General features: G+C 68.1%; 92 protein-coding genes. 53 read left to right on the top strand and 39 right to left on the bottom strand.

What is annotated here, in order from left to right; genetic code table 11:
• Together VGB24_RS18115 and VGB24_RS18110 are read left to right on the top strand one after the other, a co-directional pair.
• Positions 1-592, top strand: a 592-nt coding sequence (locus tag VGB24_RS18115) for a flavodoxin-dependent (E)-4-hydroxy-3-methylbut-2-enyl-diphosphate synthase (protein WP_331074358.1), incomplete at its 5' end; no start/stop codon positions are given.
• Between the two features lie 211 nt (positions 593-803).
• The gene (locus tag VGB24_RS18110) at positions 804-1,397 is read left to right on the top strand and encodes a Uma2 family endonuclease (RefSeq protein ID WP_331074357.1); all 594 of its coding nucleotides are present in this window, start codon (positions 804-806) and stop codon (positions 1,395-1,397) included.
• 21 nt (positions 1,398-1,418) lie between these two features.
• On the opposite strand, the gene VGB24_RS18105 is transcribed toward VGB24_RS18110, so the two are convergent.
• The 3 genes from VGB24_RS18105 to VGB24_RS18095 all read right to left on the bottom strand — a co-directional run bounded on the left by VGB24_RS18105 (position 1,419) and on the right by VGB24_RS18095 (position 8,284).
• Positions 1,419-1,895: an AAA family ATPase gene (locus VGB24_RS18105; protein ID WP_331074356.1), complete on the bottom strand. Its 477-nt coding sequence runs from the start codon at positions 1,893-1,895 to the stop codon at positions 1,419-1,421.
• A 1-nt stretch (position 1,896) separates the two neighbouring features.
• A complete protein-coding gene (locus tag VGB24_RS18100; RefSeq protein ID WP_331074355.1) occupies positions 1,897-3,294 on the bottom strand; it encodes an NAD-dependent succinate-semialdehyde dehydrogenase in 1,398 nt (465 codons plus the stop codon).
• Between the two features lie 136 nt (positions 3,295-3,430).
• A complete protein-coding gene (locus VGB24_RS18095; RefSeq protein ID WP_331074354.1) occupies positions 3,431-8,284 on the bottom strand; it encodes an NAD-glutamate dehydrogenase in 4,854 nt (1,617 codons plus the stop codon).
• Positions 8,285-8,514: 230 nt separating this feature from the next.
• On the opposite strand from VGB24_RS18095, the gene VGB24_RS18090 reads away from it, so the two are divergent.
• From VGB24_RS18090 to VGB24_RS18070, 5 genes are all read left to right on the top strand, one after another.
• Positions 8,515-8,694, top strand: coding sequence for a hypothetical protein (locus VGB24_RS18090; protein ID WP_331074353.1), 180 nt, complete (start codon positions 8,515-8,517; stop codon positions 8,692-8,694).
• Between the two features lie 50 nt (positions 8,695-8,744).
• A complete protein-coding gene (gene cphA / locus VGB24_RS18085; RefSeq protein ID WP_331074352.1) occupies positions 8,745-11,411 on the top strand; it encodes a cyanophycin synthetase in 2,667 nt (888 codons plus the stop codon).
• Positions 11,412-12,250: 839 nt separating this feature from the next.
• On the top strand, positions 12,251-12,841 hold the full coding sequence (locus VGB24_RS18080) for a hypothetical protein (protein WP_331074351.1): 591 nt from the start codon (positions 12,251-12,253) through the stop codon (positions 12,839-12,841).
• A 153-nt stretch (positions 12,842-12,994) separates the two neighbouring features.
• Complete coding sequence (locus VGB24_RS18075) at positions 12,995-14,110, top strand: XRE family transcriptional regulator (RefSeq protein WP_331074350.1); 1,116 nt, start codon at positions 12,995-12,997, stop codon at positions 14,108-14,110.
• Positions 14,111-14,138: 28 nt separating this feature from the next.
• A complete protein-coding gene (locus VGB24_RS18070) occupies positions 14,139-14,645 on the top strand; it encodes a hypothetical protein (RefSeq protein WP_331074349.1) in 507 nt (168 codons plus the stop codon).
• An 85-nt stretch (positions 14,646-14,730) separates the two neighbouring features.
• Here the strand turns inward: VGB24_RS18070 and VGB24_RS18065 are convergent, their stop codons facing one another.
• A complete protein-coding gene (locus VGB24_RS18065; protein WP_331074348.1) occupies positions 14,731-15,567 on the bottom strand; it encodes a helix-turn-helix domain-containing protein in 837 nt (278 codons plus the stop codon).
• Between the two features lie 90 nt (positions 15,568-15,657).
• Here VGB24_RS18065 and VGB24_RS18060 point away from each other — a divergent pair, with 90 nt between their 5' ends.
• Positions 15,658-15,840 carry a hypothetical protein gene (locus tag VGB24_RS18060; RefSeq protein ID WP_331074347.1) on the top strand — a complete coding sequence of 61 codons (183 nt, stop codon included), beginning with the start codon at positions 15,658-15,660 and terminating at the stop codon, positions 15,838-15,840.
• A gap of 433 nt (positions 15,841-16,273) precedes the next feature.
• On the opposite strand, the gene VGB24_RS18055 is transcribed toward VGB24_RS18060, so the two are convergent.
• Positions 16,274-17,593: a hypothetical protein gene (locus VGB24_RS18055; RefSeq protein WP_331074346.1), complete on the bottom strand. Its 1,320-nt coding sequence runs from the start codon at positions 17,591-17,593 to the stop codon at positions 16,274-16,276.
• 252 nt (positions 17,594-17,845) lie between these two features.
• On the opposite strand from VGB24_RS18055, the gene VGB24_RS18050 reads away from it, so the two are divergent.
• Complete coding sequence (locus tag VGB24_RS18050; RefSeq protein WP_331074345.1) at positions 17,846-18,253, top strand: response regulator; 408 nt, start codon at positions 17,846-17,848, stop codon at positions 18,251-18,253.
• Here the strand turns inward: VGB24_RS18050 and VGB24_RS18045 are convergent.
• The gene (locus VGB24_RS18045; RefSeq protein WP_331074344.1) at positions 18,250-18,504 is read right to left on the bottom strand and encodes a hypothetical protein; all 255 of its coding nucleotides are present in this window, start codon (positions 18,502-18,504) and stop codon (positions 18,250-18,252) included. The two genes, VGB24_RS18050 and VGB24_RS18045, sit on opposite strands and share 4 nt — an antisense overlap.
• A gap of 451 nt (positions 18,505-18,955) precedes the next feature.
• Complete coding sequence (locus VGB24_RS18040; protein ID WP_331074343.1) at positions 18,956-19,609, bottom strand: peptidoglycan recognition family protein; 654 nt, start codon at positions 19,607-19,609, stop codon at positions 18,956-18,958.
• Between the two features lie 116 nt (positions 19,610-19,725).
• Here VGB24_RS18040 and VGB24_RS18035 point away from each other — a divergent pair, with 116 nt between their 5' ends.
• Positions 19,726-19,938 (top strand): hypothetical protein, encoded by a 213-nt coding sequence (locus VGB24_RS18035; protein ID WP_331074342.1) that lies wholly within the window; start codon positions 19,726-19,728, stop codon positions 19,936-19,938.
• A 235-nt stretch (positions 19,939-20,173) separates the two neighbouring features.
• On the opposite strand, the gene VGB24_RS18030 is transcribed toward VGB24_RS18035, so the two are convergent.
• Positions 20,174-21,382: a sensor histidine kinase gene (locus VGB24_RS18030; protein ID WP_331074341.1), complete on the bottom strand. Its 1,209-nt coding sequence runs from the start codon at positions 21,380-21,382 to the stop codon at positions 20,174-20,176.
• A 381-nt stretch (positions 21,383-21,763) separates the two neighbouring features.
• On the opposite strand from VGB24_RS18030, the gene VGB24_RS18025 reads away from it, so the two are divergent.
• On the top strand, positions 21,764-23,032 hold the full coding sequence (locus VGB24_RS18025) for a DNA cytosine methyltransferase (protein ID WP_331074340.1): 1,269 nt from the start codon (positions 21,764-21,766) through the stop codon (positions 23,030-23,032).
• Here the strand turns inward: VGB24_RS18025 and VGB24_RS25490 are convergent.
• Entirely contained in the window at positions 23,029-23,712 is a 684-nt protein-coding gene (locus tag VGB24_RS25490; protein ID WP_414676733.1) for a hypothetical protein, read from the bottom strand. The two genes, VGB24_RS18025 and VGB24_RS25490, sit on opposite strands and share 4 nt — an antisense overlap.
• Before the next feature lie 191 nt (positions 23,713-23,903).
• On the opposite strand from VGB24_RS25490, the gene VGB24_RS18020 reads away from it, so the two are divergent.
• From VGB24_RS18020 to VGB24_RS17995, 6 genes are all read left to right on the top strand, one after another.
• Positions 23,904-25,460 (top strand): ATP-binding protein, encoded by a 1,557-nt coding sequence (locus tag VGB24_RS18020; protein WP_331074339.1) that lies wholly within the window; start codon positions 23,904-23,906, stop codon positions 25,458-25,460.
• Positions 25,457-28,351: a Z1 domain-containing protein gene (locus tag VGB24_RS18015; RefSeq protein ID WP_331074338.1), complete on the top strand. Its 2,895-nt coding sequence runs from the start codon at positions 25,457-25,459 to the stop codon at positions 28,349-28,351. Before VGB24_RS18020 ends, VGB24_RS18015 begins: the two co-directional genes overlap by 4 nt.
• Positions 28,348-29,358: a PD-(D/E)XK motif protein gene (locus tag VGB24_RS18010; RefSeq protein ID WP_331074337.1), complete on the top strand. Its 1,011-nt coding sequence runs from the start codon at positions 28,348-28,350 to the stop codon at positions 29,356-29,358. The genes VGB24_RS18015 and VGB24_RS18010 overlap by 4 nt, the downstream gene beginning before the upstream one ends.
• Positions 29,359-29,492: 134 nt before the next feature.
• Complete coding sequence (locus VGB24_RS18005) at positions 29,493-31,451, top strand: AIPR family protein (RefSeq protein WP_331074336.1); 1,959 nt, start codon at positions 29,493-29,495, stop codon at positions 31,449-31,451.
• 538 nt (positions 31,452-31,989) lie between these two features.
• Positions 31,990-32,751 (top strand): hypothetical protein, encoded by a 762-nt coding sequence (locus VGB24_RS18000; RefSeq protein ID WP_331074335.1) that lies wholly within the window; start codon positions 31,990-31,992, stop codon positions 32,749-32,751.
• 20 nt (positions 32,752-32,771) lie between these two features.
• Positions 32,772-32,981: a hypothetical protein gene (locus VGB24_RS17995; protein WP_331074334.1), complete on the top strand. Its 210-nt coding sequence runs from the start codon at positions 32,772-32,774 to the stop codon at positions 32,979-32,981.
• A gap of 78 nt (positions 32,982-33,059) precedes the next feature.
• Here VGB24_RS17995 and VGB24_RS17990 read toward each other — a convergent pair whose 3' ends face one another.
• The 5 genes from VGB24_RS17990 to VGB24_RS17970 all read right to left on the bottom strand — a co-directional run bounded on the left by VGB24_RS17990 (position 33,060) and on the right by VGB24_RS17970 (position 38,772).
• Positions 33,060-33,476 (bottom strand): hypothetical protein, encoded by a 417-nt coding sequence (locus VGB24_RS17990; protein WP_331074333.1) that lies wholly within the window; start codon positions 33,474-33,476, stop codon positions 33,060-33,062.
• Positions 33,477-33,545: 69 nt separating this feature from the next.
• On the bottom strand, positions 33,546-34,103 hold the full coding sequence (locus tag VGB24_RS17985; RefSeq protein ID WP_331074332.1) for a hypothetical protein: 558 nt from the start codon (positions 34,101-34,103) through the stop codon (positions 33,546-33,548).
• A gap of 135 nt (positions 34,104-34,238) precedes the next feature.
• Entirely contained in the window at positions 34,239-35,066 is an 828-nt protein-coding gene (locus tag VGB24_RS17980; RefSeq protein WP_331074331.1) for a hypothetical protein, read from the bottom strand.
• A 14-nt stretch (positions 35,067-35,080) separates the two neighbouring features.
• Positions 35,081-35,830, bottom strand: a complete 750-nt coding sequence (locus VGB24_RS17975; RefSeq protein WP_331074330.1) for a hypothetical protein — start codon at positions 35,828-35,830, stop codon at positions 35,081-35,083.
• Between the two features lie 476 nt (positions 35,831-36,306).
• Positions 36,307-38,772, bottom strand: coding sequence for a S9 family peptidase (locus VGB24_RS17970; protein WP_331074329.1), 2,466 nt, complete (start codon positions 38,770-38,772; stop codon positions 36,307-36,309).
• A 175-nt stretch (positions 38,773-38,947) separates the two neighbouring features.
• On the opposite strand from VGB24_RS17970, the gene VGB24_RS17965 reads away from it, so the two are divergent.
• From VGB24_RS17965 to VGB24_RS17900, 14 genes are all read left to right on the top strand, one after another.
• A complete protein-coding gene (locus VGB24_RS17965) occupies positions 38,948-39,253 on the top strand; it encodes a hypothetical protein (RefSeq protein WP_331074328.1) in 306 nt (101 codons plus the stop codon).
• A complete protein-coding gene (locus VGB24_RS17960) occupies positions 39,250-39,528 on the top strand; it encodes a hypothetical protein (protein WP_331074327.1) in 279 nt (92 codons plus the stop codon). The genes VGB24_RS17965 and VGB24_RS17960 overlap by 4 nt, the downstream gene beginning before the upstream one ends.
• 683 nt (positions 39,529-40,211) lie before the next feature.
• Positions 40,212-42,746: a vitamin B12-dependent ribonucleotide reductase gene (locus tag VGB24_RS17955; RefSeq protein WP_331074326.1), complete on the top strand. Its 2,535-nt coding sequence runs from the start codon at positions 40,212-40,214 to the stop codon at positions 42,744-42,746.
• A gap of 67 nt (positions 42,747-42,813) precedes the next feature.
• Entirely contained in the window at positions 42,814-44,331 is a 1,518-nt protein-coding gene (locus tag VGB24_RS17950) for a DMP19 family protein (RefSeq protein ID WP_331074325.1), read from the top strand.
• Between the two features lie 447 nt (positions 44,332-44,778).
• Positions 44,779-45,672, top strand: coding sequence for a site-specific DNA-methyltransferase (locus VGB24_RS17945; protein ID WP_331074324.1), 894 nt, complete (start codon positions 44,779-44,781; stop codon positions 45,670-45,672).
• Between the two features lie 181 nt (positions 45,673-45,853).
• Entirely contained in the window at positions 45,854-47,350 is a 1,497-nt protein-coding gene (locus tag VGB24_RS17940; RefSeq protein ID WP_331074323.1) for an ATP-binding protein, read from the top strand.
• Positions 47,351-47,436: 86 nt separating this feature from the next.
• Entirely contained in the window at positions 47,437-48,366 is a 930-nt protein-coding gene (locus VGB24_RS17935; RefSeq protein ID WP_331074322.1) for a hypothetical protein, read from the top strand.
• A gap of 452 nt (positions 48,367-48,818) precedes the next feature.
• A complete protein-coding gene (locus VGB24_RS17930) occupies positions 48,819-49,091 on the top strand; it encodes a hypothetical protein (RefSeq protein ID WP_331074321.1) in 273 nt (90 codons plus the stop codon).
• A 6-nt stretch (positions 49,092-49,097) separates the two neighbouring features.
• Positions 49,098-49,346 (top strand): hypothetical protein, encoded by a 249-nt coding sequence (locus VGB24_RS17925; protein ID WP_331074320.1) that lies wholly within the window; start codon positions 49,098-49,100, stop codon positions 49,344-49,346.
• Complete coding sequence (locus VGB24_RS17920; protein ID WP_331074319.1) at positions 49,333-49,464, top strand: hypothetical protein; 132 nt, start codon at positions 49,333-49,335, stop codon at positions 49,462-49,464. The genes VGB24_RS17925 and VGB24_RS17920 overlap by 14 nt, the downstream gene beginning before the upstream one ends.
• Positions 49,465-49,530: 66 nt before the next feature.
• The gene (locus tag VGB24_RS17915) at positions 49,531-50,910 is read left to right on the top strand and encodes a DUF6265 family protein (RefSeq protein ID WP_331074318.1); all 1,380 of its coding nucleotides are present in this window, start codon (positions 49,531-49,533) and stop codon (positions 50,908-50,910) included.
• A gap of 65 nt (positions 50,911-50,975) precedes the next feature.
• Positions 50,976-51,347: a hypothetical protein gene (locus tag VGB24_RS17910; protein ID WP_331074317.1), complete on the top strand. Its 372-nt coding sequence runs from the start codon at positions 50,976-50,978 to the stop codon at positions 51,345-51,347.
• The gene (locus tag VGB24_RS17905; protein WP_331074316.1) at positions 51,344-51,523 is read left to right on the top strand and encodes a hypothetical protein; all 180 of its coding nucleotides are present in this window, start codon (positions 51,344-51,346) and stop codon (positions 51,521-51,523) included. Before VGB24_RS17910 ends, VGB24_RS17905 begins: the two co-directional genes overlap by 4 nt.
• 447 nt (positions 51,524-51,970) lie before the next feature.
• Positions 51,971-54,436, top strand: coding sequence for a hypothetical protein (locus VGB24_RS17900; RefSeq protein ID WP_331074315.1), 2,466 nt, complete (start codon positions 51,971-51,973; stop codon positions 54,434-54,436).
• Here the strand turns inward: VGB24_RS17900 and VGB24_RS17895 are convergent.
• The 3 genes from VGB24_RS17895 to VGB24_RS17885 all read right to left on the bottom strand — a co-directional run bounded on the left by VGB24_RS17895 (position 54,355) and on the right by VGB24_RS17885 (position 58,032).
• Positions 54,355-56,661, bottom strand: coding sequence for a lanthionine synthetase LanC family protein (locus tag VGB24_RS17895; RefSeq protein ID WP_331074314.1), 2,307 nt, complete (start codon positions 56,659-56,661; stop codon positions 54,355-54,357). The two genes, VGB24_RS17900 and VGB24_RS17895, sit on opposite strands and share 82 nt — an antisense overlap.
• On the bottom strand, positions 56,658-57,749 hold the full coding sequence (locus tag VGB24_RS17890; protein ID WP_331074313.1) for an aminoglycoside phosphotransferase family protein: 1,092 nt from the start codon (positions 57,747-57,749) through the stop codon (positions 56,658-56,660). The genes VGB24_RS17895 and VGB24_RS17890 overlap by 4 nt, the downstream gene beginning before the upstream one ends.
• Before the next feature lie 112 nt (positions 57,750-57,861).
• Positions 57,862-58,032, bottom strand: coding sequence for a hypothetical protein (locus tag VGB24_RS17885; RefSeq protein WP_331074312.1), 171 nt, complete (start codon positions 58,030-58,032; stop codon positions 57,862-57,864).
• Between the two features lie 755 nt (positions 58,033-58,787).
• Here VGB24_RS17885 and VGB24_RS17880 point away from each other — a divergent pair.
• The gene (locus tag VGB24_RS17880; RefSeq protein WP_331074311.1) at positions 58,788-60,428 is read left to right on the top strand and encodes a hypothetical protein; all 1,641 of its coding nucleotides are present in this window, start codon (positions 58,788-58,790) and stop codon (positions 60,426-60,428) included.
• Entirely contained in the window at positions 60,425-61,609 is a 1,185-nt protein-coding gene (locus tag VGB24_RS17875; protein ID WP_331074310.1) for a PQQ-binding-like beta-propeller repeat protein, read from the top strand. Before VGB24_RS17880 ends, VGB24_RS17875 begins: the two co-directional genes overlap by 4 nt.
• 35 nt (positions 61,610-61,644) lie before the next feature.
• Here the strand turns inward: VGB24_RS17875 and VGB24_RS17870 are convergent, their stop codons facing one another.
• A complete protein-coding gene (locus VGB24_RS17870; protein ID WP_331074309.1) occupies positions 61,645-61,950 on the bottom strand; it encodes a hypothetical protein in 306 nt (101 codons plus the stop codon).
• A 203-nt stretch (positions 61,951-62,153) separates the two neighbouring features.
• Positions 62,154-62,960, bottom strand: a complete 807-nt coding sequence (locus VGB24_RS17865; protein WP_331074308.1) for an AraC family transcriptional regulator — start codon at positions 62,958-62,960, stop codon at positions 62,154-62,156.
• A gap of 255 nt (positions 62,961-63,215) precedes the next feature.
• Between VGB24_RS17865 and VGB24_RS17860 the strand changes: the two genes are divergently transcribed.
• From VGB24_RS17860 to VGB24_RS17850, 3 genes are all read left to right on the top strand, one after another.
• Positions 63,216-65,129, top strand: coding sequence for a hypothetical protein (locus VGB24_RS17860; protein WP_331074307.1), 1,914 nt, complete (start codon positions 63,216-63,218; stop codon positions 65,127-65,129).
• Positions 65,130-65,680: 551 nt separating this feature from the next.
• The gene (locus VGB24_RS17855; protein ID WP_331074306.1) at positions 65,681-66,955 is read left to right on the top strand and encodes an aldo/keto reductase; all 1,275 of its coding nucleotides are present in this window, start codon (positions 65,681-65,683) and stop codon (positions 66,953-66,955) included.
• A 17-nt stretch (positions 66,956-66,972) separates the two neighbouring features.
• Positions 66,973-67,632, top strand: coding sequence for a hypothetical protein (locus VGB24_RS17850; RefSeq protein ID WP_331074305.1), 660 nt, complete (start codon positions 66,973-66,975; stop codon positions 67,630-67,632).
• Between the two features lie 55 nt (positions 67,633-67,687).
• On the opposite strand, the gene VGB24_RS17845 is transcribed toward VGB24_RS17850, so the two are convergent.
• The 4 genes from VGB24_RS17845 to VGB24_RS17830 all read right to left on the bottom strand — a co-directional run bounded on the left by VGB24_RS17845 (position 67,688) and on the right by VGB24_RS17830 (position 72,486).
• Positions 67,688-68,776: a sensor histidine kinase gene (locus tag VGB24_RS17845; RefSeq protein ID WP_331074304.1), complete on the bottom strand. Its 1,089-nt coding sequence runs from the start codon at positions 68,774-68,776 to the stop codon at positions 67,688-67,690.
• The gene (locus VGB24_RS17840; RefSeq protein ID WP_331074303.1) at positions 68,776-69,573 is read right to left on the bottom strand and encodes a LytTR family DNA-binding domain-containing protein; all 798 of its coding nucleotides are present in this window, start codon (positions 69,571-69,573) and stop codon (positions 68,776-68,778) included. Before VGB24_RS17840 ends, VGB24_RS17845 begins: the two co-directional genes overlap by 1 nt.
• 120 nt (positions 69,574-69,693) lie before the next feature.
• A complete protein-coding gene (locus VGB24_RS17835; RefSeq protein WP_331074302.1) occupies positions 69,694-71,094 on the bottom strand; it encodes an NTP/NDP exchange transporter in 1,401 nt (466 codons plus the stop codon).
• A gap of 156 nt (positions 71,095-71,250) precedes the next feature.
• Positions 71,251-72,486, bottom strand: coding sequence for a DUF1343 domain-containing protein (locus VGB24_RS17830; protein ID WP_331074301.1), 1,236 nt, complete (start codon positions 72,484-72,486; stop codon positions 71,251-71,253).
• Between the two features lie 176 nt (positions 72,487-72,662).
• Between VGB24_RS17830 and VGB24_RS17825 the strand changes: the two genes are divergently transcribed.
• On the top strand, positions 72,663-75,371 hold the full coding sequence (locus VGB24_RS17825) for a DUF5916 domain-containing protein (protein WP_331074300.1): 2,709 nt from the start codon (positions 72,663-72,665) through the stop codon (positions 75,369-75,371).
• 143 nt (positions 75,372-75,514) lie between these two features.
• Here the strand turns inward: VGB24_RS17825 and VGB24_RS17820 are convergent, their stop codons facing one another.
• Positions 75,515-75,883, bottom strand: a complete 369-nt coding sequence (locus VGB24_RS17820; protein ID WP_331074299.1) for a hypothetical protein — start codon at positions 75,881-75,883, stop codon at positions 75,515-75,517.
• A 209-nt stretch (positions 75,884-76,092) separates the two neighbouring features.
• On the opposite strand from VGB24_RS17820, the gene VGB24_RS17815 reads away from it, so the two are divergent.
• The gene (locus tag VGB24_RS17815) at positions 76,093-76,320 is read left to right on the top strand and encodes a hypothetical protein (RefSeq protein ID WP_331074298.1); all 228 of its coding nucleotides are present in this window, start codon (positions 76,093-76,095) and stop codon (positions 76,318-76,320) included.
• 2 nt (positions 76,321-76,322) lie between these two features.
• Here the strand turns inward: VGB24_RS17815 and VGB24_RS17810 are convergent, their stop codons facing one another.
• Together VGB24_RS17810 and VGB24_RS17805 are read right to left on the bottom strand one after the other, a co-directional pair.
• Entirely contained in the window at positions 76,323-77,597 is a 1,275-nt protein-coding gene (locus tag VGB24_RS17810; protein ID WP_331074297.1) for a hypothetical protein, read from the bottom strand.
• Between the two features lie 243 nt (positions 77,598-77,840).
• Positions 77,841-79,073, bottom strand: a complete 1,233-nt coding sequence (locus VGB24_RS17805) for a GAF domain-containing sensor histidine kinase (RefSeq protein WP_331074296.1) — start codon at positions 79,071-79,073, stop codon at positions 77,841-77,843.
• 258 nt (positions 79,074-79,331) lie between these two features.
• On the opposite strand from VGB24_RS17805, the gene VGB24_RS17800 reads away from it, so the two are divergent.
• The 5 genes from VGB24_RS17800 (at position 79,332) to VGB24_RS17780 (ending at position 84,800) form a co-directional block, all read left to right on the top strand.
• A complete protein-coding gene (locus tag VGB24_RS17800; protein WP_331074295.1) occupies positions 79,332-80,558 on the top strand; it encodes a DUF6973 domain-containing protein in 1,227 nt (408 codons plus the stop codon).
• Positions 80,559-80,567: 9 nt separating this feature from the next.
• Positions 80,568-81,026 (top strand): hypothetical protein, encoded by a 459-nt coding sequence (locus VGB24_RS17795; protein ID WP_331074294.1) that lies wholly within the window; start codon positions 80,568-80,570, stop codon positions 81,024-81,026.
• Positions 81,027-81,191: 165 nt separating this feature from the next.
• A complete protein-coding gene (locus tag VGB24_RS17790) occupies positions 81,192-81,755 on the top strand; it encodes a hypothetical protein (RefSeq protein WP_331074293.1) in 564 nt (187 codons plus the stop codon).
• Positions 81,756-82,311: 556 nt separating this feature from the next.
• Positions 82,312-83,502, top strand: a complete 1,191-nt coding sequence (locus VGB24_RS17785; RefSeq protein ID WP_331074292.1) for an OmpA family protein — start codon at positions 82,312-82,314, stop codon at positions 83,500-83,502.
• Positions 83,503-83,603: 101 nt separating this feature from the next.
• Positions 83,604-84,800 carry a hypothetical protein gene (locus VGB24_RS17780; RefSeq protein ID WP_331074291.1) on the top strand — a complete coding sequence of 399 codons (1,197 nt, stop codon included), beginning with the start codon at positions 83,604-83,606 and terminating at the stop codon, positions 84,798-84,800.
• A 209-nt stretch (positions 84,801-85,009) separates the two neighbouring features.
• On the opposite strand, the gene VGB24_RS17775 is transcribed toward VGB24_RS17780, so the two are convergent.
• The 4 genes from VGB24_RS17775 to VGB24_RS17760 form a co-directional block, all read right to left on the bottom strand.
• Entirely contained in the window at positions 85,010-85,429 is a 420-nt protein-coding gene (locus tag VGB24_RS17775) for a response regulator (protein ID WP_331074290.1), read from the bottom strand.
• 224 nt (positions 85,430-85,653) lie between these two features.
• Positions 85,654-86,358: a hypothetical protein gene (locus VGB24_RS17770; protein ID WP_331074289.1), complete on the bottom strand. Its 705-nt coding sequence runs from the start codon at positions 86,356-86,358 to the stop codon at positions 85,654-85,656.
• Positions 86,358-87,434, bottom strand: coding sequence for a DUF294 nucleotidyltransferase-like domain-containing protein (locus tag VGB24_RS17765; RefSeq protein WP_331074288.1), 1,077 nt, complete (start codon positions 87,432-87,434; stop codon positions 86,358-86,360). Before VGB24_RS17765 ends, VGB24_RS17770 begins: the two co-directional genes overlap by 1 nt.
• A gap of 84 nt (positions 87,435-87,518) precedes the next feature.
• Positions 87,519-88,049, bottom strand: a complete 531-nt coding sequence (locus VGB24_RS17760) for a DinB family protein (RefSeq protein WP_331074287.1) — start codon at positions 88,047-88,049, stop codon at positions 87,519-87,521.
• Positions 88,050-88,219: 170 nt separating this feature from the next.
• On the opposite strand from VGB24_RS17760, the gene VGB24_RS17755 reads away from it, so the two are divergent.
• Genes VGB24_RS17755 through VGB24_RS17745 form a run of 3 tightly spaced genes read left to right on the top strand, consistent with a single transcriptional unit; the run spans position 88,220 to position 90,967 of the window.
• Positions 88,220-89,875, top strand: coding sequence for an FAD-dependent oxidoreductase (locus tag VGB24_RS17755; protein ID WP_331074286.1), 1,656 nt, complete (start codon positions 88,220-88,222; stop codon positions 89,873-89,875).
• Positions 89,876-89,905: 30 nt separating this feature from the next.
• Positions 89,906-90,172, top strand: a complete 267-nt coding sequence (locus tag VGB24_RS17750; protein ID WP_331074285.1) for a UBP-type zinc finger domain-containing protein — start codon at positions 89,906-89,908, stop codon at positions 90,170-90,172.
• 15 nt (positions 90,173-90,187) lie between these two features.
• Entirely contained in the window at positions 90,188-90,967 is a 780-nt protein-coding gene (locus VGB24_RS17745) for an SDR family oxidoreductase (protein WP_331074284.1), read from the top strand.
• Between the two features lie 69 nt (positions 90,968-91,036).
• Here VGB24_RS17745 and VGB24_RS17740 read toward each other — a convergent pair whose 3' ends face one another.
• The 3 genes from VGB24_RS17740 to VGB24_RS17730 all read right to left on the bottom strand — a co-directional run bounded on the left by VGB24_RS17740 (position 91,037) and on the right by VGB24_RS17730 (position 94,083).
• Positions 91,037-91,699: an HAD family hydrolase gene (locus VGB24_RS17740; RefSeq protein WP_331074283.1), complete on the bottom strand. Its 663-nt coding sequence runs from the start codon at positions 91,697-91,699 to the stop codon at positions 91,037-91,039.
• A complete protein-coding gene (locus tag VGB24_RS17735) occupies positions 91,696-93,240 on the bottom strand; it encodes an FAD-dependent oxidoreductase (protein WP_331074282.1) in 1,545 nt (514 codons plus the stop codon). The genes VGB24_RS17740 and VGB24_RS17735 overlap by 4 nt, the downstream gene beginning before the upstream one ends.
• A gap of 276 nt (positions 93,241-93,516) precedes the next feature.
• A complete protein-coding gene (locus VGB24_RS17730) occupies positions 93,517-94,083 on the bottom strand; it encodes a hypothetical protein (protein WP_331074281.1) in 567 nt (188 codons plus the stop codon).
• A gap of 234 nt (positions 94,084-94,317) precedes the next feature.
• Here VGB24_RS17730 and bla point away from each other — a divergent pair, with 234 nt between their 5' ends.
• The 3 genes from bla (at position 94,318) to VGB24_RS17715 (ending at position 96,408) form a co-directional block, all read left to right on the top strand.
• Entirely contained in the window at positions 94,318-95,229 is a 912-nt protein-coding gene (gene bla / locus VGB24_RS17725) for a subclass B3 metallo-beta-lactamase (protein ID WP_331074280.1), read from the top strand.
• A gap of 577 nt (positions 95,230-95,806) precedes the next feature.
• Positions 95,807-95,959 carry a hypothetical protein gene (locus tag VGB24_RS25375; protein WP_349263938.1) on the top strand — a complete coding sequence of 51 codons (153 nt, stop codon included), beginning with the start codon at positions 95,807-95,809 and terminating at the stop codon, positions 95,957-95,959.
• A 107-nt stretch (positions 95,960-96,066) separates the two neighbouring features.
• Complete coding sequence (locus tag VGB24_RS17715) at positions 96,067-96,408, top strand: transposase (protein WP_331074279.1); 342 nt, start codon at positions 96,067-96,069, stop codon at positions 96,406-96,408.
• Between the two features lie 73 nt (positions 96,409-96,481).
• Here VGB24_RS17715 and VGB24_RS17710 read toward each other — a convergent pair whose 3' ends face one another.
• The 4 genes from VGB24_RS17710 to VGB24_RS17695 form a co-directional block, all read right to left on the bottom strand.
• A complete protein-coding gene (locus VGB24_RS17710; protein ID WP_331074278.1) occupies positions 96,482-96,859 on the bottom strand; it encodes a hypothetical protein in 378 nt (125 codons plus the stop codon).
• Between the two features lie 88 nt (positions 96,860-96,947).
• A complete protein-coding gene (locus tag VGB24_RS17705; RefSeq protein ID WP_331074277.1) occupies positions 96,948-97,154 on the bottom strand; it encodes a hypothetical protein in 207 nt (68 codons plus the stop codon).
• Positions 97,155-97,936: 782 nt separating this feature from the next.
• Positions 97,937-98,530: a hypothetical protein gene (locus tag VGB24_RS17700; RefSeq protein WP_331074276.1), complete on the bottom strand. Its 594-nt coding sequence runs from the start codon at positions 98,528-98,530 to the stop codon at positions 97,937-97,939.
• Positions 98,531-99,380: 850 nt separating this feature from the next.
• A complete protein-coding gene (locus VGB24_RS17695; protein ID WP_331074275.1) occupies positions 99,381-99,719 on the bottom strand; it encodes a hypothetical protein in 339 nt (112 codons plus the stop codon).
• Positions 99,720-99,854: 135 nt separating this feature from the next.
• Between VGB24_RS17695 and VGB24_RS17690 the strand changes: the two genes are divergently transcribed.
• The gene (locus VGB24_RS17690; RefSeq protein WP_331074274.1) at positions 99,855-100,214 is read left to right on the top strand and encodes a hypothetical protein; all 360 of its coding nucleotides are present in this window, start codon (positions 99,855-99,857) and stop codon (positions 100,212-100,214) included.
• A gap of 514 nt (positions 100,215-100,728) precedes the next feature.
• Here VGB24_RS17690 and VGB24_RS17685 read toward each other — a convergent pair.
• Complete coding sequence (locus VGB24_RS17685) at positions 100,729-101,208, bottom strand: hypothetical protein (RefSeq protein ID WP_331074273.1); 480 nt, start codon at positions 101,206-101,208, stop codon at positions 100,729-100,731.
• A 348-nt stretch (positions 101,209-101,556) separates the two neighbouring features.
• Here VGB24_RS17685 and VGB24_RS17680 point away from each other — a divergent pair, with 348 nt between their 5' ends.
• The 3 genes from VGB24_RS17680 (at position 101,557) to VGB24_RS17670 (ending at position 109,834) form a co-directional block, all read left to right on the top strand.
• Positions 101,557-102,186, top strand: coding sequence for a hypothetical protein (locus VGB24_RS17680; RefSeq protein ID WP_331074272.1), 630 nt, complete (start codon positions 101,557-101,559; stop codon positions 102,184-102,186).
• Between the two features lie 30 nt (positions 102,187-102,216).
• Positions 102,217-104,238 carry a hypothetical protein gene (locus tag VGB24_RS17675; RefSeq protein ID WP_331074271.1) on the top strand — a complete coding sequence of 674 codons (2,022 nt, stop codon included), beginning with the start codon at positions 102,217-102,219 and terminating at the stop codon, positions 104,236-104,238.
• A 205-nt stretch (positions 104,239-104,443) separates the two neighbouring features.
• Positions 104,444-109,834, top strand: a complete 5,391-nt coding sequence (locus VGB24_RS17670; RefSeq protein ID WP_331074270.1) for a DNA repair ATPase — start codon at positions 104,444-104,446, stop codon at positions 109,832-109,834.
• 59 nt (positions 109,835-109,893) lie between these two features.
• Here the strand turns inward: VGB24_RS17670 and VGB24_RS17665 are convergent, their stop codons facing one another.
• A complete protein-coding gene (locus VGB24_RS17665; RefSeq protein ID WP_331074269.1) occupies positions 109,894-111,027 on the bottom strand; it encodes a putative sensor domain DACNV-containing protein in 1,134 nt (377 codons plus the stop codon).
• Positions 111,028-111,626: the final 599 nt, after the last annotated feature.

Below are 111,626 nucleotides of genomic sequence, written 5' to 3'. Positions count from 1 at the left end.
CCGCCTCGCCGCGCGCTGCGACTACCCGCTCCACCTCGGCCTCACCGAGGCGGGGCTCGGCACCAAGGGCATCGTTGCGAGCACGGCCGGCCTCTCGATCCTGCTGGCCGAGGGGATCGGCGACACGATCCGGGTATCGCTCACGCCCAAGCCCAACGGCGACCGCACCGAGGAGGTGCAGGTCGCGCAGCAGATCCTGCAGTCGCTGGGGCTGCGCAGCTTCGCGCCGCAGGTGACCGCGTGCCCCGGGTGCGGGCGCACGACGTCCACCTTCTTCCAGCACATGGCCGAGGACATCCAGACGTACCTGCGCGAGCAGATGCCCGTCTGGAAGGAGACGCACCCGGGCGTGGTGGAGATGAAGGTGGCGGTGATGGGCTGCGTGGTGAACGGCCCGGGCGAGAGCAAGCACGCCAACCTGGGCATCTCGCTCCCCGGCACCTTCGAAGAGCCCAAGGCGCCCGTGTACGTGGACGGCGAGCACTTCATCACGCTCAAGGGCGACCACATCGCCGACGAGTTCAAGCGCATCCTGGACGACTACGTGACGTCGCACTATCCGGCGGGCGAGCGCGAAGCCGTCGGAGTCTGACGGGCAAAAGAAGGTTTCACAACGGAGGGCACGGAGGGCGCGAGGAACTTCCTCGTTGCCCTCCGTTTTCGTTCGCAAATCCATTCAGCTTCCGCCACAGGCGCGACACCCGAAACCTTAGGCGGCGCATTCGTATCGCAAAAACGTGAAGAAGCTTGCGGGTTTTCTGGCCGTGTCCCTACACTCCGAGCAACCTGAACGGAGAGGACCAATGTCGACTGCAGCCCTGAACCGCTACACGCCCGAGGAGTACCTGGCCATCGATCGCCTGGCCGAGTTCAAAAGCGAGTACATCGACGGCGAGATCGTCGCGATGACGGGCGGCTCGCGCCCTCATAACATCATCGTGTGGAATCTTTCCCGCTTCCTTGGCAACTGCTTCGAAGGACGGCCCTGCGAGTCGTACTCCAACGACATGCGGGTAAAGATCAAGCCGTCCACGCGCTACGTGTACCCCGACCTGGTGGCGGTCTGCGGCGAGCCGAGCTTCGAGGACGCGGAGGTCGACATCCTCCTGAACCCGTCCCTGGTGGTCGAGGTGCTTTCGCGCAGCACTCAATCCTACGACCGCGGGGACAAGTCCTCTCACTACCGCAAGATCGACACGCTGGTCGAGTACCTGTTGATCGCCCAGGACCGCGTGTCTATCGAGCAGTACCGGCGGCAGGGAGACGTGTGGACCCTGACGGAGATCACGGATCCCGGTGCCACGCTCGTCCTGGAGTCGGTCGGGTGCCAGATCCCGGTGCGAGAGATCTATGCGCGACTGGACGTTGCCGGCCAGGACGCCGTACGGGTGGAGTAGGCGCGCCGCGGCGATTGTGATTCACGCCGTTGCTTCGCCTGGTGCTTCCGCCGACGTGGGGAAAGCCTGCTCCACCGTGAACTCGTTCTCGGGCGTGAGGGTGACGAGGTAGATCTCGTCGAAGCCCTCTTCGGGGCGGGGCTCCTCGAGCTTCTTGTAGGTGCCCAGGATGCCGGGGATGGGGATCCTGGCCCTGCCCTCGCGCTTGGCGTTGCGCGCGATGGCGGCTCGGGTCTCGGTGCGGAAGAAGTAGCAGACCACGCGGAAGCGCGCCGCACGGGCGGGGAGGATGTAGCGCGCTCTCTCTTCGGCCAGCGGATTGGTGTTGTCGATGACGAACGGCTGCTGCGCGCGGATGCAGGCGTCCATCAGCAGCGATTCGCGGTTCTTCGTCCGCAGCAGGTCGCGGCTGATGCGGACGTGCGTATCGAAGAAGCGCTGCTTGTAGAACGTCGACTTCCCCGACGCCTGGATCCCCACCAGGATCACGGCCTCCATGCTACTCGGCCGCCGGGAGGTCGCCGGGCGCGGTTTCCTGCATCCACACGGACTTGATGTTCACGAACTCGTGGATGCCGAACTCGGCCAGCTCGCGCCCGTAGCCCGACTGTTTGACCCCGCCGAACGGCAGCCGCGGATCGGATGCGACCATCGCGTTCACGTACGTCATCCCCGCCTCGATCTCGGCGATGAAGCGGGCGCGCTCGCCGTCGTCCCGCGTCCACACGCTGCTCCCCAGGCCGAAGGGCGAGTCGTTGGACATCGCGATCGCCGCGTCCACGTCCGGCACGCGGAAGAGCAGCGCCACGGGGCCGAACACCTCCTCGTGGTACGCCGGCGCCTCGCGTGGGATGTCGGTCAGGATGGTTGGCGGATAGAAGAAGCCGGGGCCATCCATCGGCTGCCCGCCGGTGAGCACGCGCGCACCTGCAGCGACGGCGGCGCGCACCTGGCCGGCCACCTCGTCGCGGATGGATTGCGTCGCGAGCGGGCCCACGTCCGTGCCCGCGTCCATGGGATCGCCCACCTTCAGCGCCTCCATCGCGTGGACGAAGCGGCGCTCGAACTCGTCCGCGACTGCCTCGTGGACGATGAAGCGCTTGGCGGCGATGCACGACTGGCCGTTGTTGATGCAGCGCGCCTTGGCCGCCGTCTTCGCCGCCGCGTCGAGGTCGGCGCTGGGCATGACCACGAAGGCGTCGCTGCCGCCCAGCTCCAGCACGGTCTTCTTCAGGTTGCGTCCCGCGCGCTCGGCGACGCTGCTCCCCGCCGGGGTGCTGCCGGTGAGCGTGGCCGCGGCGACGCGGGGATCGTCCAGCAGGCCGCCGACCGCGTCGGAGCCGACGAGGAGCGTGGTGAACACGCCCTCGTCGAAGCCCGCGCGCCGGAACACCTCCTCGATGGCGAGCGCGCACTGGGGCACGTTGGAGGCGTGCTTCAGCAGGCCCACGTTGCCGGCCATCAGCCCCGGCGCGGCGAAGCGGAAGACCTGCCAGAACGGGAAGTTCCACGGCATGATCGCGAGCACGGCGCCCAGCGGCAGGAAGTGGATCTCGGCGCGCGCTTCGCCGACGTCCACGGGGCGGCGCGCCAGCATCTCTGCGGCGTGCTCCGCGTAGTGGCGGCACACCCAGGCGCACTTCTCCACCTCCGCGACGGCGGCAGCGAGGGGCTTCCCCATCTCCGTGGTCATCAGCCGGGCAAAGCGGTCCTTCTCGCCTTCCAGCACCTCGGCCGCGCGCGCCATCCGCTCCGCGCGCTCGCTCATTGACGTGCGCCGGTGCGTGCGGAAGGCCTGCTCGGCGCGCGCCAGCTTCCGTTCGATCTCCTCCCGCGTCAGCGCGTCGAAGGTCTTCAGCGTTTCGCCCGTTGCCGGGTTGATGCTCGCGATCGCCATTTCCCAGCCTCCGTTCGATCTACAACTCCGCGAGTTTCACGCAGAGGACGCAGAGAAGACAGAGAGGACGCAGAGAACCGCGCTGGCTCTCTGCGTCCTCTCCGTTCCCTCTGCGGCCTCTGCGTGAAACGTTCTTTTAGTCGCCGGCCACCGCGGCCCCGGCCACTTCGCGCAGCTGGTGCACGGCCAGGGCATACGCGGAAAGCGGGCAGTTGCCCACGCGCAGCTCGGCAAGCAGGTCGCGGTAGGCGCGCACGCCCCGCGGATTCGCGGCCTCCAACTGGCCAAGCGCCGCCGCGGGAGCCGCCTCGCCCGCGCGCGCCAGCAAGCCCGTCACGAGCGCGCGCTGCGCCCGCTGCACGTCGTCGCCCAGGGCCTGGGCGAAGCGGCGCTCCCACGGGTCGCGCCCGGCCGCCTGCTGCACCGCATGGCGCAGGCGCGCCGTGGCGAAGTGCTCCGACACCGCGTAGAAGGCCTTGGCCGCCCGCAGCTCGTCGGTCTGCCCGCGCCGCGACACCTCCACGATCTCCAGCAGCTGCGGCAGGAAGCGCAGGGTGATCAGCCGCTCCGCCAGGCCGCGCTCCACCCCCAGGTCCTGCATGGCGCCCAGCTGCGTGAGGAAGAGCGCCCGGTCCTCGCCGCTGACCACCTTGGCGAAATTCCCCCGCAGCGCGCTCAACGCGCTCCGCGCATCCTCGATCAGCGCGTCGGTCGCGGCGCCCGGCGCCACGTTGGCCAGGATCCAGTGGGTGGTCGTTTCCAGCACCAGCCCCAGCCCCAGCAGCCAGCCGTACACCACCTCCACGTCGTAGCGCCCCTCGGCGCCGGCCAGGTCCGCCCGCACCTCGGGGGTGCCGCTGATGCGGCTGGCGACCAGCCACGCCCGCACCACCTCGGGAATGGAGTGCCCCGTGTCGCGCGAGGTGCGGTGAAGGAACGACGAGCCCATCAGGTCCACCAGGTCGTTCACCATCTGCGTGGTGACGATCTCGCGACGCAGCCGGTGCGTGCGCAGGCGGTCCAGCCCCGCCGTCTCCACCGCCAGCGGGGGGAAGTAGTTCACCAGGTACGACTCCGTGGCCGGGTCGTCGGGCACGGTGCTGTCCAGCAGCTGCATCTTGGCCGCCATCTTGGCGTGCGCCAGCAGCACCGACAGCGTGGGCCGCGTCAGCCCGATCTTTTCCGCCCGGCGCTCGGCGATCTCGTCGGGGGTGGGAATGCCCTCGGCCTCGCGGTTCAGCAGCCGCTCGCGCTCCTGCGCCGCGATCAGCGCGGCGAAGTCGTCCAGCGCCTCCTTCGACCGGCGCTGGTCCAGCGACACCGCCAGCGACTGGCTGACGTTGTCGCGCAGCACCAGCTCCGACACCTGGTCCGTCATCGCCCGCAGCGTCTCGTTGCGCTGCTCCTCGGAAAGCGACCCGTCCGCCACCAGCCCGTTGAGCAGGATCTTGAGGTTCACCTCGTGGTCGCTCATGTCCACGCCCGCCGAGTTGTCGAGCGCGTCGGTGTTCAGCCGCCCGCCCCGCAGGTTGAAGGTGATGCGCGCCCGCTGGGTGAGCCCCAGGTTGCCCCCCTCGCCGATCACCTTGCAGCGGAGCACGTCGGCGTCCACGCGCACCGGGTCGTTCGTGGGGTCGCCCACCTCGGCGTGGGTTTCCTCGCGGTCCTTCACGTAGGTGCCGATGCCGCCGTTCCACAGCAGCTCCACCGGCGCCGTGAGCACCGCGCGGATCAGCGCCTCGCCGTCCAGCGTCGCCACCTCGTCGCTTAAGCCCAGGGCGGCGCGGGCCTCCGGCGTAAGCTCCACCTCCTTGCTGCCGCGCGGCACGATCAGCGCGCCCGGTGAAAGCTTGGCGCGGTCGTAGTCCTCCCACGACGAGCGGGGCAGGTCGAAGATGCGCTGCCGCTCCTCGAAGCTCACGGCCGGGTCGGGCGTGGGATCGATGAAGATGTGCCGGTGGTCGAAGGCGGCCAGCAGGCGGATCTGCCTGGAGAGCAGCATGCCGTTGCCGAACACGTCGCCGCTCATGTCGCCCACGCCCGCCACGGTGAAGGGCTCCTTCTGGATGTCCTTGCCCATCTCGCGGAAGTGCCGCTTGACGCACTCCCATCCGCCGCGCGCGGTGATCCCCTCCTTCTTGTGGTCGTACCCGTTGCTCCCGCCCGAGGCGAAGGCGTCGCCCATCCAGAAGCCGTACTCGGCCGAGACGGCGTTGGCCACGTCCGACAGGTGCGCCGTTCCCTTGTCGGCCGCGACGACCAGGTACGGGTCGTCGCCGTCGTGCCGCACCACGCCCTGCGGCGGCACCACGGTGCCCCCCACCAGGTTGTCGGTGATGTCCAGCAGCCCGCGCATCAGGGTGCGGTACTGCTCCTTTGCCTCTTCGCCCATGGCGTCGCGGTCGGCCAGGCGCCGCCGGGTGATGAAGCCGCCCTTGGAGCCGCTGGGAACGATCACCGCGTTCTTGATCACCTGCGTGGTGACCAGCCCCAGGATCTCGGTGCGGAAGTCGTCTGGCCGGTCGCTCCAGCGGATGCCGCCGCGGGCCACGGGCGCGCCGCGCAGGTGCACGCCCTCCATGCGCGACGAATGGACGAACACCTCGTACAGCAGCCGCGTCTTCTTCAGCTCGTCCACGTCGGCCGAGCGCACCTTGAACGAGACGTAGGGCACGCCTCCGCTGCGGGCCGTGGGGTCGGCGCCGCCCCCGCGGAAGTAGTTGGTGCGCACGGTGCCGCCGATCAGCGCCAGCAGCCGGCGCAGGGCGCGGTCGTCGGCCAGCGAGCTCACCTTTTCCATCTCGGCCGCCAGGCTGGCCCGCGCCGGCGCCTCGTCGCCCCCCTGGCCCGCGAAGCGCGCGTGGAACAGCTGCACCAGTCCGCGCGTCACCGCGGGGTGGGCCGCCAGGGCGCGCGCCACGGCGATGCGCGAGGGGATGGCCCCCACCTGGAAGGCGTACTCGGCGTACGCGCGCAGCAGGTCGGCCTCGCGCCAGCGCAGGCCGGCCGCCAGCACCAGCCCGTTGAAGGGGTCTTCCACCGCGTCGCCCGCGCGCACGGCCAGCAGCGACTCGGCCAGCAGGGGGGTGACGTCGTCGGGGATGGGCACGCCCTCGCGCGTCTGCACGGCGAAGGAGTAGATCATCCGGTCCGGGGCGCCGGCCGCGCGCACCTGGAGGGTGTCCACCTCCAGCACCCGCAGCCGCGCATCTTCCAGGATGGGCATGAAGTCGGATAGCACCAGCCGCTCGCCGGAAAGGTACAGCTTGAGGATCGACGAGCCCTGCGGCGCCGGCTCGCCGGGCAGGGGCTGGCGAAGCTGCAGCGCCACCGCTTCGCCGCGCCGGCGCAGCGCCTCCAGGTGAAGCACGTCGTGAAGCGCCGTCTGCGGGATGTTGGCCGCGCGGTACTCGGGGCTGAACGCCGCCCCGTAGGTGGCCGCCAGCGCCTCGACCTCGGCGTCTTCCACCCCGGCGCCCCGCAGGGCGTCCGACAGCAGCTCCTGCCACGACCGCAGCAGCCCGGCCACCTCGCGCTCCACCTCGCGCGGGTCGGGGAGCGCGGCGCCGGGGGCGGTGGTCAGGTAGTAGTGGATGCGGGCCTGGTCGCCCGCCGCCATGCGCAGGTAGTGGTTCACCACCTGCCCGCCCAGCCGGTCGGCCAGCAGCTGCCCGATGGCGCGCCGCACCTCGGCGCTGAAGCGGCCGCCGGGCAGGATCACCAGCACCGCCGCCTCGTCGCGCACCGGGTTGGCGCGCACCACCACGCGCACGCCCTCGGTGAACAGGGCGGCCAGCGAGGCCTGTACCTGCGCGCGAAGCTCCTCTTCCGTCGCCTCGAACAGCTCGTCCTTGGGGAGCGCGTCGACGATGGAAACGATCTCCTTGTAGTCGTGCCCGCCCGGGCGCGAGCCCGAGGCGGCCAGCAGCCGGTCGAGCTTGCCGCGCAGCAGCGGCACCTCGGCCACGGTGCTGCCGTACGCCTGCGAGGTGAACAGGCCCAGGAAGCGCCGCTCGCCCCGCACGTGCCCCGCGTCGTCGAGCACCTTCACCCCCACGTAGTCCATCCGCGCGCGGCGGTGCACCGTGGACTCGGCGTTGCTCTTGGCCACCATCAGCGTGGGCCCGCCCAGCAGCCGCTCGCGCAGCCCCGCGGGCATGTCGCTCACCCGCACCGGGGCGGCGTACGACGACGACGAGGGGTCGCGCAGGATGCCCAAGCCCGACCCGTCGCGCACCGCCACGGAGGCCGCGTCGCCCTCGCCCTCGATGGCGTACTCGCGGAAGCCCAGGAACACGAAGTTGCCCAGCCCCAGCCAGCGGAGGAACGCGGCCTCCTCGGCGAACTCCTCGGCCCGGTCCGGAAAGCGGGCCGCGTACTCCTCCACCACCCGGGCCTCGTGCTCCAGCACCCGCGTCATCGCCGGGAAGTCGCTGGTGGCATCGACCACGTCGGCCAGGCGCTGGCGGATGCCCTCGGCCACGCCGGTGCGCTGCGCGGGGTCCGTCACCCGCGCCACCTCGCAGTGGGTCAGCGCCTCCAGCGACGCGCCCTCGCCCGCCTCGTCGCCCACGGCCACGATCTCGCCCGCGGGGCCGCGGCGCACGGGAATCACGGGATACACGTACTGGTGGATGTGAAGCCCCTCGGCGGCCAGGTACTCGCGCACCGTGTCGACGATGAAGGGGCGGTCGCCCACCTCGGCCCGGATGACGGTGACGGGCGCGCTCCACCCCTCGTCCTCGGGGTCCACCACCTGCACGTTCACCTGGTCCGGGCGGGCGCCGCGCAGGAACTCCCACGCGCCCAGCGTGAGCGCCGCCAGCTGGGCGGTGCCGCGCTCTTCCAGCAGCTGGCGCGGCACCTTGGCGAAGAACAGGCGGGCGAAGCGGCACAGCTGCTCGCCGTCGGGGCGGCGCAGGGCCGACAGGTGTTCGCAAAGCTCGTCCACCGTCACCGCGCGGGCGGACGTCGAGGTCTGTTCGCTCATGTACGACAGCAGGCTCGTGCAGGTGTGTTTCCGGGTGTTGGGCCGACGGAGGCCAATGTAACCGGCGCGCCTCCGTTTGGCACGCACGCGCCCCTCAAACCCTTGTGTAGCACCGCCGGAGGGGCGCGCCGCCGGCCTCCGCGGCTGGTATGCTTTCTGCTCTTTGCGCCTGTACGCGCCGTACGGAGGCGCGGTTGGCAAGCGGAAATGGAAGGCGGAACATGTTGGCCATGACCACCGACGTCCAGCGCACGCCCGAGCTCCAGCGCGCCTCACCGGAGCCGCGCGCGTACACGCGCCGCATCGACTGCTGCGAGGGCCGCGCCCGCCCCGCGGCGGGCGCCCCGGAGCGCGGCGGCGCTCCCCTGCAGGCCGGGGCGTGGGAGCACACGCGGCGCAGCCACACCTGACGGCGGGGGCCGTCCGGCCCCCGTTCCCCGAGACCAACATCACCGGAACAATGTCCCAGGCCCAGATGGAGGCCCCGGCGCCCCCGCGCGAGTTCGACCCGGAAGAGCTGCGGGTCAGCCGCCTGCGCGCCGTGCGCGGCCCCAACTTCTGGCGGCTGGCGCCCGTCATTGCGTGCGACCTGCGGCTGGGCGCGCTCGAGGACGTGCCCACCACCGCCATCCCCGGCTTCAACGAGCAGCTGCTGGAGCTGATGCCCACGCTGTACGAGCACCCGTGCTCGCGCGGCACCGAGGGCGGCTTCATCGAGCGGCTGCGCGAGGGCACGCACCTGCCCCACGTGCTGGAGCACGTCGCCCTGGAGCTGCAGACCCTGGCGGGCACCGACGTGTCGTTCGGGCGGGTGGTGGAAAGCGGCGATCCCGGCGTCTGGTGGCTGATCGTGGCGTACGAGGAGGAAGACGTGGGGCTCGAGGCCGTGCGCCAGGCCGTGCGCCTGGTCAAGGCCTGCATGAAGGGCGAGCCGTACGACATCAAGTTCGCCGTCGAAGACCTTCACGACCTGCTGGAAAGCGTGCGGCTGGGGCCGTCGACCGCCGCCATCGTCGAAGAGGCGCGGCGGCGGGGAATCCCCGTTCGTCGGCTGAACTCGCATTCCCTGGTGCAGCTGGGGCTGGGGGTGAACCTGCGTCGGGTGCAGGCCGCCATGAGCGACTACACCAGTGCCATCGGGGTGGAGATCGCCCAGGACAAGGACGACACGCGCCGGGTGCTGGGCGCCATCGGCCTGCCGGTGCCGGAGGGGAGCGTGGCCACCACCCTGGAGCGGGCGGTGGAGGTGGCGCACGAGATCGGCTGGCCGGTGCTGCTGAAGCCGCTGGACGCCAGCCACGGCCGGGGCATCTCCGGGCGCATCGACAACGACGAGGGGGTGCGGGCCGCGTTCGAGGTGGCCGCGAAGTTCTCGCGCAAGGTGGTGATCGAGCAGTACGTCACCGGCAGCGACTACCGGGTGCTGGTGGTGGACGGCAAGGTGGCCGCCGTGGCCGAGCGCGTCCCCGCGCACGTGGTGGGCGACGGGCAGCACACCATCGCCGAGCTCATCGTCATCGCCAACCAGGACCCGCGCCGGGGCCGGGGGCACTCGCGCACGCTGACGCAGCTGCCCGACGACGCGGCGACGGACGCATACCTGGCCTCGTCGGGCCGCAGCCAGCAGGACGTGCCGCCCGCGGGCGAGCGGGTGTACCTGCGCGCCACCGCCAACCTGTCGACCGGCGGCACCTCCATCGACCGCACGGACGAGGTGCACCCCGACAACGTGACCGCCTGCGAGATGGCGGCGGGGATCGTGGGGCTCGACATCGCGGGCATCGACGTGCTTTCGCCCGACATCACGGTGCCCTTCCGCGAGAACCGCGCGGTGATCATCGAGGTGAACGCCGCGCCGGGGCTGCGGATGCACTCGCACCCCTCGGAGGGCAAGCCGCGCAACGTGGGCGCGCCCATCATCGACATGCTGTACCCGCCGGGGTCGCCCTACACCATTCCCGTCGTGGCCATCACCGGGACCAACGGAAAGACGACGACCACGCGGCTGACGGCGCACCTGTTCCGGCAGACGGGGAAGACGGTGGGGTTCACGACCACGGACGGCGTGTACCTGCAGAACCGGCTGGTGATGGAGGGCGACATGACGGGCCCCTTCAGCGCCAACATCATCCTCTCGAACCCCACGGTGGAGGTGGCCGTGCTGGAAACGGCGCGGGGCGGGGTGATCCGGGCCGGGCTGGGGTTCGACGAGTGCGACGTCGGCGTGGTGCTGAACGTGGCGGCCGACCACCTGGGGCTGCGGGGCATCAACACCGTGGAGCAATTGGCGGAGGTGAAGTCCGTCGTCCCCGCGGTGGTGAAGCGCGAGGGGCACGCGGTGCTGAACGCCGACGACCCGCTGGTCTACCGGATGCGCGACCGCTCGGGGGGCGACATCGTGCTCTTCTCGACCATGCAGCCGGGCGAGAACCGGGTGTTCGACGACCACATCGAGCGGGGGGGCATCGGCGCGCGGGTGGAAGACGGCGAGTTCGTCATCCGGCGCGGGCGGCTGCGCATTCCCATCGCCACGCAGCGCGAGGTGCCGCTGATGATGGGGGGCGCCGCGCGGTTCCAGCAGCAGAACGTGCTGGCGGCCATCCTGGCGGCGTACGTGCAGGGCGTGCGCTACGACACCATCCGGGCGGGGCTCCTTTCGTTCTTCCCGTCGCCGTCCATGACGCCGGGGCGGCTGAACCTGCTGCGCCTGGGCGAGGTGCGGGTGCTGGTGGACTACGCGCACAACCCGGCGGCGGTGGAGGGGCTGGTAGAGACGGTGCAGGCGCTCCCCGCGCGCCGGCGGGTGGGCGTGGTGGGCGCGCCGGGCGACCGCCGCGACGAGGACATCCGCGGGCTGGGGCGGCTGTGCGCGACCCTGGACCACGCCTTCGTGAAGGAGGACACCGACCTGCGGGGCCGCGATCCGGGCGAGGCGGCGGGGCTGGTGGTGGAGGGGCTTCGTGAGGGCGGGATGAGCGAGGACGCCATCGAGATGGTGGGCGACGAGTTCCAGGCGGTGGACCGCGCCCTGGCCGCGGCGGATGCGGGCGACCTGGTGATGGTGCTTGCGGACAAGGTGGATGCCGTGCTGAAGCACGTGCAGAAGCAGGCGCCCGAGCCGCACTGAGGGGCCCCCTCCCCCTGGCCCCCTCCCCCGCAAACTGCGCGGGAGAGGGGGAGTTGTTGGTCGAGGTGCGGTTCGGGGGGTGCGGTGCGGGGGGTGCGGTGCGCGCCCCGGGCGCCCCCCATCCCCAGCCCTTCCCCCGCAAACTGCGCGGGGGAAGGGAGCCAGTGTGGTGCGCTTCCCAAGTCGCGGTGGCACAAGGACCTGTCATCCTGAGGCCCAGGCGCACCCCACCTGCCCCCAGCACCGACTACGCGGGCCGAAGGATCTCGCCGCGGACACGTACCAGCCCGGGCGCGGCAGCGGTCACCGTAGCCGAGGCCTCCGGCTGCCGTGGGGCCCTCACCCGGCCGCGCTGACACGCGTGCCACCCTCTCCCACAAACAGCGTGGGAGAGGGGGTACACTTCGGGGGGTAAGGTGCGTCCTCAACCCTGCTGGGGCGACTGAAGTCGCGGCAACGACGGCCCAAAGTCCGCCTGCGCGGACTGCACGCGCAGCCGAGCGCGCCGGGCCAGCCGGAGCGCGGTTCAGGTCTCCCCCTCCCCTGCGCAGCGGGGGACGGGGGCCGGGGGGAGGGGGCTCCCAGAGGCATGCACCGCCCTCGGTCGAACCCCAATCGAAGTTCCCCCCTCTCCCGCGCAGTTTGCGGGGGAGGGGGAACCCGCCGCATGCACCTACCCCCCTCGAACCCACCGAAGCCCCTCCGCCCGCCCTCCACCCCTATTCCCTGGCTCCGCACGCACATAGCCCGGGCGGCGCGATGAAACTCCGGCCGCGTTGCGGGGTTGTAACCAGCGCCGCCGGAGTCCGCGGCTCTGGAAACCGATCAGGGAGAACGGATTGCTGGGTGCCATCCCGTGGGCGGTCGTGACGGCCGCCTTCATCGCCGTTGTACCGCTGGACGCGCAGGTGCGTCCCATGTCGGCCGAGGTGCCGGCGCCCGCCCGTGCGCGGGCGCCCGGCGCGTCCGCCGCCGACATGGCGCGCAATTGGTACGGCGAGCTCCAGCGCCTGAGCGGGCACCTGGCGCAGGTGCACGAGCGCGCGCTGCAGAACCCCGAGCTGCGGCGCCGGCGCGACGCTCTGATGCAGGGCATTCAGCAGGCGATGGACGCGGCCGACCCGGAGCTGCGCACGCTGGCCAGCCGCGCGCGCCAGATCCCCGCCGAGGTGCAGACGGCGCAGCGGCGCGGCGACGCGCCCCGGCTGCGGTCGCTGGACCGCGAGGCGGCGCAGATCCGCGCGCGCTTCATGAACGTGGAGGCGGGGGTCATGCGCCAGCCCTCGGTCGCGCGCCAGGTGCGTGCGTACGAGGAGCTGCTTCGCCGCGAGATGATGCGCATCGAGCCGCTGACCGAGAGCCTGCTCGCCCGCAGCGCCGACCTCCAGCGCCTCCTGCAGGCAGCACTCGGCCAACAGCAACAGGACTGACGAGCGGCGCCGTAGCCGAAGATTTGCGGCGGACAGACGATCCAGCGCCCCGGAGCCTCCCTGGTTCCGGGGCGTTTTGCGTTGCGTCTGCGGCATCGGTCCGCCACGTGGCCAGTCTTGCATTTTCTATTTTGCAAGCACATATTGTCGGGTATGATGACGCAAAAACAGCAGGCTCGAATCGGCGGCCGCCTCAGGACGCTGCGTGAAGAGCGGAACCTGAGCCAGGAGTCCCTATCCGCGCGGCTCGGGTTCAACGACCGGCAGACGCTCGCCGCGATCGAAGCCGGGGAACGGCGCATCGCGCCCGATGAGCTGGTTCGCGCGGCGCACGTGCTGGGCGTCGACGTCGATACGTTCCTCGATCCCTACCGCCTGGTCGGCGAGGGCTCGTTCAGCTTCCGCGCGAAGGACGTCGATCCGGAAACGCTCTCGAAGTTCCAGGAGCAGGCGGGGAGGTGGATCGCCACGTACCGCGAACTGGGGATGCAGGTGGGGTGCGAGCCTCGCCGCCTCGGCCACAAGCTCGAGCTGACGGAGCGTTCATCGTTCGAGGACGCGGCCGCTAGTGCCGACCTGCTGCGGGAGCGCTGGGACCTGGGAAACGTGCCCGCGGACCGGCTGGAAGACGCCGTGCATCGGGAACTCGGGGTGCTGGTGCTCTACGTGGACGCCCCCGTGGGAATATCAGGCGCCGCGTCGCACCTGCCCGGCCAGCACACCATCGTCGTCAACCGCCGGGAACCGGCCGGCCGGCGGTCGTTCGATCTCGCCCACGAGCTGTTTCACCTGCTGACGTGGGATGCCATGCCTCCCAAGCGGATCGAACCGCAGGAGGTGAAGCGAACCAAGGGCAATCGCGTGGAGCTGATGGCCGAGAACTTCGCTGCCGCCCTCCTGATGCCCGCGGAGATCGTGGCGCGTGGCTGGAGCACGCGTGGCGACGAGGACGTGTCCGTGTGGCTCGCCCGCACGGCGGCCGAGCTGCGGATCAGCACGCAGGCCCTGCAGTGGCGCCTCGTGAATCTCGGGCTGCTGTCCAGGGCGGCGGCCGCGGCACTCCCGCCCGTGCCGCGATCGAGCCGCGTATCGGTGGATCAGGCGCCGCCCCTGTTCAGCAGGCCCTTCGTGCAGCGGGTGGCGGACGCGGTGAACGACGGGCGGCTCTCGCTACGCCGCGCAGCCACGCTGCTTGGGGTGACGGTGCTGCAGTTCGCGCAGGTGTGCGCGGCGCACCAGCATCCGCTTTCGTACGATCTGCCGGGCTGAGCCGCAGGTGCTGATTCCGGGCAGGACGTTGAGAGACACCGTCGCGCTGGTAGACACCAACGTGATGATCGAGGCGGTCCGGGTGCGGTGCTGGAACGCACTGTCAGGGGCGCTTCGGCTGGAGACGGTGGCGGAGTGCCGGGACGAGGCCGGCCGGGGTGACCGCTCCCGCCCCGGCTACGTTCCGGTGAGCGAGGCAGACCTCGCGCGCCTGTCGAAGGTGCACCCCGTCACGGACCTGGAGCGTGCGGTGTTCGGGCTGGCCTACGGCGGGTCGCAGAACATGGACGGCGGTGAGCGCGACCTGTTTGCCCACGCGTACGCGCGCTCCTCCGCGGGCGACCCGACTTGGGTCATCTGCTCTCCGGATCGAGCTTCGATAAGAGCGGCCGTCGCGCTGGGGTGGCGAGACCAGACGCGCTCCCTGGGCGAGCTGGCCGCAGCGGTCGGTGCCCGTCCGAACCCGCCCCTGGCCGATCATTTTGGCGAGAGGTGGCTCTCGGACTTGTGTACGGCATACCTCCTGGGCCGCTGACCAGGGGCGCTTCCCTGTGTCCTCACCTCTCCATAGGATACCCGTCCCGAGATTGCAGCACGTCCTCGCGTAACGCGTCCGTTGTTCAGATCGTGGGTTCGCGGATGCGTGCCTCGCGGCGGCTTTCGCGCAGGTGCCACAGCTCGTCGCGGAACACCTCGAACGCCGTCGTGAACGTTTGCGCACGCGTGGCCGAGGGCGCGCCCGTGAAGTTCTCGACCGCGCGCTTGAGCGCCGTGTCGTCGCTGTAGCCGCAGCTTTCCGCCACGTTGCGCACCGTGCGGTTGGCTTCTTCCAGCAGCGTCAGCGCCAGCAGCACCCGCATCCACCCCAGCAGCCGCCGCGGCGTGGGCAGCCCCAGCTCGGCCGTCCAGTCGGCGACGGTGCGCTCCTGAACGGCGAAGATGGAGGCCAGCACCTCCCGCCCTCCCCCGTCCACCACCGTTTCGGCCGCCGCGCGCAGGAGCGTGCGCGCGTGCTCGCTCACCCACACGGGGAGCTGCGCCTCGATCCGGCGCTTCAGCGGGCGCGCGTGGGCCCGGCGCAGCGTGGGATGCATGGACGCGAAGGTGCGCTCCAGGTCCAGGTTCACCACCTCGCTGATGCCCGTGGCCAGCGCGGCGCGCAGGTGCTCGGCGCTGGCCGCGCGGAACGAGAGCGCCACCACCGCCGGAACCGAGGGCGTGGCCCGCATCAGCTGCTCCAGCGCCTGCAGCGCGCCGTCTCCCGGCTCGGTGCGCACCAGCAGCACCGTGCTGGGCGGCGCCTGCTGGGCCTGCTCCGCCAGCTCCGCCCAGGTGGCGCACCGGCGCACGCTGTAGCGTCCTTCGGACGATATGTGGTCAAAGTGGTCAGACAGGAGCAGCACCGTCCGGGTGGCGTGGTCCACCAGGCCGGGAGGCGGAACGACGGGCGACTTCATTTCAGGCGTCTGATGTGTTGCACGTGGGGTGGGGGACCGCGCATGTTGGGTTGACCACTTTATCCACTTACCGCATCCCGGATGTCTCTCATGCCACGATTCACGTTCTGCGCCGCCGTCCTGGTGGTGCTCGCCGCGTGCGGCTCCGACGAGCCCCTGCATCCCTCCGCCGCTGCGCCTGCCGGAGGGGCATCCAGCTCCGGATCGCTTCCGGCCGACTCGACGCAGGCGAAGCCCGGCGCCGGGGGCATCCTGATCGGCGGAGCAGGTTGATGTAGTCGCGGCTCTGTGTGGGCGCGGATAAATACCGCCGTCTTCGAGCATCGGGACGGCGTGTCCGGAGCGTACGAGGTCGGGGGCATCCCGCCGAGTGGGGGGATGCCCTCATTTCGTGCACCTGATGTGTTGCAAGTGGACGTGGTGAGCGTGCATCTTAGATGGCTCCTTCATCCACTTCACGCTCCTCTCGCGGAGGTACCTATGCGCCGATTCACCATTTCCGCTGCCCTGCTGCTCGTTCTTGCCGCGTGTAGCTCGAACGATCCCACGGGTCCGTCCACTTCTCTGCGTGGATCGGGGGCATCCGCGTCCGAGGCGGCCGCGGACACGCTCCCGCCCCCGCCGCCCCCGCCCTCCGACTCGACGTCGGAGACGACTTCCACTCAGTCGCCTGGCGGGATCATGGTCGGATCCGGGACGTAAGCCTTCACTCGAACTCCTGGGCACCCGCCCCTGTCGCGGGTGCCCAGCGCTGCTCCATCAGGGATCGGGCGAGATGCGCCGCCAGATCGTGTCCTGCGCCACGACCGCTTCTCTTCATCCGCAGCTGATCATCAACCGCCTGACGCCGATCCAGGTGATCCAGCGCGGATTCTGCCCTCGCGAGAATCTCACCGTCGCGCGTTGCTTCCGCCGCGGCTCGCGCGATGCCAAGGGCGAACTCGGCATCTTCCCACAGCTTGAGGCTTAGCGCACCCAGGCCCAACTCGAGCGCCGCGGGCGCGCGCAGATGATCGACCGCACCGCTGTCCAGCAGGCGCCACGCTTCCGACCACGCCGCGAAGAACGCCTCCACGTCGCCCATCGCTCCCGCCGCTCGCGCGGTGCTCGCGGCGACGCGGGCCTGCCGGTCGGGAATCGTGAAGCGGCCCTCCATCTCCCGCAGGACGCGAAATGCCCGCGGGAAGTGGCCTTGCTGAATCCAGAAGTGCGTAACGTCGAGTGCGAGGTCCTTGAGGTTGGAATGCGCGGACCCGTAGGCGGTGGCTGCCTGCCGCGCGTACCCCTCGGCCTCATCGAACTGGCCGGCGTACGTGGAAACGACGAACAGGTCGTGAAGCGCCTTGGGAATCCACTCCGCCAGCCGGTGCCGCTTGGCCACGCGCAGGGCCGACTTCAGCATTTCGCGCCCTCCCGGCAGGTCTCCCGCGAGCACCCGCAGGTTTCCGGCGCTGATGGTGGCGATCGCCTGCACTTCGGCATCGCCCGTCCACACCGCTACCCTGCGCGCCCGCTGAAACCACTGGCCCGCCTGCGGCGTCCGGCCCTGCTCGCGAAAGAGGCACCCCGTCATCCAGGCCATTCGGGCGTTGTTGGGCCAGGCGGCGGCGGCGGCTTCGGCGAAGGCGAGGGCGGTGCCGTGCGCGCCATCCCCGATCGCCCAATCGGTGATCGCCAGGCACGCCTTCGCCAGCCGCGGCACGTCGACGTCGTCGGGGCGGCACATCTCGCCCGCGATCACCCCCACCGGCGCCCACAGCGCCTCATCCACCCCCTCGGTGGTAAGGACCTGTGCCTCCCACGCGCGCATGCCGTCGCCGTCGAACAATTCACTGTCGTGCGCCGCCCACTGGGCCCACGCCATCACGTGGCGCAGTGCCTGGAACAGGTGCAGCGAGAAGGGCGTGGGTGCCTCGAACATGATCACCGCGCCCAGCACCTCCGCCCCGGGCACCGCCAGGGGAAAGGCAAAGTCGAGCGGTGCGGGGGGCAGCTCCGCGCTGCTCTGGTGTCGCTGAGTGGCCATGAATGATCGGACCCGGTGGGAGAACATTCCACAGCGCCCCAGACCGGGCGCCAGTATCCGCCGCTTAGTGTACTTCGTGGCGTCGCGTGCGTCTACAGCCTCTAATGAGGGTTGGACGCGGCCGGCGCAGGGATACGCAATCTGTCGACAACGTGGCATTTGCGCCACGCGCCGTGCGTTCCCTTGCCATGGCGGCGCCGGGGCGCCACAATCGGGCGGGCGATACGCGTGCTTTCCCGAAGGTGTTACAAGATGTCTGAACCGATCCGGATCCTCCTGGTGGAGGACAACCCCGACAACCACGAGATCTTTCGCACCATCCTGGAGCACTTCGGGTTCGAGGTCCATCACGCGTGGACGGCCGAGGAAGGGCTGGAGATGGTGAGCGGCGTGGCACCCCGGGTGATCCTGATGGACATTGGTCTTCCGGGGATGGACGGGGTGTCGGCGACGCGCATTTTGAAGTCCGATCCCGCCACGGCCGGCATTCCCGTGCTGGCCATCACCGCGCACGCCCTGACGGAAGACCGCAACCGGGCGCTGGAGGCGGGCTTCGACGCCTACCTGACCAAGCCCATCGAGCCCAAGGAGGTGGTGGCCGCGGTGATGCGCTGGACGGGCCCCGCGCAGCCGGATGCAGGGCAGGGGAGCGGCGGCTAGGGGCGGGTGGTCTGCACGGGGACGGCGTGCTCGCACAGGCGCGACAGGTCGCCGTCGGACAGCTCCTCCCACCCCGGCGGAACCTGGTAGAAGCGCCGGCGCTCGTTGGCGCTCTGAAAGGTCAGCCATCCCTCGACGGCGTCTTCGTGCAGGTGCGCGCCCGCCGCCTCCTCGCCCAGGCGCAGCGTGGGCTTGGTGTCCCACACCTGCCACTCGATCCCCCGCTCGTCACGGATTTCGCGCAGCGACATTCGCCTCTCCCCTCCCCGTGGGTTCCCCCCGCCCGTCCGCCCATCCCCGCATCCTCCGTTCCCGGCGCCGCCCGGGCGAAGGGGGCCGCTCCTTCGGCGTCCTTCCTTCTTGTCGTCTGCACGCGCACCGCACCTGCCGAACGCGCGCGTTGTCATCCCGATGGAGCGGCCACGCCCCGCCCAGCCCCACGCAATGCCAGGCAGCGACTGAGGGATCCGCCACACACTTGCCCCCGCGCGCCTGAACGTCCGGTTCAGCCGAACCCAGTCGCCGACTCACGCACCGCACCTGCCGACAGCCCGCGCCACCACATGAGACCCCATCGTGCCCATTCTTCTCACCGCGGCGAGAGCCGCGAACGGCGGTGAGGGTGACGGGAGAACCTCGATGCGCTTCGCGAAGTGTGTGGCGGATCCCTCAGTCGCTGCGGTCTACGAGGTGGGGGCAGGTTCAGCGTGGCCGCTCCATCGGGATGACATCGTCTAGGCCGGGTTGCAACGCCACCGCGCGGCGCAGCTCGGGGAGGCGGCGGTACAGGTCCTGGCCCGGGCAGAGCGTGGGGGCGTTGTCCTTGTGCCCGGTGATGAGCTCCGGGGGCACGCGGTAGCGGCGCGCCAGGTGGGCCACCAGCCGGCGCAGGCTCCGGTACTGCGCGTCCGTCACCGGCTCGTTCTCGAAGTTGCCCTCCAGCACCACCTGCACGTGCCCGCGCAGGTCGTACCGGGTGTTGGAGTCGCCCACGTAGCCCACCTCCCGCCCTTCGCCCACCGCGCCGTCGTGGGCGATGTAGTAGTGGTAGGGGATGTCGGCCCAGGCCTTCTTGATGCGGCCGTCGCCCAGCGTGCCCTCCTCCTGCGAAAAGCGCTGCAGGGCGCGCAGCTTGTCGGCGAGCGAGCGGGCCGGGTCCTGCGCGCCGGCGGTGTGGTGCACGGTGATGCGCACGGGCTGGTGCGGCTGCATGGGCAGCACCGGCGCGCGGGCGCCCCACTGCGCGCGGGTGACGATGGCGGGCTCGTCCGCGGGGCGTGGGGCGCCCGCCGGGCGGCAGGCGCCGGTGGCGGCGGCCACGATCAATGCGATGGATAGGCGAGAGAGAGTGTGCATGGTCCGATGGCGAGAGGCGGATGGATTCGGGCCGGGCGATGCGTGGGGCTGGCTTTCGGCCGCGGAGGTGTTTACGTTGTCCACTAATCAATCACCACGTACACTTTGATGATCGCATGGACAGAGACCAGGGACAGAACCGGGTTCCCAAGCGCCGCGGGCCCACGCCCAGGCACCTGCGCAATCCGCGCCCGGCGGGGCCGCGCTGCCCCGCGCGGTGCATGGGCGGTCGCGTGCTCGGGTCCGAGAGCGGGTCCATGAGCACGCTGTGCCCGCAGTGCGGCGGCAGCGGCGAAATGCTGCTGTCGGCCGCGGCGCTTTCCGCATAGGCCCTTTCCGCGCGCCGGCCGGGGTCTCGGGCCCCGGCTGGCGCGCGGATGGCCCGACGGCTCGCGGCGGTGCTCCGAACGGGTGCGGCCGGGCTTTCCGTCCGCGTTCGCTTGGCACCCCGCCACGAGCGTCGTTGTTCCCGATGCCTCGTGTCCATCGGCGCGCGGGCCCCCGCGGGCCGGCGCAGCTTTCCTGCTCGCCGGCGTGCGCATCCGGCAGCGGCCGCGGGCGGGGCTACCCGGTGGCGGTGCCGCCCGCCGCGTCGGCCGTGGCGGGCAGGTACAGGGTGAAGACCGTGCCGCGGCCGGGCTCGCTTTCCACCCAGATGTAGCCCGACGCCTGCTTTACGATGGCGTAGACGATGGAGAGCCCCAGGCCGGTGCCCTTGCCCTCGGCCTTGGTGGTGAAGAACGGGTCGAAGATGCGCTCGCGGGCGGCCGGGTCGATGCCTTCGCCGGTGTCGGCGATGGTCATCACCGCGTAGCGCCCCGGCATGATCCGGAATCCCCCGCCGTCCTCCCCGGGCGGCACCTCGCGGCTGCTGGTGCTCACCCGCAGCGTTCCCCCCTGTGGCATGGCGTCGCGCGCGTTGGCGGCCAGGTTCATCACCACCTGGTCGATCTGGCGCGGGTCCGCCACCACGTGCAGCGGCCGCTGCCACAGCTCCGCCTCTACCTTGATCGCCTGCCCGATCAGCCTTCCGGAAAGCTGAAGCGCGTCGCGGACGGCGGCGTTCAGCTCCACCCGCTGCGGCTGTACGGCGTTGATGCGGCTGAAGCCCAGCAGCCGCCGCGCCAGTGCGCTGGCGGCGTCGAGCGCGTGCAGCGCCTGGCCCAGGTCGTCGTGCGCGGGGGTGTCGCGGGACAGCTGCTGCCGGGCCATGTCGGCGTTGCCGCGGGCCACCGTGAGCAGGTTGTTGAAGTCGTGGGTGATGCCGCTGGTCAGCCGGCCGATCACCTCCAGGCGGTCGGCGTGCTGCAACTGCTGCTCCAGCAGGTGGTTCTGCGCCTGCAGCCGCCGCTGCAGGAAGTGCGCGTCGAGCACGTTGCCCACGCGCAGCAGCGCCTCGTCTGGCTCGAAGGGCTTGGTGATGAAGTCGCGGGCGCCGCCCTGGAAGGCGCGACGCCGCGCCTCGGGTGTGGCGTCGCCGGTAAGCACCAGCACGGGCGGCATGCGGCTGCTGGGCAGCGCGGCGAGCTGGTCCAGCACCCCGAATCCGTCCAGGTGCGGCATGTGAAGGTCCAGCAGCAGCAGGTCGGTCGCGCGCTCGGCCACCCGCGCGGGCACGGTGCGCGGGTCGGCCGTGGTTTCCACCGAACGGTACCCCGCGCTGGTGAGGATGCGCGAGAGCAGGTGCAGGTTGGCAGGCTCGTCGTCCACCACCAGCAGGCGGGCGTCGGGGTGCGCGGCGGGCGGCAGGGTCATGCGCGGTTCGTCGAGCATGCGGCGGGTCCAGGCCAGGTTCGGAAGCTCCGGATAGCTTCGTCCCGACGCCCGATTTCACGGGCCGGGCGAATCGCTAAAAGTATCTGTGTTAGGCTGGAAAGGAAACGTCTAAATCGTAACGGTCCGCTGGACTTGATCAACACGCGCCTAGCGCGCAGCGTCTGCGCGCACGCCAGACTCGCGCATGAACAGCTGTGAAGGCGTAAAACGGACGCGCGGCTAAGGAGCCGCTGCTTGCTATCGCCACAGCCCGCACGCGACCGCCAAAGCGGAGCGCGCGCCTCGGCAGCCCGCGAATCGGCCGCAGCTACATTGCCGGAACCGTGGGCCAATGTTTAGATTAGGGTTTACAGGTGTAAACCCCTCCATCGTGCCTTCATGAATTCTCCACGTAAGCCAACGTATCTGGATTTGTTCTCCGGTTGTGGTGGTCTATCCCTCGGATTTCGGCAGGCCGGGTACCAGCCGCTGCTCGCTATTGATTGGGACCCAGCCGCGGTCAACTGTCACAACGACAATCTTGGCGAACCCAACCATCCGGCTGCAATCCAGCAGGATTTGAGCAAGCTGCGAACCCACGACGACGTTGCTGCGCTTCTGGAAGCGCGCGGCATTCGTCCGGGGGATTGTGATGTACTGGCCGGCGGCCCTCCATGTCAGAGCTTCTCGCTCGTCGGACGGACAAAGGTCCGCGCGCTCATGCAATCCAGTGAGGAGCGCAAGAATACTTGGGCTAACATCACGGCGACGCGTACGATGCTCTTCGAAGCGTATGCGCTGTTCCTCGAACATCTGGCGCCCCGATGGTTCCTGTTCGAGAACGTCCCAGCGATCAAGAGCCACGCGATATTCGGCCAGATCATAGACCGGTTCAATAATCTGAATTCACCAACAGGCCGAAAGTTGACGTATCGGCTCAGCGCCAGCAACTACTGGGCATCAGATTTTGGAGTGCCGCAGCGCCGCCGCCGGTTTCTAATGGTTGGCTACCTAGAAGATGCTGGGATTCCCGGGTGGACGCCTCCGCAGCGGCGTCCGGCGGTCAGTGTCGCAGATGCATTGAGCGACCTGCCGGATATCCCAAGCGGACATAAGGGACACCGGCTGGATCATCCAATCCCGCCGCGCACGGAGTATCAGGCGCGCATGCGCGAACCTGGTGCGGATAAACAGCCGGTGCCGCTCTACAACCACATCACCCGACGGCACAACGCCGACGATCTCGCTCTGTTCGGCCGCATGCGGCCGGGGGCGAAGTTCAGCGACCACGACGTGCAGGAGGCGATTCGGGCAATCAACCCGGATCACAAGCTGCTCAAGTACTCCGTCGAGAAGTTTCAGGACAAACTGCACAGGCTCGATCCGAGCCGCGCTGCGTGGACGGTGACTGCGCACCTCCAGAAAGACTGCTACAAGTTCATCCATTATTCCCAGCCCAGGACAATCAGCGTGCGAGAGGCTGCACGGCTTCAGAGCTTCCCGGACTCGTTCGTGTTCCCACCGACCCTCGGTCCATCGTTTCGCCTGATCGGGAACGCCGTGCCGCCGTTGCTGGCGCAGGCATTCGCCGAATCCTTCCGAATGTCTGATCCAGAATTGTCGTCAGGGGGGAGGTGCGCAGCGACCATGCAGCATAACCTGCTCTAGCAGTAATCAGAGCGTTCCGCTTCGAGCGTCGACTCGACTGCGAAGCCTCGCCCCGTAATGCAGAAAGCCCTCACCGGGCACGACTCGCAAGCGGGCTTTCGCGCGGTACATACGAGTGCTCCAAGGTCGAGCAAGGCCAAGTTTGATTCCCGGGCCGTTGTCGGGCTCACGAGGCCCTTGACGTGCTGGTGCACTGCACGATTCCGCCGAGACGAATCATTCACCCGGAACCCAAATACGCGAGATGCGATTCGGACAGTATTCGTATCGACGACCGCGTCCGGATACCCGAAAGCAAAACAGCGGACCGCCGCCGCGATGTAATGACCGATTCCAGGAAGGGCCTCCAAATCTGCCTTCCCTGCCGGTACGTCGCCAGCATGCCGGTTCATGATCTCGCGTGCGCAGCGAAGGAGGGTATCAACGCGCCATCGCAGACCGGCTGGTGCGAGAATCTTGTGAACATCCTCATCGCGGGCGGCCGCGAGATCCCGGACCGTAGGATAAGTACCGAGCAACTCGTGATATAGTGGTTGTACTTGATCGGCACGCGTCCTGTGGAGCAGCACTTCAGCGACGAGCACGTGGTACGGATTTGTAGTCTCTCGCCACGTATACCGTCGCTGGTGCGAGTGCCACCACCCAAGGAGACTAGAATGAAAATTAGGCGAGAGATCCATCATTCAGGACTCGGCAGGTTGGAGCAGACACCAAGATTTCTGCGGTTGTCGTGGCACGGACCACAGGCTCAGGCGTGCGTACCCTCAGGAAACGCATGAGTTCTGCGCCCGGTGGCGTCTTGTGTTTCCCGCACTGAATCTGCTATTCTGTGGCGCTACCCAAATTGACCTCCTTTCGGCGCTCTCCACCCATGTCCCAACAATCGCAAATCGGCATCGCGGAACACGAGCAATATGACGATGTAGCGCCGGACGCGTCGTCGATGATCGAGTCGATGCGTGCCTACGGCTATACTCTCCAGACTGCAATCGCCGACCTTGTGGACAACAGCATCGCGGCAGGATGCAAGTCAATCTGGATACGATTTGAGTGGGCAGGCGCTGACTCCTGGATCAGTGTTTCCGATGACGGCTCCGGAATGACAGAGGCTGAGTTGGTGTGCGCGATGCGATTGGGGAGCAAGAGCCCTCTCCAGCCGCGTAGCCCAACGGACCTTGGCCGGTTCGGGCTCGGACTGAAAACCGCATCGCTATCTCAGTGCCGCCGCCTGACCGTCACCGCTAGGCCCAAGCCGGGCCAGGATGTGGTTCGTCGATGGGACCTGGATCATCTGGCGCGCAGCGATGTTCAAGGGTGGCAGCTGCTCCGCTCCGCTTACCCCGGCTCTGAATCGCGAGCGGCCGTCCCGGATGAGCTTGAGCGTGGCACGGTGGTGTTATGGGAGCACCTTGACAGGCTGGTCGGTCCAGCTCGAAAGGACGACAACCGTGCGAAAAGGCACTTTTTCGCGGCCGTGGCAGACGTTGCCACCCACTTAGGAATGGTGTTTCACCGCTACCTCGATCGTAGTCACAACAACCGGATCCAGATCTCAATCAACGGCGACTGGGTTACCCCGTGGGATCCGTTTCTGGAAAACCACCCAGCTACGGAACCTACGCCCGAAGAGGAAATCGTCCTACCAGGGTTCCCGGCGCCCATCCGTTTGCGGGGGTTCGTGCTGCCCCACAAAGATCGATTAGGTGATGCGGCGCACCAGGCTGCCTCCGGGCTGGCGGGATGGAATGCTCAGCAGGGCTTCTATCTCTACCGCAATGAGCGGCTCATAATCGCCGGGAGCTGGCTCGGGCTAGGGGGGGCGCGCCCGTGGACTCAAGAAGAACACTACAAGCTCGCGCGTATCCGTCTCGAGATTCCAAATACAATGGATCACGTCTGGCAAGTTGATGTGAAGAAATCAACGGCACAAGCGCCGGCGTTGATCCGTGACCGCCTCACAGGACTCGCCCAAAAGGTTCGTATCGATGCTAGAGCGGTGTACGCCTACCGTGGAAAATATGGACCGCGGACAAAACTTGAGGAGATCAGGCGTCCGTGGAAATCGGTTCGCCAGAATGGAATTATCAGGTACAAAATCGACCGGGAGCACCCGCTGGTCGGGTCCGTCTTGGCCGGGGCGGAACGTCGAGCCGAGATCGAAGCCGTGTTTCGGGTTTTGGAGGAGACGGTCCCTGTCGAACAAATCTGGCTCGATTCTGCGGAATCGCCGGACGCCCTTCGTGCGCCGTTTCACGGTAGCACGTCGAACCAAGTTCGCACGCTAGTCGAGGTGGCATACCGAGCGATTCGCCGCAACCAGCAGTTGAGTCATCACGATACGGTTCTCGCCCTACTGCAACTGGAAGAGTTTGCGGGCGAGGAAACCCGGGCAATCATCGCTTCACTCGCACCGAAGAACAATAAATGAATCAGGACTACAAAGACGTTCGAGCTGCAGCCCAAGTGCAACTCGCCAGGAAAATCAAGAATGGGGGCGCAGGGTTACGAACGGAGGACATTCAGGAAGTCGTTCAGCGAGCCAGCATCTATATGGGCTGCACGGAGGTTGATCAGGGCAGCCTAGTAGCGGATCTAGAGTCGTCGTTCCAAACGACTATTGGAGCGGCTAGAGCGCTTGTCGGGCGTGATGAGGGCTATGAGCCTTGGCTTCCAAAGAAAAAAGCGGAGATCAACTGGGCTTTCTGGTCCCGCTATGAGAGCTACCTGCTTCAAGAGCAGGGCTGGCCGCAGGTCAGCCTCGACAAACTCGACGAAGTGTCGGATCAGGTACTGGGGCTGCTGACGGACCCCACCCGGAACGGATCATGGGACCGGCGCGGCATGGTTGTTGGCCATGTGCAATCGGGTAAGACCGCGAACTATGTAGGCCTGATCTCCAAAGCTGCGGATGCCGGATACAAGCTTATCGTGGTACTTGCTGGATTCCATAAGAGCTTGCGGACGCAGACTCAGATCCGTTTGGAAGAGGGTTTCCTTGGCTATGACCGGAACGGCGCGAACCTTGGGGCGGGGCTGTCGAACATCACTCGCATTGGCGTGGGCCTGCTGGACGGAGCCCCCAAAGCGGATTCGATCACCACGCGTGCCGATGATGGTGACTTTAAGCGGAACGTGGCGAACAGCTTTGCGATCTCACCGGGCGGAAATCCGTTGTTGTTCGTGATCAAGAAGAACGCGTCAGTGCTGGAAAACCTGTTGGGTTGGGTGCGGTGGGCAGCGAATGCCAAGGATGAGCAGGGTCAGCCTTACGTAAAGGGCGTACCGCTGCTGGTCATCGATGACGAGGCCGATCAGGGCTCGATTGACACGAAGGAGGGGGCCGTCCGAGAAGACGGTGAGTACGACCCAGAGCATAACCCTACGATCCTGAACCAGCGAATTCGAAAGCTTCTCCACCTTTTTGACCAGAGCGCCTACGTTGGCTATACGGCCACACCGTTCGCTAACATCTTCATTCATGAGCAGGCCCGTACCGATGAATTTGGGGAGGATCTCTTCCCCCGCAGCTTTATCGTGTCACTTCCAGCCCCGTCCAACTATGTTGGACCTGCCCAAGTCTTCGGGCTTGAAACCGAGGCAGGTGCAGTACTCCCTGGCTTGCCGATCGTGCGCCTCGTGAAGGATCACGCGAAGTCTCTCGATTTGCGCGAGAAGCTTGGGTGGATGCCTCCCGTACATAAGAGTCACCACGTCCCGCAATTCAACGGCTTGGATGAGATCCCCCCTTCGCTTGGTGAGGCGATTCGCGCATTCATTCTCGTGTGCGCGGCTCGCCTCGCGCGGGGGCAGGACACGGCCCACAACTCTATGCTTGTCCACGTAACCCGTTTCACTGCGGCGCAGAACCGTGTAGCCGAGCAAATCCGCGGCGAACTGCACGACCTCCAGCGTAGGATCAAGTTTAGTGATCCGGAACTGGCGGAAGAACTCCAAGAGCTGTGGGAATCCGATTTCGAACCGACGACTGCGAAAGTCGCGGCTCAATACCCTGACCGTCCTTGGACCCACGAAGGGTGGGAACAGATCGCACCCCGGGTGAAGGAGGCAGCGCTCTCGATTAAGGTGCGAGAGATCAACGGCCAAGCGGGTGAGGTGCTCGATTATGTCAAGCACGAAGGTACCGGCCTGAACGTCATCGCGATCGGTGGGGACAAGCTCTCTCGCGGGCTCACGCTGGAAGGGCTCTCGGTGAGCTACTTCCTTCGTGCCTCGCGCATGTACGACACTCTGATGCAAATGGGTCGCTGGTTCGGATATCGGCCTGGATATCTGGATCTTTGCCGCCTGTACACGACGCCCGACCTTACCGACTGGTACTCCCACATCGCCGGCGCGAGCGAGGAATTACGGGAGGACTTCAACCGCATGGTGGCTAGCGGTGGAACTCCTCGCGATTTCGGGCATCGGGTCAAGTCCCACCCTGCCATGCTGGTGACGTCACAGGTAAAGATGCGGCATGGAACAACGATCAACGTGAGTTTTGCGGGAGATATCAGCGAAACGATTAACTTCTGGCGCTCACGTGGTAAGCTGGAGCGCAACTGGAACGCCGTCCAGCAACTCGTGGCGGGGCTAGAGCAGACCGGCATCCAGCCTGCGCGGGTTACTGATGATACGGACACACAGCCGGCCGGCGGTTGGATGTACACGGGTGTGCCCCATACCGGTGTTATTGATTTCCTTACCGGGTACCAGGAGCATGCAGCATCTAAGAAGGTCAAGACGAAACTGCTGGCCGACTATATCCGAAAAGAAGCGGAATCGGAGCGGCTGCTCGAATGGACATTGCTCGTGGCCAGTGGCAGCGGCAGCGCACAGACTATCGCGTCGATCAGCGTGCCCCGCGTAGCGCGCAGCTGGTTCCTGACCGGCGATGATCTGGCGGAACAAGAGATCCTGAAGCAGCAAAACCATTTCCGGATTCGACGTCTGGTCAGTCCAACTGACGAATCGCGCGACCTCACATCCGAAGAGTATAAGCGGGCCTTTGAAGCTACCCTTACGGATTGGTCCGACGATCCAGGCGACCGCAAGAAGCCGTCGCGGCCTAGTGGCCCCCAAATCCGCCGAGCTAGACCCGCAACCCGTGGGCTACTGATCCTGTACTTGCTTGATCCCGGCGACACCCTTGAGGACAAGGTAGAGCCGGATGCCGGGCATCTACCTATCGTAGGGTTTGCCGCAAGCTTTCCGTACGTTCACCCGGACAAGGCATCAAAGGTCGCTTATGTGGTGAACAACGTTTACTACCGACAAGAGTTTGGCCGGCCCGGGTACGATGACGAGGACCAAGAATGATGGAGTTGTCGAAGACTTGGGACGAACTTCGTCCGGACGGCGGCTCCGATGGTGCGTATGTGAGATTACGCCTACCGTCCGTCCCCTCCTGTGCCGTTTACGCGGCAAAAAGGCACATCACTGGGCTAGAGGCGCTGGTCGTGGAGGTTGCCACTGCGTCCCTCCCAGCGGGCGTCACACTACCGACATCGAGGGGATTCGATCTCACAAGCGAGCCAATAGAGGCCGGCCGCGACGGCCGGACCCGCTTAATCCTCGAACTCGCCCATGTAAGGTTTCGCGACATCTTCCACACCCTGTGTGAGGATCTGGTTCGGAGTCTAACGGCGGCGAAGACTGACCAATCCGCGATGCGAGAGTTCATCTCGCGACTCGCGCGCTGGCAAGCGTTCCTGCACCGCCACCCTCTGGACGGATTGCCGCTCGAAGTGAGGCGAGGACTCTATGGGGAACTGTCGTTCATCCAATTCCTTTTCGACCATGGGCATTCTCCCGAGCGTGTTATCGCGGGATGGACGGGGTACCATGCTGCTAGTCACGATTTTCAGTTCGCCTCTGGTCATGTCGAGGTAAAGACATCTGCGGCGAGCACGCCTCACGTCTTCCGCGTCAGCAATGCTTCCCAGCTCGATGACTATGGGATTCCAGCTCTGTTCGTGCACCTCGTGAAAGTAGCAGAGGGTGAGGGCGGCACCAGTACGCTGCCGGATGCCGTGGAAAATATCCGCAGCGTACTGGACGAGCATTCCCGCGCCGTCTTTGACGACGGCTTACTTGAGGCGGGCTACACAGATGCTCACCGAAGTCTGTATTCTACACCAAGGTACTCGATTCAGTCGCGCAGATTCTTTCGAGTTCGTGACGGATTCCCGCGGCTACTCGCAGCCGATCTTCCATCTGGCGTTGAGGACATTCGCTACGGTGTCGCGATTCCTGCATGCGCACCGTTCGAGGTAGGTGGACCGAGTGTGATTTCTTTGGTGTCCCCTAACGATACAGACCAGTAGTGAGCGATCAAGAACGTTTCTCCGAGTACCTAGATACCCTTCGGGCTCGCATCGCCGATCATTGCCTCCGCCCGGGAGAGGATCTGTCTGACGTGGCACCGGCCGGCTTCCGAGAGGAGGCTTTCACGGAGGTTATGCTGGAAACGCTGGAAGATCTGGGTCAGACGGCGGGACACGAAATTTGCTACTTTGATCGGAAGTTAGGGCGCTCAGTCGGACGGCTGAATGCGTGGTACTATAATGAAGAATCTGGGGAACTTGATCTAATTACAACCCTGTTCAATGGGCTTAGAGATCCGCGCAACGTAGGTACAACCGAACTTGCCCAAGTGGTGAAACGCGCTGTGCACGTTTTCATGGCCGCTCGTGACGGTATACACCTCGAGATGGAGCCCGCGTCCGCATCGTACGACCTGATGCAGCGGGTGCATGAGATCTGGACGTCCGTTGATCGAGTTCGAGTGGTGGTGCTGGTTGACGGCATTGCAGACCGCAGCGGAAGTTCGCCCGTTTTTGATTGGAAGGGGCCTGACCTCCAGGTTGATATTTGGGACCTTCGCCGTCTGTTCCGAGCGGCATCGTCAGGGTTACCGTACGAGCCGGTCGAAATCGATTTTGTGGAGCGCTTCGGAGCACCACTTGCGTGCCTCCCGATGCCCGAAAGCAGTGCTGACTATGCGAGTTTCCTAGCGATCCTCCCCGGAGCAATCCTTCACGCGCTTTATCACGAGTTCGGGGCGCGGTTGTTGGAGCTGAACGTTCGCTCGTTTCTACAGGCGCGGGGTAAGGTCAACCGAGGAATCCGCGATACGTTGAAGGTTGAGCCAGCTCGCTTTTTAGCCTACAACAACGGGATCTCTGGAACGGCAGAGTCGGTGCAGTACACCGAAGGCAGTAACGGCGTCCCCGCAGTGCACAAGATCGTGGGTCTTCAGGTGGTGAATGGCGGCCAGACTGTTGCGTCCATTCACCGGGCCAGGCAAAGAGACAAAGTAGACCTCTCGGACGTATACGTCCAAGCGAAAATTACCATCGTACGCCCAGAGCACATCGACACTCTCGTGCCCTTGATCAGCAGGTTCGCGAATACCCAGAACCGGGTGAACGAAGCGGATTTCTCCGCAAATCATCCATTCCATACCCAGATTCAGCGGCTGGCGGATACGATATGGGCGCCGGGAGAACAGAGTCGCTGGTTCTACGAGCGTGCCCGTGGTCAATACCAAGTGGCGAGAGCGCGAGATGGAGATTCTCCAGCGCGTTTGAAGCGCTTTGATGCAGCGACGCCGCCAAGCCAGCGTTTCGACAAAGTCGACCTCGCCCGCTATCTGAACACGTGGGATCAACTCCCTCACGTCGTGAGCCGTGGTGGTCAGAAGAACTTCGTGTATTTCATGGAGAACTTGGCTCGCTCGCGTCCCGTTATAGAACCCGATTCCGAGTTCTATCGAAAGCTGGTTGCCAAAGCACTCCTTTTCAAACGGGCTGAACGGATTGCGAGGGAGCATGCTTTTCCGGCGTACCGAGCCAACGCTGTGACATATACAATTGCGCTTCTCGCGTACCGAACTGCCGGTCGCATTGATTTGGAAACCACCTGGAATCATCAAAGCGTACCGCAGAGCTTGGTCGACGCGCTCTATGCGTGGATGCCATCCGTTCACGACCAGCTCGTTAGGTCCGCTGCAAATCGCAACGTGACTGAGTGGTGCAAGAAGGAAGAGTGTTGGCACAACGTGCAGACACTTGCAGCGGACATTCCAGGCACGCTCGAAGCGGAACTCTCGCAACAGCAACCACTCCCCACTGTTGGCGACTCAGCTGGGCGCCGGGGGGTGGGGCTCGGTGCCGCCGATCGTGAGAACATAGCGCGGGTGATGCAGGTTACAGCAGAGGAATGGATTCATCTCTGTGGCTGGGGTGCACGAGCCGGCACCATGAAACAGTGGCAGATCGGCATAGCCACCACGCTCGCGAGCTACGCGGCGGGGGGGTGGCTGAACGTCCCGTCACGAAAGCAGGCTCTTCAAGCAATCGAGATATTGAGAATCGCGGAAGACTCCGGAGCGCGTCTGCAAGAAGAAGATGAATGAGCGCCTGCAGGTGTGAGACGTGCTGAACCCGGGTGGCTCCTAGCTGCTGCGAGTCGGTCTGCACCGCAAGTGGCTGCCCGCCGAGCCCGCCCCACACGCGACGGGGAACTAAGATAGTTTATTGCGTTCAGACCCACACGCCGAACGCGTCACCCAAACACACTGAGGCGATGCTGCCATATCAGAGAGCTCAAGTTGGAATGGCGCAGCTCAAAGCTGCAGTCTTTGAGCTACTACAGAGTGTCCAAGAGGGAGGGCTCACCAATGCGCAGATTGGTCGATCGCTCGGGATCTATTCAGGCCACGTTGGCCACGAAGGTCACATCTCCCGCACCCTTCTAGCGATGCTGGAGCAAGAGGGCGTTGCCCGGCAGGACCCAGGGACCCGGCGCTGGGTTCTACGTCGGCACACCGCGGAGGCGGCTGACGACTAATCGCGGGGAAGCGGTTCGCCTTGGGTGATCCAGTTCCGATGCGGTGACACCGAACCCGCTCTACCGTGGCCGAACCGGAGCGGGCTTTCGGCGTACTACGGCCCATGCTCCCCATCCGCATCGAGCCGCAGCTGCTCACGCCGTCCAGGGAACCCCCGGAAGGGGACCGCTGGATCCACGAGGTGAAGTACGATGGCTACCGCCTGCTCTGCCGGGTGGAGCACGGCCGCGCCCGCCTGTTCACCCGCCCCGGCAACGACTGGACGCAGGCCCTGCGCGGCATCGCCGCGGCGGTGGAGGCGCTGGGAACGGGCGACGCGTACCTGGACGGCGAGCTGGTGGCCATCGGCCCGGACGGCGTGCCGGACTTCGAGGCGCTGCGGCGGTCCCTCGGCGGGGGCCGCGGCGCGCTGCCGCTGGTGTACATGGTGTTCGATGCGCTGTACGCGGGCGGGCGATCGCTGATGGGCGCAGACCTGCTCACCCGTAAACGCATTGTGGCCCAGCTGGTGCGGAAATCGCGGGAGGTGCGGTACACGGACCACCTCGCCGGCGGCGCGGCGGCGCTGTACCGGGCGGCGAAGGCGGCGGGGCTGGAGGGCATCGTCTCCAAGCGCGCCGACAGCCCCTACCGGCCCGGCGTCCGCAGCCGCGACTGGCAGAAGGTGAAGTGCTATCACCGCTACACGTTCACGGTGACGGGCATCTCCCGGTCCGGAGCACGGTTGAGCGACGAGGCAGGCGAGCACGCGGGCACGGTGCCCATCTACGGCGGCCCGCCCCGCGTGGGGCAGCCGGTGCAGGTCCGCGCGCTGTGCTGGCGCCCGGGGCGCCGGCTGAGGCACGCCGTCATCCAGGGCGGCTGATCCAGGCGATTTTGGGTGGAATGCACGGCAACCTCTTCAAGCTGCGCGGCTTCGCGACCAGCCGCAGCTGCCCCATCTGCGGCGGCGAGACCATGCGCACGCAAGTGACCGGCGCCTTCGACACGCTGCTGGGCGTGGTGAAGCTGCGGCGCCGCTCGTGCCGCCGGTGCCTTCGCCAGTGGATCGCGCCGCGCAACCTGCGGCCCCCGCGCGACGAGCCCTACCCCTGACGCGCCACGGCCCGCCTCCCCCACCAGGGAAGCGGGCCGTTCCGCACGCCGGAGAAGTGCGTCAGTGCGTGCGCGGGATCAGCGCACGAACACCCAGGTCCCGCCGAAGGCCATGGCCAGCATCAGCGTGCTGCCGCTCACCACCCCGGTCACGGGCACCGCGTTGGCAGTCACGTCCTCGTAGAACAGGGAGATCGAGTTCCCGTTCGTGGTGTAGGTGCCCTCGTCCGTGGCCACCCGGCGGCTGGGGCCGATCCCCTCGCCGGGGACGGACGCGTCGAGCGTAAAGGCAAAGCGGCCGCCGGGCCGCAACTCCAGGCTGCCGGAGTGGATGGTGTGCATGGGCGCCGGCGACGCCGGAATCGCGAAGCCGCCCACCGTGCGCAGGGTGTATTCACCCGTGATGCGGCCGTCGCTCCCCGCCGGGTCGCTGCAGCCCGCCAGCGTGGCCGCCAGGGCAATCCCCATCGCGGTCAGGAATCTGCCGCGCAGCATCTTCGAATTTCCAGTGGATCGTCTTGTGGATGTCGTAAAGCCGGGGGCAACGCGCGGCGCCGGCCGGCGCTACTGGATGCGCAGTCCCAGCCCCAGCGAGGTGGTGCCCAGCGTTTCGCCCTGAAAGCGGGGGAGCAGCGCGCCGCGCAGGGAAACGACAAGCGCCGTGTGCAGCACGGGGGGCGTGGACAGGTCCAGCCGCCCCTGCATCCCCAGCGCGCCGCCCCGTTCCTCGCCGCGAAAGTACGCAGGTCCGGCGAGCACCCGCGTGGTGGATCCCCATGCCGAAGGCCGCGACACGCCCACGAGCGCCCCCACGGAGAGCAGCACCGGGAAGTGGGAGAAGCACCCTCCGCCAGGCTTCAGCGCGCAGTCCAGGTCGCCGCCCATGGGTGCCTGCGCCCCGGCCGTCACCGCGCCGACGAGGGTTCCCGCGCCGGACCGGCCCAGGTTCACCCCCACCATCAGGTCCGCGGCCGCCCCGCCGCGGTCCACGTAGGAGCCGCCGCTGCCCATCCGCACGCCCAGGCTGGCATCCACCGACACGGGAAAGGGCTGCTGGGCCGCCGCCGCGGGGGCCAGCACGGCCGCGGCGCCAAGGCACAGGACCAAAAGGCGCTCGATCATGGGGAACACCTCTCGATGAAGGGTGGACGGGGAGCTCGCCGCCAGGAAGGCGCGGAAACAACGGTTCAGCGCGCCGGATCGTGACGCGGCGCGGCCAGTCTGCCGCTTCCCGAGCAGCGCGAGCAACCTTGGGAGCTACCTGGCGTATGGCTGAAATTCGCACCCATTCCGGCGTATCGGCAGGTAGAGAACTCTGCTGGAGGGCCCCACTCCCCGTTCCCTGAACACTGGAATGGTACGATACGTACCGATTGCTTCCAGCTCGTCGGCGCGGACGACGGTCGGAAGGCCATAGCGCCTGTAGCGCCTGTCTCGGAAGATGATCGGACGTTGTTCTTTCCAGAACGCGTGGCTGATCAGAAACCGCCGGTCCGTCGGGTACGCGGTCGCAAAGCTCACCAGGCCGTTCGCGCTCGCGACGAGGGTGTCTCCCGTTGCGGGGTTGTACATGGCTTCGATCACGCGCAGCTCCGAGCCCACGACGGCACATACACGTACCGTATAATTCACCTCCACGGGCGACGGTGGGATCATCTCTGGTGCAAGGTAGCCCTGGAATTCACACCCGGGCCCTACCGGTATGTAGATGATCGCCGGAGAATCCGTGCGCTCGAAAACCGGGAAGCCCGACAGCTCTCCCACCCGGGTGAGTTCCGTGAGCGGAATCCTGAGCGGCGGGCCGGCGGGTTCGTACCGGCGTTCCCGGAACTCGATGCCGCTCCCGTCCCGGTACCATTGTTCCTCCGCGGCGTAGTTGGGGGCGCGCGGAGGGTAGACCTCACGGAATGGTCGTCCGCCCACCAGCGTGTCGGCGCCTACGACCTCGGCCGGCACTTCGCTCAACTGGGCGTCGAGCACCACGCAAAGCCGCACGGGCTCCTGTGTATGCGCCTGGCCCGCCGCGACGGTGAATTGCGCCAGCACCGCGGCGGCGAGCGCGCCAGGGAGAATCCGGTTCGCCAACTCGACTCCTCGATTCATGGAATTTCAGGACAGGCCGTGTCCAGGAACGACACGGTTGGATCCGTGGGTGTGCCGGCGACTTTGGGTTGCGGGCCTGGGCTCGGGGTGGGTTCTGGCTCCGGGGCGGCGTCGCCTTGCACGACGGCCGCCAGGTCCCCGAAGATCCGGTCGACCACGAATGTCCCGCAGCCGTTCACGGTCGTGAGCTTGGCCCACGCATCGGCGAGCGACCCCGCTGCCGCACCCGTGCGCCGCCGGTCGTACGCCCGGAACATCAGCGTGTCGAGTGCCGCGTAGTGCCTCGGCAGCCGCTCGTTCAGTGCCTGTTCGAACACCGTATAGCGCGACTCGCCCACCGCGTCGCGAATCGTGAACAGGTTTGCGTGCAGGCTGCTCCGCCAACGCACGTACGCGTCGTCGTATGCCTTTCGTCGTTCCTCGAGAGCCTTGTCGGGCTCGCCGCGGCTCAGGCTGGCCAAGAGCATCTCGGCCCTGACGTACCGATCGTCCACGGCACGGGAAACGTCGAGAACCGCCTTGAGTGAACCTTCCGTTCTCGCGCGGGCCCGGGCCGCTCTCTGCTCCTCCGCTTCGCGCGCCCGGGCCATCTGCCCTGTAAGCATGGTGCCAACGCCCCACGTCAGCAGAAACCCGAAGAACAACGTGAAAAGCGGATGCTTGAGCAGGCGAGCCCACCCCGTTTCCGGCTTGGGCTCGCCCATGATCTTCCGGATCCGCTGTCGCAGGACTTCGTCGTCGATCACCGATTCTACAGTCATGGATGTGTGGAGGAGATGCGGCGGGGTAAGCGGATTCGTTCAGAGAATGTATGATGCTGGCGCATCGTGGCGTCAACTACGGCGTGGGGAAATGCTGAAGGTGCGTTCTCACGAGCGCCCCGCCCAAAGTCGTCTTCGACAAGCCAGGCGCGGCAGCAAACACGGATCCTGAGGCCTCGGCCCTGCCGGGGCGACTGAAGTCGCGGCAACAAGGGCCCGAAGTCCGCCTTCGCGGACTGCTCGCGAAGTCGAGTGCTCGGGGCCAGCCGAGACGCACGCGAATTCTCCCCTCTCCCGCTTGCGGGAGAGGGGCCGGGGGAGAGGGCAGCCGGGGAACGCGCCGGCCCATCCGAAGCGCACGAAATCCTGCTCACGGGAACACGAAGGCGGCGGACCGAGATTGGTCCGCCGCCTCCGCATCCCTCACGCACTAACGCACTCACGCACTCACGCACTTCCCCTCACCGCGACGCCGGCGTCCCCGCAGCCCCCCGCGGCCCGGCGCGCTTCACGTACCGGTCCAGCCAGTTGATGGTCTCGGCGATGGTGTGCAGCGTGCTTTCGCGGGCGCGGTAGCCGTGCGCCTCCAGCGGCAGCACCACGTACCGAACCGTGGCGCCATGCCCCTTGAGCGCCGCGTAGAAGCGCTCGCTCTGGATGGGAAAGGTGCCGCTGTTGTCGTCGTTGGCGCCGTGGATCAGCAGGATGGGCTCGTTCACCTTGTTGGCGTAGGTGAATGGGCTCATCCGCGTGTACGTGTCGGTGGCCTCCCAGTACGTGCGCTGCTCGGCCTGGAATCCGAACGGCGTCAGCGTGCGGTTGTAGGCGCCCGACCGCGCGATGCCGGCGCGGAACAGGTCGCTGTGCGCCAGCAGGTTGGCCGTCATGAAAGCGCCGTACGAGTGCCCGCCGATGGCGATGCGGTCGCGGTCGGCCACGCCCAGCTCCACCACCCTGTCCACCGCCGCCTGCGCGCTGGCCACCAGCTGCTCGAGATAGGTGTCGTTGGGCTCGGCCTGGCCCTCGCCCACGATGGGCATGGACGGGTTGTCGAGCACCGCGTACCCCGCCAGCAGCACGAACAGGTGGCTGATGCCCCCCGGGCGGGAGAAGCGGTTGGGCGAGTCCTGCACCTGCCCCGCCGACGCCGCGTCGCGGAACTCCGCCGGGTACGCCCACATCAGCAGGGGAAGCCGGCCGTCGCGCCGCGCGTCGTAGCCGGGCGGCAGGTACAGCGTGCCGCTCAGCTTTACCCCGTCCGCGCGGGTGTAGGTGATCAGCTGCCGCTGGATGCCGGCCAGCTGCGGCGCGGGATCGGGAAAGTTGGTCACCGCGCGCGCCCGCCCGTTGGGCAGCGTGCGCACGAAGTAGTTGGGCGGCTCCGTCAGGCTTTCACGCCGGGTGAGCACCTGGCTGCCGTCCGGCCGCAGCACGGCGACGACGGCCTCGAAGTACGGGTCCGCCGCCCGCCACAGCCGCCGGCTCTGCCCCGTCCCCACGTCCATCACGTCCAGGAACGGGTAGTCGCCGCGCTCCGAGGCGCCCGCCGACGTAAGGAAGATGCCGCGCCCGTCGGCCGTGAACTGCATCACCGAGTGCCCGCTGGGGGTCACCGTGAACAGGGGCGAGCCGGGATCGCCGTAGCGGTCCTGGTAGCCGCGGTCCACCAGAAGGCGCGGCGCGGTGCCCGGGGCCGAGGGGTTGATGGCGTAGCGCCGCTCCCACCGCGTGTTCCACCACCGCGAGGTGGCGATGGCCAGGTCCGGCCGCCCCCACCAGATGCCGCTGTAGCGGTGCTCCAGGTCCATGATGCGCGTGGGCTGGGCCGTGAACGGCGCATCGAGCGCGAACACCCGGTCGCGCACCGCCGCCTGCCGCCGCGGATCGCCCCCGTCCTGCGCCTCGGCCCACACCAGCGTGGCGGGCGCGTCGGATCGCCACTCCACGCCGCGCGGGCCCACGGGCACCGCGTCGAACGAGGAGGGCAGATCGTCGGTCAGGGGGATGTCGGCCACCAGCTTCACCTGGCGCCCCGACATGTCCCACACCGCCGTCTCCGTGGGAAAGTTGGACGCGGGTACGATGTAGCTGAAGGGCCGCTTCACGCGGCGCACCAGCAGGAATCGTCCGTCGGGCGAGGGGGTGAAGAAGAAGAAGATCCCCGGCTGCCCCACGTCCACCGGGGTGCCCCCCGCCACGGGAACGCGGCTGAGCTGCGCGGTGAAGTAGTACTCGAACAGCCGCTCGTCCGATGGGTTCTGCAGCAGGTCCTGGTAGGTACGCACCGGCGCCGTCCGCCCGGCGTTCTCCTGCACGATGGGCGCGCCGGGCACCTCCGACGCGCGCGGCGGCTCGCCGCGGGTGGGCACCACGCGCGCCACGACGAGCCCCGAGTTGTCGGGGAGCCAGCGGAAGGGCGTGCCGATGGTGGCGTTCAGCTCGGCGCCCATCAGCCGGCGCGCCTGGCCGGAGGCCACCTCGGCCACCCACAGCTCCAGCCCGTTGCCCACCACGTTCACGAACGCCAGTGACCGCCCGTCCGGCGACCACTGGGGAGAGGATACGCGCGCGCCGGCGGGAAGCTGCACGGCGCGCGAGCGACCCGTCGCCAGGTCCTGGAAGGTGATGCTGGTGCTGTACGACGCGCGGGTGGCGCTGATGCCGTTGGTGCGCGGGCTGATGCGGAAGCCGCCCAGCCGCAGCTCCGGCTCGGCCATGGTGGCGATGCTGGGCAGCCCCTCGCGGCCCAGCAGCACCAGCGTCTGCCGGTCGCGCCCCACCAGCACCGCGGGCGTGGGCTGCGCGTCGATGATGGCCGGAATGGGGGCGGGCGGCGTCAGGTAGCCGTCCTGCGCGGCCGCGGGCGCCGCGAAGGCGGCCGCGGCGGCGGCCAGCGCGATGGGCCGCCGGAGGAGAGTGGGATTCATCGGGCACGTCGGGGCACGGGGCACGCCGGGCCGCCCCGGAAAGGGGGCGGCGCTGGAACGAACGTCCAGCCAATCTGCCGCCGTCCCCGCCGGTGCGAAAGGCCGTCCCGCGGGCGCCCGTCCGGCATGGATCGTGAAAGGCGGGGCAGGCTCAACCCGACCCAGGAGAGACGCCATGGCAGGCAAGCGACCCGACCAGCACAACATCGACCCGCGCGAAGCGGGCGCGACCGACTACAAGACCCTGCCCCAGGTGGGCCACGGCCAAGGGGCGCAGGACGAGACCACCGCGGGCGACAAGCACGCGATGGCGCAGCAGGCCGCCTCGTCCGGCATTCCGTTCAACCCCGCGCACCCGGCGCCCTCGGTGCACGCCCGCGCCGGCCGTCCCGTGGGCGAGGACAGCGACGTGGCGGAAGAGGGCAAGGAGCGCGAGGCGCGCGGCAACACCGACCCGCGCGACGAGGGAGTCGGCGCATGACCACGGAGCGGACGGCCGGCCCCGGCCCGCGCAAGGAGATCGGCGGCGCAGCCCACTCGCAGGTGCACCCGCCCCACGTGACGGAGAACGATCTCGGGGCGCAGGTGCAGGGTTCCTCGCAGTCGCCGACGCCGGTGCCCGCGCTGCCGGCCAACGCGCACGGCCAGGACGTCGTTCCGCCCACCGCCGGCGCCGACTACATCGACGACGAGAGCATGTACGAAAAGCGTCCGGCCGAGGACAAGAACCACCACCCGGCCGACGACATGCCCTGACGGGAGCGGCGCGAACCGGTCTGGCGCTCTCCGGGGCGCCGGGCCACTCGTTGGATGGGGGCCAGGACGGCGTCGCCGGTCTGGCCTCTTTCACGCGGGGGACTGACGGGGGCCTCCGAATGGGGTATCTTCCGCGTCTTCCACGCGGTGCCCCGGCCCTGCCGGGGCGACTGAAGTCGCGGCAACGACGGCCCGAAGTCCGCCTTCGCGGACTGCACGCGGAGTCGAGTGCACCAGGCCAGCCGAAAGCGCGCTCGAATTCTCCCTCTCCCCTGCGAAGCGGGGGAGAGGGCCGGGGAGAGGGGGCTCCCGAGGCATGCGAGGCACCCAGCCTCATCCGGCTCGAAGTTCTCCCCTCTCCCGCGCGGTTTGCGGGGGAGGGGCCGGGGGAGGGGGGAACCCCGTCCGCATCGTCAACCTGTTCGTCCAGCCCCTTCGCGAACGCCCGCACCCCGCCTTGATCATCGCCCCAAACACCTGCCGCAATCGCCCGCGGTATACACTTTGCCAGCGCAAACAAAGCCCTTGACCCACAAGATGTAGGGGTGTATCCTCTGACACACGCTAGATGTGGTGTCGCACGGGTTCGGTGAACGGCCCGTCCGGAGTCATGTCCGAAGCCCTTGAAGTAGCTCGTGTTTCCGCCATCTTACCACCGCCAACGCAGCCCAGGAGTGCCACGAATGACCCCTCCCTCCGCCGCCCCCACCACCGCGGGCATCGACCTGCCCCGCGCCGAGCTGTCCGACAACGCGCGCATCGTCCTGGCCAAGCGCTACCTGCGCAAGGACGACAACGGCAAGCCCGTCGAGGAGCCGGAGGAGATGTTCTGGCGCGTGGCGCACACCATCGCCAGTGCCGACGCGCGCTACGGCGCCGGCACCGAGCAGGTGAACGCGCTGGCCCGCGAGTTCTACCTGCTGATGACGCGCCGCCTGTTCGAGCCCAACTCGCCCACGCTCATGAACGCCGGCCGCCCCCTGGGCCAGCTTTCCGCCTGCTTCGTGCTGCCCGTGGACGATTCGCTCAGCAACGGCCAGAGCGGCGTGTACGACACCCTGCGCTCCATGGCCATGGTGCACCAGTCCGGCGGCGGCACCGGCTTTTCGTTCAGCCGCATCCGCCCCACCGGCGACATCGTCCGCAGCACCACGGGCGTGGCCAGCGGGCCCATCAGCTTCATGTCGCTGTACGATGCGTCCACCGAGGTGGTGAAGCAGGGCGGCACGCGCCGTGGCGCCAACATGGGCATCCTGCGCGTGGACCATCCCAACGTCGAAGAGTTCATCGACTGCAAGCAGGACATCACCAAGATCACCAACTTCAACATCTCCGTCGCCATTACCGACGCCTTCATGCGCGCGGTGGACAAGGGCGAGGAGTACGACCTGGTGAACCCGCGCACGGGCGAGTTCGCCGGCAAGAAGGACGCGCGGCAGATCTTCGACAAGATCGTTCAGAACGCGTGGCGCACCGGCGAGCCGGGGGTGTTCTTCATCGACCGGGCGAACTTCTACAACCCGGTGCCGCACTTGGGATCGTACGAGGCCACCAACCCCTGCGGCGAGCAGCCCCTGCTGCCGTACGACGTGTGCAACCTGGGCTCGGTGAACGTCGGCGCCTTCGTGCGCGACGACGTGCCCGCCACGGCCGACTGGTACGAGCGCATCGACTGGAAGGAGTACCGCCGGGTGACGCGCCTGGCGACGCACTTCCTGGACAACGTCATCGACGCCAACCAGTACCCGCTGCCGGAGATCACCGACCTGGCCAACCGCATCCGCCGCATCGGGCTGGGCGTGATGGGCTTCGCCGACCTGCTGGTGCGCCTGGGGATCGCCTACAACAGCGCCGAGGGGGTGGAGGTGGGCCGCCGGGTGATGGAGTTCCTGGACGAGGAGAGCAAGAAGGCGTCTGAGACGCTGGCGGAGAAGCGCGGCGCCTTTCCCGAGTGGGAAAAGAGCATCTGGGGCCCGGACGAGTCGGCCGCGCGCGCGCCCAACGGCGAGCGCATCCGCCCCGTGCGCAAGCTGCGCAACTGCAACGTGACGACGGTGGCACCCACGGGCACCATCTCCATCTTCGCCGGCTGCTCGTCGGGCATCGAGCCGCTGTTCGCCGTGGCCTTCATGCGCAACCAGGCCGGCGCGCTGATGCCCGACGTGAACGAGGACTTCGTCAAGGCGGCCCAGGACGGCGGCTGGTACAGCGCCGAGCTGATGGAGCGCATCGCCCGCGAGGGGCACATCCACTTCGCCGAGGTGCCCGAGTCGGTGCAGCGCGCCTTCAGCACGGCGCACGACATCACCCCCGAGTGGCACGTGCGCATGCAGGCGGCCTTCCAGGAGCACTGCGACAGCGCCATCAGCAAGACCACGAACTTCCCCAACGAGGCCACGGTCCAGGACGTCCGCAAGATCTACGAGCTGGCGTTCGCGCTGGGCACCAAGGGCGTCACCGTGTACCGCGACGGCTCCCGCGACGGGCAGGTGCTTTCGACGGGCGCCACCAAGACGCCGGCGCAGCAGGCCGAGGAGGTGGCGAAGGCGGCCGAGATCGGCGCCAAGGCGGCGGAGCAGGCGGAGCGCATCGCCAAGCTGGAGCGCGAGATGGCGCGCCTGCGCGGCGAGCTGAGCCAGGCCGAGCAGGTGGCCACCCAGGCGCGCCGGCACAAGCGCAAGCGCCCCAACGTGCTCAAGGGCACCACCCGCAAGATGAACTCGCCGCTGGGCGACGTGTTCGTCACCATCAACGAGGACAAGGAAGGGCACGAGTTCGAGGTGTTCGCCACGCTGGGCAAGGCGGGCTCCGTCGCCATGGCCGACGTGGAGGCCATCGGCCGGCTGATTTCGCTGGCGCTGCGCTTCGGCATCCCTGTGGGCGACGTGTACAGCCAGCTCCGCGGCATCAGCTCCGACCGCGCGGTGGGCTTCGGCGAGAACAAGGTGCTCTCGGTGCCCGATGCCATCGCCCAGGCGCTGGGGCTTCACCAGCGCGAAAAGGCGGGGATCCAGCAGGAGCTGATTCCCGAGGTGGTGGGCGGGGCCACGGAGGTGGTGACACTGCCCGAAACGCTGGAGCAGCCGCAGCTGTCGCTAATGAACTACGCGGCCGAGGCCGAGACCTTCATGGGCACCTGCCCCGACTGCAGCAGCCAGCTGGAGTTCGCCGAGGGCTGCAAGAAGTGCCACGCCTGCGGCTACAGCGAGTGCGGCTGATCGCGGGATAGCGGATGGCCCGGGCTGGCGAAGGCCAGCCCGGGCCGATTTTACAGGCAGGACTGACGTGGCGCTTTTTCGCGAAAACGGACCTTCCCAGGGCCTCCTCGCGCCCGAGATCTGGGTCACCCCGGCGGAGCTCCGCTCCCGCTACCCCGACACCATGCTCTTCGCGGTCGTCGGCTTCTGCCAGTGGTGCATGGGCGAGGCGTGGCTGATCAGGGAGGAGGTTCAGCCCGATGCGTGGCTGATCTTCGATACGAGTACCTACATCTCGGAGGTCAGAAACGGCGGGCACGGCCAGTACGCGGGCAATACCCGGATGAGGCCGGAGGTGCTCGACGCGGTTGAGGCGGCGCTCGAAACGCTGGGCCTGAGCGAGCTTCACGGCATCTTCCGCCGGTTCAGGAACGTTCTTGAAGCCGATCCGGCCCTGAAGCGGAAGACCATGGAGGGCTATGGCTTCGGCGATATCCCGGGTGTGATCGACGCTCTCGACGACGCCTTTTACAAGTCGGAGGATCCGCAGCGGTTTTACCCCCGGGCGGAGAGCTGGCTGAGGGAGGCACCCACCGTCGTTGCGCTGACCCCGCGCCAGATCCGGGCCCGGCAGGCGGCCATCCTGGCAAGCAACAGGCGGCTGGAGCGGCGCCGCGCCGCGGCGTTGCGGCGATCGCAGCCATCGCCCCGGCAGGTCGTGAGGAAGGCGCTCCTTCGGCTCTGGGACAAGACCGGCCTGTGGTGGCCCGGCGAAAATGTGTTGGAGCGAGCCAGGCGCGCGTTCGCCGCGCGGCCGAACTGGGCGCGGGAGGTCGGCGACGCGCTGGCGGCGCTGATCCCGCCATTCGAGCCAGCGGTCCAGGACGGGGATCATAAGAAGGTGGACGAGATCTTCGCTGCCTATCGTGAGATCCACGCGCGCTACCGGCTCGAAACGACGTCCCGTTGGCCCTCTGACCTCCAAGCCTACGCCTACCGGCTGCAATATGCCGGCGAGCGGCTCGGGCGGGAGGACCTGCTCGAGCAGGCGGCCCAGGCCTGGAACCACGCCATCGTCGCCGGACCGCGGTTCTCGGAGTACGACCCGGGCGCGGCCTGGCGCTCGCTGGGCCAGACCCGCGTCGCGCTCGGGCGGCTCCACGAGCGGCACGTGCCCGCCGTCCGGAACGCGTTCGATGCGTTCGATAGCGCCCTGGCCATCGACTTGGTCGACTTGAAGAAAAGCGCACCCTTCGGTTATCCGGCGAAGGACCTGTTGGGCCGGGCGGAGGCGCACCTCGTCCTCGCGACCAGGCAGGACCGTGCCGAGCATCTCCAGGCCGCCAGGAAGGCGCTCGCAGAGGCTTGCCCGCGGGTGCGGCGTTCGCAGCGCGGCCAGCTGAGGGCGGTCTATGCGGAGCTGCTGACGCTCCTGCCCGCCGCCGAGGTCAGCGCCCGCGACCGAGCGCGCGCGATCAAGCTCCTCGACAAAGAGATCGCCTTCGAGCTGGAGGAGGACGGCGGCCCCCGCGGCAATCCGATGCGCCTCAAGCGCCTCCGCCGGATGCGGGCGGCGCTCGCGGGCGATCCCGAACCGCCGGGCTGAGCGCGGCAGCGCCAAACGAGGCGCTGGAGCCGCCGCAGCTGTCGCTGATGAACCACGCGGCCGAGGCCGAGACCTTCATGGGCACCTGCCCCGACTGCAGCAGCCAGCTGGAGTTCGCAAGGCTGCAAGAGGTGCCACGCCTGCAGCTACTCGGACTGCGGGTTATTCGAGGGTAGCGGCGGGCCCGGGCTGGCGAGGTCAGTGCAGGCGGCCGCTGGGCAGGTGAGGTGGTGAGGAGGGACTCCGGCGTGCCGGGGGCCCTCTAACTGCTTGGTATGTAAAGTCTAGAGCGTGTCTCCCGGTGCCTGAAGACGATGAGGAAGGAAAGCGTTGGTCGTATCCCGATGGCAGAAATGATTAGGGTCGTTCAAAGGGCTGGATCCTAGCGCGGTAACTGGTTATAGTAATGTAGGAAAGCGAGTCCTCTCCTCCAGCGTAGGTTTAGAAATGGCAACGCTGTCCCCTGATCCTCTCATGGTCGAAGAGAGTCCGCGTGCCACGATCAAGCGAAGCGGACCCGGATGGTGGCGTAAGCTGCCCGCCGGACCGTTGATCGCCCACCGCTCAGGAGACGTCTTCTGTGGGGATGCCCTTGAGTGCCTCGGATCCCTTGACGATGATGTCGCAGACATCGTTTTTTTAGATCCCCCGTTTAACCTGGGAAAAACCTATGGAGTGGAAGGCCCACGCGCGGACCGCTTAGATGAGGTTGCCTACCAGGATTTCGTCGCAAGAGTGATCCGCGAGGCCCACAGGGTGCTTCGCCCTGGGGGAGCGATATTCTTGTATCATATTCCAAAGTGGGCGATTCGCTTCACTGCTGTATTGGAGGAGAACTTCCAGTTCCAGCATTGGATTGCGGTTTCGATGAAGAACGGTTTCGTCCGAGGAAGCCGCTTGTATCCCGCGCATTATGCGCTTGTCCATTACAGTAAGGGTGATGCTTTGATTCTCAACCGCCCGAAAATTCCACCGGCGACCTGCCCTCATTGTGACGAGTACATCCGCGACTACGGCGGATACAAGTCTCACATAGAGAACGGCGTAAACCTGAGTGACGTATGGGATGATCTCAGTCCCGTCCGGCACAGCAAGTATAAGCATCGCGAGGCTAATGAACTGCCGCTTGCTCTTCTTCGACGAGTAGTGGGCATGAGCGGAAGGAGAGATGGCTTACTCGTTGATCCTTTCGCTGGGACTGGCACCTCGGTCATTGCTGCACGACTGGCGCGGATGAAGTACGTCGCGGGAGATCGAGAACCCGACCATTGCGCGACCATCCAAGCTCGCTTGGACGCTCTTGCGGCACGAAAGCGCGCGACCCAGTATTCTGAAGGATGATGGTGCGAGGCGTTCAGTTGTATCTGAGCGCCCGCGCTTCTAATACCCGTTCGGGTCTCATTGTTGAACTAGCGCTACCGTTAGTGCTCGGTCGTTGCGCTAAACCAGCAGTTCGAGCCGCTCTCCCGGGTCCCAGTAGAGACCCTGCTCACCTCATCTGCCTGTCGGGTTATCTGTCCCTATGAGCCAGGATCAAAGCACCTTCCGGGGAGAGATCAAGGTCGCATCCCGGATCATCGACTATCTCAGTTCAGGATTGTATCCATCGCCCGGCGCGTGCCTGAAGGAGCTTGTTAATAACTCCTATGACGCCGATGCTAGCATTGTCGCAGTGTATGTGAAGCCTGACGCGGACAGGATCATCATCGAGGACGATGGCATAGGGATGACGCGGGACGAGTTCGTTACGCATTTCGAACGGGTCAGCGAATCGCATAAACGAGAGAAATCAGAGTTGACGCCGAGCGGGCGTCGGCCGAAGATCGGCAAAATCGGTATTGGGTTTATTGCGGCCAACGAAATATGTGAGGTCATGGAGGTGTATTCGACTAAAAAGGGGAATTCAGAACTCCTCCATGTAACTATTAACTTTGAAGAAATGCGAAAACCCGCCGAGGAGCGCCGAAGGACGGGGGGAGATTTCGTGAAGGCAGATTACTTTGGGGAAATACTCGAAACTACTAAAGCGGACCACTATACGCGGATTTTCTTAACCGGTGTACGTGGAGAAGCTCAAAACATCTTAGCAGGTGCCCGACCTCAAAGCGCTTCGGCCCGCAGCCGTTCGTTATATGGTATGAGTAGCGCTTCTGTGCAGAACGCCTTAGCAGACCCCACGTTGAAAAGTTGGAAAGACTTCGATTCATATTCTGAAACAATGCTAGAGGTCGCGCTGAACGTGCCGGTGCGCTACCACGAGAGTTGGCTCCCTAATCCTCTGCAACGGAAGCTTCGAGATATAGAATCAGCCGTCGAGACGCTCGGATTTGAGGTTTACTATGACGGAACGGAACTTCGCAAACCGGTAGTGTTCTCGCCGGGTGAGCGTGGTGCGTTGATCAATCGGTTTGAGTTCAAAGGTAAGCACGTCGCGGCCCAAGGCTATTTCTACGCCCAACATGGTACAATTCAACCTCGAGATTTGCATGGCCTCCTCGTGAGAATCCGCAACGCTGCGGTGGGGGAGTTCGATGACTCGTTTTGGGGCTTCTCTCCGAGCGAATCATCTCTGATCCAACGTTGGGTATCTGCAGAGATTTGGGCTGACGATCGGCTCGAAGAAGCCATGAATATCGACCGCCGCACACTTCGTGAGGCGCATCCAGCGTATGTGGAACTAAGAGACGCGGTCCATAAGCACCTGCGGGCTGTCCTGAGCCAAGCACGATCCCAATTGTACCAGTCGGCTAACGTGGAGCGGCGGGATCAGCGCGCATCGGTGGCCATCACAGACGTGACAAATGTGGTCAGGACAAAGGTGACGCAGGCTGCACGTGCAGAGTCGTTTGAGAAAAACTGGGAAAAGGCAGTTGAGCAGCCGCGGATGCGGAGAGCGTTGCTCAAGAAATTTACAGTAGCGGAGCTGTACGAGGCGGTTATTGAATCTGCCCAAGGCGTGGTCACTGAGGAGCAACTCACCGAAATCCTACGCCGCCTGACAGCGCGGCTCGGGGCGTGAACGTCGTTATCCTTCCGCTTACTACATAGATGAGCCCTCCCGGACGCCCTGTTGACCGCGCGATGCACGATGATCGCCCAGAAAAGATGACCATTCGTGATCTATGGGTCACGCAGGCCACCGATTACTTGGCAGACCACCAAGGAGGTGCTCGCGCGCAGGTGCCGCTGTATTTGACTTTGTCTGGTGCTGAAGGCCGAGATATCCAGCGTTTCGTAGACGCGGGGTTGATACGCCGCACGGAAGTTGGTGGTATCGCTACCGAGGACCAGCATCTCGTGGTTGCTGTTGAGAGTAGTCCTGGTGCTGAGTTGGCTCTTCGCCGGAAATTCCCTGGTTTACGCACGTATGGTGAGTCATTCCATAGCCTGATCCGTGGTACAGGTATGATGAGCTTTCCGGAGAAAAAACTCCGCGCAATGCTCCGCGCGTCCATCATCAACCTGGATTTGACTACACCACTTGATGCGGACCTCTCGTCAGATGGGCGGATATCCTTCCCGGTTTTAACGTGGATCCGGAAGCTTTGCGAGATCCATAGTGAATCACCTCGGCTGGATTGGTGCCTCTGCCTGACATTGAATGGGGACCTTAATTGGCCGCCGGAGGTTTGGAAGCCAATGCAAGAATTTCTGGCTGAGAACTTCAACCGTGAACCCCGGTTTGGCCTAGCAGCACAGCAGGTGCTTGGTGGGTCACTATACGCGGCTATTCTGGCGTGCGGGGCGGACGATTTATCTGGACTTTCAGCTGACGAGAAGCAAAAGTTACTCATGGTATTTGTTCCTAAGAAGATCACTCAGCTTGTGCATGCAGAAGGCTGGCGTCTTAGAACGCCGTACAATCTCCGTTATGGGGGCCATAGTGGCTTTGCTTCGATGGTCACGTGGGTGTTCGGGTTTACATGGGACCGACGATCAAACTCATCTCCGTTCTCTGTGTACCGGGATAGCCTGAACGACGCCCTCACGGCGGCAGGGCATGTGGACGCGCGCGGACGGATACTCACCATATAATTTTCAGCGCGTCTGCTGGTACGACGAGGGGCGGCCGAATCAGCATCGGCCGCCCTCTTACTCTCACGTTCAGATGGAAGATCAACTGCGTACCAACCTCCGCACCACCTCCCGTGCACCGCGCCTGTACACCGTCAGGCAAACGAGTTCGCCGGCCGCATCTCGCACCTCCCAGAAGCGGCTCTTGTCCTGCTTCTGGATCGAGTAGCCGGCCTGCTGCTCCAGCGTGGACCTCCGCGGGACCGTGTGCTCCACAACCATGGTGGCTCCAATCCTCTTGACCCGTGCCGCCCGGCAGGGCTACCGTTGTCGGCGGGCGGCCTTCGGGTCGTTCTCGTGAGGCTGGTCGATTCTTCTTGGCGGGAGAGCGGCCAGCCTTGCTTTTGCCCTGCGTTGGTAACAATCTAGTTACCGGCTGCGGAGTAGTCAATAGGTAACTACCAGACTACCAAGTGGATTTCAAGACAGCGACCGACATTCTCACCAACTCACCAACCGTCACGCTGGCAAGGATAGCGGAGCGGTTTGGCGTCCAATTGGCCACGATCGCACGGGCGCGCATTGATACTGAAAATCGGCGTTCCCCGCCGCCTGATTGGCCGCGAGTTATCGCCGAATTGGCTAACCGCCAAGCCGATCGACTCGAGGAACATGCCGACGAGCTTCGTCGACTTGCTTCCACCTTGCGCGATCGCTCTTCAGGCTCCACTTCCCACAAGGCATGATCGATCATGGCTTCACGCGATATTCTCGTCGATTGGGTCCTGGAAGCACTTCGCGCTCGCGGTGGTGCGAGCAACGTGCTTGGTGTTGCCAAATACATCTGGGATCACCACGAAGCCGACCTTCGGCAGCGTGGTGATCTCTTCTATACGTGGCAGTATGATATTCGCTGGGCCGCTCAGAAGCTGCGGAACCGTGGCCTCCTCAAGCCCGTGGATGAAAGCCGAACGCTTCCATGGGAGCTTGCAGAGCGCTGATTCTCTCGGCGCCGAAGGGGTGGAGGCGGTGGTGGCGGACCTGGCCGAGAAGCACGCGGACGAGTTGGAGCGGCGCGACAAGGCCCTTCAGCAGCTCGTGCACATCCTGCGGAATTGAGCGAATCAGCCGCACGTCCGATCTGATGGCTCCGAGCACGATCCCACCCGCACAGAGAACCGTTGCATGAATGCTCACCGGCTCACTCGCCGACTGCTGATCGCATCGCTCGTCGCCGTTCCGCCGGGAGCGTCGGCGTACATGGACCTTTCGCCGATCGAGGAAGTCCGCTGGCTGGCGGGGTGTTGGGAGGGCGGGTCCGAGCGAGCGTGGACCGAGGAACACTGGATGGAGCCCCGCGGCGGAACCATGCTCGGCATGAGCCGAACGACGCGTGGCGACTCGACGGTGAGTTACGAGCTGATGCGGATTTCCGAACGGGGCGAGCGCCTGGTGTTTACGGCGCACCCATCGGGCCAGCCCGCCGCGGCGTTCAGCAGTGCCGCCATCTCGGCCACGGAAGTGGTATTCACCAACCCGGAGCACGATTTCCCGCAGACGATCCGGTATCGGCGTGCCGGATCGGACTCGCTCGTCGCGCGGGTCGAAGGCTTCGATGCGGGGCACCCACAGGCGATCGAATTCCCGATGGCCCGCGTTGCGTGCCCAGGCGGGGCGGCAGGGAGCGGGTCGCCCGAAGCTGCGGCGCCGTCGGCAACGCGAGTGCAGATCTTTTCGCCGGGCGTGATCTCCGACGCCCGCTGGCAGTATCGAATCACCTTTACGCCCGACGGGAGAACCGCCTACTACACCGCCGCGGACAGCTTCTTTCCCCGGATCCGCCGCTCCACCATCCTGGTTTCGCACCTTCGAGGCGGCGTTTGGAGCTCGCCCCAGACGGCGCCCTTCTCGGGAACGTACACGGACATCGATCCGTTCATCACCCCGGATGGACGGCGGCTCTACTTCGCCTCGATCCGCCCGGTCAGAGGGGCACCACGCACCGACCTGGACATCTGGATGATGGAGCGCACGCGCACCGGGTGGAGCGAACCGGTGCACCTGGGCGCGGAGGTCAATTCGCCTGCGGACGAGCTCTACGCCTCGGCTGCGGCGGACGGAACCCTCTATTTCGCCAGTGGGCCGGCCGGGCCTGCGCCCACCGCCGACTGGAACATCTTTCGCGCCGAGCGCAGGGGTGAGGGGTTTTCCCCGCGGGAGATGCTGAGCGGCGCCATCAACACGGACGCGGCGTACGACCCCGCCAATCCTACGGCCGACTGGGAGTTCAACCCGGAGATCTCCGCGGACGGGCGCACCCTCATCTTCACCTCCCTTCGTCCCGGCGGCCACGGGTACGGTGATCTGTACATCAGCCACCTTCGCGGCGGGGATTGGACCCCGGCGCGCAACCTGGGCCCGCCGGTGAACACCGCCGACGACGAGTTTCACCCCACCATCTCACGGGACGGGCGGCACCTGTACTTCGCGCGCACCATCTTCTCCCCCACGTTGCGTGCGAGCGACTTCTACGTCGTGCCGATGAGCGCGCTGAACATCCAGTGACATCCGGCAGGCGTGGCGCGGTCCCGGAGCTCGCTTCCACCGCCGTGGTGGGCTCAAGGCACGTGATGAGGAATCTGCTCTGGGTGGACTGCGTTGCCGGCGCGCTCGCGGGAGTGCTGGTGCTGATGTTCAGCAAGTGGCTCAGCGGTCTTCACGCGCTGCCCCGAGAGCTCCTGCTGCTGAACGGCGCGGTGAACCTGCTCTACGCATCGTTCTCCTTTAGCCTCGCCGTGCGGGCCAGACGGCCGCGGCCGTTGATCGAGGTGCTGGTATTCGCCAATCTCTCCTGGGCGGTCGTGTGCCTGTGCCTGGTTGCGGTCTTCGCGGCGTCGGCGACCGTGTTCGGCATCGGGCACCTGGTTGGCGAGGCGATTTTCGTCGGCGGGTTGGCGGGGCTGCAGTGGAGGTGGCGCGACCAGCTCCTCGCGCGGGCATGACTCACCGCCACGGGCTTCACGCAATTCGCCGCGCGCGGATGAGCGGGCGCAACGCGCGCTCGGCGCCGAAGGGGTGCGAGTCCGTGGTGGCGGACTTGGCGGAGAAGCACGCGGACGAGCTGGAGGCGCGGGTGGCGCTTCGGCGTGACATCGCGCGCACGTTGCTGCCGGGGTAGGATTGACTCGATCAGGCTCGTTGGCGTCGTAGCGGTGCCTTGATGGATCGGCCGCCACTCCCACCGCCTTCACACGGACCGCTCCCCCCAATGCCCCGGACCGCCAACGTACTCCTTCTTGCCGCGGTGTCGTTGGCCGGATGCGCCGCACCCCGGCCCGCGCCGTCGCCGGACAGGGTCCAGGCAGTGGGCGTCGACACGCTCGCCGCGCTGACAGCCGCGGATGATGTCACCTGCATCACGACGACTTCGGCGGCGGCGTACTGCTGGGGTGGGATCGGCGAGCGAGAGGGGGCGCCTGTCCGCGTCCTCTCGGCGGATGGGCAGGCTGCGCGGGTACGATCCATCGCGCCGTCGCAGTCGGGTGTCTGCGCAGTGACGATCGCCTGGGAGGCGTGGTGCAATCCTCGCGCGACGGGCGGGTGGACCGACTCGGCGGGAACCAGGATGGCGGTCCCCGGGGAGTGCGGATACGGGGCGTGCGTGTTTCCGCTGCCGTTGGAGGGGGAGCTGCCGCCGCGGTACGTGCGAGCGGTGGCGGCAGGCTGGTCCCACGCATGTGCGCTGGCGCACGATGGCGCGGCCTTCTGCTGGGGCAAGAACGAGATGGGCGAGCTCGGCAACGGCACCTGGGCGCCCGACTCGGTGGGCGACGGCGGGCCGTTCAGCCGGGCGCCTGGCGCCGTTACGGGCGGCCTGCGGTTCTCCCAGTTGAGCGCACGGGGGCGGCTCACCTGCGGCGTGGCATCCCACAACCGCGGCGTGTACTGCTGGGGGTACGGGCAGAGTGGCCAGACCGGCGACTCCGCCGCGATCCGCTGCGCGAGCGAGCCGCTCCCGTACTCCAGCCGGCCGTGCAGCACCGCCACCCCGCGGCGAATCCTGCCGGACAGCGTTCCCGGCTCCCACGACGATCCCTCCCGTGTAGAATTCCTCCAGGTCGGCGCGGGCGACGTGCTGGCCTGCGCCGTCGCCGCCGACGGCCGGGTGTTCTGCTGGGGTGACAACTACCGGTGCGTGCTGGGGAGGTGCCGCATGCCCAACTCCCCCCGCGCGCAGTACGTTCCGCTCCCGGGCCGTGCGGTCGAGGTGCATGCGGGCTCCCAGTTCGCGTGCGCGCGGACGGCGGACGCGAGGGTCTTCTGCTGGGGAGAAAACAGGAACGGCCAGCTGGGGTCGCTCACCACCGCCAACGCGGGACCGGACGGCGGCCCGCCGGATTACCGAGGCGCCGCCGACGCGGGAGCCGCCTACGATGACCTCTGCTTTCTCGGCGGCCGGTGCTCGCCCGCCGCGGTGGAGGTCGCTCCCGGGCGCAGGTGGTACGCGCTGGCCGTCGGCACGGAGCACGCCTGTGCGCTGGCAGACTACGGCAGGGTTCATTGCTGGGGGAAGGCAGGCCCTGCGCTGGGCCGCAATCCGAAGGTCGTACCCTGCGAGAACCGCAGCGCCCAGTGGAAGGACGAGCCATGCCAGCCCGCCCCCATCCCCGTTGCGGGGCTCCCCCGTTTCGCACTGCCCGCACCTCCTTACGCGCGGCCGGCCCAGGATCCTGGCCAGGACTCGCTTGGCACCCGGACCACGCGGGTGCTGGCGAGCCGGCGCGAGATACGGGTGATCTTTCCGCGAGACACGGCGGCCGGCTGGGGCTGGTCGGAACTCCAGGACCCGCAATACCAGCCGGCGTACCAATGGAGCATCGGCATCGACGGCATCGATGGCCCGCGCTCGCTTTCACTTTCGATCAGCCGCGGACACGGGGAGGGCGCCCGCCGCTTCGCCACGCTCTCCGAGCTGGTTGCCGCCGCGGATGCGCGGTACTGCCTGCCCGGGATGATCGCGAGCTGCCCCCCCGCCGATGCCGGGGCTCTCGTGGAGAACGGGGCCGTGGTGCTGACGCTGCGCGACAGCGCAACGATCGCGAGGCTGGTGGGGCTGCGGCCGGCGTGGGCCTCGGTCTGGCAGATGCGGCCGGAGGTTCCCGTGGTCTACCGGCGCGACAGTGTGCGGATCGAGTACGTAGATCCGCAGGTGCCCGAGCCCGATTCCGCCCTGCGCCTGGAAGCCGCGGCGGCGCGCCGGCGCTACGAGGCCTCCGTCAACTCGATCAGCAGGTTCGTCAGTGCGCCCGGGAGCACGGGCGACGAGGTCTGGATGGCGGTCGGCGACTCCGTCCCGTTCTCCGTCGAGGAACAGCGCTGCCATTCCGACGTGTGCAGCGGCGGGTACGCGACGCTCAGCGCATCCGGCTGGGCGGTGGGCGACAGCTCCGTCGTACGCCTGCGCCCCTTCGCGCGCCCGAGCCCCCACCTCCGCGGGGAGCCCGCCGTCTGGGTCGTTGCGCGTCGCATCGGACGGACGACGGTGCGGGTGCATGGGCTCAGCGGCTCGGGAGATACCCTGCCCAGCGGGGAGCCGGTTGCCCGTGAGGTCCAGGTGCAGGTCGTGGTGACGGCGCCGGTCGCGCGGGTGCGCCTTTCGCCGCGCACGGCCCGCGCGCAGGTGGGCCAGCCGCTGGAACTCCGCGCACAGGCGTACGATGCACGCGGGCGTGTGATCGCCGGAGCGCCGATCCGCGTAGAGATCACCGGGGGTCCGTACGTACGCATCGTGCCGGCGTCCGCCCTGCGGCACGTTGCGTTCGAATCGCCGGGGCGGCACACCCTCGTCGCGTCGTTCGGTGGCCGCGCCGACACGTTGATCATCGATGTCACCCCCGATCCGGGAGCGGCGGCCCAGCCGGATGTGCCTGCCGATGGGGATTCGCCGGGGCCGCGGCTTTCGGCGGCACCAGCCGACCCACGTCCCCCGCGCCGATCCGGAGGCGTGCCTCAGGCGGCTGGCGAGGGGGCGAACGCCCCGGGGGTCACCAGCAGGAGGGAGGGAAGCGAGGGATCGAACAGCCGCAGGTAGAAACGCCCGATCCCCGCCAGGCCGAGCAGGAGCGAGGGCGAGTCGCTGCTGGAAACTCCGCACCGCCACGGGATGCCGCGGGCGTGGCTGGCGGCCCCCTCCGCGGCGATGCGGGCCGCCACTCCCTCGGGATCCACGTCCCCGCCAAAGCAGGCGACACCCTCGCGGATGACTTCCGCCGCCCCCGCAAGCCCGTGGCAAAAGGAGAAGTTGCCGGTGCCCGCCAGCTCATCGGCGGCGGCCCTGCGGGTGGCTTCCAGGGCGGCCCGGGCCTCGCGGCGGTACACCTCGTCCTTCAGCAGCTCGCAGGCGCGCAGCCGCGAGAGCGCGATCCCCGCCGAGCCGTGGCACCACTGCGTATCGACCGGCACCGGGCCCCGGCCGCGCGCCCGCTCCTTGCGCAGGTCGGCCCAGTTGCCCTGCCGGGCGTCGAACCAGTGTCGTTCGAAGGCGAACGCGCCCTCCGCCCCGTCCCGGAAGCGTGCGTCGCCGGTGGCACGGAACAGTTCCAGAAAGGCGAGGCCCGCGCCCGCCGCGCCGTGCGAAAGCCCGGTGAGCGGCCGCTCGCCCGTGGCCTGCATCGAGCGCCACGCGGTTCCCCCGTGCATCGGCATGCCCAGCGCCAGGAGCTCCTCGCCCAGCCGCGCCGCTTGCGGCCGCAGCGAGGGGTCGCCCAGCGTCTGCTCCATCGCCAGCAGCGCGAGCACGCCGCCCGCGAGGCCGAACATCAGGTCGAATTCGCCGGGATCGCTCTCCACCCGCGCCCGGTCCACCAGGGCCCGCGCGCGCTCCGCCAGCTCTGCCTCGCCGAGCAGGACGCCCACGCGCGCCGCCGCGAAGGCGATGCCCGCCACGCCGGCGTACAGGCCCCACGGGTAGGGGGGAAAGTGCGTCTCCACCCGGTGCAGCGACTGGCGCACCGCTCCGATCGCCAGCCGGTGCAGCCCGCCGTCGCCGGTGGCCCGCGCCAGCTCCGCCGCGAACAGGCCCACCCCGGCCGTCCCCGCGTACACGTCCGGCTCCAGCGACGAGTACGACCGGCTGCTCCCGTCGGGGATCATGCCCACCCAGTTGCACCGATCGCCGTGCCACACCGCGGCCTCGGCCAGCCGTGCCCCAAGCTCCGTCGCGATCCGCAGCGAAACCTCGCGCGGCGGCGCCGCGGACTGCGCCTCCGCGGGTACGCCCGGGGCGGGCGTGCGGACTGGACGGCCAGCCGGGCGCGCGGCGCGCGGCGGCAACCGATAGTCGTTGCTGCTCCCGGGGTTCAGGTACGGCGCATCGGGATCGACTCCGTGGGCGCGAAAGTGCGCTACGCACCGCGCGCGCCGCTCCGCCTGCCCGCGGACTCCCGCCTCGTGCGCCTCGATGAGGGCGTCGGCAAGGAGCCCGCACCGGTGCAGGCCAAAGCTCTCGCCCGCCCTGGGGTCCTCCGCCAGCCCCAGCCCGGGCGCAAGTTCCAGCGTGAACGCCGGCACGCGGGGCCGCAGGTGCGCCGCCGCCCGTGGATGGACCCGCGCCACCCGCGCCAGCACCTCGCGCCCTCGCGCCTGCGGAAAGTAGAGCACCCCCGCGTCGCAGCGGTCGAAGCGCTCCGGCGCGTTGAGGACCTTGAAGTGAAAGGGGAGCCGCGCGCGGTTGAGCGCACCCGTGAGCGCATGCATCACCGGCGCGGCACCGGCCGGCTCCAGGTGCCAGTAGACGCGCACCAGGGGCTCGCCCGCGGCGCCCAATCCCACGTCGCCCATGGCCACGTAGTACCCTGGCGAGTAGCTCAGCAGCTGCCGTTCGCCCCGCATCCGCACGGTCGTGCCGGGCGCGGGCGTCCGGCCTCGGGGCAGCATCCGGCGCGGCACCCGCAGCGCCAGGCCGCCCCGCCGCACCTGCACGGCGCTCCCATCCACCGCCTCCACCACCCATCCGTCCTGAAGCGCCCCCTTTCCCGTGTTGGCGGCCGAGAGCGCGGCGATGAAGGAGGTGGTGCCCACGTCGGCCTGACCGGGCTCCGAGGGAGGCGCCATGGCATCGCCGCGGGTGTAGAGGCCGGTGTACAACGCCTGCTGGATGCGGTGGCGAAGGTACGCACGCGCCGTGGCGGGGGTCAGGGCACGCAGCGTGGCGCGCGGAAGGGGCGGGGAGGGGCGGCCGAGCCAGGCGAAGCGGGTGGGCGAAAGGATCGCCCCGTGCCGCACGGCGGCGTCCACCTGGTGCAGGTAGGGGGTCATGCGGCCAGCCTTTCGCGGAGGCCCAGCCCCAGGAGGGTCCCGGCCGCCTCGGCCGGGCGGCGGAGGAGGTTCCATGCCAGCTGGAGCATGCACACCACGTTGCCGGTGAGCGCCAGCGACGACTGCATCTGCTCGTAGGCGGTCTGCACCAGGCGCACCCCGGTGTAGCGCACCGCGCGCGGAAGCCACTCGGCCGCCTGTGCCGCGTCGGCGCCGGTCTCGCGCAGGTAGGCATCCCACAGGGCGCGCAACGCGGGGTGCATGCGCTCCAGCGGGCACCAGGTGAGCTCCAGAAAGCGCTCGGGCGGAATTTCGCCGGTGATGGGTACCGAGTGCAGCCAGAACGTCAGGTAGTCGTTGAACGCCGATCCCACGTCCCAGCAGGGGTCTCCGTACCGGGCCAGCTCCCAGTCGATCATCTTGAGCGCGCCGCCGCCCGGGGCACGCACCAGCAGGTTGTCCCACTTGATGTCGTGGTGGATCAGCGCCTCGGGCCGCCACCCGGCGCGCGCCTCGTCCAGGAGCGCGGTGAACTCGCCGTACTGCTGGATGATCCGCACCAGCTGCGCGTTGGCGGCGCTGGCGGTCTGCAGGAAGCGTGGACCGGGAAGGTGCAGCGAGAGCGCCCAGCCGGGGCGGCTGTCCTCCGCCGGCCCGGCGAGCCCGCGGGTGGTGCGGTGCAGGGTTCCCAGGGCCTTTCCCACGGCCCGCGCTACGCGTACGGGGAAGTGGCGGCGGAGCACGTGGTACTGCCGCAGGTCCTGCACTCCGGGAAGGAGTTCCAGCACCAGCACTCCGGCGCCGTCGTCGTACCCGAAGCAGCGGGGAAGGCTGCGACCCAGCGTGCGGCCGCGTGGAAGCCCGGCCAGCATGCGGTAGACCTGCGCCTCGCGCGCCACCGAGCCCGCGGTTTCGGCGTACGCCGCCTGCTTCACGAGAAAGGCCGTCCCTTCGGCGGGTACCACGCGGAAGTTGCGGTTGCGGCGCGAGACGTCCTCCACGAGCACCCCGCCCTCCACCACCTGCGCGGGGGAAAGAAAGCGGTGTTCCAGGAGGTAGGTAACCACCTGCGAGCTGGACAGCAGCATGCGCGGGACCTCGTATGGACTTCGCGTCCTGAGACGGCGTTGGGCAGGGGGGCGCCGAGGGGGCATGGGATCACGAGCGGCCCGGCGGATGCCGGGCCGCTCGCCGGGACTGCTACTCGCCACACGGGGCGGTGCATCCCCCCGAGTTCGAGACGCAGCAGTTGGGGCACTTGGACTGCGTGGCCATCGCCTGGGCCACGAACCCCAGGTGGGCGACGGCGCCGCGCGTGCCTTCCAGGTGTTGGCTGGCCAGCGGCCCCTGCAGGAAGTTCAGGCACTCCATTGTTCACCTCGCAGTAGAAGTGTGTACATTTTGCGGCGGTTTGTGGGTGCCGCATCCGCATGATAAAGCTGCTACCATCGTGTTGCAAGCTTCTCGTGAAAAGGGGCGAGGCTACAGGCCTGGGCCGGCTTGCCACGGGTGCCTGGGGACCAGCGCCAGCCGGCCGGGCGGGGGCTGGCGCGCAGTGGGGTAGATAAATTCCAGCGAGTCGGCCCGCACGGCGAGGCCCGCGTCTTCTTCGATCGGGGAAGGTCGGACAGCAGGGCGCGGGCCGCGGCCACCTGCGCCGGCTCCCACCCGCGACGCTCGCGCACGTAGCTAAGGCACAGGTGCGACGGATACCGGGCTGAGACGGTCCACGAGGAACGCCGTACCGAGCGTCCTTCGAAGTTCTTGTTGGTCCGGGCAAAGGGTGCTACTCTTGTTTCCGGCGCGAAACATACGCCCGCCTTCCGCTTTTATCTCTCCCTCGCTTTGGCCCGGAGCACCCCACAATGCGAAGTCTTCATCGGAGGCGCGCAGCCCGGCTGCTCGCGCTCGCAGGCATCCTCGCCGCCGCATGCAACGACGGCCCCGGCGATGGTGCCCTGATCGGGCCGGAGAACACCCGTCCATCGGCGACGATTCAGCCCGACCCCGACATCGACCAGGCCGACACGTACTACCTGGCCGAACTGTACCAGGAGGGCAGCACCACCATCGATTCGGAGCGGCCCATCACCGACCCGGTCACCGGTGCGGTATCCAACCAGCTCGTGGCGTATCACGTCCCGGAAACGCAGCGCATCGAGGGTGGCTACGACGCCTATGGAAGGATCATCCAGGTGCTGGACCAGACGGATCCGCTGGAGGATCCGCTCACCACCCCGGTGAACCTGACGCGACGCACGCGAAGCGTAGGGGATTACCTCACGCGGTACGACGCGTACCGCCAGCCGGTGTCGAACGAACTGCAGGCGATGCAGGCGGTGGGCGCGGGCCCGTCGCACGAGCAGATCACGGACGGATTGGTGCTGGAGGCGGCCGCCATCGACACGCTGGACGCGCTCTCTCCGGCCGCGGAGCCGCTTGCCGCCGCGGCGGGCCCACGAGCCGTGATCAAGCGGCCCCGGCCCGACGAGATCCAGATCACCAACGGACTTGCTCCAGAGGAGATCGGGCTGGGCCGCCCGGCCAAAAATGCCGAGCAGGTGCAGCAGCACGGGGAAGTGGTGCGCACGTTTCGCCGGCGTGGGCCCAGGTACGTCCTCGAGCAGGTAGAGGTCACCACCAGCCACAACTCGCCTGCCGGCCGGGTGCGGCAGCGGCAGGTGAACCGGCTTCGCATGCTGCGCTTTCACGAGAACCCGCAAAAGGATCGTGAACGGCGGGAGAAGCGCGGCTCGCGGCCCGCGCGCAATACCATTACGCCGCTGTCGTTCGAAATCTGCCCGGATGACGGCTCGCCCTGCGGGCCGGAGGAGGAGCCGCCGCCAGCGCCCCCCGCGGATCCCTGCCCGCCGGCGGCTTCCGGGGTGAACGTGCTCTTTCAGCACGGAATCCGGAGTAGTGGCGATGCGTGGTTGAGAATGGATGGGTGGGTCCGCTGCGGGTTCCAGACGAACGCGCACATTCGGCCTAGCATCAATTGGCGCCCTTCGATCCCGTCGCAGCGGGAGGAAGTCCTGCCCTACCTGCCCACCACGGGCAATCAGACGATCCTCATCGGGCACAGCAACGGCGGTCTGGTCTTGCGCTCGCTCGCCCAGTGGGCGGAGGTGAACCGGCCGGGGAGTGTCCGGGGCGTGGTGACGCTGGACAGCCCCAACCAGGGTGCGATCGTGGCCATCAACGTCCAGGTGCTGGAAGTTGCCCTTTTCAACATCGGGATGGTCCCCGACCTGCTCTTGTGGCATCCGTTCTACGAGGACGACGTGCCGTACAGCCCGTTTCTCAATCGCACGAACGGCTTCAACGAGAGCTTCACGCGCGTGGGTATTCAGACGCATACGCCCAAGCGCTGGGTCGCGTGGCGGATCTTCTGGACCCCAAGCGACTGCCCACCGGAATCGTCGTGTGGCGAGCGGGCCGTAGCGCGCCGGATCCAGGAGGCGTACGATCGCCACCGGCATTATGCGCAGTTCTGGTACCGGCCATGGCAGTTGGTACCCGCCCTCGCGGCGATTCTGGCGATGAACGGCGCCGACGCCACGTGGCACGCGTTCACGGCGCCGGGCCGCATCCCCAGCGACGGGTTCATCCACGGCTCGGGGCAGGTGTATCCCCGCGCCATGCGCAACCGGCTGATCCAGAATGGCGATTCCCACGTTGGCACCACCCGCAGCGATTTCGTCTGGAGGGAATTGGAAGCTGCGCTCGGCGCTTCCGACCTCTTCGCTGTTCCGATCCGCCAATGAACGTGAAGGCCTCGATGAACATCAAGCTACTCGCACCGTGCAGCCTGCTGGTTGCGGCTCTGTTCGTGGGACCTGGCTGCGTCGCCGACCCCGCTCGTCCCGTTGTCAGCGACAGCATTCCCGTGGCGTGGCGCACCCCGCTGGACACGGAGAGCGGCGGAACCCCCGCACTGCACGGGATTGCCGCCGACGGGGAGCGCTTGTACGTGGTATCGAAGGGAGTCGCGGCCTTCCATCTTGGCACCGGCGCGAAGATCTGGCACACGCCTGGAGCTGCGGCTCCGCCCGGGCTGGGTCTCGCGCCGTTCAACGTGGTCGCCCGGGACGGGCGGGTTTTCACATCCTCGCACGTCGCACGCGCATTGAACGCGGCTACGGGTGCCGAACTGTGGACATTCACCCCCGACACCTCGGCAACGGCGGTAAGCGCGGTCGATGAGCGGGCTTTTTACATCGGCACCGATTCTCGACGGGTATACGCCCTCGATGTTGCCACGGGGCAGCCGCGGTGGTCGGTGGAGGTGCTGCCCGGCGGGCCGTACCGCACCGTCGTTACCGGCATCGTCGCTCATGGCGATTCGCTGTATGTCTCGCTCGTGGAGGAGACGTCTCCTACGGGTCATCTGAAGCGCGGGTGGATCGTCGCGGTGGACCGCAATGACGGCACGGTCCTGTGGCGCTACGTGAACGAGCGGAGCGGCGAGCCTCACGATGCAGGCCGGCACGCCGTCGCCGGCCGCATGCTCCTGGTGAACGATCTCAACGGGGGCGCCTTCTTTGGATTGGACCGGTTCACCGCCAAGGAGGTGTGGCGTCGGGTCGGGCCGGCGAACCGCCTGGGGGCGTGGGACGTGTTCAAGGTGGTGGACGGGATTGCGTACCTGGCATCCAACGACACGTACGCGTACGCCTTCGATCCCGAAACCGGGCAAATCCACTGGAAGCACGACATGCGGGCCAGCGCCAATTCTTCGGCGGTGTGCGGCAACTACATGTTCGCGGCGGCGGGCTCGCTGCACATGTTCAACCGGTCGAGCGGCAAGCAGGAGGCGGCCCTGTTCCTTGACGAGTGGGGCTATGTTCAGCCGGATGCATTCGTCGTTTCGCGGCTGCTCTCACATGGCGCGCGGGTGTACTTCGTGGGCTACAAAGCCGTCTACGCCGTCGAGTGCAGCCGTTGACCCATGCCGCATCCAAGATCCGCCATTCGGCCGGCTCAGGGCGATTGTCTCGAGCGCCAGAGCCGGGCCAGCTCTCGCCCGGGGTAGGGAAGGTCGGCACTGTCCAGGGACTCGGGCGGCAGCGTGTCCCAGAACGGCGCCCAAATACGGTCGAGCAGCGCCTGCCGGGCCGGGTCCGACGACCCCACCATGATCGAGACCTGTTTCGTCTCAATGTGCGGACCGGCGTCGGGAACCACTCCGAACGATTCAAGTACCCGGGTTCGCTCCTCCACCGGCATGGTGCCGAGGAGTTCCTCCAGCGCATCGACGTCGAATTGCCGCGCCAGCTGCTCTCTCACCTCAGGGGCGAGCTGCGCCGGGTGCGGGCTGGCGAGGTCAGCCCGGGCGGGCTGCGGGCGGGGTGACGGATGGACAGGGAGGGTCTCCGGCGTGCCGGGGGCTCTCTTTTCGTTGTCGCATCTCAACGTCGTATCGATGCTGGCGTGGCGTACGGGGGTCGATGAGAGCCCGGCACCGCGCTGCTTACCCGCCTCTCCCGCGGTCAAAGCGAACGGCGGTACGCGCCGGGCGGGGTGCCGACCACGGAGCGGAACTGACGCGTGAAGTGGGCCTGGTCCGCGTACCCCAGCTCCAGGGCGATCGCGCAGAGCGATTGATCGCCCGCCAGCAGCAGCTTCGCGCGGTCTACCCGTATGGCGCGGGCGTACTCGCCGGGGGTGAGTCCCGTGTGGGCGCGAAACGCACGCGTGAAGTGCCCCGGATGCACGCCCGCCTCCTCGGCGAGAGCCGACACCGACGGTGGGGCGCGGAACTCGTCCGTGAGGCGTTCCCGTGCCCGCCGGATCCACACCGGCTGCAGGGAGGGACGCGGGGGCTCTCTTCGCCGCCCGACATCCACCAGGATGGAGAGCACCAGACTCTCAATCGCGATCCCGGAAAGCGCATCCGAATTCCAGGCTTCGCGCCGCACCCTCCCGGCGAGCGAGGCGGCCGCGCCGGGCACCGGTCCCCACGACATCGCGCGCAACCCCGAATCTTTGAGCCGGTCGGTCCAGTCCGGGCCGAACTGGATGTTGAAGCAGATTCCGCCCGAGCCGTGGAACCGATCGGAGTGTGCCGAATCCGAGGGATGGAAGATCAGCGCGCCAGGGGAGCACGACTCAGTGCGCGTTCCGCAGCTCTCCTCGTAGAACCCGCTAACCACCAGGCAAAGATAAGGTGCCGCGTGCGAATGCCGCGGAATCGCCGCCCCCCCGGCGTACGCCGTCTCCGTCAGGATCAGGCCCGCGGGGCTGTTGGAGGCGGCGCTGCTGCCGTAGAAGCGCCCGGGCTCGAGGCAGATGCTCATGAGAAACGCTACGAGGGAGCGAGAACCTGCGGATCGTTCAACGTAACGCAGATCCGTTCAATACACGAGGCCGTTCGGCTGCGTATGATTCCGCGACCTTCGGCCTCTACCCTCCCGCACCCAGGCTCACGAATGTACGACCCGCGACCAGCCGCCTACCTCGCAGCCACGCTGCTATCCGGGGTTCTTGCGGGTGGCGGCCATGCGCAGGAGGCGGCCGGCGCCCCGGCGGCGTCTCCCCATTACGAATTGGAGGTGGCACTGGATCCGGCCGCGCACCGGCTTCAGGCCCGGGGGATCCTTCGCCTCCCCGCGGCAGCGGCATCCCGCGACACCGTCGAGCTTCGCCTGCGGGCGGAGTTCGACAGCCTGCAGGTGGAGGTGCTCTCCCCCGACCGGAGCGCGGGCCCGGCCACGCTGACGCGCCGGGTGGCCGATGGAAAGCCCCCGACGTGGATCGTCGCGCCGCGGGCGCCGTTTCCGCCCGACGAGCCGGTGCGGCTGCGGTTTTCGTACGCGGGGGGCGAAACGCCCGGGTTCCTGCTGTATCTGGGTGAAGAGGGCTCGTTCGCCGGCGCCACGTGGTATCCGAAGTGGGGTGATGGAACCGGCACCGGCACCCTGCGCTTCCAGGTGCCCGGGGGCGTCACGGTCGTGTCCACTGGCCGCAGGGCCGGCGGAGCGGACGAGGGCCGAGCAGGGGTCTTTTCGTTCGTGGTGGACCGCCCCGCCGAGTTCGCCTTCGCGGCGGCGCGGTACTACGTCGATCACGCAGGCGGTGCGCGGCCGATCACGGTATACTCGCTGAAGCGGCGGACCAACGTGAACGCGCTCGCCCAGCGGCTGGGCGAGGTGGTCGACGCGCTGGTGGAGGAGTTCGGCCCGTTGCCGGGGGGTGCGTTTTCGCTCGCGGAGGCGCCGGCCGCACAGGCGGGGGCCGCCGGATTCGACGGCGCGAGCCTGGACGGATTCATCCTCTCCACCGAGACCTACCTGGAAGAGCCGTTCAACATGGGCTTCTTTGCGCACGAAGTGGGGCACCAGTGGTGGGGGATTGCCGTGCGGCACCGCGGCGAGCGCGGCAGCTATCTTCTGGACGAGGCCATGGCCCAGTACGGCGCTCTGCGCGTCGTGGAGGTGATGGAGGGCCCCGCGGCCGCCCGGTCGTTCCGGAGGCTGGGCTACCCGGGGATGTCGTTCACGCATGGGCTGCGCGGCTACGCCTACCTGGCCCAATCCGGGTTCGACTTTCCCCTCGACGCGTTGCCGGACACCGGGTTCCTTGCCCACGTTTCGCACGATATAGCCGATGGAAAGGGCTTTCTCGCCCACGAGGTGCTGGCGCGCGCGGTCGGGCGGGAGAGGTTTCGCGCGGTGCTCCAGCGGTTCGTCCGCGATCACGCGGGTGAGCAGGTCACCTGGCCGCAGTGGAAGGCTGCGGTGGAACGTGGCGCGGGACGGGATCTGGGCACCTTCTGGACACAGTGGTACGAGCGCTCCGGGCTTCCGCAGCCGACGCTGGAATGGAGGCGAGCGGGCCGGTCGGTGCAGGGCACGATACGTCAGGAGGGCCCGGCGTACGACCTGGAGCTTCCTGTCCAGGTGACGTTCGAGGGTGGAGCGGTCACACGAAACATCCGCATTCGAGGAGAGTCGACGCCCTTCCGCATCAGGGTGCCGGCGCCGGTGCTGTCCGTGGAGTTGGATCCCGAAAGCCTGGTTCCGCGCTGGGACCCGGCGCTGCTGGGCGAGGCACGCGCGAATGCCGGCGGCATGCGGGCCTACGTTTTTGCGATGTTCCGCCAGGACGTGGCATCCGCGAAGGCGGAACTCGAGCGAATGCTCCACGACGTTCCAGAGCCGGACCTGTACGCCACCCGTTTCGGAGCGCATTACCTGCTTGGCACGCTCGCGTTTTTCGGTCAGGACGCGGCCACGGCGAGGCAGCAGTTCGCGCAGGCGCTGGCAAGTCCCACGCGGAGCGACGATTCGCTCCCCTGGCTGTACGTGCGGCTTGCGCACATCGCGCAAGGCGAAGGGGATGAGCCCGGGATGCGCCGCGCGCTCGCCGCTGCGCTGAGCGCGGATGCTGCGGCCGAACGCACGACGGGAGTGGCGTCGTACATCGGCCGCACCTTCCCGGCATTCCGGCCAGCTGGCGTGCCGTGAAGCTGCGCGGCCCCTTCATGCTCTCCTGCCCCGGCTGGAGCCGCCAACTGGAGTTCGCCGGAGGCTGCAAGAAGTGCCAGGCCTGCGGCTACTGCGAGTGCGGCCCGAGGGTGGGATAGCGGCGGGCCCGGGCTGGCGAGGTCGGCCAGGGCCCGGCGGGCGCGAGGGGGGATGTGGATGAGGAGGGTCTCCGGCGTGCCGGGGACCCTCTGCTCTTCGGACCGGGTAGGCTGCCGATGCGCCGGATCCGGCGCCGGCCCGGCTCGGCGCGCAGGCGCCGCGCACGCGAGGCGAGACGGGGCATCGTGGCCGGGCCGATGCCGGTGGATGTGAAGAAGCGTGCGGATGGAGGAGATCGATCCCGAAAACAAGGAGGTCCATCCCCGCGGGGTTGGCGTGGACGCCCGGTGCAGCTATCCCTGTTCCATGCCGCCGGGCGTATTCCCGCGTCGCGCGTCGGCCCGAGGCAAGCACGGATGCGCGGCACCCGGGGAGGCTCACCGGCCGCCGCGGCCCATGCGCAGTCCCGAGAACCCCAACCTGAGGCCCCCATGGTCAACCGTCGCGAGTTTTTCGGAATCGCCCTCGGCGCCGGCGCTACGCTGTCGCTCACGCCGGAGCTGCTCCGCGCGGTCCGGCAGGCGGGCGGAACGCTCCTCCAGCGCGCCATTCCGTCCTCCGGCGAGATGCTGCCGGTCGTTGGACTCTCGTTCTCGAACCACGCGGGGTGCGCGGATCCCGCCGCGCTCAAGGAGGTCCTCAAGACGTTTGCCGACAACGGCGGCACCGTCTACGACGCGCAGCATGGCAACGCGGCCGCGGAGCAGCTGCACGCCGCGTTTGCGAACGAGCTCGGGATCCGGAACAGGCTCTTCTGGTCCACGCGCGGTACGCCCCCCGGCCCGGCGCAGCTCGGCCCCGACTCCGTGAAGACCCACGTCGAGACGCTGCTGGCGCGGCTCAAGGTGCCCAGGCTGGACCTGGTCATGCTGCCCCCCCAGGGCGACCCGATGCACCTCGCCGCCCTGAAGGCGGAGAAGGCGGCCGGGCGCGTCCGGTACATCGGCGTGCAGGTGATCGGCGACCCCGTGTATCCCCAGCTCGAGTCGGTCATGCGCAGCGAGCCGATCGACTTCATCGGCGTCGACTACGACGTGGGCAATCGCGCGCGCGTCGAGGACACCATCCTGCCGCTCGCCCTGGAGCGGAAGATCGGCGTGATGGCGTTCTTCCCCTTCGGCAACGCGGGGGGAGTCAGCTGCACCCCCAGCGGCACCAGCCTCTTTACGCGCGTCGCCAACCGCCCCCTTCCGGAGTGGGCCGCCGAGTTCGACGCCCGGACCTGGGCGCAGTTCTTCATCAAGTACGTGATCAGCCACCCGGCCGTCACCGTGGCCCGTGTGGGAACGACCAAGGCCACGCACATGCTCGACAACATCGGCGGCGGCATCGGGCGCCTGCCCGACGAGGCGACGCGCCGGCGCATGGCGGAGCTGATCGACTCGTTTCCGCCGGCTACGCTCGCGGCTCCGCCGCAGGCGGGCCACGGTCCCCCGGGTTCGCTCGTGCTGCCGGCGGCCGTCCTCGACCGCTACGTGGGCGAGTACAGGACCTCGGGCGGCGTCATCCTGAACTTCCGCCGCTACGGGACGATGCTGGTGGCGAAGGTGGGTTCCAATCCGGACACCGTCGTCTACGGGCGCTCGGAAACCCGCTTCCAGCTGGGCCCCAATTTCGTCGAGTTCCAGCTCGACAGCACCGGAAGGGCCACCGGTCTCATCTACGAGCAGGGCAGCCAGAAGGCCCAGGCATCACGCATCCGCTGAGAAGAGGAAGGATCGAAATGATCAACCGTCGATACGCCGCGATCGCGGCAGGTGTGCTCGCGCTCGCGATCGCGCCCGGGCCCATGCAGGCGCAGGCACCCGTGCGCGTTCCCAGGGCGGTGCTCGAGCGGTACGTGGGCGAGTACGATCAGAACGGGAACACCATCAAGGTCCTCCTCCAGGGAGACACCCTCGTCCGGGAGGCACAGGGACAGTGGTTTGCCTTCGTGCCGATCTCCGAGACCCTGTTCAGGATCGGCGCCGTGTTCACGGCGGAGTTCGTAGCCGACCAGGCGGGCGGGATGACGCAGGTCGTCAGCGACGGCGTGGACATGGAGTTTCGGCTCCCCCGCAAGGGCTCTCCCGCGGCGCCGCCGCCGCCGCCGGCCGCCACGGTGCGTGTTCCCAGGCCGGTGCTCGAGCGCTACGTGGGCACCTACGAATTCATCCCGGGGCAGATGGGCCGAAACGATCTCACCGTCGAGGTCCGCCTCGAGGGAGACACACTGATCCGGAGGATGGGGCAGGAAGCCGTCCTCACGCCCCTCTCGGAGACCCGGTTCCGCGTGGGCAACACATCGCTGGTGACGGAGTTCGTGGTCGATGAGGCGGGGGTGACGCAGGTGATGGGCTCCGGCTTCCAGCAGCTGCTGGCCCGTCTCCGGCCGCAGCGCTGATCGAACCCCGAGCGGCGTGCGGCGGCTCCGGGAGGGACACCAGCCGGGCCGGGGATCACTCGGCCGTCCGGGCCGGGAGCGTCACGCGTACCGCCGTGCCTGCGCCGACGCGCGGCGACACGTCGAGACTCTGATCCGGCCCGTAGAGGTGCTGGAGCCGGGCCCGCAGGTTCGCCAACCCGACCCCGTGCCCGGAGGTACCGCGCTTCGCCGCGATCCCCACACCATCATCCTCGACGGTGATCACCACGCGATCATCGAGCTGCTCCGCCCGGATCTGCACGTGCCCGCCCTGCACGGATGGGGCGATGCCGTGCCGGATCGCGTTCTCCACCAGGGGCTGCAGGGTCATGTGCGGAACGAGAAGACGGCTCGAGCACCTGACCTCGATCGTGAGCCTCAGCCGCTGGCCGAACCGGATCGCTTCGATTTCGAGATAGGGCTGCAGCTCCGCAACCTCCTGCTCGAGCTCGACGAGGTGGGTGTCGGTGCCTCGTATCGATGTCCGCAGGTGCTCCGCGAGCCGGCTGAGCATCCGGTCGGCAGCCTCGGGGTCGCGGTGCAGCAGCGTCGATATGGAATGCAGCGCGTTGAAGAGGAAGTGTGGCTCCAGCTGCGCCTTGAGCCTGCCGAGCTGTGCCCGGACCAGCTCCTCGCGCAGCTGGACCTCCCGCACCTCGCGCTCGCGGTGCTTGATGATGTAGACCCACCCGTAGCTTGCCAGGAGCAGGCCCAGATAGGTCAGCAGCCTGGGGGGGAAGCTACGGGTAACGGCCTGGACGAGTGGTCCGCTCCGAATCCCCGCCCAGCCCAGGATCTGGCGCTCGACGGGATAGCGGGCCAGCAGGAGAGTGATCCCGGCAGCCAGGTTCAACAGGACCACGGACGTCCAGCCGAACCTCTCGAAGCTGATCCCGCGGGACAGGAAAAGGGCCGCCGCGCCGAGCAGGCCCCACATGTACATGTCGGTCATCCCCATCGCGAAGGCATCCGCGGCAGATCGGGGCTCACCGGTAATCCGGAAACTGATCAGCGTCATCAGGCTCGTGATGAGCCCGAGAAGCGACCATCCCGCAAAGGCCGCCGCGGGCCAATACAGGGACGATCGCACGGTGCGGTGCTCGTCCGCGGGCCGCTTCATCATCACGGGGAGGGGGTGGACGGCACGTCCCGGCCGGGGACGATGCGCACGGCTCTCTCGAGCTTCTCCCGGCAGCCCCGGCTGGAACCCAACCTCGTTCCGTCCCGCAAGATCACGACGTACTCCCCCTGGAAGACGGATTCGACTTCGGTGATCAGGGAGGTGCGTACGATCGTCGAGCGGTGGATCCGCACGAACTCGCCCGGATCGAGCTGCTCCTCGATGCGGCCCATCTGCTCGCGAAGCAGGTACGACTTCCCGGCGGTGTGGAGCCGCAGGTAGTTCCCCTCGGACGTGATGAGGTTGACGTCCTCCACGTGTACGATCGTGTGCCGCACTCCGGTCCGGATCGTGAACTGGTCCACGAACGAGGAACCCCGGTTCAGCGTCTGCAGGACCTGCTCGAGCCTGTCGGTGATCAGCGCCTGGTTGCGTTGGGAAAGCTGATCGCGAACGCGGCCCAGGGTTTCGAGGAAGCGTTCGCGGTCGAACGGCTTCAGGAGATAGTCCAGCGCGTGGACGTCGAAGGCTCGTAGGGCATGCTGATCGAAGGCGGTCACGAACACGGTCAGCGGCATGTTCCTCACGCCGACCTCCTCTACGACCCCGAAGCCGTCCAGGCCAGGCATCTGGATGTCGAGGAAGACGAGGTCGGGCGACAGCTCCCGGACCGCGGCCGCCGCCGCGGAGCCGTTCTCCGCCTCTCCCACGACACGGAAGCCCGTCTCCGGATCCAGCAGCGAGCGGATTCGCTCGCGTGCGAGGGCCTCGTCATCGACGATCAGAACCCGGATCTCCATTCGGTCCCGTGGTGCTGGCGTGCCCAACGTTGGGCGAAAAGGATAGCTGACATCCTGCGACCCTCCTTCGGACCGAGTCAATGGGAGCGCGCAGGGAGTGAGGGATGGGGATCGAACGGGCTAGAGCGCGACCGCCCCGGCGTGCGCGGGGGTCTCCACCGGGGCCGCCGCGGGGCGGTGCTCCGCCTGCCGCTCCTGCCGCCGGCCGAGCCAGATGCCGAGGGCGGCCCAGGCGACGGCAAGCGGCACCGAGACCGAGACCAGCGCCGCGAGCCCCGTCCCCAGGCGCCCCAGCACCCCCTCCACCTGCGCGCCCACCACGTCGCCGCCGCGGTAGACGAAGGTGTCGATGAAGGCCTTGGACTTGTACTTGTCGGCGCGGCTCACCACGGTGAAGAGCGTTTCGCGCGCGGGGCGCATGAGGGCGCGGTCCACCGCGTTGAACGCCGCCTGGAAGACCACCAGCGTCGCCAGCGAGGCCACCAGCACCAGCCCCAGGAAGCCCAGCGCCGCGGTGATCGGCAGCAGCGCCAGCGTCACCGGGACGCCGAGATGCTTCATCAGCTTCCCCGCCACCAGCGCCTGCAGCACCAGGGTGGTGAGCTGCACGTAGAGGTCCATCCGCGCGAAGACCGTGGTGCGCATGTCCAGGCCCTCGCCCAGCGCGGCCACCATCTGCAGGCGGGTGAAGTAGAGGAAGGTGGCGATCACCGCCATGATCAGCACGAACGCCGCAATGCCGAGCAGGTACGGGGAGCGGAACACCGCCCGCAGCCCGTCCCACGCGCTCCCGCCGATCACCGCGCGCTCCTCCACCGCGGGGGGCGCCCCGGCGTCGTCCAGGGCCGCGGGGCGGGCACGCTCCGGCTGCAGGTGCGCCACCGCCCGCACCGAGAGCACCGCCAGCCCCAGCGAACCCGCCGCCACCAGCAGGAGCCCGGCGGTCCCCAGCGGCTCCGCCAGCCGCGACGCCAGCCAGGGGCCGGCGATGGCGCCCAGCGTGCCTCCCACCGCGATCACCCCGAAGAGCCGCTTGCCCTGCTCCAGCGAGAAGCGGTCGGCCATCAGGCCCCAGAACACCATGGTGGCGAACAGGTTGAAGACGCTGAACCAGACGAAGAAGACCATTCCGCTGGTCTCGCCGACGGCCGCCGGCGCCATCACCAGCAGGGCGTAGAAGACCAGCAGGCTGGCGGCGAAGAACAGGTAGGTGGCGCTGATGAAGACGAGGCGGCGGGTGCGGCTCACCAGTAGCCCGAACACCGGGTTCACCGCGAGGGTGACCACCGCCGTCCCCACGAAGAGCCAGCGGATGGCCTCGATCCCCCGCTGCATCCCCAGCGCCTCCCGGGCGGGCCGCAGCACCATCAGCGCGGTGAGGATGAAGAAGAAGGAGAGCGCCGATGCGAGCACCGGCCCGACCTCGTCCCGGCGGACGTGCGTGAATCGCTGGAGGATGGCGGTCATCTGGGCCCTTTCTCGCTCGGTGGCATCGATCAGGTCGGCACGCGGTACGATCACGCGCGGAGCTGATGGATGCCACCTTCCGGGGACAGAGACCTTCGTTGTTGAGATGGCAACCCCAATGATGCACCACGAGCCACTGCATCACCGGTCGGAGTTCCTGCCGAAGTGAGCCAGCCGACGATCAGGAACTGGCTGTGAGCCCCGGCGAGGCTACGGGTAGAGCAGGTAGGGCTTGCGGGCCTCGCGGAACTCCTCGGCCTCGCGGTCCCACTCGTCCAGGAGGGGGAGGAGCCGGCCTCCTTCGATGGCGAGCCTCACCCTGTCGGAGCCGGTGAGGCGGTCGATGGTCCGCGTCCACGCGAAGTCGGCGGGGTGCTGCCGGCGGATCTCGTCGATGAGCAGGAGCGCCGTGCGCACGGGTCGGTACGCCTGCCGGTCGGTGACGACGAAGCGGATTCCGGGGATGGCCTGGCCCGGGAACTTCCGCGCCGTGGGCTCCATCGGCAGGGTGACCGCCTCGAAGCGGATCCCCGGGAGCTGCTTGGCGTTCATGATGGCCGCGACCCTCGGGGCGTCGAGCCACGAGGCCCCCACCTGCTCGAACGGGCGGTCCGTGCCCCGGCCCTCGGCGACGGTGGTGCCCTCGAAGTACACCGTTCCGGGGTAGCTCGTCAGCGCCGCGAGGGAGCGCAGGTTGGGAGACGGGTTCACCCAGGGGAGCCCGGTCTCGTCCTGCCATTGCGAGCGCCGCCAGCCCGCCACCCGCGCCACGATGAGGTTCGCGCCGATTCCGTGCTTCTGGTTGAAGAGGGTGGCGAGCTCGCCCACCGTCATCCCGTGGCGCGCCGGGATCGGGTACATCCCCACGAACGACGCGAACCGGGGATCGAGAAGGGCGCCTTCCACGATCTCGCCCCCGATGGGATTGGGCCGGTCGAGCACCACGAACGGGATCCCCTTTGCCTTGGCGGCCTGCATGGCGAGCGCCATGGTGGAGACGTACGTCCAGGTGCGCCCGCCGACTTCCTGGAGGTCGTACACCAGCACGTCCACCTCCTGGAGCATCGCCGGCGTGGGGGCACGGTCCTCGGACAGGTACAGGGAGTAGACCGGCACCCCCGTCTTCGCATCGACCTCGTCCTGGATGTGCTCCCCGTCCATCACGTTCCCCCGGATGCCGTGCTCGGGAGCCAGGAGCGCCACCAGGTTCAGATCGGGGTGCTGGGCGATCAGGTCGATGTCAGGCGTCCGCGCCCGGTCGATCCCGGTGTGGTTGGTGATGAGACCCACGCGCTTCCCCCGCACCGCCGCCGGCAGGTTCGCCAGGAAGGTCTCGATGCCGGGGCGCACCCCCGTCGCCGCGGCGGGGGAGGTGGCGGCGGCCGGAGCAGGAGCCGGAGCCTGGCAGGCGGCGAGGAGCAGGAGGACGGGAGCGAAGGTTTTCATCGGCGCTCGGGGCGGCGGGGAAAAGGATGGCTAACAATACGCCTCCCCCACGCCGCCGACACCCCCCCGCCGCCGTGGCTCGGTTGCGATGGATTCGGGCCGGACCCATACTCCCGGCGCGGCCGAACCCGCGGCCCTTCCTTCGCCCGCCTGGACGTCCCGAATCCCCCGCTGCCATGCATGCTGGAACCCTCGCGGCCGTCGCGCTCCTCGTCTCCGCCCCGCTCGTGTCACAGGCCCCGGTGCCCGGGTCGCAGAACGACCCCCGGCCCGCCGTCCGCGCCGTTGCCCGGAGTTCCGCGATCGTCATCGACGGGCGGCTCGACGATGCCGCGTGGATGGCGGCGGAGGTGGCCGGCGACTTCCGCCAGCAGCAGCCGGACGAAGGAGCGGCGCCCACCGAGCGCACGGAGATCCGCCTGCTGTACGACGCGAGCGCGGTGTACGTCGGCGCCCGGATGTTCGACTCCGCGGGGCCCTCGGGGGTGCGCAAGCTGCTGGTGCGGCGCGACCAGCTGCTCAACGACAACGCCTCCGACAAGATCGCGGTGGTGCTCGATCCCTACCGCGACCGCCAGACGAGCGTCTGGTTCGAGCTGAACCCGCTGGGCGTAAAGGGCGACCGGCTGAACTCGGATGCCTCCTACGATCCCGTATGGGAGGGTGCGTCGCGCGTCGATTCCCTGGGGTGGACCGCCGAGTTCAAGATTCCCCTCTCCCAGCTCCGCTTTCCCCGCGATTCGCTGCAGAGCTGGGGATTGCAGGTGTGGCGGACGCTGGCGCGGCGCAACGAGTCGAGCATGTGGGCGTTCTGGCGGAGGAACGAGCCGGGGGGACCCGGATACTTCGGCACGGTGACCGGCCTGGCCCTGGCGGCGCAGCCGCGGCGCCTGGAGCTGCTGCCGTACCTGGTGCAGAAGGGCACCTTTGCGGAGCCGCCCGCCGGCAATCCGTTCCGCAGCCGGCGGGAGCTGGGCACGCGCGCCGGCGGCGACCTCAGCTACAGCCTGAGCTCCAGCTTTACGCTGGATGCCACGGTGAATCCCGACTTCGGGCAGGTGGAGGTGGACCCGGCCGTGGTGAACCTGTCGGCCTTCGAGACGACCTTCCAGGAGAAGCGGCCCTTCTTCGTGGCCAACGCCGGGGGATTCTCGTTCGGAGGGGTGAGCTGCTACCTCTGCAGCAACGCGTCGGGCCTCAACCTGTTCTACACGCGCCGGATCGGACGGGCGCCGCAGCTCGCCGGTCTGGTGCAGCCGGGGAACTACGCCGACTTCGCGGACGCGGCGACCATCCTGGGGGCCGCAAAGATCACGGGCCGCACCAGGGGCGGGCTCTCCGTCGCCGTGCTCGAGGCGCTCACGGACGGGGTCACGGCGCGCTACGTTCCCCAGGCCACGCCGACGGACGAACCGGCCAGCCGCGAGATCGAGCCCATGACCAACTACCTGGTGGGCCGGGTGCGGCAGGACCTGCGGAACGGCGACACGCGGATCGGCTTCATCACCACGATGACCCGCCGGTTCATGAGCGACCCGGCGCTGACCAGCCGGCTTCATCACCGGGCCGAGGCCGCCGGCGCCGACATCCAGCACTACTGGGGCGGGCGCGGCTACTCGTTCACGGGACAGGTGGCGTTCTCGAACGTGGCCGGAGACAGCGGCGCGCTCCGGCGCACCCAGCGCACCAGCGCCCACTACTTTCAGCGCCCGGACCGCAAGGCCACCAGCGACGGGCTCTTCGACATCCGCTACGATCCTGCCCGCACCTCGCTGCGCGGCTACGGGGTGTACGCCCGGATCGCCAAGGAGAGCGGGAACTGGCGGTGGGAGACCGCGCAGAACTGGCGGAGCCCGGGCTTCGAGGTGAACGACCTGGCCGCGCTCACCCGCACCGACTTCCGGTGGATGCAGGCCAGCGTCCTGCGGAGCTGGACGAACCCCACCCGCTGGTACCGCGGGGCGGCGTTGACCGTCTCCGCGCAGCAGCAGCTCAACTACGACGGCGACCGCACCGACCTGCAGGGGGGGATCGCGGGGGAGATCACCTTCCGCAACTACGTCCAGGCACGAGGCCTGGTGATCACCCACCCGCCGACGTACGACCCGTACCGCACCCGTGGCGGGGTGATCGTCCGCAGCGCCGGGTACCACCTCTTCTCGACGACGGTGAGCGGCGACACCCGCAAGCGGGTGAGCTGGACGGTGGGCGGGCAGGGTGGCCCCAACATCTCCGACGACGGCGGGTTCGTCACGGGGAACGCCAGCCTGGTGCTCAAGCCGGCCGAGAACATCCGCATCAGCCTGGGCCCGTCGTATCTGTGGGACGTGGACCCGCGGGCGTTCGTCACCAACATCGCGGATTCCACGGCGAAGCAGTTCGGCGGGGTGCGGAGCGTGTTCGGGCGGCTCGAACAGCACAACCTGTCGATGAACGCGCGCATCAACGCGACCTTCACCCCCAACCTGACGCTCGAGCTGTTCGCCCAGCCGCTCCTCGCGAGCGGCAGCTACAGCGACCTGAACGAGTACCGGGCACCGCGCACCACCGACGCGCTGGTCTACGGGAGGGACGTGGGAACGATGAGCGAGGTCCGCGACACCACGGGCCGGGTCACGCGGTACCTCGTGGACCCCGACGGCACCGGCCCCGCGGCGGGGTTCGAGGTCGCCAACCCCAACTTCAACGTCCGCTCGTTGCGCGGAACGGCGGTGGTGCGGTGGGAGTATCGTCCGGGCTCGACGCTCTTCTTCGTGTGGACGCAGCAGCGCTCCGGCTCGGACCCATTCGGCGACTTCGATTTCAGCCGCGAGCGCTCCGCGCTCTTCCGCGACCGGCCGGTGAACGTCTTCCAGGTGAAAGCCAGCTACTGGATCGGAAGGTGAGGGAGCGCGAACCTCGGGACTCCTGCGGTACTTTGGGGATGGCACCGAAGGGCGCGGCTACGTGGTCCGAGACTTCACGCCGACGCGGGTGGAGCGGGTGGGTAGTTGGTGAGCCTTGTACAGCGCTGCGCGCTCGGCTCGGCTCACCACGGGTGCTTGCGCACCAGCGCCAGCCAGCAGGGCGCGGGCTGGCGCGCGGTGGCGTAGATGTACTCCAGCGAGTCGGCCAGCACGGCGACGGCCCGCGTCTTCTCCAGGCGGGGAAGGTCCGACAACAGCTCGCGGGCCGCGGCCACCTGCGACGGCTCCCGCCCGCGACGCTCGCGCACGTACCACGCAAGCAGCCGCGCACGCACGCGAGCCCGCGGCGTGCTTCCTCCGATGAATTTGTACAGGGTGCTGTGCCCTACCCCAATCTCCTGGGCGACCGCGCGGATGGACGTGCTGGCCGACCGCTCGCGCACGTAGGCGCGCAGCGCATCCACGGAGATCTCTTCGGGGCCCTCGCTCATGTGCTCTCGTCTGCCGGGGACGTGCGGATCGTCGAACCTGGCTACGAGTGTATCGCGTTCTGGCGGATACGGAGAACTCGCGGTCCGCCATCAGCGCCGGGGTGACGGCGGGATGGCGGCGTTCCCCGTCGATGCTGGCGGCTCAAGTATGGTCCGGTTATCGTTCGCGCGCGCCCTCCTGGCGTCGTCCCCACGCGAACGGAGTTCTCATGAAGATCACTCGCGCGCTCATCCCGGCGGCGCTGCTCTGCGCCGCCCTGGCCGCCTGCACCTCCGATTCACCCGCCGGGATCGAACCCGGTCAGGCGAGTGAAAACACCGGGTTCCTCTTTGGATCGGGAAACCGCGACGCTGGGCAGGACACGACTTCAACCACCGAATCTGGGACCGCCAGCAGCGAGGCATCAGGCGGGATGACATTCGGGTCGGGGAACTGATCCTACGCGACCCAGCCTCTCCGGACGGAAGATCGCGACTCGATTGTTGGGGCGGGCCGCCAATTCCCAATGCGCTCGCTGACTGCGTCGACGAACATCGCGAACGCGTGGTCAGTTCGAGCTTGGTTGCCGGGTGGCGGGATGCGGCCGGCGATTCTCTGCAATAGTTCGCGAGCTAGCGAAGCGGGTAGGTCATCATCGTCGCGTATGGCTCGGTCCAGTGCTATGCGGGCATCATCTTCCGCTGCGTCCCACAATCTGGCGTGGGAATTGGCCTCGGCTAAATGGATGCGGACGACGATTTCGTACTCCGGATGTTCCTCGAGTATTCGTAGGATTCGCCTGCGAGACGTGTTGAGGGACTGAGCGTCACCCGAGCCCACTTTGGCGCGTAGGTATTGCGCTGCGATCACAAGCCGCTGTCCCGGGTGCCGGGCCGTCCGGAATGCGGCGCGGGCGAGCCGCGAGGCGGCTTCATAGTGCGATTCACGAAGGAAAAGGTACACGAGGTCCGCTACGAACAGCGGGAATCGGTGATGCCGTTTCGGATACCAAGCCAGAGCTCGACGCGCGTGAAGCTCCGCCGCTTCGAACAACCCGTACTCTGTCAAGAACGCCATCAGATCGTGCTGCGCCTCGGCGGCGAGCCATTCCAGGCCCTGGCGCATGGCCGCGACCGAGCCGCGGTTGTAGTGCTTGCGGGCACGCTCCACGTCCCCAAGCGTGTGCCACAACCTGCCGTAGCCCAACTGCGCCCGCGTGTACTCCACGCTGGCGTCCGCGCCCCGCGCCAGCCCGATGGCGCGCTGGAACCAGAGGTCGGCGCGCGCGAACTCGCCGGCGTTGCGCGTCAGGCGCCCGGCGTGGTTGGCGAACGCAGGGTCGGAGCCGTCGAGCACCGCGGCGGCCTCGGCGAACAGGATGGCCGTCTGCGCATGCCCGTTCCGCTCGGCCCAGCGCGCGATCTGAGCGCACGCCGCCGCCACGTCGCGCTCGGCGGCCGTGAGGGGCGAGCGCGTGATGGCCAGCAGCCCGTCGAGCGCCGCGCGTAGCTCCGGCGCCGCCGCGCGCGCATCCCGCAGCCGCGATTCGGCCGCAAGCCGGGGGAACGGGTGAAACAGATCCGCCCGACGCGGCGCGGGCGTCTGCAGCCATGCCCGCAGGTGCCGAAGTCCCTGCCACAGCACCAGCGCCAGCGCCTCGGGCACCTCGTCGAAGATCTGCGCCTCGGCGCGGCGCCAGCCGGGATGCTGCGGAATTGCGTGCCGCTCGCCCATGAATGGCCCTTGCGTGTCCCCTGTCGTCCACCCATTCCGGACAGCATACGCGCACGCTGTCGGCCCGGCTAGCACGTAACCAGACAAAAGGGACGGGGTGCCGCACGGGCCTGGGCCATTGATGGCGGGACAGGTGCCTCAGGTAGCCGGCCAGCCGGTGTCCGGGCCACGCTTCTCCCGAGGCGCGCGGGGTGGGCGAACAGGATTCACGGGATCGACTGACCCCCAGGGACACACGCCGGACTACGCCGCCGCGAGCGGCAGGGTGAACCAGAAGATGCTGCCCTCGCCCGGCGTGCTTTCCACGGCGATCCCACCGCCGTGCGCGGCCACGATGCCGTGCGCGATGGTCAGCCCCAGCCCGGTGCCCTGGCGCCCCGCCCGGCGCGCCTGCCAGAACTGCTCGAACACGTGCGGAAGCTGCTCGGGTGAAATGCCCTGGCCCGTGTCGCCGACGGAAAACACCGCGCTCCCCTCCTCTACCCGGAGCCCCAGGGTGATGCAGCCGTCCGCGGCGGTGAACTTCACCGCGTTGCCCGCCAGGTTCCCCAGCACCTGCAGCACCCGGTCGGGGTCGGCGCGCAGCACGGCGCCCTCGCCCGCATCGCTGAAGGCAAAGCGGATCCCCTTTTCCTCCACGATGGGCCGCAGCACCTCGCAGGCGCCGCGCAGGATGTCGGAGGCCTGGACGGCGCGCGGCTCCATCGACAGGTGCCCGGCCGCGATGCTCGCCGCGTCCAGCAGGTCGCCGATCATGCGGTCCATCTGCTGGGCGGCGCGCCGCACGATGGCCAGCTGCCGGCGCACCGGCACGGGGCCGTCGTCCGCGGGAAGCTCGTCCAGCAGGAACTGCGCGCTGAGCTGAATGGTGTGCACCGGGTTGCGAAGGTCGTGCGACACGATGGCCAGCACCTCGTCGCGCATCCCCACGGTGTGCTGCAGCTCCACCTCCACCCGGGCCCGCTCGGCCAGGTCCATCCGCAGCTCGATCTCCGTGCTCACCGACGCCGCCAGGTCGGTAAGGTTCAGCACGTCGTCCTCCGTCCAGTGCCGCACCACGTAGTCCATCACGCACAGCGTTCCGATGGCGTGCCCGTCGGCCGTGAGCAGCGGGATGCCGGCGTACGCGGCGACCCCGAACTGCGCGATGGCGGGGTTCTGGCCCACGATGGGGTGCTCTCGCGTGTCGGGAACGATCAGCGGCTTTCCGAGCACGACGGTGTGCTTGCAGAACGAGAACTCCAGCGGCGTGGCGCGTTCGGTGGCGAGGGGTTCCGGCATGCCTGCGCAGCTCATGTAGAACTGCCGGTCGCTGTCCACCAGCGTCACCGTGGCCAGCGGCGCATTCAGCAGCCGGCTGGCCAGGCGCGTCAGCCGGTCGAACGCCGCGTCGGTGGGTGCGTCCAGCAGCCCGGTGGCCCGCAGGCGCGCAAGCCGCTCCGGGTTCTGGATGATATCGACTACGGTAGTGCTCATGTCGGCCGGCGTTCGTGCGCGCGAAAGGACCGCCGCGCGGCGCCCCACCCATCCGTACGACGAGATACGGGGGAGCGGATTCCCGTTGCGGCGTAAGCTCCGTGGCAGGAGCAACTTTGGCGCCGGTCCCCATGCCCCGAAATCCTTTTCCACCCGGGTGCGTTCGGGAATCGTTCCGCATGCATATTGACGTAAAGTAAACCAAGCGCTACTTTCGGGACGGTACGTTACGTGGTTTTTCCTTTATCCGATCGAACAATGCATTCAAAGGCTTGCTGGGTTGACCTGTGCAAGACCGCGGCTCTGCTCGTTCCGCTCGCCGTTGGCGCGTGCTCCGATGCGCCTACGGCAAGCGGCAGGGGCACCGTCTCGCTCGCGCGCGACGAAGCGGTCCAGACGCCCCGTCTGGTGATGAAGACGCCTACGTACCCGGCGATCGCGGTGTACATCGTCTTCCGTGAGTACGTGAACCAGAACGCCGGAATCCGCCGCCTCGACGACGACAACCCCAAGTACCAGCGGTACATGGAAAAGCGCCTGCGGGAACTGTATCCCCAGCGAGGATACGCGGGCATGATGCGCGAGGCCGTGGTAGAGATGGAGCAGTATCGCCGTGCTTGGCGTGAATACGAGATCGAGTCTGGCGTGGGTGTGATGAGCACGGAACCGTGCTCCGGGCAAGAGTATCAGGTCATCGAAGATCCCGAATGTGGTACTGGCGGGGGCGGCACACCGGTGGTTTACGACGACGACCAGAGTTGGACCGCCCAGCAGGAGTTCGTCGTGGATGAGACGTACATCCCGACGGTCCAGGAGGAGGCGGACAGCCTCCAGGCTACCTCTGCCGAGAACGATCTCCTGTACTACTACGAGGATCTTGCACGTGGTGAAAGCGGGTACCAGATCGCCGCTACCAGCGGAAAGTATTCTCGGGACGAGCTGATTCGCATGGCCGCGGCCGGTTCACGGCCCGGCGAGGTAACCGCCCAAGTCTGGGGCCCGGTGATCACGATCCCGCTGGGCGTGGCGGCGTTCTTGGGCCCCCGGGTCCTGTTCTCCAAGCTGCGTGCCGAGAGCGCGTCGCAAAGCTACTACCCGAACCTGATCCCGGGCGATACCCGCCGGGACGCGTTCCGTCACGTGTATGTCAACGTGATGCTGCGGAGGTACTGCTCCGGTCCCGTTGCCCAGGCGATCATGAATGCCAATGAATGGGGGAACGGGGTGTGGGGTGCGCGGGTGATGGACTACCACAACAATGATCTCGGTCGTGAGGTCAAGTACAAGCATTTTCGGGGACACTGGCTGTGGGATCGCTGGAGCTGGGGCGTGTGGGGCCATAAGGTTCGCTGCTACATAGACGACCCGCAGAACGGCACGTTCCTCTCGGCACTTCAATCGACAACCCTCACCGAAACGCAGGCACGTGCGATTGCGGATCCGGTGCCCTCGGCCAAATACATCTTCATCGTACCCGATCAGTAGGAGAGTATCGTGAAACGACTACGCATGTTTGCACTCTTCCTGGCGATCCCTGCCCTGGCCGCGTGCGAGTTGATCGACCGGTTGGCCGGCGAGTACGACGGGAAGAGGCCCGCGAAAGAAAACGTCGTTAGTGAAGCCGTGATCATCCGGTCCTTTCAGCGTGACCCGGCTGGCACCGAGGAAGCGGGACGGCTGCGGCGGATTTACCTGGATCGCGTTCGCTACCTGGACGCGGGCGCCTTTCATGATGTGAACCGGATTATTCTGGGAGAAACCGGTGATTTGACTGCCTCCATCGAGTCACTGAACCTTGCGGTCGGCGACACCCTCGTCGTTTCGACGGATTACCAGGGCCTCTACCTCGGTGGCGCGGCGACCGGGGTAGTGCCGAACTGGCCGGGAGACCGCTACATCGACTACCCGGTCGCCGTTCACCGGTTGGTCGAGATCCGGCGCAAGGCACAGTAGGACCCAACGGACCCTGTGTTTACATTGCTCCCGGCCGGATCGTCGGCGGGAGCATGTGGCGCAGGGATGGCCGATGGAGCTTGCCGCGTGGGCTCCCGCGACGGCCCGCGAGGCGGTACGTTTGGGGCTCCCGGTCGAATCGCCAACGATGGATGGAGCGCGCGCGTGAACGTCAGCCAGACCTTGTTGAACTCCCGCATCCCCAACCTGCCCGCCGACCCGGAGGAGGTCGCCGCGCTGCTTCGCGGCGCCGGCTACGAGGTGCAGCGCGTGGTGCCGCTGGCGGAGCTGCTGCGCCCCGTGGTAGTGGCGCACGTGGAGTCCGTCACCCAGCACTCCAGCGCCGACCGGCTGAAGGTGTGCGTGGTGAACGACGGTACCGAGCAGAGGCTGCAGATCGTCACCGGCGCCGACAACGTGGCGGCGGGCGCGTACTACCCCGTCATCCGCAGCGGCGTACGGCTGCCCAACGGCACCAAGATCACGCGCGGCAAGCTGCGCGGCGAGGTTTCGGAGGGAATGCTGGGCTCTGCCGACGAGCTGGAGCTGGGCACCGACCACGCCGGGCTGATGACGCTGCAGGGCGAGCCCGTGCCCGGCACGCCGCTGCCGGACGTGATCGACACGCCGGGCGTGGTGTTCGTCATCGACGGCAACCCGGAGCTGGACGAGATCGTCCGCGCGCTGGGCGGCGAGGCCCCGGACCGCGCGCCGGAGCCGACCGAGTAGCGCCAGCCTGTCATCCTGAGAGGCCCAGGCGCACCGCATCCGCCCGCAGCACACCCTGCGCGGGCCGAAGGATCTAGCCGCGGCCGCGTACAACTCAGGGCGCGGCAGCGTTCACCGTAGCCGGGGCCTGGGCTGCCGTGGGGCCCTCACCCCGCCGCGCTGACACGCGTGCGACCCTCTCCCACAACCAGCGTGGGAGAGGGGGTACACACCAGGATTGGGCGCGGCGCATCCAGTGCCGGAGCAGCGACGGGGCCTGTCATCAAACGGAGGGCGCGGAGATCGGCTGATCTCCGCGCCCTCGTCTCATCCACGCACCCCGGCCCTCGTCACATCCACCCGCACGCTCACCGGCACGCCGTCCACCTGCGCAGGCGTAAACCACGTGCGCGAGGGCCGCGAGGGTCGGCTGCTCGTTCCGCGCGGCCGTGAAGATGAGCAGAACTGCTCACGCTGGTACGCCTGGCATCCGGTAGCATTGTGGCAGCCCGGCGCGGACGGATTTCCGCGCGCCGCAAGCTCACAGGACCGGAACGACATCCATCCAGGAGAACCCATGAACCATCGGTTTCGGGCGGCCATCTTCGCCCTCGCAGCGCTCGGGGCCGTGCTCCCCGTAGACCAGGCCCACGCGCAGCTCGGACGCCTTCGCGACCGCGTGCGGCAGGGCGCAGACCAGGTGCGCGGGGCGGTTGGCGGAGGCGGGCAGGCCGCGCCCGCGCAGGCCCAAGGCCAGGAAGCCGGCGCCGACCAGGCGGATGCACCGGCCGCGCAGGGTGCGCCCGTGGCGTTCGTGAACTTCGACTTCGTGCCGGGCGAGCGGGTGCTCTTCGCCGAAGACTTCACCCGCGACAACGTGGGCGACTTTCCCCGCCGGCTGGAGCTGCTGGAAGGCAACGGCGAAGTGGCCGAGGTGGGCGGGCGCCGCTACCTGCGCGCCGCCGAAGACCTGAAGTTCGCCATCCCGCTCAGCGAGGCGCTCCCCGAGCGGTTCACGCTGGAGATCGAGTACATGGCCGCCGAAGCCAGCCTGGCCGAGATCTACCTGGCCGAAGGCGAGCACGGCTACGACCGCGACGGAAAGGCGCGCGCCACCTTTCACGTGGGCACCAACTTCCGCACGGTGGCGGGGCTGAACACGCAGGACAGCCGCTCCACTCAGGGCGGGTTCCAGGGCTACCAGCCCAACGTGCCCTTCTTCGTGCGGCTGATGGGCGACGGGCGCTACACCAAGATGTACGTGCTGGGCACGCGCGTGGCCAACGCACCCAACTTCGACGTGGGACGCGGCCGGCAGATCGTGGTGAACATCCCCGGCAGCGGGGTGGCGGGCAACGAGGGCGCGTACATCGCCAGCATCCGCGTGGCGGCCGGCGGGCGCGACCTGTACGACGCGCTGTCGGCGGATGGGCGCGTGGCGGTGCAGGGAATCCTGTTCGACACGGGCAGCGACCGCATCCGCCCCGAGAGCGCACCCGTGCTGCAGCGCATCGGCGACATGCTGCGCGGCCACGCCGATCTGCGCCTGAAGGTGGAGGGGCACACCGACGACGTGGGCGCCGACGATGCGAACCTGTCGCTTTCCACCCGCCGCGCCGCCGCGGTGCGGCAGTACCTGGTGGAACGCTTCGGCATCGACGCGGCGCGCCTGGAAAGCCAGGGCCTGGGCGAGACGAAGCCGGCCGTGCCCAACACCACCCCCGAGGGGCGCCAGCAGAACCGCCGCGTGGAGCTGGTGCGGCTGTAGACGAGTCCACGCGCGCGCGACCGTCGCCCGCGCCACTCCACCGATCCCCGCCGTCCGCCCCGCTCCCGGGGCGGACTGCCATCCATTGAGGCGAGATTCCCATGCACATCAGGCATATTCTCATCGGTGCGGCGGCCGCCGCCGCGCTCGGGGCCGACGCGGCCCCTGCCCGGGCCCAGCTGCTGGCCCACGTCCGTGCCCGCGTCCGCCAGCAGGTAGAGCACGCGGCCGACCGCGTGGTCGACCAGGCCGCGAACGCGGTGGAGAGTCGCATCCGCGGGCCGGGCTCGTCCCCAGCTGCCGCCGATCCCGCGCAGCCCGTGCCCGCCACTGCGCCATCGCCAGCTCCGGGGGCGCCGGCCCGCGCATCGCAATCCGCATCGCACGCGGCGGCAGCCGATAGCCTGCCCGTTCGCCCGGCTCGCCGCGCGGCGCTCACCACGCCGTTCGTGGACGCCGACCTCGCGTGGATCCTTCCCCTGCTCAGCGCGCAGGCGGCCGACATGCGCCGCGGCACTAGTCAACTGGGCGCGGAGATCGACGTCATTCGGAGCGTCGCCTCGCCGGAAGCGGGGGAGGCGCGGGTGGCGCGCATCCGCTCCGGCCAGGTGCACGCGATGGACGAGGTGCGCGCGTTCTCGGCCCAGGCGGCGGTGCCCGCGTCCGCCCGCTACCAGGCCGGGTGCAGCGCGGGGCTGACCGAGGCGATGGGCGGGTTGATGGTGAGCGCGGTGTTCACGGGCACGTCGGTGGAGGAGGCGCGCGCGTTCTACGTCGGCCGGGGCTGGAGCTGGACGGGGCAGTGGGACCTGGGATACCAGGTCCGCTCGCCCGACGGCCGCCTGCTGATCATGATGAACGATCCGCGCGGCTTCGGGCCCGCGGCGGTGGTCAAGATCGGCAGGGACGCCCGCGAGGGCCGCAGGCCCGGGTACGATGCCTACATCCCCTGCGCGGACCTGGACGGCGCCGTGATGATCATGCAGGTGGAGGCGCAGCGCGAGGGTGGCGAGCTGGGGGTGCGGGTGAACCAAGCCGGCGCCGCGGCCGTGCAGTCCACCACGGAGCGCCTTCCCTCCGCGCTGCGCCAGGCGGGGCTGACGGCGGAGGAGTGGAACCAGGTGGTCACGATGATCTGGGAGGCCGCCACGGACGACATGTTCGCCGCGAACCCGGCGGCGTTGGATGCCGCCGCGGGATCGAACGCCGCTGGCGACCGCCGCCGTGCGAACGTCGCCTGGTACACGCGAAACCAGGCGGTCATCGACCCCGCCGTGCAGGCGACGACCGCGAACTGAGCAAGAGCCCGCGCATCCGCCGAGTAACCAGAACTGCATTTCACGCAGAGGGCGCAGCGAGAACAGAGAGTACGCATAGGGAACAGGCGATCGGTGGAACCGCGGCACGAAGAAAGGGTGGGGGCGTGGAGAAAGGATCTCCGCGCCTCCGCCCTCGCTTCGCCCGGCGGACGATCTGGTCCGCATCCTTCGCGATCCCGCCGGGAGGATCACCCCTCGGGCAGGGGGGGCAGCGCCGCATCCACCGCGGCGCAGAACCTCGCCCGATCCAGCGGCTTTTGCAGCAGCGCTGCGACCAGCGCCAGCCGCGCGCGTGGCGTCTCGCCCGTATCGCCGGTCACCACCACTACGGGGATGGCCGCCGTGCGCGGGTCGGCGCGCAGCCGCTCCACCAGCCCCCAGCCGTCCAGCCCCGGCATGCGAATGTCGGTGAGCACCAGGGCGGGAAGCAGGGTGCGCGCGCACACCAGCCCCTCCCACCCGCTCCCCGCCGCGACGGCGTTCAGCCCCATCGCGCGCAGCACCAGGCAGTGCAGATCGCGGTCGGCGGCGTTGTCGTCCACCACCAGCACCATCGCGGCGGGGCGAAGCGCTTCGCCGCGGACGGGGGACACGGAAAGGGGCTGCATGATGCCGCAATTCGGACGCGTTTCCGGCAGCCGCCACGGCGCGCATCCGGAGATGTTCGGTGTGCGGGGAAGCTAGCGGCGCCGCGATGGCCGATCATGAGCCGTTCTGCTCATCAGCGGAAACTTTTGGCGGTACGGAACTGCGAACGGGCGCGGAGACCGGCTGGTCTCCGCGCCCGTGTCGCGTGTGGAATGCGCCGCGAGAAGCGGCCCGTCGCCGGCGGTTACGCGTACGCGGGCAAGCGCCCCATCGCGCGGAGGCAAATCTCGAGTTCCGCGCTGATCTCGAACGACTGTACGGGCGATTCGATGATGACGGGCACGTGGGGCGGGATGAGCGGCGCAACGCGCTCGAAGTCGTCGGCTGCCGCCTCGCTCAGGCGCACGTGCCGGCTATGCTCGTTCAGCTCGCTCAGGTGAACCTGCGTGATCCGCTCGCCGAACTCGCGCACCATTCGAACGGCCTCGCCCATGGACGGGTCGCACTGGCGCGCGTGGGCCAGGTCCAGGCAGAACGACGCCTCGGGGAGCCGGTCGAACACGGCGCGCATCTCCGCCGCCGTCCGTCCGATGGGCTTCCGGCGGTCCATGTTCTCCACGCAAAGCGTACTTCCGAACTCCGCCCACACCCCGGCGTCGTGCAGCGTGTCGGGGTGAACCACCACCTGCCAGCCGCGCTCGGCGACAGGGCGGAGCGCCCGTGCGACGACGCGTTCCTGAGCACGCGGAAAGGCGCTGGGGGCATGAACGGATATGTAGTGGTATCCGCCGAGCGGCAGCGTGGGGAGGTCGGCGACCAGGGGACCGAGTTCATGGATGCGCAACGCCGAGAGCTCGATGGCGTCCGTCTGATGAACAAACAGCAGGGCAAGCGCCGCACGGGCATCCGACCACGCGATGGATCCGGTAGAGAAGCCGATGCACTCCATCAGAATACCCCGTAGTGGATGGTGAACTCCCGCAGCGGCTCCTGAAAGAGCAGCCGCGTCACCGCACCGTGGAACTTGGTTCCCAACTGGCGTGCCTCCTGGTACACCGCGTTGGACGCTGCCTCCTCTGGCCGCAGCCGCTCCAGCGTTTCGCGCTTTCCCGAATCGTTCATCACGCCTAGGAACTCGTCGTACGTGTCGAAGATGGCCCGCCCCGCAACCGAACTTTCCCCGAAGGAATCTAGCACGACGCGCGCCACGATGTCCAGCGGCGTCGTTCTCACGAGGTGCGCGAGAAACTGCGTCACCTGCCGCGCGTCGTGATACGGGTTGCTGCGGCGAGCGCCGCGGAAGTGTTCACCACATAAATAGCAGCTCAGCAGCCCGGCGCTGTACAGCAGCTTTCGCGACAGGCGCAGCTTCGTCGTGCGGAGCGCCCACTTGTCGGCCTGGCGCACGCGGCGCTTGTGGGCGAAGTCCACGGCCATGGTCCACCAGTACCGCGCGAAGTCGTTCAGAAGGAATCGCGGAACGCGGAACGGGGTGTCGTTGGGGCTCAGCAGATCTTCTTCGATGTACCGCGTGAGGATGCTCTCCACCACGTGCTCGTACGCCCGGCCGGGCCCGATGCACGCCGACTCCAGCAGAAGGAGCAGGCGCTGCGTGGTGTTCTGGTTCGTGTCGTCGTCACCCCCGATCTTGTGAATCAGGTCGTGGCTGAAGGTAAGGCTTCCGAACGCGCCGCCGGCCGTCGGAGGATTGATGCCGAGCGAACCGAGCTTTGCCCGGATTCGCTGCGTGGTGTCCCAGTGCTCCGGATTGGCGGCGCCGTCCACCAGGAGGGTCCAGTCGACGTCGCTTTCCGCTGTGAACTCGTTGCGCGCGAGCGAGCCGAACACGACCAGCGTCGTATCGTGGGGGACGGTCGCGGTGAGGTGGACCCTCAAGGCCTTGAGCTTGGCCGCCGAGCGCTCGCGTGAAGCCGTGATGTTCGGCCACTCGGCGCCGCACGCGTCCCGCAGCTGGAGCACGGGGGCGGGGGGCTCGACGGCAAGGCTCAGCTCGTTCAGTTTCATCCGCCCAATGTAGCGACGGACGATGGAACGTGGACAGAGTGTCGGTCGCCCCCCGCGAGATCGACGGTTCCGCTCGATACGCCGTTACTGCGACCAGGGCGGCACCACGCCGTTCATCCGCGCGTAGGCGATGGACTGGCCCAGGTGCTCGTTCATGTGCGCCAGCAGCTGCAGCAGCACCGACCACTGCGGCACGTCGCGGCCGTACAGCTTTGTAGTCGCCGCCAGCTGCTCGTCGCTGATCCCGCGCACCACCTGCCGCACGTGTTCGTGCGAGCCGCGCAGCAGGTCCAGCACCTCGGCCTTGCGCGCGCGGTTCTCCACGCTGTCGGCGTCCAGCCCGCGCGGCGCGGCCACGCCCATCGACGACGCGGGATAGTAGTAGTTGTAGTGGCCCACGTGCGCGTACACGCGGGCCACCGGCATCACACCCTCCGCCGGGCTCCACGCGTAGCGGTCCTCCGGCATGGCCTCGGCCAGCTCGATGAACTTGATCATCGAGTTGTTGAACTGGCGAAGGAACTCGTCGCGAAAGTTCGGCGGCGCCGCCTGCGCGCGGACCTCCGTCGCGGCGAGGACGAGCAGCAGGGGCAGCAGCAGGCGGATCGGTCGCATGGGCTAGCGGGGTGCGGGTGGACGTGGGCCTGGAGTTCCTATCACTGACTCCGGCGCCGGCGGAAAGGTTGCGCTCCCGGTGCCCGCGGCGCCAGCCCCGTTGTACAGCGCCCTCCGCACGATGTATTCTCATCGCGTCAGCCTTGCGTCCCATCCCGTTCGGCACCGCCATGATCACCGATCACGACATCGCCTTTCCCACGCTCACCGCGGCGCAGATCGATGCGCTGCGGCCCCGCGGAACGCTGCGGTACGTCAGCGCCGGAGAAACGCTGTGGGAAGAGGGTGCGCGCGGGATGGCGTTCTTCGTGGTGCTCGAGGGCGAGATGGAGATCGTGGACCCCTCGGGCGACGAGGTGCGCCGCATCACCGTGCACCGCCCCGGCGAGTTCAGCGGCGACGTCGACATGCTTTCCGGCCGCAGCAGCCTGGTGCGCGCGCAGATGCTGGGGCCGGGCCAGGTGCTGGAGCTCGATTCCGACGGGCTGCGCCGGGTGATCCGCGAGATCCCCGAAATCAGCGAGGTGCTGCTTCGCGCCTTCCTCATGCGCCGGCAGCTGCTGCTGAGCGACGGCTACCGGGGGATGCAGATCATCGGCTCGCGCTTCTCCCCCCAGGCGCACGCCATCCGCGAGTTCTGCAGCCGCAACAACATCCCGTTCACCTGGGTAGACGTGGAGCAGGACCCGCTCGCCGAGGAGCTGCTCTGCCGCTTTCACGTGCTGCCGGAGCAGACGCCCATCGTGGTGGGGCGGGGCGGCGAGCTGCTGGCCAACCCCAGCATCCCGGAGCTGGCGCACTACATGGGGCTCGAGGCGCACGTGGCCGAGGGCGAGGTGTTCGACCTGCTCGTGGTCGGCGCCGGGCCCGCCGGGCTGGCGGCCGCCGTGTACGCCGCCTCCGAGGGGCTGCGCGTGCTGACGGTGGAGGGCGAGGGGGTGGGCGGGCAGGCCGGCACCAGTTCGCGCATCGAGAACTACCTGGGCTTTCCCGCGGGCATCTCCGGCCCCGAGCTGGCCCGCAATGCGCTGCTGCAGGCGCAGAAGTTCGGCGCCCGCATTTCCGTCCCCCAATCGGCCGTGCGGCTGGGCAGGCAGGGCGGCCTGCGCCTGGTGACGCTGGACGACGGCTCGCGGCTGGTCACCCGCTGCGTGCTGGTGGCCAGCGGCGCCGAGTACCGCACGCTGGGCATCCCCAACCTGCGCCAGCTGGAGGGCGCGGGCGTGTACTACGCGGCCACGGAGATGGAGGCGCGGCTGTGCGGGGGCGAAGAAGTGGTCATCGTGGGGGGCGGCAACTCCGCGGGGCAGGCGGCCATGTACCTGTCGCGGCACGCCGCCCGGGTGAACGTGGTCATCCGGGGCGACGACCTGGGCAAGGGCATGTCGCGCTACCTGGTAGACCGGGTGGAGCGCACGCCCAACATCACCGTCCACCAGGCCTGCCAGGTTTCCGCCGTGGACGGCGACGGCGCGCTGCGAGAGGTTCGCCTTCGCTACGCCGGGGTGGATGAGGAAAAGGTGATCCCCACCCGCGCCCTGTTCCTGTTCATCGGCGCGCAGCCGCGCACGGCGTGGCTGAGCGGGTGCGTGGAGCTGGACCGCAACGGCTTCGTGCTCACCGGCGAAGAGACGAAGCGCGACGGCCTGTCCGCGGATGCTTGGAAGGAGGCCGCGCGCGCCCCGTACTTCCTGGAAACCAGCCTGCCCGGCGTGTTCGCCGCGGGCGACGTCCGCGCCGGATCGGTCAAGCGCGTGGCCTCGGCCGTGGGCGAGGGCTCCATGGCCATCAGCTTCGTGCACGCCCACATCGGCGCGGCCGTCTGACGAAACCGACATTCAGCGAGGGAGACCCTGATGGAGGATACGTGCACGCACCTGAACGCCGTGCAGGACGTAAAGCCGCGGACGCCGGGCGGCTGCGAGGAGTGCCTGCAGTCCGGCTCGGGATGGGTTCACCTGCGCCTGTGCCGCACCTGCGGACACGTGGGCTGCTGCGACTCGTCGCCCAACCGCCACGCCACCAGGCACTTCCACGAAACGCAGCACCCCATCGTCACCTCCGCCGAGCCGGGCGAGGACTGGTCGTGGTGCTTCGTCGACCGCGTGCCGGTCGAGGTCTGAGATGAGGAGCCGCGGATGAAGATCCTGCTGACCGGCGGCACGGGCGGGCTGGGGCGCGAGGTCGTGCGCGCGGCGGAGGCGGCCGGGCACACGGTGCGCGTCGGCAGCCGCGGCGCGCGTCCCGCGGACCTGCCCGCCGGGCGCGAGTGGGCGCGCATGGACATGGAGTCGGGCGAAGGCCTGCGGGAGGCGCTGGTCGCGGCAAACGTCGTCATCCACGCCGCGAGCGATCCCAAGCGCCACGTGGCGGTGGACGTGGAGGGCACCCGCCGGCTGGTCGAGGCCGCGCGCGAGGCGGGGACCGGCCACTTCGTCTACGTGTCCATCGTGGGCATCGACCAGATGCCGTTCGCCTACTATCGCTCCAAGCTGCAGGCGGAGCGGATGGTCGTTGATGGTGGCGTGCCGTACTCCATCCTCCGCGCCACGCAGTTCCACTCGCTGATCGACGGCATGCTGGCCGGCATGGCGCGCGTGCCGCTGGTGATGCCCGTGCCCACGACGTTCCACGTGCAGAGCGTGGATACGGGCGAGACGGCGGACCGGCTCGTGCGCGCGTTGCGGGATGGGCCCCGCGGGCGGCTGCCGGACTTCGGCGGGCCGCGCGTGCAGACGTTCGGCGAGATGGCGCCAGCGTGGAAGGCGGCGCGCGGGGTCAGCAAGCCCACCGTTCACCTGCCGCTCCCAGGCGCCCTGGCCGCGTCCATCCGGGCGGGGAAGGGAACGCTGGTGGATGGCGAGCGGGGGACGGTGACCTGGGAGGAGTGGCTGCGCGGGTCGATCAGCCGAGGCTGAGTCAGGGGAGGGAACGATGAACGGCCCCGGCTTGCACCGGGGCCGTTCGTCGTCGATCGACGGTTCGCGTCAGCCGCGGGCGAACGGCGACTCGTCGAAGCGGGCCAGGAGGTCGGCCGGGTCGGCGTAGACGGCGACCGCCTCGTGCAGCTCTTCGGCGCTCCATCCGCCGCAGGTAAGCGCCACGCAGCGCACGCCGGCCCGCTTGGCCGCGGTCACGTCGTACGGCGTGTCGCCCAGCATCACCGCTTCGCCGGGCGGGCACCCGGCGGCTTCCACGGCCGCCTCGATGATGTCGGGATCGGGCTTAGAGTGCTCCGCGTCGCTGGACGAGGTCTTTTCCTCGATCAGGTCCGCAATCCCCGCCTGCTTCAGCAGCCCGCCCATGTCCTTCTTGCTGGCCGAGGTGGCCACGACGATGGTCAGCCCCGCGTCGCGCATCCGCTGGATCAGCTCCCTGGCCTGCGGAAACGGCTTGAGCGTGGGGAGAAAGCGCTCGCGGAAGAGCTCGCCGCGCCGCTCCTTGATCTCCGCCCCCGTCCCCTCCTCGTCCGAAAGCCCGGTGAGCTCCGGCAGCACCTTGTCGCCCCCCATGCCGATCATTCGGCGCACGCGGCCGAACTCCACCTCGTAGCCGAACTCGGCGCAGACGTCCACCCACGCCTGCGCGTGTGCGTCGTTGCTGTCGATCAGGGTGCCGTCCACGTCCAGCAGGGCCGCGCGAGGCTTCATTCCTTGTCTCCGTCCAATTTTTTCAGCGGGCCGATGGCAGGTCCCGTCAGCACCTCGCCCAGCGGTGCGAAGCGCGAGCCATGGCAGGGACAGTCCCAGCTGCTTTCCGCGCCGTTCCAGCGGACGATGCAGCCCAGGTGCGTGCACACGGCCGACATCTCGTGCACACCGCCCTGCTCATCGCGGTAGCACGCCACCTTGTGCAGCCCGCGCTGGATGACGGCGCCCTGCCCGGGCGCGATCTCCGCCTCGGACTTCGCGTCGCCGCCGACGGGGGCATGGCGGGTCATCTGCAGCGCCACGTCCACGTTCTCGTGCACGAACTCCATCACGGAGTCCTTCGAGATCGTCTTGCGCTTGGGATCGTACAGCGTTTCCCACGCGTTGGGCCGGCCCAGGACAAGATCGGCGTTCAGCATTCCGCCCACGGTGCCGTGCGTCATCCCCTGGCCGGAGTCGCCGGTGGTGATGTACACGTTCTGGCGCCCGCCCGGGTCTCGCCCGATGAAGCCCATGTAGTCCGCCGGCTCCATCACCATTCCGCTCCACCGCAGCTCGAACGACTGCGCCATGGGGAACCGCTCGCGCGTCCACGCCTCCAGGTTGCCCCAGTGCTCGTCGTGCGTGTCGTCCTCGTGCGCCTGCTTGTGGTCTTCGCCGCCCACGATCAGCCACTCGTGGGCCGGGTCTCCCTCGGCCGGTGCCAGGCGAACGTAGTGGTAGGCCTCCAGCGTGTCCCAGTACAGCCCGCGGGCGATGGAGCCGGCGGGCACGCGGGCCGCCACCACGTAGGTGCGGTAGGGCGCCTGCTTGCTGTGCGGGGCAAAGCGGTCGTGGATCGGCGGGTTGGTGCACACCACCGCCGCGCCCGCCGTCACGCTGAACCCCGCGCCCGACACGGTGACGCGGTCGCCGCCCTCCACGCCGGTGACGTGGGTGCCGGTGTGGATGCGCCCGCCCAGCCGCTCCGTGGCGTCGGCCAGGCCAGACAGGTACTTCAGCGCGTTGAACTGGCCCAGGTTGGGGAATTTCAGCGCCGGGCCGCTGTCGAACGGCACGCCGGGAATGCGCTCGACGATCTCCGGCGCGGCGCCGGCGCGGCGGGCGGCGTCGCGCTCCTTTTCGAAGAAGTCCACCGACTTGCTGGGGTCCAGGAAGTAGTAGCCTTCCACGCGCTCGTAGTCGCAGTCGATGCCCTCGGCGGCCACGATGGCGCCGATCTGCTCGATGGCGGCCTGGTGGCTCTGGAAGGCGATGCGGCTGCCCTGCTCGCCGTGCACGCCTTCCAGCACGTGAAAGTAGTCGTCCATGGCGCTGGAAAGGTGGGCCGTGGTCTGCCCCGTTTCGCCCGCGCCCACGGCATCCTTCTCCAGCACGATCACCCGCCGCCCCGCCTTGGCCAGCAGGTAGGCCGTGGTCATTCCCGCGATCCCCGCGCCGATCACGCACACGTCCGCTTCCGCGTCGCCGTGCAGGGGCGCGGTCGTGCGCTGCGCCCGCGTGACCTCCCACACCGACACCGACTGTTCCGTCGATTCCATCCCGCTCCTCCTCGTACGATAGGACGCACCTGGGCCGCCTCCGTCCGTGGTTCCGGCGGCGGGAGCGAGGCGTTGTGCAATCATCGTACGACGCTGACGAGGGGTCTCACACAGGGGGCACGAAGGCCACTGCGGAAGGGAGAAGCGCGTGGAGGGTGACGGCGGGTCCGCGGCGCGTCGTCCGGCGATTCCAGGTGCATCCGGGCACCGAAGAGAAGCGGCGGCACGCCCTGGGCGCGCCGCCGCTCTCTCGTTTGCTGCCCGCGGAGGAGGCGATCAGCTTTCTTCGTTCTCTTCTTCGTTCTCTTCGCCCTCGTCCTCGCCCATCTCTTCCAGTGCCTCGCCCATGGCCTCGAACTCCTCCTGGTGCTCGCGGTAGAACTGGACGTTCTGCTTGAGCACTGAGTTCTCCATCTGCGCCAGCGCGTTTTCGCCGCCCATCTCCAGCATCGCGGCCGTGATCATCGTCTGGATCATCGAGAACATGAACGTCACGTACTCGCGGCTGGTCAATCCGGCGCCGCTGATGGCGCTCTTCACCCGCGGCTCGCTGTCGAAGGCGGCGGCGATCTGATCGAGGTCCACGTCGTCTTCGTCCAGGTTCTCGAACCGTTCGGCGATCTGGAGGTCCTCATCCTCCAACTCATGCAGTGCCTGCGTCGCCGTGACGAACTTCTGCATCCCCGCCGTCGTCAGGCGGTAGTTGGAAACTTCCTCGGTGAACAGCTTTTCGAACTGCGCGGCGGCGGACGAGACGTCGGCGGCCACGGCGGCCAGCGAAAGGCCGGCGACGGCCAGCACGCGCGAAAACACGCGGCGGAAGGAACGCGTAAGGGTCGGCATCGGGGCTCCTGCGGAAAGGTGTGAGCGGGCGTGGTCAGGGGAGGTGGGACGGGATCAAAACTAAACACCCGGCGCCGCCCCGTCCACCAGCATGTTTCGGTGTACGGGGGGAGCCCGGGAAAAGTTACAGCGACGGACGTACTGGCCGAATCGTTCGCCGCGCGCGAGAGTATTATCCAACGTGCGTCCGGCCGGTCGGATGCACTCGATGAACCTTCCTGTCACGGCCCGAGCATGAGACCCGTCTCCGTCCGCACCCTCGCCGCGAGCGCGGCGCTCCTGGCGCTCTCCGGCACCAGCGCCTGCGCGCAGGCCGGTGATCCGCGCACGCGACCGTATCCCGCGGCGCTCTGCCCCACCTGCGCCGCGTGGAACGAGCCCCACGCACCGGTGAAGATCCACGGGAACACCTACTACGTCGGCACGAACGGACTCTCCGCCATCCTGGTGACCTCACCCGATGGCCACGTGCTCATCGACGGGGCGCTCCCGAACTCCGCGCCGCTGATCCTGGACAACATCCGTGCGCTGGGCTTCGACGTTCGCGACGTGCGGCTCATCCTGAACTCGCACGTGCACTACGACCACGCGGGCGGGCTGGCGGCGCTGCAGGCGGCGTCGGGTGCGCAGGTGGCGGCGAGCGTCGCCAGCGCGGGCGTCCTGGAAAACGGCACGTCGGAGGTGGGCGATCCCCAGCACGGCGAGCTGCTGGACTTTCCGCCCGTGAGGAACGTACGGCGCTTCGCGGATGGCGAAACTCTCCGCGTAGGGCCGCTCGCCCTTACCGCGCACCTGACGCCAGGGCACACGCAGGGCGGCACCACGTGGACGTGGAAGTCGTGCGAGGGCGCAGCCTGCGTGGACGTGGTCTACGCCGACAGCCATTCCCCGATCTCCGCGGACGGCTTCCGCTTCACGGACAGCCCCGCCTATCCCGGCGCCGTGGCCGACTTCGAGCGCGGCTTCCGCACGCTGGAGGCGCTTTCGTGCGACATCCTCATCACCCCGCATCCCAGCGGCTCCGCGCTGTTCGAGCGTCTCGATGGACGCCAGCCGCTGGTGGACCGGAACGCCTGCAAGCGGTACGCGGCCGCGGGGCGCGAGCGGCTGCAGGGCCGGCTGCAAACCGAGCGGACATCGCGCTGAACTCGGCCCGGGAACCGTGCAAGACGGGGAGCAGGCCCCGTGGCCTGCTCCCCCGCACGAAGGCCCGGATCAACCCTCGGCCGTTGCTCTGGATGACAGATTTGCACTCGGCTTGAGCATGGTGCGATCGACCCAGAAAGCAGCACTCGACTGGGACGAGAGGCCGGGGTGCGCCCCATCATCGCAGCCACACGACAGCAGGCGAGTCCACGAAGGTGGACATCGTGTGGTCATTGCAGCGAATTCATTCCCCGGAGAGGCTTGGGCCGGACCCCCAGGCGAGGACCAGGACCGAGGCCCAGGGTTCCGTGTCGCTGCCGCGCACGGGCGAAGTGGCTCCCGCGGTAAGATCGGGCGAGCGTCAGGAGAACTTCCGCTGGCGGTGCCGGGACTGCAAGAAGCAGTTCACGGTCCGGACCGGCACGATTTATGGAGGATAGCCCTATTCCGCTCCGCGTGTGGGCGTTCGTGACGTGGCAGGCCGCGAGCAACAAGAAAGGTGTGGCGGCGAAGCTGATTGAGCGCCAGACGGGGGTGAGCTACAAGACGGCCCGCTTCATGATGCACTGTATCCGGCATGGTGGACACCAGCGGCAAGCCGCTCTCCGGCACTGTGGAGGTGGACGAAAGTTTCATCGGGGGCAAGCCGCGCAAGATGGGCAAGCAGGCCCGCGAGGCGATCATCGCCCGTGGTGAGGATCTTCCCCGCCCGGCGCGGCCGGAGCCGTAACCACCACGTTCCCGTTCTCGTCGCGGTGGAGCGCAGCACTGGCCGCGCCCGCACTCAGGTTGTCGCGGACGTGACTGCCGCCAACCTGAAAAGACGCGCTCCGCGAGATGGTGTGCCGTAACGCCACGCTGCACAACGAGTACATTGCGTACAAGGCGGTGGCGCGCGCCTTCGGCGGGCACGAGACGGTCAACCACAGCGCCAAGGAGTTCGCGCGTGGGGAAGTGACCACCAACCGTGCGGAGAGCTTCTTTGCCCGATTCGAGCGCGGCATCTTCGGCGTGTGGCACCGCCTCTCGCGCCCGCACCTGCACAGGTACGCCACGCACATGGAGTGGCTGCACAACCAGCGGCACATGACGGACGGCGTGCGCACGGCGGAATTGATCCGGTGGATGGAGGGGAAGCGCCTCACCCGCAAGGCGGCTGTGGTGCCCCGGATGGTCTGAACGTGGGGAGAACGGCAACCGGGGTCAGGCCTCTACAAAGGCCCGGCCCCGGCGATATAAATTTGTACAGGCCCTACTCCCCTGCCGCCTCTTGCTTCCTGCCTTGGTGCTTCCCGGCAAAATAGCCGCCCGTCCCGCCACTCAAAAGGAAGATCAGGGCCTTCAAGACTTCTTGAGCGAAGGCGTCCTTACCCGTGTGCAGCAGGTATACGAGAAACGTTATCACCACCGCAGCAGCGAAGCCCAAGAAGTACAGCCGGTCACGACGCCCCCGCTTCTGCTCCTCGCGGATCTCGTGGCGGTCCTTAACTTGAGCGTCTAACGCCTTTTCTGCGAAGCGGTGTCCGGCGTCGGTTTCCTTAGCCCGGAGTGCGATTTCCTCGCTTCGGATCGCGAGTTCTTTCGCTTGGTTCTCTACCAGCTGTTGCACTAACGCCGGCGACAGCTGCACCGGCTGCGTCGGCGTTAGTGCGTCGTTGTCTTGGTTCGGCTGCGGGCTGGGGCGGGCGGGGAGGTTCTTAGGTCTAGCCATCGTTTACTTACCCGAGTCTGCCCCCGAGCCGGTATCGGTAGATCGGCGTTTTGTACTCAACGACAATCTGACCGAACCCCGGACGCCCCAGCGACGGCCCCCGAATTCCGACCGATTGGATCAGCCCACGATCCTTTTCATGGATCCGCAAATACTCCTCCGGCGAGACCTCTTCGGAGGTAACGGGCACCATCTCAAGCTCTTTGGTGCTCATCTTTCTATCTCTCGGTCTCTCGGCTCTAACTTGCGTCGGCGTACAATCATTGTACGCCGTCGGCGCAACCTTACCCCGATGGGGTCTATAATGTGCCGCGCCACCGCTGAGTACGCAAGAGTGGTGCGCAGTCCTAAGTTGTATACACCAGACTTCAAGTTGTATTCAACCTCACGCGCGTTCTTTACTTTCCCGTATTATCTAAACAGAGACTGCCCTTCGCCGCAACCGTTGTGTTAGAAGTGACGAACAGGTCGGACCTATTTGCACGTTGCAAATAGGTCCGCAAAAAGCGGGGCGACTCACGTCGCCCCGCTTGTCCAGCAGCCGTCCGTCGGTTTACGTGCGCGGCTTGGGGCGGGCACGGAGCTTCGACGCACTCACGCGAGGCTTACGCACCGCGGCACCAGCACCAGCCGCAGGCGGGCGCCGACGCGGCGCGGTGGACCGCTTGCCACCGAACGGCCCGCCACGGCTGCACACCTCGCACCAGACAAACACGCGCTTGCCGTAGGTGCGGGCGTAGTGGATGACACCGTTCCGGTCCCGGAACCACGGGCGGAAGGTGAGGGGATGGCCGCAGGAGCGGCACAGCGCGGGCTTGGCCCGCTTGATCGGGATGGGCACAATACACCTCAGGGTGCGAGTTGCGGCGCACGGCCGAAACTTGATTCCGCAACCTCAGGGTGTTACCATAGGGGTGCTTACTGTCCCTATGTGCTCACGCCTTCGGTGTTGGGCACAAGACCGGGAGGGCCGACGCCAGTTGGTTTTCCCCGGTTTTAGCTTTCCGAAACGGTCGAGTCCGCGTTGGCGCGCGGGTCCTCGGCCGTTTCGTCGTTCATGTTCAAAAGATTTTCCTGTTCAGCCATCACGTCCGTCTGCAGCAGCGCGTACCGCGCGGGCTCGGGCTTCGCCAACGGCGGATTGTGCCCGCCCTTGATGTGCTGGTTCAACACGGCGGAAACGGTTTCCCGCAGTTTGGAGAGACGCTTCTTTAGGTCGCTGGTGTCACCCGTGTAGGGATAGCCCTCACTCAGCAGTGTCGCGGCGATGTCACCCGACGACACCACGCGGTCGGGGGTGCGGCCGAGAATCTGGATGGCGGCGCTACGGATCGATGTATCCTTCGCCCATCGCGCTGCCCCATTTTCGACCTGCGGCTCTGCGGCTGGCTCGGGCTCCGGTTGGGCGACCGACGCAGGTGCGGGGGGCGGCGCATCGGGTGTGACGTAGCGCCGCACGCCTCGGATCAACATCTCCAACTCGTCCACCTGGGGCTGCGCCTCAGCAAGCGCCCGCCGTGCCGCTTCCAGGCGAACGCGTGCGCGTTCAAGGTCGTCCTCCATCCTGCGGAGCAGATCGGAGTCGGTCACGGCGGGGCCGTCCTCTCTTTGTGGGGGGTCTTCGGCCGGACACGAGCCGGATGCAGCACCCTACAAAGATAGCGCACTCTCTCCGCCGCACAACCCGGTTGTCGGGTCGGACGATGAAACTTCCGACTTCGGTTCTCCGGTGGCTGACTTGGGTGTTCTCCGGCTACTCTGCGCACTTGTTGTAAGTACGTGATATATGGCACTTTGGGCGCGGCTGAAAGTACACGCTATGAACACTCTCCTCACTTCGACACCTGGGATGAGGACCGGGATTTCGCAAAAATTGTTGACTCTGTCGCCACGAGTGCACATCGTTAGGCCCGACTCCCACCGCGAAGGTGTGCCATCATGGCAGAAAAAGCCGAACCAAGCCCGAAGACGCGAGGCGCCGCGCCGGACGTACTGAAGATCGACGTACCGTTTGAGGAAGCGATCCGGCGGCTCGTACCTACGCCCGTGCCCCCGGAAGGCTTGCCCGCTCCCCGCATCCGCGAGCGGCGAAGCCCAAAGGGGAAGTAGCCCCCTCCCGATGCTTACTTGTGCGTCTAGACTGCTGGGACACAAACGAGAGCGGGCCGGGTCTTAGTGGACCCGGCCCGCTCTGTTGCGTGGGCTCTGGACGGCGGGGAGTCTTTTGGGAGGAATCCCCAACCTCAGCTTACCGTTAGTTGTATGGATCGTTTGCCCACGCGCCGCACCGCCCCGTTCCATTGGTTCGAGTCCAAGCCATGAACCGTCCGGGCGGTCAGTATGAGAAACGCTTCAAGCACACACCTCCTTGATGGGGTGCACCTGGCGGCGGCGGAAGTGCCTCCGTCCCGCATCCATACGCAGGTGCCGCGCGTAGGTTTCAACCGAGCCAGCCGGGCACGTCCCGCCCCATGGCCTTGTAGCCCTCACGGATCGCATCCAGCACGGCACGCCGGGTTGCGGATAGCTGGGGTTCGGTCATGTCGGCCAGCAGCACGGATAGCGCCGCCTGCACCGTCTCCGCGTCCAACTCGCCCAACTTCGCCGCATCCCGCACGTACCACTCGGTTAGCTTGCGAAGCGTGCCCGCGCGCGGCTCGCCCCCTTCCAAGAAGTATTTCAGCCCCTGGTCACTGAGGCCGGAGCCCCGCGCGACTGAGCGCACGGACGTAGCCGCCGCTGCCCGCCGCACAGCGTCGCGGATGGCGTTGACGGGCATAGTGCGTTCAGGCGGCGTCATACGAGCGCCGCCCCGCACCCGCACGCCAGCGGGTGCGAGAATTGCGAGAATGGGTTAGAGGTACACTGGACAGGCTACGCCCAGACCTCACCCGCCGCAAGGGGAACACGGCCTATGATGAACGCGAAAGAGGCGGTTGTCGCGATGGACTATGCGATAGGGTACGCGCTGATGCGTGCGCTCTTTCGCACCGAACTGCAGACCGTCCCCGCGCCTGTGCTGGCGCGCACCTTGGGCGTGCCGGTGGACGACTTGACGGCGTTCATGGGTGGCGGGGAGCCGGGCGGGGCGCTGTGGGACGCGGGGCACAGGTACGCGGAGGGACGCGAGCCGCCAGAGATGGAACCCGTGGACATAGCCTTGAACCTGCTGGCCGACACCTTCCCGCTTGCGGAACGGGTGCGCGTCAGGAAGGCGCTCGCGGACGTGCTGGTGCCCGCGTTGGCCGGTCTGCGGTGCGAGGTGGCGCCGTGAGCGTAAACCGGGACGCGTGGAAGGGCGTCCGCGTGGAGGACATGCGGGAGTGGTTCGCGGAATGCGCCGAAGCTGAGTCTATCCGCGCCGTCGCTGAACGGGCCGGGGTGCAGCACTCTACCTTGCATAGTTTCTTGCGCGGGTCCATGCCGCACCCGCGTATCCGGATGCGGCTTGCCGCACTGTACCTGAAAGGCTCCGGGGCCGGGCGCGCGGTGCGTTCGTCGGGTGTGGAGCCGCCCCCGTGGACGGGGCGGCGGATGATCCGGCTATATCCGGTTTCGTCAAGTACACAATTCCGAATTCATTCGCCCGGGGAGGCTTGGGCCGAACCCCCAGGCGAGGACCAGGACCGAGGCCCAGGGTTCCGTGTCGCTGCCGCGCCCGGGCACAGTCGCTCCCGCGGCAAGATCCCACGGCCCTGCATGGTATGCGCTGCGGGCCAGTTCAGTGCGCCCGGGCCTCTGGATGACGGATTGCGCTCGGTCTCTGGATGACCCATCGCAGCCGCGGGTCAGACTCCGAGGAACGAGCCGATCGCGAAGAACCGTGCCGGCCCGCCGCCGTCGCTGATCCGCCAGTAGTGGCCCACGGTGATTCCCAGGATCAGCCCCGCGCTGACCTCCGGCCCGAGGTACGTCTGGCCCGGCTCGATGTCGGCGTGAGGGTCCCACGTGCGGATGAGGCTCGCCTGCGCACGATACGACCCCCCGAGGCTTACGGATGACATGCCCACGGACAGCCGCATGCCATCCTGCCCCACCTCGCCGATGATCGATGGCCCCTGGATGAAGTCGGGGCCGCGCGGGGCGATGATGACACCGGTGTAGGCGGAGGCGCCGAGCGGGGCCCCGTAGCGAAGGCCGAGGGCGGCCAGTTGCGCCGTCCGTCCGCGTGGCGCCGGTTCCGGCGCATCCTCTTCCGCATCCTGCGCGTGGAGCGGCGCGGCACCAAGGGCGAAGACGAGGACGAGTGCCCAGCGGAAACGAGTCATGCGTGCGGTGCGGTTGATGGTGAACGGGCGCTGGCGTGCGGCGGCGGGGCGAGCTTCTGCCGGAAGGTAGGCGATGCTCTCCGTCTCCTGCAAGGAATTCGGGCCATCGACCCCGGCCGCCGGCGCCGAAACCCGCCGCCTGAGAGTTGACGTAATCAGGTCCGCACGTTTAGGTTCCAAACATCTGATGTGCCGTCGCCGGACACGCCGCCTCGTCGGCGGCGATCTGCAGCCCTCCCGGGCGGCCGCCCCTCCCGTTCGAAACTCCGAAGCCCGTTCCTCCGTTGAACTTGGGGAAGCCGCCACGCGGCTTCGCCAAACGCCGAACGAACGCGGACCGCAACCACCGTGAACGAGTTCCTGCAGACCGCCCTCGGCTTTCCCACCATCGTCTACAGCATGCTGCTGGCCGTCATCACCCTGTACTGGGTGCTCGCGGTCACCGGCCTGGCCGACGGCGATTCCGTCGACGCGCTGGTGGGCGACGGACACGCGACTGACGCGGGCGCCGCGGCGGCGATGCTCTCGAAGCTGGGGCTGGGCGGCGTGCCCTTCACGGTGGTGGCCACCACGCTGGTGTTCACCGCGTGGCTGGGCGCGTACTTCGTTCACTTGCTGGTGCTGGGCGGCCTGCCGGAAGGCGTGCGGACGCTGGCCGGCATCGGCACGATGGTGGGCGTGCTCGTCCCCGCCGTGGCCGTGACCTCCCTCGCGCTGCGCCCGGTGCGCCGCGCGCTCGCGAAGATGCGCCCCGTCGAACGCTCGCTGGTGGGGACGTCGGCGGTGGTCGTCACCCCCACGCTGTCCGCGGACTACGGGCAGGCGTCGGTGGACGACGGCGGCGCCGGGCTGATCCTGCAGGTGCGCCACGACGGCCCCAACCCGCTCCAGCGCGGCGACCGCATCGTGCTCATCGAGTACATCGAGTCGCAGAACGCCTATCGCGTGGTATCGGAGCAGCAGTTCCTTGGCCGGTAAGCAATCCAACCCTTCAGAAAGGTCCAGCAGATGAGCGCGTCCCTCCTTCTCCCCTTCGCCCTCGGCGTCGGCATCCTGCTGTTGATGCTGCTGGGCACCTTCGCCCTGTTCAAGGCCTTCTACATGAAGGTGGAACAGGGAACGGCGCTCATCATCAACGACATGAGCTCGCAGCCCAAGGTGCGCTTCACCGGCAGCCTGATCATTCCCGTGCTGTACAAGGCCGAGCTGATGCGGGTGAGCCTGATCACCCTGCAGGTGGACCGGCGCGGCAAGGAAGGGCTGATCTGCAAGGACAACATGCGGGCCGACATCACCGTCGCCTTCTACCTGCGCGTCAACGAAACGCAGGCCGACGTGCTGCGCGTGGCCAAGGCCATCGGCGCCAGCCGCGCGTCGGACCGCGAGGCGGTGGACGAGCTGTTCAACGCCAAGTTCAGCGAGGCGCTGAAGACGGTGGGCAAGAAGTTCGAGTTCACCGAGCTGTTCGAGAAGCGCCAGGAGTTCCGCGACGCCATCGTCAAGGTCATCGGCAACGACCTGAACGGCTACGTGCTCGAGGACGTAGCCATCGACTACCTGGAGCAGACGCCCAAGCACCTGCTGGACCACAACAACATCCTGGACGCCGAAGGCATCCGGAAGATCACCGAGCGCACCGCCACGCAGAACGTGGTGACCAACGAGCTGGAGCAGAACGAAAAGCTCGCCATCACCAAGAAGAACGTCGAGGCCCGCGAGGCCACCCTGGCCCTGGAGCGCCAGCAGGCCGAGGCCGAGGCGCGCCAGAAGCGCGAGATCGAGACGATCCAGGCGCGCGAGACCGCCGAAACCACCCGCGTGCGCGAGGAACAGCGCCTGATCGCCGAGCAGGCGCGGCTGGAGTCCGACGAAAAGATCCGCATCCGCGAGCAGAACGTGCAGCGCGAGGTGGAAGTCGCCGAGCAGAACCGCCAGCGCGCCGTCGCCATCGAGGTGGAGCGCGTGGCCCGGGCCCGCGCCCTGGAAGAGGTGACGACCGACCGCGAGGTGCAGCTGCAGGGCGTGGAGCGCGACAAGGTGGTCGAGGTGGGCAAGAAGGACGTCGCGAACATCACCCGCGAGCGCATCGCCATCGACAAGACGGTGACGGTCGAGGAAGAGCGCATCAAGGAAGTGCGCGTGGTTTCCGAGGCCGAGCGCGACAAGCAGGCGCGCGTGCTGGGCGCCGAGGCCGCCGCGCAGGAAGCCGCCGTCCGCGCCGTCAAGGACGCCGAGGCCTCCGAGGCCGCCGCCCGCCACCGCGCGCTGGAGCTGACGACCATGGCGCAGGCCCGGCTGGACGCCGCGTCGCGCGACGCCGACGCCAAGCGCCTGATGGCGGAGGCCCTCAAGGTCGAGATGGCCGCCCCCGGCCTGGCCGAGGCCGCCGTGCGCGAGGCCGAGGCGACCGCGATCGAAAAGGTGGGCTCCGCCGAGGCGCGGGTGATGGAGGCCAAGGCCGACGCGTCCTACAAGCAGGGCGCCGCCGAGGCGCGCGTGCTGGGCGAGCGGATGGGCGCCGAGGCGGACGGCGAGACGCGGCTGGGGCAGGCCCGGGCGTCCGCCGTGGAGTCGGTGGGGCTGGCCGAGGCCACGGTCACGGCCCGCAAGCTCACCGCCGAAGCCGAGGGGCTGACCAAGAAGTTCGAGGCCATCGACGGGCTGAGCGACCGTGCGCGCACGCACGAGGAGTTCCGCATGACGCTGGAAGCGCACTTCGACCAGGCCATGGCCGCCATCGCGGCGGGCAAGGACGTCAGCAAGGAGAACGCGGAGGTCATCGCCTCGGCGCTGCGCAACGCCAACATCGACCTCGTGGGCGGCGACGGCGGCATGTTCGAGTCGCTCTCCAAGGCGCTGACGCTGGGCAAGTCCATCGAGGGCTTCGCGGGCAAGAGCCCCATCGTGCAGGACCTGATGGAGCGCTTCCTGGGCGTGTCGCGCCCCGAGCCCCGCGAGCGGCTGAGCGTGCCCATCACCCCCGAGGTGTTCGACCAGGTGGTGGCGCCCAAGGCCGAGCCCGTAGGCTGATAGGCCTCGCGACCGAGCGTGGTGCAGTTCTCCCCCTCTCCCGCTTGCGGGAGAGGGGGCCGGGGGGAGAGGGCAGCCGGGGCATGCACGGCCGGTCTCGAATCGCCTCCTCGCTCGCCAGGCTTCCGTGTGGCCGCTGTTCAGCAGGAAGTGCCGGGGACGCATCGGTCCCCGGGTATCCACGTCGCCATCCAGGTAAGCGCAGATGTCCGAGCAGTCCCCGGGCGTGCGGGAGCCCGCCGCCGACTCCGCCGAGACCACCGTGGACCAGGCGGTCGCGGAGGGCGGCGCGTACGAGGTGCTGCGCCGCCGGCTGACCGAGCAGGGCACCCGGCTGCGCGACATCGCCGGCGCGCTCAACGAGCAGCGGCTGGCCGAGTTCGGCGACAGCCGGCTGGAGGTGATCGGACGCCTTCGCATCCACACCGAAAACAACTGCATCGGCCGCGACATCGTTCCCGTCGGCGGCCTGCTGCTGTTCGGCTACAACGTCTTCCTGGGGCTGAAGACCACCACCCGCGTGGAAGACGTCTTCGGCCTCTACCGCCTGGTGGAGGGCGCGGACGGGTTCGACGTGGAGGGCGTGGCGCTGGCCGGCAGCTTCCTGGGCGACCCGGCCTTCGTCCGCGACTTCGACGAGCTGTACGCCTACTACAAGAACGCGCGGCTGCTGCAGCTGGACGTGGCCGGCGGCAAGCTGCTGGCGGCGTTCCAGATCGGCGAGCGCAGCACCGACGTGCGCGTCTTCCGCTGGGCCGTCTCGCCCGGCGGCGACGTCACCTACCTGGATGCCCGCGGCGACCGCGACCTCACGTTCCCGCCGCCGTTCGACTTCGAGTGGACGCGCGCGGGGCGCGAGCACACCGTCACCGGGCGCTTTCCCCACCTGAACGTGCTCGACACGCTGTTCGTGGAAACCACGGGCGGCGACCTGACCATCAAGGTCGAGAACAACACCGAGTCGGGTCAGGGCATCCACAGCGAGCTGGTGGATGAAAAGACGCAGTCGCTGGACGACGCCACCTTCGACTTCGCCCGCGTGGGATCGCTGGTGCTGCTGAAGGTGCTGCCGTACCGCGAAACCACGTGGCGCGGCTTCGTCTACAACACCATCAGCGGGCGCATCGACCGGGTAGACGCCATCGTGCAGGCGTGCGTGCAGCTGCCCGAGGACCACGGGATCATCTTCCCGGGCGGCTACTACCTTCAGAACGGCGAGCACAAGGCGTTCGACGCGCGGATGGACGGCATGCGCTTCCAGCGCGCCATCCGCTCGCCCAACGGCGAAGACGTCATGTACGTCTTCTACGAGCACGAGGCGGGCAAGTCGGCGCTCTTCGTCTACAACCTCATCCAGCGCAAGCTGCAGAACCCGCTGTTCGGCCACGGCCATGCCGTGCTGGGCGACGGGCGCATGGTGCTGTTCCACGCCGAGGGCGAAGAGCCCACGCGCGTGCACCCCATGCAGATCTGGCAGTCGCCCTTCGTCTCCGACGAGCACGCCGCCGCCCGTCCCCCGGGTGCCACCTTCATGGGCCGCCTGGGTAATGCCGAGCTGGTGCGGGGCATCTCCAGCCTGTTCGAGCTGGCGCGCGAGATCGAGAGCCCGGAAGTGTCGGTGCAGCGCTACCGTCTGCTCACCCGCAACACCCGCCGCCTGTTCGACGCGCACCACTGGCTGGACGCCGCCGACAGCCGGGGCGCGGGCGCCGTGCTCCACGAGATCGCCGCCACCAGCGAGTCGGTGCTCGACGAGTTCGAAAAGGTGGAGGGCATCCGCCGCCAGTCCGAGGCGGCGATGGCGCAGGCGCGCGACGAGCACGCGGCCCTCCTCGCCCGGCTGGTTCCGGAGGACTGGAAGCAGGTGCAGGAGTTCGTCGACGCGCTGAACGAGATCACCCGCCAGCGCGGGCGCCTGCTCACCATCCGCGAGCTGCGCTACGTCGACACGGCCGCCATCGATGCGATGGGCGCCGAGCTGCAGGCCCAGCACGAGCGCGTCGGCGCGGCCACGGGCGAGTTCCTGGCCGGCGACAAGGCGCTGGCGCCCTTCTCCGAGCGCCTGGCGGTGCTGGATGCCGATGCGCAGAAGGCCGAGACGGCCAAGGGGATCGGCGAGGCGGTGGCCGCGCTGGAAGGCATGTCCGCCGACCTCGACATGCTGTCGGAGCTGATGGCGACGCTCAAGGTGGACGACGCCGTGCAGCGCACGCGGGTGGTCGACGCCATCTCCACCATCTACGCGGGGCTCAACCAGGCCCGCGCCCGCGCCGCCCAGCGCCGCAAGACGCTGGGCTCGGCCGAGGCCGTCGCCCAGTTCGGCGCGCAGTTCTCCCTCTTCGGACAGAGCGTGGCCAGCGCGCTGGGGCTGGCGACGGACCCCGAGAAGGCGGACGAACAGCTCTCGCGGCTGATGGTGCAGCTGGAGGAGATCGAGAGCCAGTTCGGCGAGCACGAGCAGTTCCTGGGCGACATCCTGGCCAAGCGCGAGGAGCTGCTGGAGACCTTCGACGCGCACCGCCAGGCGCTGCTGGACGATCGCCAGCGCAAGGCGCAGTCGGTGCTCGAGGCGGCCAACCGCATCGTCGCGGGGCTGGGTCGCCGCACCGAGAAGTTCGCCACGCCCGACGAGCTGAACGCCTTCTTCGCGGGCGACCCGCTGATCCTGAAGGTGCGCGAGCTGGCCGAGCGGCTACGCGCGCTGAAGGACCCGGTGAAGGCCGACGACGTCGAGGCGCGCGTCAAGAGCGCCCGCGACGGCGCCGTTCGCGCGCTGCGCGACCGCACCGACCTGTTCGAGGGCGGCGGCAACGTCATCAAGCTGGGCCGCCACCGCTTCAGCGTCAGCACGCAGCCACTGGATCTCACCATCCTGCCGCGTGGGGACGAGCTGGCGGTGCACCTGACGGGCACCGACTTCATGGAGCCCATCCACAGCGAAGAGCTGGCGGCGCTCCGCGACTACTGGCAGGTGTCGCTGGAGTCGGAATCCCCCACGCTCTACCGCGGCGAGTACCTGGCCGGCGAGGTGCTGGCCGCCGCCCAGGCCGGCGCGGAGGGGCTTTCGATGGAGCTGCTGCGCAAGCACGCCGCGGAGGGCGACGCGCTGGGCAAGACGGTGGTCGATTTCGCCGCCCCACGCTACCGCGACGGCTACCAGCGCGGCATCCACGACCACGACGCCACGCTGATCCTGCGCACGGCCCTGGCCCAGCTGGAGGCCGCGGGCGAGCTGGTGCACGCCCCCGAGCCCCGCGCGCTCGCCGCGCTCTTCTGGGCGGCCGCGCAGGGAGACGAGGATGCGCGGGAGTGGAAGGCGGGCGTCGCCAGCGCCAAGGCGATGCAGGGCCTGTTCGGCACCCGGTCCGCCGCGGACGCGCTCCGCGGCCAGATCGCGAACCGCCTTCGCGCCTTCGCCGAGGCCAATGCCCTGCCGTTCAGCGCCGCCGTGGCCGCAGATTCCGCATCGTACCTGTTCGACGAGCTGGCCGGCGGGCACGAGGGGCTGATCCTTTCGCTCCCCGCCCGCGAGTTGACGGACGCGCTCCTGTCGCGCCTGGGCGAAGCCGATCTCCGCACGGCCTTCGGGCAGATGCTCGAGCAGCTGCAGGACCGCCCGGCCGCTCGGTACGAGCACGTCATCCACTGGCTGCAGGCGCTGTGCACCGACGCCGCCCTCGCCCCGATCGCGCGCTACGTCCCGGAGGCGGCGGCGCTCATCCTTACCCGCAACCAGCTGCAGCGCCGGCCCAATCACGCGCAGCCGCTGGCCACGGTCGAAGGGCTGCTGGGCGAGCATCCGCGCATCGACGGGGGCCGGCTGACGCTGGCGATTGACGAGTTCCTGGGCCGCCTGCGCGACCATCGCGACCGCTTTCTCCCGGGCTACCGCCGCTACCAGGCCATCCGCCAGGAGATCGCCACGCGAGAGCGCGATGCGCTGCGCCTGGGCGAGCTGCGGGCACGCCCGCTGACGTCGTTCGTGCGCAACAAGCTCATCAACGACACGTACCTGCCCATCATCGGCGACAACCTGGCCAAGCAGATCGGCACGGTGGGTGAGGGCAAGCGCAGCGACCTGATGGGCCTGCTGATGATGATCTCGCCCCCGGGGTACGGAAAGACCACGCTGATGGAGTACGTGGCGCACCGGCTGGGGCTGGTCTTCGTCAAGGTGAACGGCCCCGCGCTGGGCCACGAGGTGCGCTCGCTGGACCCGGCGCAGGCGCCCGACGCCACCTCGCGGCAGGAGCTGGAAAAGCTGGGGCTGGCGCTGGAGATGGGGAACAACGTGATGCTGTACGTCGACGACATCCAGCACACGCACCCCGAGTTCCTGCAGAAGTTCATCTCCCTCTGCGACGGCACGCGGCGCATCGAGGGCGTGTGGCGGGGGGGGACGAAGACGTACGACCTGCGCGGCAAGAAGTTCTGCGTGGTGATGGCGGGCAACCCGTACACCGAGTCGGGCGAAGTCTTCAAGATCCCCGACATGCTCGCCAACCGCGCCGACATCTACAACCTGGGCGACGTGCTCGGGGGGATGGAAGACGCGTTCACGCTCAGCTACATCGAGAACTCGCTGACCTCCAACCCGGTGCTGGCGCCGCTCGCCACCCGCGAGATGGCGGACCTGTACCTGTTCGCCGACCGCGCGAAGGGGCTCGACGTTTCCACCAACGGGCTCAGCCATGCCTACGGCGCGGCGGAGATCAACGAGATTGTCGAAACGCTCAAGCGCATCATGAAGGCGCGCGACGTGGTGTACCGCGTCAACCAGCAGTACATCGCCAGCGCCGCCCAGGCAGACCGGTACCGCACCGAGCCGGCGTTCAAGCTGCAGGGCAGCTACCGCAACATGAACAAGCTGGCGGAGAAGATTTCGCCGGTGATGAACGACGCCGAGCTGCAGCAGCTGATCTCCGACCACTACCAGGGCGAGGCGCAGCTGCTCACCACGGGTGCGGAAGAGAACCTGCTGAAGCTCAAGGAGCTGCGCGGCGTGCTCACCCCGGACGAAGCCGCGCGCTGGGAGCAGATCAAGCGCGACTTCCTGCGCAACAAGGCGATGGGAAGCGACGACGCCGACGTGGGCGGCCGCGTGGTCGCCCAGCTGGCCGACATTGCGGGCGGATTGCAAGCGCTGGGTGCAGCCGCGTCAGCCCCGGCGCCCGCCGCGGAACCGCCGCCCGCGCCGGAGCCGGTCCGCCTGCCGGACGAGCTCCCTGACGTGATCCGCGCCGCGATCGCGCCGCTGGTCGAGGCGATCCACGCCAGCCAGCAGGTGATCCGCGTCGGCCAGGCGCAGCAGAGCCAGGCCGCCGAAGCCATGCTGCGGGTGATCTCCGCCGTCCGCGCGCAGCCGGTCACCGTCGTGCAGCCGGTCGCCGCCGCGGCATCGACCGTCGCCGCCGAGGACCCGGTCCCCGCCGCCGAGCCGGCCGCTGTCACAGAGCCGGTCCCCGTGGCCGCGGGTGAGCAGGGCGACGCGACGGCGGCCGAGGAGTCGCGCATGGAGGAAGCGCTGCAGAACCTGCCCATCGTAGGTGATGGAAAACCGCTCCGGATCTGGCCGCTGCCAAAGAAGCAGAGCTAGCCCAGAACGAACTCGAGAGGGCCCAGGGATCATCCCCGGGCCCTCTTTCGTTGCCGGAATCAGAGAAGCAGGGTCTCCACCCGGTGCGCGTGGACGGTGTCCTGCCCCGGCGGCCGGTAGAACACCGTGAAGCGGCCGTCCTGCGACGCCACGAGGGCCAGGGCATCCGGCTGGTCCCGGACGAACTGGGCCGCGGACAGGTGGCGCGTTCCCCCCAGCTCCGACACCTCGACCACGGCCGGGCGCGCGCCCACCACCGGCTCCATCACCACCACGCGCTCCACGGGCGCGCTCCCCCGCGACCGCGCGATCTTGGCACCGAACGCCAGCAGCTCGTAGCGGTCGTCGACGATGGTGGCGCCGTCCACCGCGGTAAGCCCGGCCACCTGGTCCACCGCCCGGCGCACCGCGTCCATCCATTCCGCGCGGTCCTCCTCGTCCGGCTCCATCGCCGCCAGCGACGACAGCCCCGTGAACGCCGGCTCGGCCGGGTAGTTGATCGGGTGGACGATGGACCTGCGCCACTCATCTGAATCTCGCGGCACGATCAGCAGCGACCCGCCGTGTCCGTGCGTGCGCATGGAGAGCGCCAGCTGCACCACCACGTTCACCGAGTCCGTCCACGACCGCGTGGACGCGAACGCCAGCAGCGGCGACGTGTGGAGCATCCCCGCGGGCAGGTCGCCCCCGCGCTCATCCACCATCTTCACCTGGTCGCCGTGCAGCACGGCCACGTTGGCGAACTTGCCATCTTCCCGGGCGCGGCGCCGCTTGATGACGAGAAGCCCGGGCTGCACCACCTCCAGCACGAAGCAGGCGGGGGGGATGGACCGCGTGGTGCCCCAGACGCACAGCTCGCCGCCGTGCTCCCACACACCCAGGTGAATGCCCGGGCGCTCCACCGCCGGCGCCAGCCTGGACAGCAGGCCGGGCTCCAGCGGAAACGGCCGCGCGAACCGCAGCGGGTGCCCCGCCTGCTCCGGGGGAACCCACGCGAGCGAAATCTTGGGCGAGCGCCCTTCTTCCTGGCGCAGGCTGGCCCAGAACCCGGTCGTGGCGATCTGCTCGATGGTCTGCCGGTCCGGCGCGGGCGCAATCTCCGCGAATCCCGGCATCGCTGCCCGGCACTGGGCGAAGTACTGCTCCACCGCGCCGGCTACGATGCGCGCCGCCGGATACGTGTCTCCCGTCATTCTCCCCGTTGCCTGGATGCTCCCGGCTGTCCGCCCGTCCACGCGGATGACAGTACGCGCCCCCGCCGCCGCCGTCCAGCACAGCCGCCGAACGAGGGGGTTGACTCGATGGGAACGGCCGTTTATACTTGGCGCCCCCTTCGGAACCACCTGTCAGCACGAGCGGCCGGAAAGGCTTCGGAGCGGGGTTGACGGGGGTTGGAGAGGCTGATATGTTGTAGGGCTGTCGCCGGAAACGGCGTCGGGTCGGCCGAGGGGAAGGAATTCGGAAAAATCTCCCTTGACCAAGCGCCGGAAGTCGAGTAGATTCAAGGCGTTGCAAGAACATCCGGGCGGACGAAAGACGAAAAGTCATCGCCGCCTACCCCTTGACCGAGAGGTTCGAGGGTGGTAGATTGAAGGACTGAACGCGGCGGCCGGGTGAAACTGGCCGGGTGCGAATTGAGAAGCGGGCCATTGGCTCGCGCGATGTTTTGAAAACCTGGGTCTTGGGAGTGCTTTTGTAACGAGCGCCCCGTGGTGGTGTCAGTCGAGGGCAACACGTCCTTCGCGTCCACAGTAAAAAACACGGGACAAGAACGTGAAATTCCGAACGGAAG

Origin of the sequence: Longimicrobium sp. (assembly GCF_036399935.1) — a bacterium.
Lineage (GTDB): Bacteria > Gemmatimonadota > Gemmatimonadetes > Longimicrobiales > Longimicrobiaceae > Longimicrobium.
Note: the sequence above shows the minus strand (reverse complement) of the source record. Positions and strands in the feature narration are given on the sequence as shown.

Excerpts from the sequence above, each read along its gene's own strand:
- VGB24_RS18010 (WP_331074337.1), top strand. The coding sequence starts at position 28,348 with ATGATGGAGTTGTCGAAGACTTGGGACGAACTTCGTCCGGACGGCGGC.
- VGB24_RS18020 (WP_331074339.1), top strand. The coding sequence starts at position 23,904 with ATGTCCCAACAATCGCAAATCGGCATCGCGGAACACGAGCAATATGAC.
- VGB24_RS17940 (WP_331074323.1), top strand. The coding sequence starts at position 45,854 with ATGAGCCAGGATCAAAGCACCTTCCGGGGAGAGATCAAGGTCGCATCC.
- VGB24_RS17730 (WP_331074281.1), bottom strand. The coding sequence starts at position 94,083 with ATGCCGACCCTTACGCGTTCCTTCCGCCGCGTGTTTTCGCGCGTGCTG.
- VGB24_RS17780 (WP_331074291.1), top strand. The coding sequence starts at position 83,604 with ATGCACATCAGGCATATTCTCATCGGTGCGGCGGCCGCCGCCGCGCTC.
- VGB24_RS18040 (WP_331074343.1), bottom strand. The coding sequence starts at position 19,609 with ATGCACACTCTCTCTCGCCTATCCATCGCATTGATCGTGGCCGCCGCC.
- VGB24_RS18110 (WP_331074357.1), top strand. The coding sequence starts at position 804 with ATGTCGACTGCAGCCCTGAACCGCTACACGCCCGAGGAGTACCTGGCC.
- VGB24_RS17785 (WP_331074292.1), top strand. The coding sequence starts at position 82,312 with ATGAACCATCGGTTTCGGGCGGCCATCTTCGCCCTCGCAGCGCTCGGG.
- VGB24_RS18065 (WP_331074348.1), bottom strand. The coding sequence starts at position 15,567 with ATGAAGTCGCCCGTCGTTCCGCCTCCCGGCCTGGTGGACCACGCCACC.
- VGB24_RS17935 (WP_331074322.1), top strand. The coding sequence starts at position 47,437 with ATGACCATTCGTGATCTATGGGTCACGCAGGCCACCGATTACTTGGCA.
- VGB24_RS17890 (WP_331074313.1), bottom strand. The coding sequence starts at position 57,749 with ATGCTGCTGTCCAGCTCGCAGGTGGTTACCTACCTCCTGGAACACCGC.
- VGB24_RS17925 (WP_331074320.1), top strand. The coding sequence starts at position 49,098 with ATGGCTTCACGCGATATTCTCGTCGATTGGGTCCTGGAAGCACTTCGC.
- VGB24_RS17765 (WP_331074288.1), bottom strand. The coding sequence starts at position 87,434 with ATGAAACTGAACGAGCTGAGCCTTGCCGTCGAGCCCCCCGCCCCCGTG.
- VGB24_RS17675 (WP_331074271.1), top strand. The coding sequence starts at position 102,217 with ATGAGCGCGTCCCTCCTTCTCCCCTTCGCCCTCGGCGTCGGCATCCTG.
- VGB24_RS18025 (WP_331074340.1), top strand. The coding sequence starts at position 21,764 with ATGAATTCTCCACGTAAGCCAACGTATCTGGATTTGTTCTCCGGTTGT.
- VGB24_RS18015 (WP_331074338.1), top strand. The coding sequence starts at position 25,457 with ATGAATCAGGACTACAAAGACGTTCGAGCTGCAGCCCAAGTGCAACTC.
- VGB24_RS17965 (WP_331074328.1), top strand. The coding sequence starts at position 38,948 with ATGGCAGGCAAGCGACCCGACCAGCACAACATCGACCCGCGCGAAGCG.
- VGB24_RS18005 (WP_331074336.1), top strand. The coding sequence starts at position 29,493 with ATGCTGGAAACGCTGGAAGATCTGGGTCAGACGGCGGGACACGAAATT.
- VGB24_RS17855 (WP_331074306.1), top strand. The coding sequence starts at position 65,681 with ATGGTCAACCGTCGCGAGTTTTTCGGAATCGCCCTCGGCGCCGGCGCT.
- VGB24_RS17670 (WP_331074270.1), top strand. The coding sequence starts at position 104,444 with ATGTCCGAGCAGTCCCCGGGCGTGCGGGAGCCCGCCGCCGACTCCGCC.
- cphA (WP_331074352.1), top strand. The coding sequence starts at position 8,745 with ATGTCCCAGGCCCAGATGGAGGCCCCGGCGCCCCCGCGCGAGTTCGAC.
- VGB24_RS17865 (WP_331074308.1), bottom strand. The coding sequence starts at position 62,960 with ATGAGCATCTGCCTCGAGCCCGGGCGCTTCTACGGCAGCAGCGCCGCC.
- VGB24_RS18050 (WP_331074345.1), top strand. The coding sequence starts at position 17,846 with ATGTCTGAACCGATCCGGATCCTCCTGGTGGAGGACAACCCCGACAAC.
- VGB24_RS17810 (WP_331074297.1), bottom strand. The coding sequence starts at position 77,597 with ATGGGCGAGCGGCACGCAATTCCGCAGCATCCCGGCTGGCGCCGCGCC.
- VGB24_RS18075 (WP_331074350.1), top strand. The coding sequence starts at position 12,995 with ATGATGACGCAAAAACAGCAGGCTCGAATCGGCGGCCGCCTCAGGACG.
- VGB24_RS18060 (WP_331074347.1), top strand. The coding sequence starts at position 15,658 with ATGCCACGATTCACGTTCTGCGCCGCCGTCCTGGTGGTGCTCGCCGCG.
- VGB24_RS17955 (WP_331074326.1), top strand. The coding sequence starts at position 40,212 with ATGACCCCTCCCTCCGCCGCCCCCACCACCGCGGGCATCGACCTGCCC.
- VGB24_RS17750 (WP_331074285.1), top strand. The coding sequence starts at position 89,906 with ATGGAGGATACGTGCACGCACCTGAACGCCGTGCAGGACGTAAAGCCG.
- VGB24_RS17985 (WP_331074332.1), bottom strand. The coding sequence starts at position 34,103 with ATGATCGAGCGCCTTTTGGTCCTGTGCCTTGGCGCCGCGGCCGTGCTG.
- VGB24_RS17770 (WP_331074289.1), bottom strand. The coding sequence starts at position 86,358 with ATGGAGTGCATCGGCTTCTCTACCGGATCCATCGCGTGGTCGGATGCC.
- VGB24_RS17695 (WP_331074275.1), bottom strand. The coding sequence starts at position 99,719 with ATGCCCGTCAACGCCATCCGCGACGCTGTGCGGCGGGCAGCGGCGGCT.
- VGB24_RS17690 (WP_331074274.1), top strand. The coding sequence starts at position 99,855 with ATGATGAACGCGAAAGAGGCGGTTGTCGCGATGGACTATGCGATAGGG.
- VGB24_RS17885 (WP_331074312.1), bottom strand. The coding sequence starts at position 58,032 with ATGGAGTGCCTGAACTTCCTGCAGGGGCCGCTGGCCAGCCAACACCTG.
- VGB24_RS18095 (WP_331074354.1), bottom strand. The coding sequence starts at position 8,284 with ATGAGCGAACAGACCTCGACGTCCGCCCGCGCGGTGACGGTGGACGAG.
- VGB24_RS18055 (WP_331074346.1), bottom strand. The coding sequence starts at position 17,593 with ATGGCCACTCAGCGACACCAGAGCAGCGCGGAGCTGCCCCCCGCACCG.
- VGB24_RS18090 (WP_331074353.1), top strand. The coding sequence starts at position 8,515 with ATGACCACCGACGTCCAGCGCACGCCCGAGCTCCAGCGCGCCTCACCG.
- VGB24_RS17840 (WP_331074303.1), bottom strand. The coding sequence starts at position 69,573 with ATGGAGATCCGGGTTCTGATCGTCGATGACGAGGCCCTCGCACGCGAG.
- VGB24_RS17775 (WP_331074290.1), bottom strand. The coding sequence starts at position 85,429 with ATGCAGCCCCTTTCCGTGTCCCCCGTCCGCGGCGAAGCGCTTCGCCCC.
- VGB24_RS17685 (WP_331074273.1), bottom strand. The coding sequence starts at position 101,208 with ATGACTCGTTTCCGCTGGGCACTCGTCCTCGTCTTCGCCCTTGGTGCC.
- VGB24_RS17665 (WP_331074269.1), bottom strand. The coding sequence starts at position 111,027 with ATGACGGGAGACACGTATCCGGCGGCGCGCATCGTAGCCGGCGCGGTG.
- VGB24_RS25375 (WP_349263938.1), top strand. The coding sequence starts at position 95,807 with ATGGTGGACACCAGCGGCAAGCCGCTCTCCGGCACTGTGGAGGTGGAC.
- VGB24_RS17740 (WP_331074283.1), bottom strand. The coding sequence starts at position 91,699 with ATGAAGCCTCGCGCGGCCCTGCTGGACGTGGACGGCACCCTGATCGAC.
- VGB24_RS17895 (WP_331074314.1), bottom strand. The coding sequence starts at position 56,661 with ATGACCCCCTACCTGCACCAGGTGGACGCCGCCGTGCGGCACGGGGCG.
- VGB24_RS17910 (WP_331074317.1), top strand. The coding sequence starts at position 50,976 with ATGAGGAATCTGCTCTGGGTGGACTGCGTTGCCGGCGCGCTCGCGGGA.
- VGB24_RS17825 (WP_331074300.1), top strand. The coding sequence starts at position 72,663 with ATGCATGCTGGAACCCTCGCGGCCGTCGCGCTCCTCGTCTCCGCCCCG.
- VGB24_RS17995 (WP_331074334.1), top strand. The coding sequence starts at position 32,772 with ATGCACGGCAACCTCTTCAAGCTGCGCGGCTTCGCGACCAGCCGCAGC.
- VGB24_RS17850 (WP_331074305.1), top strand. The coding sequence starts at position 66,973 with ATGATCAACCGTCGATACGCCGCGATCGCGGCAGGTGTGCTCGCGCTC.
- VGB24_RS17715 (WP_331074279.1), top strand. The coding sequence starts at position 96,067 with ATGGTGTGCCGTAACGCCACGCTGCACAACGAGTACATTGCGTACAAG.
- VGB24_RS17805 (WP_331074296.1), bottom strand. The coding sequence starts at position 79,073 with ATGAGCACTACCGTAGTCGATATCATCCAGAACCCGGAGCGGCTTGCG.
- VGB24_RS17990 (WP_331074333.1), bottom strand. The coding sequence starts at position 33,476 with ATGCTGCGCGGCAGATTCCTGACCGCGATGGGGATTGCCCTGGCGGCC.
- VGB24_RS17915 (WP_331074318.1), top strand. The coding sequence starts at position 49,531 with ATGAATGCTCACCGGCTCACTCGCCGACTGCTGATCGCATCGCTCGTC.
- VGB24_RS17960 (WP_331074327.1), top strand. The coding sequence starts at position 39,250 with ATGACCACGGAGCGGACGGCCGGCCCCGGCCCGCGCAAGGAGATCGGC.
- VGB24_RS17875 (WP_331074310.1), top strand. The coding sequence starts at position 60,425 with ATGAACGTGAAGGCCTCGATGAACATCAAGCTACTCGCACCGTGCAGC.
- VGB24_RS18000 (WP_331074335.1), top strand. The coding sequence starts at position 31,990 with ATGCTCCCCATCCGCATCGAGCCGCAGCTGCTCACGCCGTCCAGGGAA.
- VGB24_RS17760 (WP_331074287.1), bottom strand. The coding sequence starts at position 88,049 with ATGCGACCGATCCGCCTGCTGCTGCCCCTGCTGCTCGTCCTCGCCGCG.
- VGB24_RS18035 (WP_331074342.1), top strand. The coding sequence starts at position 19,726 with ATGGACAGAGACCAGGGACAGAACCGGGTTCCCAAGCGCCGCGGGCCC.
- VGB24_RS17845 (WP_331074304.1), bottom strand. The coding sequence starts at position 68,776 with ATGATGAAGCGGCCCGCGGACGAGCACCGCACCGTGCGATCGTCCCTG.
- VGB24_RS18100 (WP_331074355.1), bottom strand. The coding sequence starts at position 3,294 with ATGGCGATCGCGAGCATCAACCCGGCAACGGGCGAAACGCTGAAGACC.
- bla (WP_331074280.1), top strand. The coding sequence starts at position 94,318 with ATGAGACCCGTCTCCGTCCGCACCCTCGCCGCGAGCGCGGCGCTCCTG.
- VGB24_RS17830 (WP_331074301.1), bottom strand. The coding sequence starts at position 72,486 with ATGAAAACCTTCGCTCCCGTCCTCCTGCTCCTCGCCGCCTGCCAGGCT.
- VGB24_RS18045 (WP_331074344.1), bottom strand. The coding sequence starts at position 18,504 with ATGTCGCTGCGCGAAATCCGTGACGAGCGGGGGATCGAGTGGCAGGTG.
- VGB24_RS25490 (WP_414676733.1), bottom strand. The coding sequence starts at position 23,712 with ATGGATCTCTCGCCTAATTTTCATTCTAGTCTCCTTGGGTGGTGGCAC.
- VGB24_RS17905 (WP_331074316.1), top strand. The coding sequence starts at position 51,344 with ATGACTCACCGCCACGGGCTTCACGCAATTCGCCGCGCGCGGATGAGC.
- VGB24_RS18105 (WP_331074356.1), bottom strand. The coding sequence starts at position 1,895 with ATGGAGGCCGTGATCCTGGTGGGGATCCAGGCGTCGGGGAAGTCGACG.
- VGB24_RS17735 (WP_331074282.1), bottom strand. The coding sequence starts at position 93,240 with ATGGAATCGACGGAACAGTCGGTGTCGGTGTGGGAGGTCACGCGGGCG.
- VGB24_RS17970 (WP_331074329.1), bottom strand. The coding sequence starts at position 38,772 with ATGAATCCCACTCTCCTCCGGCGGCCCATCGCGCTGGCCGCCGCCGCG.
- VGB24_RS17745 (WP_331074284.1), top strand. The coding sequence starts at position 90,188 with ATGAAGATCCTGCTGACCGGCGGCACGGGCGGGCTGGGGCGCGAGGTC.
- VGB24_RS17705 (WP_331074277.1), bottom strand. The coding sequence starts at position 97,154 with ATGAGCACCAAAGAGCTTGAGATGGTGCCCGTTACCTCCGAAGAGGTC.
- VGB24_RS17945 (WP_331074324.1), top strand. The coding sequence starts at position 44,779 with ATGGCAACGCTGTCCCCTGATCCTCTCATGGTCGAAGAGAGTCCGCGT.
- VGB24_RS17820 (WP_331074299.1), bottom strand. The coding sequence starts at position 75,883 with ATGAGCGAGGGCCCCGAAGAGATCTCCGTGGATGCGCTGCGCGCCTAC.
- VGB24_RS17815 (WP_331074298.1), top strand. The coding sequence starts at position 76,093 with ATGAAGATCACTCGCGCGCTCATCCCGGCGGCGCTGCTCTGCGCCGCC.
- VGB24_RS17755 (WP_331074286.1), top strand. The coding sequence starts at position 88,220 with ATGATCACCGATCACGACATCGCCTTTCCCACGCTCACCGCGGCGCAG.
- VGB24_RS17800 (WP_331074295.1), top strand. The coding sequence starts at position 79,332 with ATGCATTCAAAGGCTTGCTGGGTTGACCTGTGCAAGACCGCGGCTCTG.
- VGB24_RS17900 (WP_331074315.1), top strand. The coding sequence starts at position 51,971 with ATGGCGGTCCCCGGGGAGTGCGGATACGGGGCGTGCGTGTTTCCGCTG.
- VGB24_RS18030 (WP_331074341.1), bottom strand. The coding sequence starts at position 21,382 with ATGCTCGACGAACCGCGCATGACCCTGCCGCCCGCCGCGCACCCCGAC.